The organism is Massilia orientalis, from assembly GCF_030411975.2.
GTDB classification, from domain to species: domain Bacteria; phylum Pseudomonadota; class Gammaproteobacteria; order Burkholderiales; family Burkholderiaceae_D; genus Telluria; species Telluria orientalis.
On record NZ_JASNRB020000020.1, the window covers coordinates 1 to 113,347 of the forward strand.

The 113,347-nt window shown below is 65.0% G+C and carries 106 protein-coding genes and 1 other RNA gene (1 of these 107 cut by a window edge); 65 read left to right on the forward strand and 42 right to left on the reverse strand.

Features of this window, described 5'->3' with window-relative positions; genetic code table 11:
* Positions 1–403 precede the first annotated feature (403 nt).
* The 4 genes from QPK29_RS25965 to QPK29_RS25980 form a co-directional block, all read right to left on the reverse strand.
* Positions 404–2,260, reverse strand: coding sequence for a sensor histidine kinase (locus QPK29_RS25965; protein ID WP_371771544.1), 1,857 nt, complete (start codon positions 2,258–2,260; stop codon positions 404–406).
* A 213-nt stretch (positions 2,261–2,473) separates the two neighbouring features.
* Positions 2,474–3,235: a glycine-rich domain-containing protein gene (locus tag QPK29_RS25970; protein ID WP_400189864.1), complete on the reverse strand. Its 762-nt coding sequence runs from the start codon at positions 3,233–3,235 to the stop codon at positions 2,474–2,476.
* A 317-nt stretch (positions 3,236–3,552) separates the two neighbouring features.
* Complete coding sequence (locus QPK29_RS25975; RefSeq protein WP_400189865.1) at positions 3,553–5,403, reverse strand: sensor histidine kinase; 1,851 nt, start codon at positions 5,401–5,403, stop codon at positions 3,553–3,555.
* 175 nt (positions 5,404–5,578) lie between these two features.
* Complete coding sequence (locus tag QPK29_RS25980) at positions 5,579–7,327, reverse strand: glutamine--tRNA ligase/YqeY domain fusion protein (protein ID WP_056128967.1); 1,749 nt, start codon at positions 7,325–7,327, stop codon at positions 5,579–5,581.
* Between the two features lie 183 nt (positions 7,328–7,510).
* Between QPK29_RS25980 and QPK29_RS25985 the strand changes: the two genes are divergently transcribed.
* The 5 genes from QPK29_RS25985 (at position 7,511) to QPK29_RS26005 (ending at position 10,516) form a co-directional block, all read left to right on the forward strand.
* Entirely contained in the window at positions 7,511–7,801 is a 291-nt protein-coding gene (locus QPK29_RS25985) for a DnaJ domain-containing protein (protein WP_056128969.1), read from the forward strand.
* A 28-nt stretch (positions 7,802–7,829) separates the two neighbouring features.
* Positions 7,830–8,360: a hypothetical protein gene (locus tag QPK29_RS25990; protein WP_371771542.1), complete on the forward strand. Its 531-nt coding sequence runs from the start codon at positions 7,830–7,832 to the stop codon at positions 8,358–8,360.
* Positions 8,357–9,139 (forward strand): hypothetical protein, encoded by a 783-nt coding sequence (locus QPK29_RS25995; protein WP_371771541.1) that lies wholly within the window; start codon positions 8,357–8,359, stop codon positions 9,137–9,139. Before QPK29_RS25990 ends, QPK29_RS25995 begins: the two co-directional genes overlap by 4 nt.
* A 17-nt stretch (positions 9,140–9,156) precedes the next feature.
* Complete coding sequence (locus QPK29_RS26000; protein ID WP_056128978.1) at positions 9,157–10,050, forward strand: hypothetical protein; 894 nt, start codon at positions 9,157–9,159, stop codon at positions 10,048–10,050.
* Between the two features lie 145 nt (positions 10,051–10,195).
* Positions 10,196–10,516, forward strand: a complete 321-nt coding sequence (locus QPK29_RS26005; RefSeq protein WP_056128981.1) for a hypothetical protein — start codon at positions 10,196–10,198, stop codon at positions 10,514–10,516.
* Between the two features lie 7 nt (positions 10,517–10,523).
* On the opposite strand, the gene QPK29_RS26010 is transcribed toward QPK29_RS26005, so the two are convergent.
* The 3 genes from QPK29_RS26010 to QPK29_RS26020 are packed head-to-tail and all read right to left on the reverse strand — an operon-like array spanning position 10,524 to position 15,924.
* Positions 10,524–11,792, reverse strand: coding sequence for a CaiB/BaiF CoA transferase family protein (locus QPK29_RS26010; RefSeq protein WP_371771540.1), 1,269 nt, complete (start codon positions 11,790–11,792; stop codon positions 10,524–10,526).
* Between the two features lie 35 nt (positions 11,793–11,827).
* The gene (locus QPK29_RS26015; protein WP_056128987.1) at positions 11,828–13,609 is read right to left on the reverse strand and encodes a cation:proton antiporter domain-containing protein; all 1,782 of its coding nucleotides are present in this window, start codon (positions 13,607–13,609) and stop codon (positions 11,828–11,830) included.
* Positions 13,610–13,662: 53 nt separating this feature from the next.
* Positions 13,663–15,924 carry a family 1 glycosylhydrolase gene (locus QPK29_RS26020; RefSeq protein WP_371771539.1) on the reverse strand — a complete coding sequence of 754 codons (2,262 nt, stop codon included), beginning with the start codon at positions 15,922–15,924 and terminating at the stop codon, positions 13,663–13,665.
* A 300-nt stretch (positions 15,925–16,224) separates the two neighbouring features.
* Here QPK29_RS26020 and trpS point away from each other — a divergent pair, with 300 nt between their 5' ends.
* Both trpS and QPK29_RS26030 read left to right on the forward strand, forming a co-directional pair.
* Positions 16,225–17,247, forward strand: a complete 1,023-nt coding sequence (trpS, locus tag QPK29_RS26025; RefSeq protein ID WP_036238519.1) for a tryptophan--tRNA ligase — start codon at positions 16,225–16,227, stop codon at positions 17,245–17,247.
* Positions 17,248–17,372: 125 nt separating this feature from the next.
* Positions 17,373–18,422: a serine endopeptidase gene (locus tag QPK29_RS26030; RefSeq protein ID WP_371771538.1), complete on the forward strand. Its 1,050-nt coding sequence runs from the start codon at positions 17,373–17,375 to the stop codon at positions 18,420–18,422.
* Between the two features lie 3 nt (positions 18,423–18,425).
* Here QPK29_RS26030 and QPK29_RS26035 read toward each other — a convergent pair whose 3' ends face one another.
* Positions 18,426–18,884: a DUF3597 domain-containing protein gene (locus QPK29_RS26035; RefSeq protein WP_160410552.1), complete on the reverse strand. Its 459-nt coding sequence runs from the start codon at positions 18,882–18,884 to the stop codon at positions 18,426–18,428.
* Positions 18,885–18,915: 31 nt separating this feature from the next.
* Positions 18,916–19,434, reverse strand: coding sequence for a hypothetical protein (locus tag QPK29_RS26040; protein ID WP_229412274.1), 519 nt, complete (start codon positions 19,432–19,434; stop codon positions 18,916–18,918).
* 136 nt (positions 19,435–19,570) lie between these two features.
* Here QPK29_RS26040 and QPK29_RS26045 point away from each other — a divergent pair, with 136 nt between their 5' ends.
* The 10 genes from QPK29_RS26045 (at position 19,571) to QPK29_RS26090 (ending at position 31,454) form a co-directional block, all read left to right on the forward strand.
* The gene (locus QPK29_RS26045; protein WP_160410551.1) at positions 19,571–20,536 is read left to right on the forward strand and encodes an alpha/beta fold hydrolase; all 966 of its coding nucleotides are present in this window, start codon (positions 19,571–19,573) and stop codon (positions 20,534–20,536) included.
* Between the two features lie 51 nt (positions 20,537–20,587).
* Positions 20,588–20,929, forward strand: coding sequence for a DUF1294 domain-containing protein (locus tag QPK29_RS26050; RefSeq protein WP_371771537.1), 342 nt, complete (start codon positions 20,588–20,590; stop codon positions 20,927–20,929).
* A gap of 21 nt (positions 20,930–20,950) precedes the next feature.
* Positions 20,951–21,703 (forward strand): glycerophosphodiester phosphodiesterase, encoded by a 753-nt coding sequence (gene ugpQ, locus QPK29_RS26055; RefSeq protein ID WP_371771536.1) that lies wholly within the window; start codon positions 20,951–20,953, stop codon positions 21,701–21,703.
* Positions 21,704–21,772: 69 nt separating this feature from the next.
* Positions 21,773–23,431, forward strand: a complete 1,659-nt coding sequence (locus tag QPK29_RS26060; protein WP_056129008.1) for a flagellinolysin — start codon at positions 21,773–21,775, stop codon at positions 23,429–23,431.
* Positions 23,432–23,545: 114 nt separating this feature from the next.
* On the forward strand, positions 23,546–26,161 hold the full coding sequence (gene alaS / locus QPK29_RS26065; RefSeq protein ID WP_371771535.1) for an alanine--tRNA ligase: 2,616 nt from the start codon (positions 23,546–23,548) through the stop codon (positions 26,159–26,161).
* Positions 26,162–26,484: 323 nt separating this feature from the next.
* On the forward strand, positions 26,485–26,712 hold the full coding sequence (locus tag QPK29_RS26070) for a sulfurtransferase TusA family protein (RefSeq protein ID WP_036238555.1): 228 nt from the start codon (positions 26,485–26,487) through the stop codon (positions 26,710–26,712).
* Positions 26,713–26,913: 201 nt separating this feature from the next.
* A complete protein-coding gene (locus tag QPK29_RS26075) occupies positions 26,914–27,663 on the forward strand; it encodes an electron transfer flavoprotein subunit beta/FixA family protein (protein WP_056129015.1) in 750 nt (249 codons plus the stop codon).
* 13 nt (positions 27,664–27,676) lie between these two features.
* Entirely contained in the window at positions 27,677–28,609 is a 933-nt protein-coding gene (locus tag QPK29_RS26080; protein ID WP_056129019.1) for an electron transfer flavoprotein subunit alpha/FixB family protein, read from the forward strand.
* A gap of 163 nt (positions 28,610–28,772) precedes the next feature.
* Positions 28,773–30,563, forward strand: coding sequence for an acyl-CoA dehydrogenase (locus QPK29_RS26085; protein ID WP_371771534.1), 1,791 nt, complete (start codon positions 28,773–28,775; stop codon positions 30,561–30,563).
* Between the two features lie 171 nt (positions 30,564–30,734).
* The gene (locus QPK29_RS26090; protein WP_371771533.1) at positions 30,735–31,454 is read left to right on the forward strand and encodes a hypothetical protein; all 720 of its coding nucleotides are present in this window, start codon (positions 30,735–30,737) and stop codon (positions 31,452–31,454) included.
* A 17-nt stretch (positions 31,455–31,471) separates the two neighbouring features.
* Here the strand turns inward: QPK29_RS26090 and QPK29_RS26095 are convergent, their stop codons facing one another.
* Positions 31,472–31,885, reverse strand: a complete 414-nt coding sequence (locus QPK29_RS26095; protein ID WP_056129164.1) for an NINE protein — start codon at positions 31,883–31,885, stop codon at positions 31,472–31,474.
* Positions 31,886–32,088: 203 nt separating this feature from the next.
* Between QPK29_RS26095 and rpsP the strand changes: the two genes are divergently transcribed.
* The 10 genes from rpsP to QPK29_RS26145 all read left to right on the forward strand — a co-directional run bounded on the left by rpsP (position 32,089) and on the right by QPK29_RS26145 (position 40,802).
* A complete protein-coding gene (gene rpsP, locus QPK29_RS26100) occupies positions 32,089–32,337 on the forward strand; it encodes a 30S ribosomal protein S16 (protein WP_036238507.1) in 249 nt (82 codons plus the stop codon).
* 65 nt (positions 32,338–32,402) lie between these two features.
* A complete protein-coding gene (gene rimM / locus QPK29_RS26105; protein WP_371764853.1) occupies positions 32,403–32,933 on the forward strand; it encodes a ribosome maturation factor RimM in 531 nt (176 codons plus the stop codon).
* 26 nt (positions 32,934–32,959) lie between these two features.
* Positions 32,960–33,721: a tRNA (guanosine(37)-N1)-methyltransferase TrmD gene (gene trmD / locus QPK29_RS26110; protein WP_160410545.1), complete on the forward strand. Its 762-nt coding sequence runs from the start codon at positions 32,960–32,962 to the stop codon at positions 33,719–33,721.
* A 90-nt stretch (positions 33,722–33,811) separates the two neighbouring features.
* Complete coding sequence (gene rplS / locus QPK29_RS26115; protein ID WP_056129035.1) at positions 33,812–34,198, forward strand: 50S ribosomal protein L19; 387 nt, start codon at positions 33,812–33,814, stop codon at positions 34,196–34,198.
* Positions 34,199–34,258: 60 nt separating this feature from the next.
* Complete coding sequence (locus QPK29_RS26120) at positions 34,259–34,924, forward strand: CoA pyrophosphatase (protein ID WP_056129038.1); 666 nt, start codon at positions 34,259–34,261, stop codon at positions 34,922–34,924.
* 216 nt (positions 34,925–35,140) lie between these two features.
* Positions 35,141–36,100: a CobD/CbiB family protein gene (locus QPK29_RS26125; protein WP_056129041.1), complete on the forward strand. Its 960-nt coding sequence runs from the start codon at positions 35,141–35,143 to the stop codon at positions 36,098–36,100.
* Between the two features lie 112 nt (positions 36,101–36,212).
* Positions 36,213–36,557: a DUF3579 domain-containing protein gene (locus QPK29_RS26130; protein ID WP_056129044.1), complete on the forward strand. Its 345-nt coding sequence runs from the start codon at positions 36,213–36,215 to the stop codon at positions 36,555–36,557.
* Positions 36,558–36,619: 62 nt separating this feature from the next.
* Positions 36,620–37,069 (forward strand): CBS domain-containing protein, encoded by a 450-nt coding sequence (locus QPK29_RS26135; protein WP_056129047.1) that lies wholly within the window; start codon positions 36,620–36,622, stop codon positions 37,067–37,069.
* A 67-nt stretch (positions 37,070–37,136) separates the two neighbouring features.
* Positions 37,137–39,869 carry a M16 family metallopeptidase gene (locus QPK29_RS26140; RefSeq protein ID WP_371771532.1) on the forward strand — a complete coding sequence of 911 codons (2,733 nt, stop codon included), beginning with the start codon at positions 37,137–37,139 and terminating at the stop codon, positions 39,867–39,869.
* Between the two features lie 150 nt (positions 39,870–40,019).
* Positions 40,020–40,802: an SDR family oxidoreductase gene (locus tag QPK29_RS26145; RefSeq protein WP_371764849.1), complete on the forward strand. Its 783-nt coding sequence runs from the start codon at positions 40,020–40,022 to the stop codon at positions 40,800–40,802.
* An 11-nt stretch (positions 40,803–40,813) separates the two neighbouring features.
* Here QPK29_RS26145 and QPK29_RS26150 read toward each other — a convergent pair whose 3' ends face one another.
* From QPK29_RS26150 to QPK29_RS26220, 15 genes are all read right to left on the reverse strand, one after another.
* Positions 40,814–41,071, reverse strand: a complete 258-nt coding sequence (locus QPK29_RS26150) for a hypothetical protein (RefSeq protein WP_371771531.1) — start codon at positions 41,069–41,071, stop codon at positions 40,814–40,816.
* 23 nt (positions 41,072–41,094) lie between these two features.
* On the reverse strand, positions 41,095–41,835 hold the full coding sequence (locus QPK29_RS26155; protein ID WP_056129052.1) for a GntR family transcriptional regulator: 741 nt from the start codon (positions 41,833–41,835) through the stop codon (positions 41,095–41,097).
* Between the two features lie 55 nt (positions 41,836–41,890).
* Complete coding sequence (locus tag QPK29_RS26160; protein ID WP_371771530.1) at positions 41,891–42,958, reverse strand: flavodoxin family protein; 1,068 nt, start codon at positions 42,956–42,958, stop codon at positions 41,891–41,893.
* Positions 42,959–43,095: 137 nt separating this feature from the next.
* A complete protein-coding gene (locus QPK29_RS26165) occupies positions 43,096–44,394 on the reverse strand; it encodes a tetratricopeptide repeat protein (protein ID WP_056129057.1) in 1,299 nt (432 codons plus the stop codon).
* Between the two features lie 194 nt (positions 44,395–44,588).
* Positions 44,589–46,073, reverse strand: coding sequence for a glycoside hydrolase family 3 protein (locus QPK29_RS26170; RefSeq protein WP_371771529.1), 1,485 nt, complete (start codon positions 46,071–46,073; stop codon positions 44,589–44,591).
* A gap of 9 nt (positions 46,074–46,082) precedes the next feature.
* The gene (locus QPK29_RS26175) at positions 46,083–47,093 is read right to left on the reverse strand and encodes an SIS domain-containing protein (RefSeq protein WP_200949017.1); all 1,011 of its coding nucleotides are present in this window, start codon (positions 47,091–47,093) and stop codon (positions 46,083–46,085) included.
* Positions 47,086–48,195 carry an N-acetylglucosamine-6-phosphate deacetylase gene (gene nagA / locus QPK29_RS26180; protein ID WP_371771528.1) on the reverse strand — a complete coding sequence of 370 codons (1,110 nt, stop codon included), beginning with the start codon at positions 48,193–48,195 and terminating at the stop codon, positions 47,086–47,088. The genes QPK29_RS26175 and nagA overlap by 8 nt, the downstream gene beginning before the upstream one ends.
* Positions 48,196–48,206: 11 nt before the next feature.
* Positions 48,207–49,082 (reverse strand): BadF/BadG/BcrA/BcrD ATPase family protein, encoded by an 876-nt coding sequence (locus QPK29_RS26185; protein WP_371771527.1) that lies wholly within the window; start codon positions 49,080–49,082, stop codon positions 48,207–48,209.
* A 64-nt stretch (positions 49,083–49,146) separates the two neighbouring features.
* Positions 49,147–50,265, reverse strand: a complete 1,119-nt coding sequence (locus QPK29_RS26190) for an AI-2E family transporter (protein WP_371771526.1) — start codon at positions 50,263–50,265, stop codon at positions 49,147–49,149.
* Positions 50,262–51,131, reverse strand: a complete 870-nt coding sequence (gene htpX, locus QPK29_RS26195; protein WP_371771525.1) for a protease HtpX — start codon at positions 51,129–51,131, stop codon at positions 50,262–50,264. Before htpX ends, QPK29_RS26190 begins: the two co-directional genes overlap by 4 nt.
* Positions 51,132–51,254: 123 nt before the next feature.
* Entirely contained in the window at positions 51,255–51,653 is a 399-nt protein-coding gene (locus tag QPK29_RS26200; protein ID WP_371771524.1) for a GFA family protein, read from the reverse strand.
* 8 nt (positions 51,654–51,661) lie between these two features.
* Positions 51,662–53,590 (reverse strand): CocE/NonD family hydrolase, encoded by a 1,929-nt coding sequence (locus QPK29_RS26205; RefSeq protein ID WP_371771523.1) that lies wholly within the window; start codon positions 53,588–53,590, stop codon positions 51,662–51,664.
* 58 nt (positions 53,591–53,648) lie between these two features.
* Entirely contained in the window at positions 53,649–54,023 is a 375-nt protein-coding gene (locus QPK29_RS26210; protein WP_371771522.1) for a hypothetical protein, read from the reverse strand.
* Positions 54,024–54,033: 10 nt separating this feature from the next.
* Positions 54,034–55,401: a GIN domain-containing protein gene (locus QPK29_RS26215; protein ID WP_371771521.1), complete on the reverse strand. Its 1,368-nt coding sequence runs from the start codon at positions 55,399–55,401 to the stop codon at positions 54,034–54,036.
* 217 nt (positions 55,402–55,618) lie between these two features.
* Positions 55,619–56,587 carry a hypothetical protein gene (locus QPK29_RS26220; protein ID WP_371771520.1) on the reverse strand — a complete coding sequence of 323 codons (969 nt, stop codon included), beginning with the start codon at positions 56,585–56,587 and terminating at the stop codon, positions 55,619–55,621.
* Between the two features lie 205 nt (positions 56,588–56,792).
* On the opposite strand from QPK29_RS26220, the gene QPK29_RS26225 reads away from it, so the two are divergent.
* The 8 genes from QPK29_RS26225 (at position 56,793) to bufB (ending at position 62,737) form a co-directional block, all read left to right on the forward strand.
* Positions 56,793–56,978: a hypothetical protein gene (locus QPK29_RS26225; RefSeq protein WP_036238481.1), complete on the forward strand. Its 186-nt coding sequence runs from the start codon at positions 56,793–56,795 to the stop codon at positions 56,976–56,978.
* A complete protein-coding gene (locus tag QPK29_RS26230; RefSeq protein WP_056129086.1) occupies positions 56,960–57,445 on the forward strand; it encodes a hypothetical protein in 486 nt (161 codons plus the stop codon). Before QPK29_RS26225 ends, QPK29_RS26230 begins: the two co-directional genes overlap by 19 nt.
* Positions 57,446–57,460: 15 nt before the next feature.
* Entirely contained in the window at positions 57,461–59,050 is a 1,590-nt protein-coding gene (locus QPK29_RS26235) for an ExeA family protein (protein WP_371771519.1), read from the forward strand.
* Position 59,051: 1 nt separating this feature from the next.
* Positions 59,052–59,774 carry a general secretion pathway protein GspB gene (locus QPK29_RS26240; protein WP_371771518.1) on the forward strand — a complete coding sequence of 241 codons (723 nt, stop codon included), beginning with the start codon at positions 59,052–59,054 and terminating at the stop codon, positions 59,772–59,774.
* Positions 59,761–60,297, forward strand: a complete 537-nt coding sequence (mobB, locus tag QPK29_RS26245; protein ID WP_229412271.1) for a molybdopterin-guanine dinucleotide biosynthesis protein B — start codon at positions 59,761–59,763, stop codon at positions 60,295–60,297. The genes QPK29_RS26240 and mobB overlap by 14 nt, the downstream gene beginning before the upstream one ends.
* 93 nt (positions 60,298–60,390) lie before the next feature.
* A complete protein-coding gene (locus tag QPK29_RS26250) occupies positions 60,391–60,591 on the forward strand; it encodes a YjfB family protein (RefSeq protein WP_371771517.1) in 201 nt (66 codons plus the stop codon).
* Between the two features lie 236 nt (positions 60,592–60,827).
* Positions 60,828–61,097 carry a BufA1 family periplasmic bufferin-type metallophore gene (locus QPK29_RS26255; protein WP_371771516.1) on the forward strand — a complete coding sequence of 90 codons (270 nt, stop codon included), beginning with the start codon at positions 60,828–60,830 and terminating at the stop codon, positions 61,095–61,097.
* Between the two features lie 8 nt (positions 61,098–61,105).
* Positions 61,106–62,737, forward strand: coding sequence for an MNIO family bufferin maturase (gene bufB / locus QPK29_RS26260; RefSeq protein WP_371771515.1), 1,632 nt, complete (start codon positions 61,106–61,108; stop codon positions 62,735–62,737).
* A 17-nt stretch (positions 62,738–62,754) separates the two neighbouring features.
* Here bufB and QPK29_RS26265 read toward each other — a convergent pair whose 3' ends face one another.
* The 3 genes from QPK29_RS26265 to fumC all read right to left on the reverse strand — a co-directional run bounded on the left by QPK29_RS26265 (position 62,755) and on the right by fumC (position 64,903).
* The gene (locus QPK29_RS26265; RefSeq protein WP_371771514.1) at positions 62,755–63,042 is read right to left on the reverse strand and encodes a DUF883 family protein; all 288 of its coding nucleotides are present in this window, start codon (positions 63,040–63,042) and stop codon (positions 62,755–62,757) included.
* 136 nt (positions 63,043–63,178) lie between these two features.
* Complete coding sequence (locus QPK29_RS26270) at positions 63,179–63,391, reverse strand: RNA-binding S4 domain-containing protein (protein ID WP_036238457.1); 213 nt, start codon at positions 63,389–63,391, stop codon at positions 63,179–63,181.
* 117 nt (positions 63,392–63,508) lie between these two features.
* On the reverse strand, positions 63,509–64,903 hold the full coding sequence (fumC, locus tag QPK29_RS26275) for a class II fumarate hydratase (protein ID WP_371771513.1): 1,395 nt from the start codon (positions 64,901–64,903) through the stop codon (positions 63,509–63,511).
* An 87-nt stretch (positions 64,904–64,990) separates the two neighbouring features.
* On the opposite strand from fumC, the gene QPK29_RS26280 reads away from it, so the two are divergent.
* Together QPK29_RS26280 and QPK29_RS26285 are read left to right on the forward strand one after the other, a co-directional pair.
* A complete protein-coding gene (locus QPK29_RS26280) occupies positions 64,991–66,067 on the forward strand; it encodes a FimV/HubP-related protein (protein ID WP_371771512.1) in 1,077 nt (358 codons plus the stop codon).
* A gap of 355 nt (positions 66,068–66,422) precedes the next feature.
* A complete protein-coding gene (locus tag QPK29_RS26285) occupies positions 66,423–66,818 on the forward strand; it encodes a winged helix-turn-helix transcriptional regulator (protein ID WP_056129116.1) in 396 nt (131 codons plus the stop codon).
* Between the two features lie 6 nt (positions 66,819–66,824).
* Here QPK29_RS26285 and QPK29_RS26290 read toward each other — a convergent pair whose 3' ends face one another.
* On the reverse strand, positions 66,825–67,109 hold the full coding sequence (locus QPK29_RS26290; RefSeq protein ID WP_371764826.1) for a flagellar protein FliT: 285 nt from the start codon (positions 67,107–67,109) through the stop codon (positions 66,825–66,827).
* 124 nt (positions 67,110–67,233) lie between these two features.
* On the opposite strand from QPK29_RS26290, the gene QPK29_RS26295 reads away from it, so the two are divergent.
* The 3 genes from QPK29_RS26295 (at position 67,234) to QPK29_RS26305 (ending at position 70,366) form a co-directional block, all read left to right on the forward strand.
* Positions 67,234–69,312, forward strand: a complete 2,079-nt coding sequence (locus QPK29_RS26295) for a M13 family metallopeptidase (protein WP_371771511.1) — start codon at positions 67,234–67,236, stop codon at positions 69,310–69,312.
* A 145-nt stretch (positions 69,313–69,457) separates the two neighbouring features.
* On the forward strand, positions 69,458–70,084 hold the full coding sequence (locus QPK29_RS26300; RefSeq protein WP_371771545.1) for a class I SAM-dependent methyltransferase: 627 nt from the start codon (positions 69,458–69,460) through the stop codon (positions 70,082–70,084).
* Between the two features lie 102 nt (positions 70,085–70,186).
* Positions 70,187–70,366 (forward strand): CsbD family protein, encoded by a 180-nt coding sequence (locus QPK29_RS26305; RefSeq protein WP_056129126.1) that lies wholly within the window; start codon positions 70,187–70,189, stop codon positions 70,364–70,366.
* A 57-nt stretch (positions 70,367–70,423) separates the two neighbouring features.
* Here QPK29_RS26305 and QPK29_RS26310 read toward each other — a convergent pair whose 3' ends face one another.
* The gene (locus tag QPK29_RS26310; protein WP_371771510.1) at positions 70,424–71,488 is read right to left on the reverse strand and encodes an AI-2E family transporter; all 1,065 of its coding nucleotides are present in this window, start codon (positions 71,486–71,488) and stop codon (positions 70,424–70,426) included.
* Positions 71,489–71,608: 120 nt separating this feature from the next.
* On the opposite strand from QPK29_RS26310, the gene QPK29_RS26315 reads away from it, so the two are divergent.
* Positions 71,609–71,788, forward strand: a complete 180-nt coding sequence (locus QPK29_RS26315) for a CsbD family protein (protein WP_056129131.1) — start codon at positions 71,609–71,611, stop codon at positions 71,786–71,788.
* Between the two features lie 60 nt (positions 71,789–71,848).
* Here the strand turns inward: QPK29_RS26315 and QPK29_RS26320 are convergent, their stop codons facing one another.
* From QPK29_RS26320 to QPK29_RS26330, 3 genes are all read right to left on the reverse strand, one after another.
* Positions 71,849–74,068, reverse strand: a complete 2,220-nt coding sequence (locus tag QPK29_RS26320) for a S9 family peptidase (RefSeq protein ID WP_371771509.1) — start codon at positions 74,066–74,068, stop codon at positions 71,849–71,851.
* Between the two features lie 397 nt (positions 74,069–74,465).
* On the reverse strand, positions 74,466–75,872 hold the full coding sequence (locus tag QPK29_RS26325; protein WP_371771508.1) for an MATE family efflux transporter: 1,407 nt from the start codon (positions 75,870–75,872) through the stop codon (positions 74,466–74,468).
* Positions 75,873–76,081: 209 nt separating this feature from the next.
* Complete coding sequence (locus tag QPK29_RS26330; protein ID WP_371771507.1) at positions 76,082–76,987, reverse strand: c-type cytochrome; 906 nt, start codon at positions 76,985–76,987, stop codon at positions 76,082–76,084.
* A gap of 449 nt (positions 76,988–77,436) precedes the next feature.
* Here QPK29_RS26330 and QPK29_RS26335 point away from each other — a divergent pair, with 449 nt between their 5' ends.
* From QPK29_RS26335 to QPK29_RS26370, 8 genes are all read left to right on the forward strand, one after another.
* The gene (locus QPK29_RS26335) at positions 77,437–77,838 is read left to right on the forward strand and encodes a hypothetical protein (RefSeq protein ID WP_371771506.1); all 402 of its coding nucleotides are present in this window, start codon (positions 77,437–77,439) and stop codon (positions 77,836–77,838) included.
* Positions 77,839–77,961: 123 nt separating this feature from the next.
* Positions 77,962–78,900 (forward strand): DnaJ C-terminal domain-containing protein, encoded by a 939-nt coding sequence (locus QPK29_RS26340; RefSeq protein ID WP_371771505.1) that lies wholly within the window; start codon positions 77,962–77,964, stop codon positions 78,898–78,900.
* 3 nt (positions 78,901–78,903) lie between these two features.
* A complete protein-coding gene (locus tag QPK29_RS26345) occupies positions 78,904–79,212 on the forward strand; it encodes a chaperone modulator CbpM (protein ID WP_056129143.1) in 309 nt (102 codons plus the stop codon).
* An 86-nt stretch (positions 79,213–79,298) separates the two neighbouring features.
* The gene (locus tag QPK29_RS26350) at positions 79,299–80,630 is read left to right on the forward strand and encodes an Nramp family divalent metal transporter (RefSeq protein ID WP_371771504.1); all 1,332 of its coding nucleotides are present in this window, start codon (positions 79,299–79,301) and stop codon (positions 80,628–80,630) included.
* A gap of 101 nt (positions 80,631–80,731) precedes the next feature.
* Positions 80,732–81,319, forward strand: coding sequence for a type 1 glutamine amidotransferase domain-containing protein (locus tag QPK29_RS26355; RefSeq protein WP_371771503.1), 588 nt, complete (start codon positions 80,732–80,734; stop codon positions 81,317–81,319).
* 77 nt (positions 81,320–81,396) lie between these two features.
* Positions 81,397–81,975 (forward strand): helix-turn-helix domain-containing protein, encoded by a 579-nt coding sequence (locus QPK29_RS26360; protein ID WP_056129151.1) that lies wholly within the window; start codon positions 81,397–81,399, stop codon positions 81,973–81,975.
* Between the two features lie 2 nt (positions 81,976–81,977).
* Positions 81,978–82,493, forward strand: coding sequence for a GNAT family N-acetyltransferase (locus QPK29_RS26365; RefSeq protein WP_160410530.1), 516 nt, complete (start codon positions 81,978–81,980; stop codon positions 82,491–82,493).
* A gap of 306 nt (positions 82,494–82,799) precedes the next feature.
* Positions 82,800–87,161, forward strand: coding sequence for an EAL domain-containing protein (locus QPK29_RS26370; RefSeq protein WP_371771502.1), 4,362 nt, complete (start codon positions 82,800–82,802; stop codon positions 87,159–87,161).
* Between the two features lie 218 nt (positions 87,162–87,379).
* Here QPK29_RS26370 and QPK29_RS26375 read toward each other — a convergent pair whose 3' ends face one another.
* The 7 genes from QPK29_RS26375 to ompA form a co-directional block, all read right to left on the reverse strand.
* Positions 87,380–88,351: a PmeII family type II restriction endonuclease gene (locus QPK29_RS26375; protein WP_371771501.1), complete on the reverse strand. Its 972-nt coding sequence runs from the start codon at positions 88,349–88,351 to the stop codon at positions 87,380–87,382.
* 13 nt (positions 88,352–88,364) lie between these two features.
* Complete coding sequence (locus tag QPK29_RS26380) at positions 88,365–89,708, reverse strand: DNA cytosine methyltransferase (RefSeq protein ID WP_371771500.1); 1,344 nt, start codon at positions 89,706–89,708, stop codon at positions 88,365–88,367.
* 570 nt (positions 89,709–90,278) lie between these two features.
* Positions 90,279–90,637: a transfer-messenger RNA gene (ssrA, locus tag QPK29_RS26385) on the reverse strand.
* Between the two features lie 108 nt (positions 90,638–90,745).
* Positions 90,746–91,336: a glycine zipper 2TM domain-containing protein gene (locus QPK29_RS26390; protein ID WP_371771499.1), complete on the reverse strand. Its 591-nt coding sequence runs from the start codon at positions 91,334–91,336 to the stop codon at positions 90,746–90,748.
* 245 nt (positions 91,337–91,581) lie between these two features.
* Positions 91,582–92,280: an HAD family hydrolase gene (locus QPK29_RS26395; RefSeq protein WP_371771498.1), complete on the reverse strand. Its 699-nt coding sequence runs from the start codon at positions 92,278–92,280 to the stop codon at positions 91,582–91,584.
* Positions 92,281–92,290: 10 nt separating this feature from the next.
* Positions 92,291–92,998, reverse strand: a complete 708-nt coding sequence (ubiG, locus tag QPK29_RS26400) for a bifunctional 2-polyprenyl-6-hydroxyphenol methylase/3-demethylubiquinol 3-O-methyltransferase UbiG (RefSeq protein WP_056129533.1) — start codon at positions 92,996–92,998, stop codon at positions 92,291–92,293.
* A 108-nt stretch (positions 92,999–93,106) separates the two neighbouring features.
* A complete protein-coding gene (gene ompA / locus QPK29_RS26405) occupies positions 93,107–93,820 on the reverse strand; it encodes an outer membrane protein OmpA (protein ID WP_056129543.1) in 714 nt (237 codons plus the stop codon).
* Between the two features lie 395 nt (positions 93,821–94,215).
* On the opposite strand from ompA, the gene gyrA reads away from it, so the two are divergent.
* The 16 genes from gyrA (at position 94,216) to cysM (ending at position 112,093) form a co-directional block, all read left to right on the forward strand.
* Positions 94,216–96,831 carry a DNA gyrase subunit A gene (gyrA, locus tag QPK29_RS26410; RefSeq protein ID WP_056129545.1) on the forward strand — a complete coding sequence of 872 codons (2,616 nt, stop codon included), beginning with the start codon at positions 94,216–94,218 and terminating at the stop codon, positions 96,829–96,831.
* Between the two features lie 324 nt (positions 96,832–97,155).
* Positions 97,156–97,707, forward strand: coding sequence for a DUF2059 domain-containing protein (locus QPK29_RS26415; RefSeq protein WP_371771497.1), 552 nt, complete (start codon positions 97,156–97,158; stop codon positions 97,705–97,707).
* Between the two features lie 10 nt (positions 97,708–97,717).
* Positions 97,718–98,806, forward strand: coding sequence for a 3-phosphoserine/phosphohydroxythreonine transaminase (serC, locus tag QPK29_RS26420; protein WP_371771496.1), 1,089 nt, complete (start codon positions 97,718–97,720; stop codon positions 98,804–98,806).
* Positions 98,807–98,961: 155 nt separating this feature from the next.
* The gene (pheA, locus tag QPK29_RS26425; RefSeq protein WP_056129552.1) at positions 98,962–100,032 is read left to right on the forward strand and encodes a prephenate dehydratase; all 1,071 of its coding nucleotides are present in this window, start codon (positions 98,962–98,964) and stop codon (positions 100,030–100,032) included.
* A gap of 29 nt (positions 100,033–100,061) precedes the next feature.
* On the forward strand, positions 100,062–101,165 hold the full coding sequence (hisC, locus tag QPK29_RS26430; RefSeq protein WP_371771495.1) for a histidinol-phosphate transaminase: 1,104 nt from the start codon (positions 100,062–100,064) through the stop codon (positions 101,163–101,165).
* Entirely contained in the window at positions 101,165–102,073 is a 909-nt protein-coding gene (locus tag QPK29_RS26435; RefSeq protein ID WP_371771494.1) for a prephenate dehydrogenase, read from the forward strand. Before hisC ends, QPK29_RS26435 begins: the two co-directional genes overlap by 1 nt.
* Entirely contained in the window at positions 102,070–103,401 is a 1,332-nt protein-coding gene (gene aroA / locus QPK29_RS26440; RefSeq protein WP_371771493.1) for a 3-phosphoshikimate 1-carboxyvinyltransferase, read from the forward strand. The genes QPK29_RS26435 and aroA overlap by 4 nt, the downstream gene beginning before the upstream one ends.
* 28 nt (positions 103,402–103,429) lie before the next feature.
* On the forward strand, positions 103,430–104,092 hold the full coding sequence (gene cmk, locus QPK29_RS26445) for a (d)CMP kinase (protein ID WP_036237329.1): 663 nt from the start codon (positions 103,430–103,432) through the stop codon (positions 104,090–104,092).
* A 136-nt stretch (positions 104,093–104,228) separates the two neighbouring features.
* On the forward strand, positions 104,229–105,935 hold the full coding sequence (gene rpsA / locus QPK29_RS26450; RefSeq protein WP_082577547.1) for a 30S ribosomal protein S1: 1,707 nt from the start codon (positions 104,229–104,231) through the stop codon (positions 105,933–105,935).
* A gap of 28 nt (positions 105,936–105,963) precedes the next feature.
* On the forward strand, positions 105,964–106,269 hold the full coding sequence (locus QPK29_RS26455) for an integration host factor subunit beta (RefSeq protein WP_036237327.1): 306 nt from the start codon (positions 105,964–105,966) through the stop codon (positions 106,267–106,269).
* A 377-nt stretch (positions 106,270–106,646) separates the two neighbouring features.
* On the forward strand, positions 106,647–106,952 hold the full coding sequence (locus QPK29_RS26460) for a LapA family protein (protein ID WP_056129565.1): 306 nt from the start codon (positions 106,647–106,649) through the stop codon (positions 106,950–106,952).
* A gap of 30 nt (positions 106,953–106,982) precedes the next feature.
* On the forward strand, positions 106,983–108,158 hold the full coding sequence (gene lapB / locus QPK29_RS26465; RefSeq protein ID WP_056129567.1) for a lipopolysaccharide assembly protein LapB: 1,176 nt from the start codon (positions 106,983–106,985) through the stop codon (positions 108,156–108,158).
* Between the two features lie 13 nt (positions 108,159–108,171).
* Positions 108,172–109,542: a UDP-glucose dehydrogenase family protein gene (locus QPK29_RS26470; protein ID WP_371771492.1), complete on the forward strand. Its 1,371-nt coding sequence runs from the start codon at positions 108,172–108,174 to the stop codon at positions 109,540–109,542.
* Positions 109,543–109,549: 7 nt separating this feature from the next.
* Positions 109,550–110,551, forward strand: a complete 1,002-nt coding sequence (gene rfaE1 / locus QPK29_RS26475) for a D-glycero-beta-D-manno-heptose-7-phosphate kinase (protein WP_056129572.1) — start codon at positions 109,550–109,552, stop codon at positions 110,549–110,551.
* Between the two features lie 108 nt (positions 110,552–110,659).
* Complete coding sequence (locus tag QPK29_RS26480) at positions 110,660–111,055, forward strand: ComEA family DNA-binding protein (RefSeq protein WP_371764787.1); 396 nt, start codon at positions 110,660–110,662, stop codon at positions 111,053–111,055.
* A 135-nt stretch (positions 111,056–111,190) separates the two neighbouring features.
* A complete protein-coding gene (gene cysM / locus QPK29_RS26485) occupies positions 111,191–112,093 on the forward strand; it encodes a cysteine synthase CysM (RefSeq protein ID WP_056129576.1) in 903 nt (300 codons plus the stop codon).
* Positions 112,094–112,259: 166 nt separating this feature from the next.
* On the opposite strand, the gene QPK29_RS26490 is transcribed toward cysM, so the two are convergent.
* Both QPK29_RS26490 and mltB read right to left on the reverse strand, forming a co-directional pair.
* Complete coding sequence (locus QPK29_RS26490) at positions 112,260–112,601, reverse strand: hypothetical protein (RefSeq protein WP_082577546.1); 342 nt, start codon at positions 112,599–112,601, stop codon at positions 112,260–112,262.
* A 444-nt stretch (positions 112,602–113,045) separates the two neighbouring features.
* Positions 113,046–113,347: the end of a lytic murein transglycosylase B gene (mltB, locus tag QPK29_RS26495; protein WP_371771491.1), read on the reverse strand. It continues 847 nt past the right edge of the window; only the last 302 of its 1,149 coding nucleotides appear in the window; its start codon lies beyond the right edge, outside the window; it ends in the stop codon at positions 113,046–113,048.

The following is a 113,347-nucleotide window of genomic DNA, read 5'->3' on the forward strand; positions in this document are numbered from 1 at the left end:
GCCTTCTCCTGGCTCCAGCCTTCGCCCGATGCCGCATGCATCAGCTTCATCTTGATCGGTTCCAGGTCGAGTTGCATCACGGCGTTAAACAGGTCGTTGGTGTTCATGGTCATCCTCGTAGTAGTTAGTGAAGTACTGCTATCCCTAGTTATGGTTTTATGCGGTAAATTTGCTGCTTTCGAACAACATTTCCATGAGGCATGTGATGACGTCGGGCAATTCTTTGTCAGATTTGCGGACGTGTCTTACACGTGCTCAATGTAGTTGAGGCAATTCACCGTGTTATTGATATTTGTCAAAGAAACAACATTTGTTGCTTAGTTGGATACACCAAAGCCTTTGGATAGGGTAGGCGTATCCAGAGAGAATAACTGAGGGAAAGGATGCGGAGGAAGGGGCGAAGTCAGATGACGGACGAGCCGGAGCCGTGCTCGATCGGCGCGGGCAGCGGGCGGTCCGGGCTGCCGATGACGGGCGCCGACACCATGACGGTGGTGCCGCCGTCCGGCTCGCTGAAGACGGCGCAGGTGCCGCCGAGGATCACGATGCGTTCCTCGATGCCGACCAGGCCGAACGAGCCATACTTGTTGCGCCCGCCGGGCGGCAGGCCGCAGCCGTTGTCGCGTACCGTCAGCGACAGCCAGCCGCCGTTCAGGCGCAGCTCCACCTTCACGCGCGTCGCGTTGGCGTGGCGGACGATGTTCGTGAGCGATTCCTGCAAGATGCGGAAGAAGGCCGTGGCGCAGTGGTCGGGCAGGGCGATCTCGCCGTGGTCGTCCTGGACTTCGCAGTGGATGCCGGTGCGCCGCTGGAACTGGTTGACCTGCCACTCGACGGCCGCCGACAGGCCCAGGTCGAGCACGGTCGGGCGCAGGTCGTTGATGATCTGGCGCACGCTCTTGATCGTCGTGTCGATCTGCATCAGCGTGGCGCGGGCGCGCTTGTGCAGGTGGCTGTGCGTGCCCTTCGTGCGGCCGGCCAGCAGCTCGGCTTCGATGCGCAGGGCGAGCAGGCTCTGGCCGAGGTCGTCATGGATCTCGCGCGCGATGCGCTTGCGTTCCAGTTCCTTGATCTGGTACGCATGGTCGGCCAGGCGCCTGAGTTTCTGGTGCGACAGCTGCAGCTTGGTCTGGCTTTCGCGCAGTTCGCTCGTCATTTCCCGCGCGAGCGCGAGGGCGGCGCGGCGCGACGACGTGAGCGTGTGCACCAGGGCATAGAGCAGGATCGAGCCGAGGAAGCCGAAGGCCATCATGAGCTTCGGATAATAGGTGTCGAATTCCGTGTACAGGGCGGCCTTGGGCGCGCTGTAGGTCGTCTTCCAGGTGCGGCCGTTGAAATCCAGCGGCAGCGTCGTGCTGAACATGCGCTTGTCGCCGTCCGCGAGCGGCGGCATCGGGTTCTTGCTGGTACCGTGGCTGTCGAACAGCGTGCGCGGCGTCCCCGCGGTTTCATGGCCATGGACGTCCAGGCCGGGGCCGATGTCGAACAGCGTCATGCGCAGCCCCTTGATCGGTATCTCGTCCATGACACCGTACAGGAGTTTCGGCACGCTGAACGCAATGCCCAATGACCCGACATAGGCGGCGCGGCGTGCCGCCACGGTGTCCGGCATGGTGCCGAAATAATAGATCGGCATGCGCATGCCCAGATGGGTATCGTTGGGGCCGGACAAGGCAAGAATGGGCGTGCCAGAGGCGTAGACCGTGCCGTTGTCGCGCGACTCGGCCAATTGCTTGCTGAAATAACGGTTGGCCATCAGGTCGATGCCGTAATGACCCGGGCCCGACTGGTCAGGCTCGATATAACTGATGATCAGATAGGCGTCGCGCTGCCCCGGCGGCACGATGTCCAGTGGCGCCGCGGCATGGATGTGTCGTCCCATTTCCTCGCGCAGGTCGCTGAGGAAGGGCTGGCGCCTGTCGTCCGTGACATACAGCGCAAAATTGATCGAATCGACCGCGGGGAAGTTGTTGGCGAGGTCCAGCCCGAGCACGTATTCGTGAATTTTGCGGTGGCTCAGGATGTCGGTGCTATGGATCAGGCTTCCGGTCGCGCGCAGCAGGTCGGTATATGACTTGATGCGCACGTTGATGACGCTTTGCGCATATTTGGCATGGTTGATGAACCGTTCCTGGGCATTTGTTTCGATCGACCGCTGGGTCATCACATACAGGGCGCTGCCGACGAGCGTCGACACCAGTGCGCCGGTCCAGAACGAGAACCGGTTAACGGAAAATGCGTCCCTCAGAACGGCCTGCATAATCTTCCCAGAGGCGTGCAGCCGAATCGCGTTCGGCGACACAAAGTTTGTAATTTGCAACTTACTCGTCTCGGATGCGGCGCGACACCTAGTCATTCGAAGAGTTGCTCACTGGCAGAATTATCTCAAAAGAAAAAGGCCCGCGCCTGTTCCGGAGCGGGCAATGTGTATGCGCGGGGAGTGCGTACGAGGAACACGCTCCCCGGCCGTACTTCACACGTTCAGCGGCGACGTCGCAGTGGCAGGTTTCCAGGGCCCGGCGCAGTACGCGGTGGCGGCACTGGTCCCGGTCCGTGCGCCCTCCTGTTTCCACGGGCCCGCGCAGTAGGCGGTCGTGGTCTGGGCGGCGCCGTGGGCATGCGGCTTGTCCCACGGACCCGCGCAGTACGCCGTGTTGGCGTGCTTGTCCCATGGGCCGGCGCAGTAGGCCGTACCGGCGCCGGCGGCGGCGCGGGCACGGGTCTTGTCCCACGGGCCGGCGCAGTAGGCGGTTTCGCCGCGGGCGGCGGCCTGCGCGCCCTGCTTGTCCCACGGACCGGCGCAATAGGCTGTGCCGGACGCTTCCACCGGCGTCGCGTCCGCCACCGGATAGGCTTCGCCGAACGTCGCTTCGTACAGGCTCTGCATGCGCTCGCCGCTGTCGATGCGGAACTGCTCGTCGTCGCCGCCGCGCATGCCGACGTACGGGTAATGGTGGACGAAGTAGCCGAACGCCTGCTCGCAGTCGGCCGCGTACTTCATCGTGTCGAGGATGTGGTAGTGCCAGAACGTGTCCACGTCGACCAGGGGCGCGATGGACTCGTCGGGGTACATCTTCATCAGGCACAGGAAGCGCCGGTATTCCTTTTCCACGGCATTGGCCTTGTCCAGGCTCCAGCCTTCGCCAGACTCCACGTGCATCAACTTCGTCTTGATCGGTTCCAGGTCGAGTTGCATTACGGCGTTAAACAGGTCGTTGGCGTTCATGTTGGTCATCCCCATTGGTTGTTGAAGATTGCGTTGTGACTGCTTCCCTAGTTGTGGTTGTGTCGGCTTGTCGGGCCAGCGCTGGACAGTAATTCCTCAAGGTTCGTGATGACATCTGCCAACGAGTGGGTCGATTCGTTGGCGCGCCTTACACGTAATCAATGTAATTTACGCAATCTGATGAGATATTGATATTTGTCAAACAAACAACATTTGTTGTTGAAACAGATATACAATTTCTTTTTATGAAGTTGCGATATCCGTGGGGAATAGGCGTGACGATGCGTCGCCCGGCCGGGCGGCGCTGGTCGTTGCGAAGGAAGGGTTTAGACGACGGCCGAACCCGGGCCGTGTTCCTGCTGCAGGGGAACAGCGGGTTCGGGCCCGCCGATGACGGGCGCCGACACGATCACGGTCGTGCCGCCGCCCGGCTCGCTGAAGACGGCGCAGGTGCCGCCGAGGATCGCGATGCGCTCCTCGATGCCCACCAGGCCGAACGACTCGTACTTGCTGCGCCCGCCGGGCGGCAGGCCGCAGCCGTTGTCGCGTATCGTCAGCGACAGCCAGCCGCCGTTCAGGCGCAGCTCCACCTTCACATGGGTCGCGTTGGCATGGCGGACGATGTTCGTGAGCGATTCCTGCAGGATGCGGAAGAAGGCCGTGGCGCAATGGTCGGGCAGGGCGGTCTCGCCGTGGCCGTCGCGGATCTCGCACTGGATGCCTGTGCGCTTCTGGAACTGGTCCACCTGCCATTCGACGGCCGCGGACAGGCCCAGGTCGAGCACGGTCGGACGCAGGTCGTTGATGATCTGGCGCACGCTCCTGATCGTTGTGTCGATCTGCTGCAGCGTGGAACGGGCGCGCGTGTTCAGGTGGTTGTGCGTGCCCTGCGTGCGTCCCGCCAGCAGTTCGGCTTCGATGCGCAGGGCGAGCAGGCTCTGGCCAAGGTCGTCATGGATCTCGCGTGCGATGCGCTTGCGCTCCAGTTCCTTGATCTGGTACGCATGGTCGGCCAGGCGCCTGAGCTTCTGGTGCGACAACTGCAGCCTGGTCTGGTTTTCGCGCAGCTCGCTCGTCATCTCCTGCGCCAGTTCGAGGGCGGCGCGGCGCGACGAGGTCAGGATGTGCAGCAGCGCGTACAGCAGGACGGAGCCGATGAAGCCGAACGCCATCATGAGCTTCGGATAATAGACGTCGAATTGCGTGCGCAGGCGGGCTTTCGGCACGCTGTACGTGGTTTGCCACGGACGCCCGTTGAAATCGAGCGGCAGCGTGGCCGTGAACACCTCATCGCCGCCGTCGAGCGGCGGCGTGGGGTTGGCGGCCGTGCCATGGCTGTCGAACAGCACCTTGGGCCAGGTTGTCGTATCGTGCCCGATCACCTCGCGCGGGCCGACGTCGAACAGCGTCATGCGCACGCCCGGAATCGGCATCTCGTCCATCACCCCGTGCAGCAGCTTGGGCAGGCTGAACGCGATCCCGAGCGAGCCGAGATAGGCCGCGCGCCGTTGTTCCGCGCCGGTCAGCAGCGGTCCGTGCCGGTACACCGGCAGGCGCATGCCGAGGTGGGTGTCGTTGGGCACCGACAGGGCCGCGATCGGCCGGCCGGACGCGCGCAACCTGCCGTCGTCGCGCGACTGCGCGAGCTGCGTGCGGAAATACGGATTGCTCATCAGGTCGAGGCCATACAGCCGCGTGTTCGTGGCGTCCGGCTCGATGTAGGTGACGACGAGGTAGGCGGGACGGCGGCCGGAGGGCGTGACGACCGGACGCGCGCCCGGGCCGAGGAAGGCCTGCAGTTCACGCGCGAATTCCGCCTCGAAATGCGAACGCTCGTCTTCGCGCACCCAGGTGGCGAAGTTCAGGGTGTCGACGGCCGGGTAATTCCTGGCCAGGTGCAGCCCCTGCACGTAGTCGTGGAACTGGCGGTGGCTGATCGTATCGCCGCTCTGCAGCAGGCTGGCCGCGCCGCGCAGCAGGTCCGTGTACGACTTGATGCGCATGTTGATGACGGCCTGCGCGTATTTCGCCTGGCGGGAGAAGCGTTCCTGCACGTCGCTCTCGATGGAGCGCGTCGTGACCACGTACAGCACGCTGCCGACCAGCGTCGACAGCATGACACCGGTCCAGAACGAGAACCGCGTAACGGAGAATGCGTCTCTCAGCGTGATCGACATGAGGCACCGCGACGGCAAGGAATTGTTGACTTAATTCAACTTACGCGTCTCGGGTGCATGATGAACCTAGCAGATCGGGGAGTTGCCGATCCAGCACGGCGCTGGGCTCCCAATGAAGCAAAGAAAAAGCCCGATTCGTCGCCGAACCGGGCTTTTGCGCCAGATCAAATGAGAGTTACTTGCCCCAGCTGTCCTTGAGCGTCGTCACGCGGTTGAACACGGGTTTGCCCGGGACGGAATCCACGCGGTCGGCGACGAAATAGCCGTGGCGCTCGAACTGGAAGCGCTGGTCGGCCTCGGCCCTGGCCAGGCCCGGCTCCAGGTACGCGGTGACGGTTTCCAGCGCGTTCGGATTGAGCACGCTCATGAAGTCCTTGCCGCCGCCGTCCGGTTGCGGATCGAGGAACAGGCGGTCGTACAGGCGCACTTCCGCTTCCAGCGCGTGCTGCGCGCTGACCCACGTGATATTGCCCTTGACCTTGTAGTTGTCCGCGCCCGGCGTGCCCGATTTCGAGTCCGGGAAATAGTTCACGTGCACGGCGACGACGTTGCCGTTCTCGTCCTTGTCGAACCCGGTGCATTCGGTCACGAAGCCATATTTCAGGCGCACGCGCGAGCCCGGCTTGTCGTCGATCGGCGGGTAGAAGCGGTGGTAGCCCTTGGACGGCACTTCCATGAAGTCTTCCTGCTCGATCCACAGCTCGCGCGAGAACGGGAACGAACGGGTGCCCCATTCCGGATGGTGCGGGTGGACGGGCGCGCTGCACTCGACCGTTTCGCCTTCCGGGAAGTTGTCGACGATGAGCTTGAGCGGACGCAGCACGGCCACGGCGCGCGGCGCCTTCGGGTCGAGGTCGTCGCGCAGGGCGCCTTCCAGCGTGCTCATGTCGATCCAGCCGTCGGCCTTGGAGACGCCGATGCGCTCGCAGAACAGCTGGATCGATTCCGGCGTGTAGCCGCGGCGGCGCAGGCCCACGATCGTGGGCATGCGCGGATCGTCCCAGCCGTTCACGACACCTTCGGTCACGAGCTGGCGCAGCTTGCGCTTCGACGTGACGACATAGGTCAGGTTCAGGCGCGCGAACTCGTACTGGCGCGGCACCGGACGATCGAAGAAGCCGCCGGCCGCCAGCGTCTCGACGAGCCAGTCGTAGAACGGGCGGTGGTCCTGGAATTCCAGCGTGCACAGCGAATGCGTGATATTTTCCAGCGCGTCCGAGATCGGATGCGTGAAGTCGTACATCGGGTAGATGCACCATTTGTCGCCCGTGCGGTGGTGATGCGCATGGCGGATGCGGTACAGGGCCGGGTCGCGGTTCGTCATGATGGGCGACGCCATCGCGTCCTCGCTCATCCTGGCGCGCAGCACGTGTTCGCCGTCCTTGTACTTGCCGGCCTTCATGTCGCGGAAGATCTGCAGCGATTCCTCGACCGGACGGTCGCGGAACGGCGAGTTCGTGCCCGGCGTGCCGAAGTTGCCGCGGTTGCGCGACATGTCTTCGGCGCTCTGGCTGTCGACGTAAGCCTTGCCGTTCTGGATCAGGTATTCGGCCATCGCGTACAGCTGGTCGAAGTAGTCGCTGGCGTAGTGCAGATATTCCTGCCCGCCTTGCTCCCACGTGAAGCCCAGCCACTTGACGCTGTCCATGATCGTGTCGACGTATTCCTGGTCTTCCTTTTCCGGGTTCGTATCGTCGAAACGGAGGTGGCAGCGGCCCTGGTAGTCGCGTGCCAGTCCGAAGTTCAGGCAGATGGATTTGGCGTGGCCCACGTGCAGGTAGCCGTTCGGCTCCGGCGGGAAGCGTGTGATCACGGACGGCATGCCGGCACGCGTGTGGGTGCCCGCGGCGAGGTCGGATTCGACGATCGCGCGGACAAAATTCGGCGACGGGGTGGCCGCCGCAGCGTTCTTGTCGTTACTCATGAAACCTATTGGAGATGGGTATGATTCCCGGCATTTTACCGTAGAAGACGCCATGCGGGCCGCTATGTGGTCAAGCGCACGGTCCACGCGCGGGGCAGTCCGCATACTGCGCCTGTCTTGTTGGCGCTTTCTATAGGATAATCTCGGTTTAATGTTTTTTCGGCCATAGCCGGAGAGTTCCAAGTGGAAAATTTATACGCGATCCTCGGCGTCGCGCCGAATGCCAGCGACGACGACATCAAGAAGGTCTACCGTTCGCTCGCCATGCGCTACCACCCGGACCGCAACCAGGCGCCGGGCGCGGAAGCGCGCTTCAAGGCCGTCACGAAGGCGTACGAAGTCCTGTCCGACCCCGTCAAGCGCGCGGAATACGACCAGAGCGTGAACCACCGCATCGTGCTCGACGCGGAAGCCGAGGCGTTCGAATTGTGGCGCTCGGTTTTTGCACTGAGCGGTGTGAACCTCCCTGCCTGAATACGTTCCAACAGAATACGAGTCAATCATGAAAAAAGTACATCCGGAGTTCGCCTTCCAGTCGCGCGAGCTGGAAGGCCAGATCGAAGGCACCCTGGGTGACCCGCCCAACCGCAAGAACTACGACCTGATGGTGCAGGCCCTCGTGTCCGAATACGCCAACGGCGACGGCCTCGACGACGTCAACATGATGGCGTTCGCGCTCGTCGACCGCATCCGCTTCACGGACCCGAAAGGCCTCATCCGCGAAGCCTATGATTACGAAAGCGACGTCCCGTCCCGGGTCTTCGCCATGGCAAATTGCGATGGTAACGGCGGCGACGACGACGACGAGGGCCGCGCGATGTACGCCGCCATCTGCGACAACCATCCGGACCTGGCGCGCCAGGCCATCGTGACGGCGTTCCTGTACAAGAACCAGGCCCGCTGGGAAGACGACGACCAGTCGCTCGACCAGCTCGCGAAAGACGACGAAGGCGACGACGAGGAGCTCGACGAGACGGCAGCGGGCGACGACTTCACCCAGATGTTCGACCAGGACGGAGGTGAGCGCGAATGAGCGACGACAACAAATCCAACCTGCCGGCCCTGAGCAAGCAGGTCGGCGAGCTCGTACTGGCCGGTTCGCTGCAGCACGCCGAGGAGGCGCTGTCGCAGGCCGCCGACGAGCATGGCGACTACGCCGTGGCCGAAGTGCTGGCGACGCTGCCCCCGCAGGTGACGGCGCTGCACCTGGCCGGCTTCGACGGCGCCAAGACGTCGGTCGCGACCCTGCTGGTGCCGCCGAAGGCCTGGGCCGAAAGCCTCGCCTACCTCGCCGCCACGTGGCCGGACGACATGATCGAGGACGACCCCGAGCGCATCGCGGAAAACCTGTTCAACCACATCCACGGCATCGTCTACGCGACGGATGACGACGAGCGCCGCCACGAGCTGCTGACGGAAGCGACGGCCACCGACTACGGCGCGACGGCGTTCGCCATCGTGTGGTCGCTGGCGCCGCGCGAGATCCTCGAAGTGGCCGGCGAGATCAACCACCGCGGCCCCCACATCAACGTGCACACGACGTCCGACAGCGACATCGTGCCGCTCGCCGTCGACCTGGCCAAGGCCAGCGAGGATGGCTGGCAGCGCTCGCTGCTGGAACTGTTCCCGGAATACCGCAACACGGCCGACCTCGCGGACGTCGAGTTGCCGGACGATCCGGACGAAGAGACGGAATTCCAGCAGCGCGGCACGCGCGAACTGCTGTACCGCCTGCGCAAGCAGGTGCCGTCCGTCCGCAGCCTGCAGCGCCGCAGCGGCCGCCGCAGCATGGGCACGGACATCTTCTCGTGACGGGGGCGAGCGCATCGATGCTGCCGGCAATCGTCATCGAAAAACTGCCCCGGCTGATCCGCGCGATCCGGCTGATCCCGGGGAACGCCAGCGCCGACGAGGCGGCCGGCCTCGCCGACGAGCTGGCCGGCATCACGGCGATGGTGGCCGAGAAGTTCACCAACGACCGCACGGCCGAAGGCATCCAGCGCGCGCAGCTCCTGAGTGTCGGCTGCGTGTCTTTGGGGCTGGAGCACCTCGTCAAGGAAGAGATGGAAATGCGGGACGGCGCACAGGGCGACCTGGACGCGCTCGACGTGCTGCTGGGCGAGGGCGCGGAATTCGTGTTCCAGCAGGGCTTCCGCCTGATCCGCGACCTGGCGGCGCTGCCGGAAGACACGCTGCTCGGCGAATTCGACAGCGACCCCGTGTACTCGGCGCGGCGGCTGAAGGAGCTGTTCGTCGACATCTGCACGGCCGACCCGGGCGAGACGTGGTCCGGCTACGAACGCTACCTGGGCCAGCTGAAACAGCGCCAGGACGTGCAGGCCATCGTGCGCGCCGCGCAATGGCTGCGCCGGCACCACTGGGAAGGCCCCGTCAAGGATCCGGACCTGAACGCGGAAGGCGTGATCGCGCTCGCGATCATCTTCGGCATCGAGGGCGGCGGGCGCATCGTCGCGCGCACGGGGCAGAAGGAATTCGAGCGCTTCGTGCAGACGGTCCGCAAGGCGAAGCCGGACTTCGACGCGGGCTGGGCGGCGCTGCTGGAACAGATCCCGGCACCGCACCAGGCCATCATCGCCGACCGCATCCAGAGCTACCGCAACAGCATCCTCCTGCAGAACATCGCGGGCAAGGTGCCGCTGAAGGAGCTGTTCGTGGAGCTCGAGAACTACGCCGGCTCGGAGATCGACGCCGAATACCCGTAATCGTCAAATCCGGCAGTTCAAGGGGCGGCGCCCAGCCCGTCGATACGGTTCGTGCGCCCCCCGATTCCCATCAGGACTACCATGACGCTCCAGCCCCGCATCCCGTGCGGATGCGGTATCGAGCCATCAATGCAAGGAGTACGTCATGTTGCAAGCAAACGAAATCCAGCAGCGATTCACTCATATTCAGCAAACCATTCAAGAAGCCCAGCAGGCCTGCCAGCAGGATGCGCCCAACGAGATCCGCGACTGCATCGAAAAACTGTCGCGCGAAGCCAGGCAGGCGCAGAGCGTGATGCAGTCGAACGACCAGCAGCGCATCCAGCAATGCGTGGACAGCCTGGAAGACATGGGCGACGAAGCCAAGCGCATCAGCCGCTCGCTGCCGACGATGCCCGCCCACCTCGAAGCCGCGGTCACCCGCGTGCATGCCGAACTGTCGGACCTGAAGCACAAGCTGCACTGACCACGCCTCACACGACGCCGCCCTCGCGCAGGGCGGCGATCTCCGCGTCGGTCTTGCCCAGCACGTCGCGCAACACTTCATCCGTGTGCTCGCCCAGCAGCGGCGGCGCCTTGTCGCTCGTGGCCGGCGTGGCCGACATGCGCATCGGGCTGCGCACCAGTTTCACCTGCCCGGCGGTCGGATGCGGCAGGGCGATCTCCATGCCGCGTGCGCGCACCTGCTCGTTGGCGAACACCTCGTCCAGGTCATTGATCGGGCCGCACGGCACGCCCACGGCTTCCAGCAGCGCGATCCATTCCGCGCGCGGCCGTTCGCGCACCATGTCCGCCAGCAGCGGCACGAGTACATCGCGGTTCTGCACGCGGGCAGGGTTGGTGGCGAAACGCGGGTCGCACGCCAGTTCCGGACGGCCGCCCGCTTCCACGAACTTCTGGTACTGGCCGTCGTTGCCGGCGGCGACGATGATGTGGCCGTCGCTGCACGCGAACGTCTGGTACGGCACGATGTTGGCGTGCGCATTGCCCCAGCGTGTCGGCCGCTTGCCGCTGTTGAGGTAATTGCTGCCGACGTTCGCCAGCATCGCGACCTGCGTGTCCAGCAGCGCCATGTCGATGTGCTGGCCTTCGCCGGTGCGGTCGCGGTGGGTCAGCGCGGCGAGCACGGCGACGGTCGCGTACATGCCCGTCATCAGGTCCGTCAAGGCGACGCCGACTTTCTGGGGGCCGCCCCCCGGCAGGTCGTCGCGTTCGCCCGTTACCGACATCAGCCCGCCCATGCCCTGGATCAGGAAGTCGTAGCCGGCGCGGTGCGCGTACGGTCCGTCCTGGCCGAAGCCCGTGATCGAGCAGTACACGAGGTCCGGCCTGACGGCCTTCAGCGCGTCGTAATCGAGGCCGTAGCGCTTGAGGTGGCCGACCTTGAAGTTCTCGATCACGACGTCGCAATGGCGCACCAGTTCGCGCAGCAGCGCCTGGCCCGGTTCGCTCGCGATGTCGACCGTCAGCGAGCGCTTGCCGCGGTTCGCCGCCAGGTAGTAGGCGGCTTCCGTGGTCGGCCGGCCTGCGGCGTCCGGCGCGTACGGCGGACCCCAGGCGCGGGTGTCGTCGCCGGCCCCGGGGCGCTCGATCTTGATGATGTCGGCGCCGAGGTCGGCGAGGTTCTGCGAGCACCACGGCCCGGCCAGCACGCGCGACAGGTCGAGCACGCGGATGTGGCCCAGCGCGCCCTGCAGGCGATTGTCCGGACCGTTGTGCGGTCCGTTCGGATGAAATGCCATCTGGTCTCCGATTGATGAGTTGTTCTCGGCGCGGATTATACGTCGCGTTCGTCGCGCTCCCGCGAGCGCGCGTCGTCCAGCGCGGCGGCGAACGCATCGCGCTCGCGGTCGACGATGTCGTCGACCATGCGCTCGTCCAGTCCCATCCCTTCGAGCACGAAGGCCGACAGCTGCAGGCTCGCCTCCAGCGTTTCGGGCACGACGACGTTGGCGCCGGCCCGCTTGAGGGCGCGTGCGTGTTTTTCGTCGCGCGAGCGCGCGTACAACTGCACGTCGGGGAACTCGCGCCGGATGCCGCGCACGGCCTGCAGCGCGGAGGCTGGATGATCCATCGTCAGCACGATTGCCGGCGCCTCGTCCGCATGCACGCGGCGCAGCAGTTCCGGGCGCGCCGCGTTGCCGAAGAAGACCGGCGCGCCGTCCGCGTGCAGCTGCGAGACGAGCTTCGCATCGTTCTCGAACGCGACGTACGGGATGCCCTGGGCCGTGAGCAGCTTGGCCAGCTGCTGCCCGACGCGGCCGAAGCCGGCGATGATCACGCGGCCGCGCGCCGCCTCGAGTTCGTTGTCGGCGAGATGCGCGGCCGCACCCTGCGGTTCCGCCGCCGAGCGCTCGCCGATCGCATGACCGATGCGCGCCAGCAGCGGGGTGATGAACAGCGACAGGCCGACGGCCAGCATCACGCGCGCGCCGAGGGCGCCGTCCAGCAGCTTCGACGCGGTGGCGTAGCCGATCACGATGAACGCGAATTCGCCGCCCTGGCCCAGCAGCAGGGCGCCTTCGAGCGCGCGGCCCCACGGCAGGCCGCCGAGGCGCAGCAGCGGCGCGACGACGAGGCCCTTGAGCAGGACGAGGCCCAGCACGGCGCACGCGAGCCACAGCGGCGCGTGCAGGACCTGCAGCGCGTCCATGCCCATGCCGACCGTCATGAAGAACAGCCCCATGAGCAGGCCCTTGAACGGCTCGACCATCAGCTCGACCTCGTGCTTGAATTCGGTCTCGGCCAGCAGCAGGCCGGCAATCAGCGCGCCCAGCGCCATCGACAGGCCGGCCAGGTGCGACAGCGCCGCGATGCCGAAGGTCGACAGCAGGATCAGGGCCATGAACACGTCCGGCTGGCGATGGCGGGCGAACGCGCGGAACAGCGGGTGCACGACCTTGCCGCCGACGAGGTAGATGAGGGCGATGGCCACCGCCGCCTTGGCCATCGCGAGCAGGGCGATCAGCGCCACGTTCGAACCGCCCCCGTCGTTGTTGCCGAGCGCCCCGATCAGGATCAGGATCGGTACGACGGCGAGATCCTGCAGCATCAGCACGGCGAACGCGGCCTGGCCGAGGGGACTCGCGGTGCGCTGGCTCTCGGCCAGCAACTGCATCACGACGGCCGTCGACGACAGCGACAGCACGAGGCCCAGCACGAGCGCGGCATCCAGCCGCTGGTCGAGCAGAAGATAGGCCGCACCGCCGATCAAGGCGGCGCACAGCACGACCTGCGCGCTGCCGGTCCCGAACACCCAGCGCCGCATCGCCCACAGGCGCGCGGCCGAGAGCTCCAGGCCGATCATGAACATGAGGAACAGCACGCCCAGCTCGGCCAGCATGGCGACGTTGTCGTTGTTGGGGAACGTGAACAGGCCGAGCGGCGCGAAATCCTGCGCCATGCGCCCGAGCCCGAACGGGCCGAGCAGGGCGCCGACGGCGAGGAAGCCCAGCACCTGGTTGATGCGCAGACGCTGCAGCAGCGGGATCAGGATGCCGGCAAGGGCGAGGAACAGCAGGATTTCGCGCAGGAAGGGGAAGGCGTGTTGCTCTTGCACGGGGTAGAACCTTTATCGGATGGTCACCCCGGCAATTTTAACGCGCCACGCCTTCAGGCCTGCCGACTCTCTGCCATCAGGATCACTTCTTCCATCTCCTGGTCGATCTCGTTGCGCAACTCGAGATAGCGGCCCAGCGCATGGTCCAGCGACGGCAGCAGGATCCCGCGCTCGCTGTGCAGTCCCGTGTAGCGCGGCCGCGGCGCCGCGAAGCCGTACGACTCGGCCGCTACGGCTTCCAGCCGGCTGGCGTCGACGCCCGCGCGCGCCGCCGCCTGCTCGGCCAGCTCGACCCACGTCAGCGTGCCGACGTTGGCCAGGTGCCAGACGCCGGACTCGCCGTCGATCGCGAGGTCGAGGCAGGCGTGCACGAGGTCCGGCACATAGGTCGGCGAGACGGCCATGTCGCGCGCGGCGCGGAACGGTTCGCCCCGCTCCAGCGTCTGCAGCGCCAGCGTGACGAAGTTGTACTTGTCCCACGGGCCGAAGAACGCGCTCGTGCGCACGACGAGGGCGCCCGGGTGCTTGTCCTGCACGCGCAGCTCGGCCTCGGCCTTGCTGCGGCCGTAGACGTTCAGGGGCGCGACCGCATCGCTTTCGACGTACGGCCGGTCGAGCGCGCCGTCGAACACGAGGTCGCTGGAGAACGTCGTCAGGTGCACGCCGTGGCGGGCGCACGCGGCGGCCAGGATCGCGGGGCCGATCGCGTTCTCGCGGAAGCAGCGCTCGGCGTCGCGCTCGGCATCGTCCACGCGCACGTAGCCCGCCGTGTTGACGACGGCCCAGGGACGGTATTTGTCGAGCGCGCGGTCGACGGAGGCCGGGTCCGTGATGTCCATATCCTGGCGCGACAGCAGGCGGTACGCGAGGTTGCGCTTGCGGCAGATACGGGCGAATGCGCGGCCCAGGGTGCCTGTCGCACCCGTGATGAGGATCGGTGCCGCATCCTTGCCGACGAGCGTGTGGCCGTCGGCCGTGATCGACGTCAGCGCATCGGGCGTCGCGACGGGCGTGCACAGCCAGCGGCCCGGCCGGCGCCACCAGCCCTGGCCGCGCAGCACCGGGTGCGACAGCGGGGTGCCGGCCGACAGTTCCCGCATCATGCGCGCGACGGCCGTCGGACGCGGTTCCGGCGTGCGCACGTCGAACGGGCCCGGTTCGTAATAACCGTTGTTGCAGGTGACGAGGCTGTTCCAGTCGAACGAGCCCAGCAGCGACCAGACGGTGACGGCGCGCAGGTCGACGCCGTTCGCGCGCACTTCCTTGCCCGCTTCCCAGATCTCCAGCAGCCAGCGCAACTGGTCTTCGCGGTTGGCGTCGATGTGCGCCTCGGTGACGGCGAGCGGGATGTGGTACCGGTCCCAGATCTCGTGCAGCAGCGGGGCGATGCCGGCCGTGGGCGTCGCGAGCGCGCGCGAGGCCTCGATGTCGGCGCACGGGATGCCGTCGGCCACGCCGCGGTGGTGCGCCGGATAGCGGTCCGGACGGTGGTCGAGCCAGCGCTCGCTCGTGACGTAGTAATTGACGCCGATGATGTCCGGCGGGCACGGATTGTCGCGGAACCACAGGAATTCCTCGGCCGGGATGCCGGTCTTCGTCAGGTACGACCACAGCGCGTGCTCGGGACCGACCATGCCGCACAGCAGGTCCCACGCGAGCCAGCGGCGCTCGTTATAAAACTCGGCCACGGTGGCCATCTCGGGCGTGCTGTAGGTCTTGCCGAGGTCGTCCGTCTGCACCAGTTTCGCGTCCGGATTCACGGCGCGGATCGCGCGCATGGCCAGCACCACGGCGCGGCACTGGTTCAGCAGGGCTTGCACGAACGTGCGGTCGTCGCGGCCGTGGGGATACCACACGCCGTACAGGCCGGCGAAGCGGGCCGTCGTGCACGGTTCGTTGACGGGGGTGTAGTACTCGATCCACGGATAGCGCGCGGCCACGGCGCCGGCATATTCCGCCAGCTGCTCGGCGAATGCGGGGTCGACCAGGCTCGTGTGGCGCGGGCCGCTGCCGTGGTGGATCAGGCCCGCGATCGGCGTGACGCCGTGGGCGCGGAGGGCGTTGAGGCGCTCGTCGGGCCAGGACCAGTCGGCGGCGTGGACGCCGTCCGGTGCCGTGCGTTCCCACAGCACGGGATAGCGGATGGCGCGGATGCCGAGGGAAGCGAAACGGGCGATGTCGTCGGCCCGGGAGGCGTGGCCGTTACGGTCGAGTTGGTGGAAGTAGTCGTCGCGGACGCGGTTGACGGTGCATTCGAGGCCGCCCCACAGTTCGAGAGGGCGGGCGTGGCTGTTCGTGCTCTTCGTGGAATTCATAAATCACCAATGTGTTAGTTTTATTGCAACAAAAAATCCAGCATGGCCCCGAACTGGCAAAAAAGTCGGGGAAGCGTTTTGGCTTTCGAGCGGCGGCGGTTGACAGCGGCGCGTCAACCTGCAACCATGCCATCCATGAATTTTTCGTATCCACATCCTGTTCTCACCTGGTGGCGCCGCTGATTGCGCGCGGCCAGTGAATTGGATAGGTATTCCGAAACGCCGCCTCGATTCCAAGGTGGCGTTTTTGTTGGCGCAGCAGGGTCGAGGCAGGGCGGTCAATCACCCAAGGAAAACTCGATGAGTCTGCAAACCCCTACCGCTACCACGCCCATCATCCTCACCGGCGACCGTCCCACCGGGCCGCTGCACCTCGGCCACTTCGTCGGCAGCCTGCGCAATCGCGTCACTTACCAGGACCAATATCGCCAGTTCATCATGCTCGCGGACGCCCAGGCGCTCACGGACAATATGGATGATATCGGTAAGGTACACCGGAACGTGATCGAGGTGGCGCTCGATTACCTTGCCGTAGGGATCGACCCCGCCAAATCGACCATCCTGATCCAGTCGCAGATCCCGGAACTGGCCGAGCTGACCTTTTATTACCTGAACCTGGTGACCGTCGCGCGCCTCGAGCGCAACCCGACCGTCAAGCAGGAAATCATCCTGCGCGGCTTCGAGCGCGACATCCCGGCCGGCTTCCTCACGTACCCGGCGAGCCAGGCCGCCGACATCAGCGCGTTCAAGGCGACCATCGTGCCGGTCGGCGAAGACCAGATCCCGATGATCGAGCAGTGCAACGAGATCGTGCGCAAGTTCAACCGCAACGCCGGCCGCGACATCCTCGTCGAGTGCAAGGCGATCGTGCCCGAAGTCGGCCGCCTGCCGGGCATCGACGGCAAGGCCAAGATGAGCAAGTCCCTCGGCAACACCATCAACCTGGGCGCGTCCGCCGACGAGATCCGCGCGGCCGTCAAGATGGTCTACACCGACCCGCTGCACCTGAAGGTGTCCGACCCGGGCCACCTGGAAGGCAATGTCGCGTTCCTGTACCTGGACGCGTTCGATACCGACAAGGAAGGCCTGGCCGAGATGAAGGCGCATTATGTGCGCGGCGGCCTGGGCGATTCCGTCGTCAAGAAGCGCCTGGAAGGCATCCTGCAGGACATGCTGGCGCCGATCCGCGCCCGCCGCGAGGAACTGGCCAAGGACAAGGGCCAGGTCATGCAAATCCTCAAGGAAGGCACGATGAAGGCGCGCGAGGTGGCTGCGCGTACGACGGACGAGGTGCGCAAGGCCCTCGGGTTGTCCTATTTCTAAACCGGATCGGGTAGCGATCCACGCGACGTGAGGTAGCGCAAGGTGATCGCCTTGCGCTTTCTTGTGGTCCGCTCCGTGTATTGATGGCAAGCTGCGGCTTTCGCCATCGATGGAGGAGCCGCACCATGAGCAAAGGATTGCGTTGGACCGAACAATGGATGCGCCGGGCGCTGTGGCTCGTCGCCTTCGTCTTCGCCGGATTCCTGATCGGGCTCGGCAACCAGGTCGTCGACAACGTGATGTACCTGGAGCCCGTGCCCCCAGCCGAACAATTTCTCGATCCCGCCAAGGCGGGCCCGCTGCGGGCCGCGTCCGACCAGGCGCAGCACACGCGCGAAGCGGCGGACGCGGCGCTGGAGCAGGCCCAGCAGAAACACCGCGTGGCGCAGGCCAACACGACAAGCGCGCGCGACGCCTTCGAGAACTGGATCGCGACGCGCCACGTGACGGCGCGCCCTGACCAGGACACGGAACTGATCGCGCGCAACCGCGAGCTGGATAAACTCGTGGCAGCGGAACGCGCCGCGCTCGCCGCGGTCGAAGCCCAGGAGCAGGTCGAACTCGACGCCAAACAGGCCCAGCAGAAGGCCGCTGCGGCCTACGAGGCGCTGCTGGAACCGGCACGCGAGGCCGCGAACGAGGCCGCGGCCAGGGCCGCGCGCAAGGTCTTCCTGATCCGCCTCGGCGTGACCCTGCCGCTGCTGCTGGTGGCGGGGGCGCTGTTCAAGTACAAGCGCAACGGCACGTACTGGCCGTTCACGTGGGGCTTCATTTTCTTCGCGCTGTTCGCGTTCTTCGTCGAGCTGGTGCCTTACCTGCCCAGCTACGGCGGCTATGTGCGCTACGGCGTGGGCATCGTGGTGACGGTCGTCGTGGGCCGCTACGCGATCCGCTGGCTGCACGCGTGGCTGGAACGCCAGCGGGCCGCGGAGGCCATGCCCGACGCCGAACGCCGTACGACGATGCGCTACGACGTGGCGATGGAACGCATCGCCAAGAACGTCTGCCCGTCGTGCGAGCGCGCGACGAATTTCAAGGACGAACACCTGGCCCATTGTCCGCATTGCGGCATCGGCCTGTTCGACCGCTGCCCGGCGTGCACGTCGCGCAAGAACGCGTTCACGCGCTATTGCTTTTCGTGCGGCACGCCGGCCAACGTCAGTCTTGCGGACTGATCATTAGTCCTTCAGGTCGGCCGGCACCTTGCCGCCGTTTGCCGCCAGCTTGTTCATGACCTGGCGGTGCAGCCAGATGTTCATGCTGGCCGAGTCGCTGGTGTCGCCCGAATAGTTCAGCTCGGCGGCCAGTTCCTTGCGTGACTGCAGGCTGGAATCGAGGCCCAGCAGCTTCAGCAGGTCGACGATCGACGTGCGCCAGTTCAGCTGTTGGCCGGATTGCTGCTGCATGTTGTTCAGCACGGCTTCCACGTCGACCTGCTGCATCGGTGCGGCCGCCGGCGCGCTTGCCGCGGACGCGGCCTGCGGTTGTTGCGCGGGCTGCTGTGCCGGTGGCTGCGCAGGTTGCTGGGTCGGCTGCGGCGCGCGTTGCTGGGCGCCCGGGGCCGCCTGGCTGCTGTTCTGCGCGGCGGGATGCGAACCCGGGAAGATTTTATGGAAGATATTGCTCAGGATACCCATGTCGACTCCTTCTCGATGTTGGTGGATGCGCTCAATGACGTTGCATGCCCTGGGCCATGTGGCCGAGCGCGATCGCCAGCGCGGCGCCGCCGATGGCCTTGACCAGGGTCGGGTGTTCGGCATAGAAGTCGCCCATGCGTTCGACGATGCCGGGATTCTGCTGCTCGGCCTTGGCGGCCAGTTCCTGCACCTGTTCCGGCGACACCTGGCTCGCTTGTTCCGGCGACACGCGGGCCTGGTCGGCGCCGAGCAGGTTGCCGAGCGAGCCGCCCGCGACGGACGCGAGCACGGAAGGGCCGATATTGGCCAGGAGCTGGTTCAGCATGCCGGCGCGCTGGTCGGGATTGCTGTTGCCAAACAGCTGGCCGACCATCTGTGAAAACGGCGGTGTCTGGTCCGAGCGCAGCGCCTGCGTCACGCCCTGCGCGACGGTGGCGCGCGGCACGTTCTGCGCCACGTGGTCGAAATCGTTCTCGGCCTGCGCCGGGTTGGCGTTCGGGTTGGCACCGCCCAGGTATTGTTGCAACAGGTTGCCCAAATCAAAGCTCATGATGTTCTCCGCGTTGAAACCTCGAACCGCAAGGGTAGGCGTTCGCGGGGCATCCCTCCGTACGCTCGCTAACGGACGGACGGCATCTATAATCCGCATTGCGGTACATAAATAAAACAACTGCCCGAGAGAGACTATGCATACGATCTTCCGTTCGGCCGCGCTCGCCGCCGCCGTCCTGTGCACTTCCGTCCACGCCGCCGGCACCGCCGCGATGCAGCCCGGCGAACACCAGGTCGTCGTGGGCGACGTCCGCCTGTGGTACAAGGTGGCCGGCCACGGCGCGAAGGGCGCGCCGCCGCTGTTGTTCCTGCACGGCGGCCCCGGCTATAACAGCTACAGCTTCGAAGCCCAGGCCGGACCGGCGCTCGAGAAAACGCTGCGGGTGATCTACCTCGACCAGCGCGGCAGCGGCCGCTCCGAGCGCCCGTGGCGCGGCGAGTATTCCATCGCCGCCCTCGTCGACGACATCGAGGCGTTGCGCAAGACGCTCGGCGTCGACAAGCTCGCGCTGCTGGGTCATTCGTTCGGCGGCACGCTGGCGCTCGAGTACGCGGCCAAGTACCCCGGACACGTGGCGAAGATGGTGCTCGTGAGCGCCGCCTCGGACATCCCGGCCGCCTGCGCGGCGCGCGTGGACTACATCGCGCGGCACTACGGCGACCGGCTCGACAAGGCGCGCGCCGATGCGAAGGCGCGCAACGAGACGCCGGACGCCTGCTTCTACGCCTTCAACACCGTCGGCCCGGACCTGCACCAGCGCGTCAACGACGAGGTGATGTTCCCGGACATGCTGATCGGCAAACGCCAGGATGCCATCGACGCGAAGAGCGGCCTGCGCAACACGGGCGAACTGGGCAACGCGCTGTTCGGCGGCGGCTTCACGCAATACCGCTTCGCCCATCCGGAACGCCTGACGATGCCCGTGCTCGTGCTGGCCGGCGCCGCGGACTATGCGATCGGCCTGCCGGCCCAGCGCGCGCTGGGCCAGGCGTTGCCGCATGCGCGCGTCGTCGAATACGCGGGCGCCGGACACTTCCTGTACCTCGATGCGCCCGAGCGGTTTACGCGCGACGTCACGGACTTCCTGGCCATGCCCTGACGGTGGGGTTGCCCGGTGGACACCCGCGCCGCCGGCGCGTAAGCTGGCGTCATGATCTATACGCCGCTGCTCCTGTTCTTCGCCCTGTATGCCTACGCCGCGCTTGCCCTCAGGCTGCCGGCCGCGGTGGGCGGCGCGTATGTGCTCGCGAGCGTCGCCTGTTTCGCGCTGTATGCGCGCGACAAGGCGGCCGCGCGGCGCGGCGACCGGCGCACGCCCGAGCGGCACTTGCTGCTGCTGGGGCTGGCCGGCGGCTGGCCGGGCGGCTTGCTGGCGCAACAATGGCTGCGGCACAAGACCGTCAAACGTCCGTTCCGGCAGGGGTTCTGGCTGACCGTCGGCCTCAACCTGGCCGGTTTCTGCTGGCTGGCGCGCGCGCTGGCGCCGGCCTGAATACCGTTCGGGAGGAATACCATGTGGCCTTACCCCAGGATCCTGGCCCACCGCGGCGGCGGCACGCTGGCGCCGGAAAACACGGTGGCCGGCGTGCGCCGCGGCATGGACGCAGGCTATCGCGCCATCGAATTCGACGTCATGCTGGCGCGCGACGGCGTCCCCGTCGTGCTGCACGACCCCGAGCTGGGCCGTACGGTGGCCGGGACGGGATCGGTGGCGGACATGGATGCGCTCGACCTCGCCGCGCGCGATGCCGGCTCGTGGTTCGGTCCGGACTACGAGGGCGAACCGGTGCCGCTGTTCGTCGAGTTCGCGCAGTATTGCAAGGCGCACGGGGTGTGGATGAATATCGAGATCAAGCCCGTGCCCGGCCATGACGCAGAGACCGGCGCCGTGGTCGCGCGCCTGGCGGCCGCGCTGTTCGCCGACGAGATCGCCGCGGGCAGGGTGGGGCAGGTGCCGTTGCTGTCGTCGTTCAGCGAGACCGCGCTGGCGGCGGCCCGGGAGGCCGCGCCCCAGGCTCCGCGCGCCTGGCTGACGGAGGCGTTGCCGCCGGATTGGGAAGCCCGTGCGCGGGCGCTGGACGCCGTCGCGATCCACACCGACCACACGCGGCTGACGGCGTCCGGCGCCGCGCAAGTGAAAGCCGCGGGCTTCGGCCTGTTCTGCTACACGGTCAACGCGCCCGCGCGCGTGCGCGAACTGTTCGGCTGGGGCGTGGACGGGTTGTGCACGGACCGGATCGACCTCATCCCGCCTGATTTTTTCTAAAGCGAAAGTTTTCCCTCAAGAATTGTAACGGCTTGTCGTTAATGACATTCGGCTCCCGGTCACGGCCTTATGTCCTTATCGATCAACAACAACTCCCTGTCCCTGCACGCCCAGCGCAACCTGGCGGAGCACACGAACGAGGTGACGCGCCTCGTCGCGCGCCTGAGCTCGGGCACCAGCATCGCGAGCGCCGCGGACGATCCGGCCGGCCAGGCCATCACGGGCCGCATGAGGTCGCAGCTGACGGGGATGCGCCAGGCCATGCGCAGCATCAACGACACGACGTCGATGCTGCAGGTGGCGGACAGCGCGCTGTCGAACATCAGCGACAGCCTGCAGCGCCTGCGCGAACTGGCGGTGGCGTCCGGCAACGGCTCGTACACGGACAGCGACCGCAACACGTTGCAGGCGGAAGCGGACCAGATCCTGTCCCAGATCACCCAGGTGGGCAATGGCGCCTCGTTCAATGACCAGGCGATCTTTTCGCCGGCGTCCGAGAGCGGTAGCGAGGACAAGAAGAAGCGTGCCGTGCTCGACAGCCTCAAGGCCGGCTGGCTGAGCGCCGCCGAAGACATGGTCCAGCAGTACTACGGCCTGCAGGGCGATGGCTCGACCCTGAAGATCAACCTCGACACGACGGATGGCAAGAGTGGCGTGCTTGCGTCCGTCACGGGCGCGTCGGGGCTCGGCAACGACGTCACGCTGAACATCGACATGGCCGATTTCAGCGACATCAGCACGCCGGACGGCGGCACCGGACCGATGTACGACGACCGCGTCATTGCGCACGAGATGGTGCACGCGATCATGCTGCACTCGACCGGCATGAACCTTCCCCAGTGGTTCATCGAAGGCACGGCCGAGCTGATCCATGGCGCCGACGAGCGCCTGGCCGGCGCGCTGGCGGGTGGCCAGACGGCGCAGGGCATCGTCGACACGATCACGGGCGGCGGCTTCAGCTACGAAGGCGGCTACGTCGCCTCGCGCTACCTGCATGACCGGTTGAAATCGATGGGCGTCGACGGCGGCATGAAGGGCCTGATGACTTACCTGAACGGGCACCAGGGGACCGACCTGGACACGGCGCTGAAGGCCGTCACGGGCGGGCAGTACCAGGGCACCGGCGACTTCATGACGGATTTCGCCGCCAATGGCGCCGGGTTCATCGGGGGCATGAACCTGGCGAATGCGGACACGGGCGCGATCGGCGGTCTCGACGCGGACGGCGGGCCGACGCGCGACGCGCGGGGCGTCGTGCCGGAATCCGGCTTCGGCACGGCCGCCCGGCCGCTGCGCAACTTCAAGGTCGAGTATCCGGACATCGGCGGCGGGAGTACGGGCCGGCATCGGGTGCAGATCCAGGTCGGCGCCTCCGCCGGAGACCTTGTCGACATGGAGTTCGCGGCCGTGAACGCCAGCGCGCTGGGCCTCGCGGACCTGGACATGCGCAACCCGGCGGTGGCGCTGCTGCACATCGACGACGCGCTCGCGTCCGTCAACGAGCAGCGCGTGCAGGTGGGGGCCTACAGCAACCGCATGGACGCCGCGGCCAGCAACAACCAGACGATGTCGATGAACCTGGAGGCGGCGAAGAGCCGCATCGAGGACGTGGACTACGCCGGCGCCGCGGTCAGGCTGACGCGCGCCCAGATCCTGCAGCAGGCGGCATCCGCCATGCTGAGCCAGGCCAATGGCGAGCCGAGGGCGGTACTGGCATTGTTGCGCTGACGTGCGCCGTTGTCGTTTCTGCAACGACAAATCGCACAAGTACAGTTAACTGTCGATACCACGCTATAATCGATTTTCTTTATATAGCAAGCTGCCTGAATCCGCCCCTACGACATGAAATCCACCGAAATACGCGAAAAGTTTCTCAAGTTCTTTGAGTCCAAAGGCCACACGATCGTCCGCTCCAGCCCGCTCGTGCCGGGTAACGACCCGACGATGTTGTTGACCAACAGCGGCATGGTGCAGTTCAAGGACGTGTTCCTGGGCCTGGATACGCGTCCGTACAAGCGCGCCACCACCGTGCAGCGCTGCGTGCGCGCCGGCGGCAAGCACAACGACCTGGAAAACGTCGGCTACACCGCGCGCCACCACACGTTCTTCGAAATGCTGGGCAATTTCAGCTTCGGCGACTATTTCAAGCGCGACGCCATCCACTTTGCCTGGGAACTGCTGACCAAGGTCTATAACCTGCCGGCGGAAAAGCTGACCATCACCGTCTACTTCGAAGACGACGAAGCCTACGGCATCTGGGCCAATGAAATCGGCGTGCCGACGGAGCGCATCATCCGCATCGGCGACAACAAGGGCGCGCGCTACGCATCGGACAACTTCTGGCAGATGGCCGACACCGGCCCCTGCGGTCCGTGCACGGAAATCTTCTACGACCACGGCGCCGAGATCTGGGGCGGTCCTCCGGGCTCGCCGGAAGAAGACGGCGACCGCTTCATCGAGATCTGGAACCTCGTGTTCATGCAGTTCAACCGCGACGAAGCCGGCGTGCTGACCCCGCTGCCGAAGCCGTCGATCGACACCGGCATGGGCCTGGAGCGCCTGGCCGCCGTGCTGCAGCACGTGCATTCGAACTACGAGATCGACCTGTTCCAGAACCTGATCAAGGCCGCCGCCCGCGAAACCGGCGCGACCGACCTGGCGAACAACTCGCTGAAGGTCATCGCCGACCACATCCGCGCCGCCAGCTTCATGATCGTCGACGGCATCATCCCGAGCAGCGAAGGCCACGGCTACGTCCTGCGCCGCATCATCCGCCGCGCGCTGCGTCATGGCCACAAGCTGGGCCAGACCAAGCCGTTCTTCTACAAGCTCGTGGAAGACCTCGACATCGAGATGGGTGCCGCCTACCCGGAACTGCACGACGCGAAAGAGCGCGTGATGCAGACCCTGAAGGCCGAGGAAGAGCGCTTCGGCGAGACCCTCGAGCACGGCATGAAGATCCTCGAAGCGCAGCTCGCGAAGGATCCGCAGAACCTCGACGGCGGCACCGCCTTCACCCTGTACGACACCTACGGCTTCCCGCTCGACCTGACCGCGGACATCTGCCGCGAGCGCGGCATCAAGCTGGACGAGGAAGGCTTCGCTGCCGCCATGGAGCAGCAGAAGAAGACCGCCCGCGCCGCCGGCAAGTTCAAGATGGCCGCCAACGTGGAGTATTCGGGCGAGAAGACGACCTTCGTCGGCTACGACGCCCTCGTGCACAGCAGCCGCGTGCTCGCGCTGTACTCGGGCGGCGCACCGGTCCAGGAACTGAAAGCGGGCCAGGACGGCATCGTCGTGCTGGACACGACCCCGTTCTACGCCGAATCCGGCGGCCAGGTGGGCGACAAGGGCCTGCTGAAGGCGCAGGGCGGCGTGTTCGAAGTAGAAGACACGCTGAAGATCCAGGCGGAAGTGTTCGGCCACCATGGCGTGCTGCAGTCGGGCTCGCTGAAAGTGGGCGACATGGTCGACGCGCAAGTCGATGAAGTGAAGCGCGCGCGCACGATCCGCAACCACTCGGCGACGCACCTGATGCACAAGGCCCTGCGCGAAGTGCTGGGCGGCCACGTGCAGCAGAAGGGCTCGCTGGTCGATCCGGACAAGACCCGCTTCGACTTCAGCCACAACGCCCCGCTGACGCTTGATCAGATCGCCCGGGTGGAAACCATCGTGAATCGCGAAATTCTCGAGAATCACGCGACCCAGGCCCAGCACATGTCGATGGATGACGCGATCAAGCATGGCGCCATGGCCCTGTTCGGCGAGAAATACGGCGACACCGTGCGCGTGCTGGACATCGGCTCGTCGAAGGAACTGTGCGGCGGCGTGCACGTCACCCGCACGGGCGACATCGGCCTGTTCAAGATCGTGTCCGAATCCGGCGTGGCCGCCGGCATCCGCCGCGTGGAAGCCGTGACGGGCGAGGGCGCTCTGGCTCTGGTGCAATCGATCAACCGCAAGTTGAACGAAGCGGCCGGCGCGCTGAAGACGAGCCCGGATGAGCTGCCGTCGCGCATCGCCCAGGTGCAGGACCAGGTCAAGTCGCTGGAGAAGGAAATCGCCGCGCTGAAGTCGAAGCTGGCCGCCGGCCAGGGCGACGAGCTGGTGACGAAAGCCATCGACGTGAACGGCATCAAGGTGCTGGCCGCCACGATGGAAGGTGCCGACGTTGGGAGTCTCCGCGAGACGATGGACAAGCTGAAGGACAAGCTCGGGACGGCCGCCATCGTGCTGGCCTCCGTGCTTGAGGGCAAGGTCAGCCTGATCGCCGGCGTGACGCCGGACGCCACGGGCAAGGTCAAGGCGGGCGATCTCGTCAACTTCGTCGCCAAGCAGGTCGGCGGCAAGGGCGGCGGCCGTCCGGACATGGCCCAGGCGGGCGGTACCGATCCCGCGGCGCTGCCGCAGGCGCTGGCGGGCGTCGCCGGCTGGGTCGGCGAGCGCGTCTCCGCATAATCGTAATCACGCGTTGTAACCGCGCCGCCGCAATATGCATGTTGTGGCGGCGCGAGCGCTGTAAATCGAATGGGATTTGAGCTGAATCAACTCTTGTTTCGATGGGTAAGTGGACGGCACAGCCGTTCGGCCTGCATCCCTCTCATCCGGTCATCTCCGCCTCATCTCTATCTGCCTGTCAAGTAATTGCCGTTGTTACAACGCAACATGGATACCAAATTTTGGTGCGGCGCGTCATAATGGGCTAATTGGAGTACTATCGGGTCCATGCCCTACCAACTAGCAGGCAATCGATGAGCGAAACCATAATCGACACCGGCACCATCGAGGTCCAGAAGGATCTGGATGCGCGTGGCTTGAATTGCCCGCTGCCGATCCTCAAGGCCAAGAAGGCCCTCGCGGAACTGGCCAGTGGCGAGGTGCTGCGCATCGTCGCCACCGACACCGGTTCGGTACGCGACTTCCAGGCGTTCGCCAAGCAGACGGGCAACGCCCTGCTGGCGCATACGCACATCAACGGCGAATTCACGTTCTGGCTGCGCCGGAAATAACGACAGCCTTCTCCTGAAGCCCGGTACGCCGGGCAATCCATCCGCACCCGCAAGGAAACCCGCTAACGCACAATCAAGTACGATTAGGGCATTTCCTCTAACCGAAAAACGCACGATCGTGCTTTAATTCTGACCTGAACGGAATTTGCTTTTATAATTCGGATCATTTTTAGTCTTTCACCCATTTTTCAAAGGCACACTATGAAAGTCCTGGTACCCGTCAAACGCGTGGTCGACTACAACGTCAAGGTCCGCGTCAAGTCCGACGGCAGCGGCGTCGATATCGCCAACGTCAAGATGTCGATGAACCCGTTCGACGAGATCGCGGTGGAAGAAGCCACGCGCCTGAAGGAAGCCGGCAAGGTCACCGAGATCGTGGCCGTGACCTGCGGCGTGGCCCAGGCCCAGGAAACCCTGCGTACCGCGATGGCGATCGGCGCCGACCGCGGCGTGCTGGTCGAGACCGGTGCCGAGATCGAGCCGCTGGGCGTCGCCAAGGTACTGAAGGCGCTGGCCGTCGAAGAGCAGCCCCAACTGATCATCCTGGGCAAGCAGGCGATCGACGACGATTCGAACCAGACCGGCCAGATGCTGGCTGCGCTGCTGGGCTGGCCGCAGGCAACGTTCGCCTCGAAGGTCGTGCTGGAAGACGGCAAGGTCACCGTGACCCGCGAAGTGGACGGCGGCCTGGAAACCGTGGCCCTGAGCCTGCCGGCCATCGTCACCACCGACCTGCGCCTGAACGAGCCGCGCTACGTCACGCTGCCGAACATCATGAAGGCCAAGAAAAAGCCGCTGACGACCGTCAAGCCGGAAGACCTGGGCGTCGACGTCACGCCGCGCCTGAAGACCGTCAAGGTCGCCGAGCCGGCCAAGCGTTCGGCCGGCGTCAAGGTGCCCGATGTGGCGACCCTGGTTGCGAAGCTGCGCACCGAAGCTAAAGTCATCTAATTAAGGAATAACCATGGTCGCACTCGTCATTGCTGAACACGACAACGCCCACCTGAAGGCTGTCACCCTGAATACCGTCACCGCGGCCGCGCAATGCGGCGGCGACGTCCACATCCTCGTCGCCGGCAGCGGCTGCGGCGCCGTCGCGGAAGCCGCCGCCAAGGTCGCGGGCGTGGCGAAAGTGCTGGTCGCCGACGCGCCGCAATTCGCCGACGGCCTCGCCGAGAACGTCGCCGAGCAGATCCTGGCCGTGGCCGGCGCTTACTCCCACATCCTGGCCCCCGCGTCGGCCTTCGGCAAGAACGTGCTGCCGCGCGTCGCCGCCAAGCTGGACGTCGCCCAGATCTCGGAAATCACCAAGGTCGATGCGCCCGACACGTTCGAGCGTCCGATCTACGCCGGTAACGCCATCGCCACCGTGCAGTCGCTAGATGCCGTGAAAGTCATCACCGTGCGCGGCACCGGCTTCGACGCCGCCGCAGCGGAAGGTGGTTCGGCCGCCGTCGACACCGTCGCCGCCGTCGCGGACTCGGGCAAGTCGAGCTTCGTGGGCCGCGAACTGGCCAAGTCGGACCGTCCGGAACTGACCGGCGCCAAGGTCGTCGTCTCTGGCGGCCGCGGCATGGGCTCGGGCGACAACTTCAAGATCCTGGAACCGCTGGCCGACAAGCTGGGCGCCGCGATGGGCGCATCGCGCGCCGCGGTCGACGCGGGCTACGTGCCGAACGACTGGCAGGTGGGCCAGACCGGCAAGATCGTCGCGCCGCAGCTGTACATCGCCGTCGGTATCTCGGGCGCGATCCAGCACCTGGCCGGCATGAAGGATTCCAAGACCATCGTCGCCATTAACAAGGATCCGGAAGCGCCGATCTTCTCGGTGGCCGACTACGGCATCGTCGGCGACCTGTTCGAGGTCGTGCCGGCGCTGGTCAAGGAACTGGGCTGATCGCGGCAGCATAAAAACCGTCGTTCCCGCGCAGGCGGGAACCCAATTTGCGTAGCGTACGACCGGCGTTGGCCGTAGCAGGCACGCCGGCGATTGGGTTCCCGCCTTTTTTGCGGTCGGCGATTGACGTTTACGTAACGTAAAGAGAAACTAGGAGACTGCGGTGACCTACAACGCCCCCCTGAAGGACATGCTGTTCGTCGTGAACGAACTGGCCAACCTGTCCGAGATCAACCAACTGCCCGGCTGCGAAGACGCGACGCCCGATACCGTCGAAGCCGTGCTGGAAGAGAACGCGAAGTTCTGCGGCGAAGTCGTCGCCCCGCTGAATCAATCGGGCGACAAGGAGCCGAGCTACTGGCACGACGGCCAGGTCACGACGTCGAAGGGTTTCAAGGAAGCGTTCCGCGGCTTCGCGGATGCCGGCTGGCAGGGCGTGCAGCACCCGGCCGAATTCGGCGGCCAGGGCCTGCCGAAGCTCGTCGCCACGCCGTGCATCGAGATGCTCAACAGCGCGAACATCGCGTTCGCCCTCGTCGGCCTGCTGACGGACGGCGCCATCGAAGCGCTGCTGACGGCCGGCAGCGCCGAGCAGAAGACCCGCTTCATCGAGCCCCTGATCAACGGCAAGTGGACCGGCACGATGAACCTGACGGAACCGCAGGCCGGTTCCGACCTCGCCGCCGTGCGCACGCGCGCCGTGCCGCAGGGCGACGGCACCTATAAAATCTTCGGCACCAAGATCTTCATCACCTACGGTGAGCACGACATGGCCGAGAACATCATCCACCTCGTGCTCGCGCGCACGCCGGACGCGCCCCCGGGCGTGAAGGGGATCTCGCTGTTCATCGTGCCGAAGTTCATGGTGGGTGATGACGGTTCGCTGGGCGAGCGCAACGACGTGCACTGTGTGTCGATCGAGCACAAGCTGGGCATCAAGGCGAGCCCGACCGCGGTGCTGCAGTTCGGCGACCATGGCGGCGCGATCGGCACGCTCGTCGGCGAAGAGAACCGCGGCCTCGAATACATGTTCATCATGATGAACGCGGCCCGCTTCGGCGTCGGCATGCAGGGCATCGGCCTGGCCGAGCGCGCGTACCAGCAGGCCGTCGCGTTCGCGAAGGAGCGCGTCCAGTCGCGCGCCGTCGAAGGTTCCGCCGGCCCCGTCGCCATCATCCACCACCCGGACGTGCGCCGCATGCTGATGTCGATGCGCGCGCAGACCGAAGCGGCGCGCGCGCTGGCCTACGTCGGCGCCGGCCTCTCGGATCTGGCGCACAGCCATCCGGACGAAGCGACCCGCAAGGCCAACCTGGCCGTGTACGAATACCTCGTCCCGGTGATCAAGGGCTGGTCGACGGAGATGAGCGAGAACGTCGCCCGCGACGGCGTGCAGGTGCATGGCGGCATGGGCTTCATCGAGGAGACGGGCGCCGCGCAGCACTACCGCGACGCCAAGATCCTCACGATCTACGAAGGCACGACGGCGATCCAGGCCAATGATCTCGTGGGCCGCAAGACCGTGCGCGACGGCGGCGCCGTGGCGAAGGCGATCCTGGCCCAGGTACGCGCGACCGAGGCGCAGCTGGCGGAGGTGCGGGATGCGGACTTCACGGCGATTCGCAGCCAGCTGGTCGCGGGCAGCGCGGCGCTGGAAGCCGTTGTCGACTACGTCGTGGCGAGCACGAAAGCCGACCCGCGCGCCGTGTTCGCGGGCAGCGTGCTGTACCTGAAGCTGGCAGGCATCGTGCTGGGCGGCTGGCAGATGGCGCGCGCAGCCATCGTCGCGCGCCAGAAGCTGGATGCCGGCGCCGGCGACGCGGCGTTCTACCGCGCCAAGATCGCCACCGCGCGCTTCTTCGCGGACCACATGCTGGCGCAGGCGGACGGACTGCGCCACGCGATCGTGGACGGTGCTGCCGGCGTCCTGGCACTGGACGTCGAGCAGTTCTGACGGCTGGAGGTGTTGTCGAAGCGGCCTGCGGGCCGCTTTTTTCATGGGCCGCAGCGGGCGATTTGTTGCGTGCTGCCGACCGGTGCTGTGTGTTTGATGCCCGTCATGCGTAGCGGGTAAGTGGCGCTCCTAGAATCGATTCGTCGCATCCACAATCGAAGGAGCGCCCCCATGAATCCCCCGAAGCCTGGCAAGGTGTTACCGATCGCCGTCGCCTGCGCCGCATTGTCCGCGCTGGTGGCCTGCGGCGGCGGCAGCGACGCCACCCCCACGACGGCCGCGAACGATCCGCCGGCGGTGCCGAGTCCCACGCCTGCGCCGGCACCCGCGCCCGCGCCGACACCCGCCCCGGCGCCGCAGCCGCCCGGCGATCCCGCGCCGCCGAAGGACATCGTGCTGGAGCCGGGCTATACCAAGCTCTATACGACGCTGAACAGCAGGCCGCAGTGGCCGGCATGGAGCCATGCGGGCACGGCCGTCGTCGATGGCGTGGGGTGCGCGAAGAACGAGGATTACCACATCCACGCGCTCCTCTCGATCTACCAGGACGGCATACGGCTCGGCTTGCCGGATTCGATCGGGCGCGGCAGCGGCTGTTCGTACGAAATGCACACCCACGACATCACGGGCATCCTGCACGTCGAGACGGATGTGCCCAAGGTGTTCACGCTGGGGCAGTTCTTTGCGTTATGGGGACAGCCGCTCGGCACCGCGGCGGTGGCGGGGCTGCCCGGCACGCCGACCTATTACGTGATCGACGAGGAAACGGTGACGCGCTTCACGGGTGATCCGGCCACGATCGCGCTGAATGCGCACCGCGAGATCGTGATCGTGACCGGTACGCCGCCAGCGCAGGTGCCGCGGTATGACTGGGGTGCGACCGGCTTGTGACGCTGATGCCGAACGTGTCAGCCGTACGCGCCGCCCGTGTAGAGCAGGTCGAACAGCCGCGAGATGGTGGCGATGAGCGCCGTCGTGCCCACCAGCATCGTGACTACGACGAGCAGGATCACGAACCAGTGCGACGCGGAGCGGCGGCCGGAGTTGCGGTTGTAGCGGGCATCCCATTTCTCGTCCGGCGTGAGGCCGAGGATCAGTGCTTCGCCGAAGCCGACGAGCCAGGACAGGATCAGGGGCAGCAGGACCCAGAACGGATTCGGCGCGTGGCCGAGGCCGTACACGAGGCCGGCGGCCGGCAGGCTGCAGATGTGGAGCAGGCCGAGGCGGTCGACGCTGCCCTTGAGATAGAAGCGGTGCGCGCCGAGTCCGCCGAGCAGGAAGGCGAGGGCGGTGGCGAATGTCTTGTTCTTGTGTTGCGACATCGAATAAATGTTGAAAGGAAAGTCATCAGTATCGTCCAAAAGCGGCCTCCATAGTGGCGGAGAGTCGCGAAATCGGCGATAATCTTGGATTCGGCCGGGACTGCGCGCCAGCGTTCTTGGTTTTTATGTAAATGCTTGCTGATGCAGGATAGAGCGCGCTATAATCGTCGGCTTTCTCCGTCCAGCTTACTTTTGGAAATATTATGGTCGTTATTCGTTTAGCTCGTGGTGGTGCCAAGAAGCGCCCGTTCTACAACATCGTTGCAACCGACTCGCGCAATCGCCGCGACGGCCGTTTCATCGAGCGCATCGGTTACTACAACCCGATGGCTTCGGGCAAAGAAGTCGCCCTGAACGTCACCGCTGACCGCCTGTCGTACTGGCAAGGCGTGGGCGCACAGCTGTCGCCGGCTGTTGCTCGCCTGGTGGCTACGCAAAAGGCTGCTGCCTAATACAGCGAAGGTTTTACGGTTTGACCGATTCTGCAGCACATTCGACATCGGCATCCGCGCAAGCGGTGCCTGACGACCTGATCCAGGTCGGCCACATCACCGGCGCCTACGGGCTCCGGGGCGGCGTCCGCGTGACGCCCTATTCGATGGATGCGGATGCGCTGCTGAGCGTCAAAACCTGGTGGATCGACAAGCCGTCGCTGCGTGCCGTGCAAATGCGGAACGCGAAGTACCACAGCGGCGACGTGACGGCCACGCTGGTCGACGTGACCGACCGCGAAGCGGCCGAGGCGCTCAAGGGTGCCACGGTGCAGGTCTCGCGATCGGACTTTCCGGAACTCCCGGAAGACGAGTATTACTGGACCGACCTGATCGGCTTGGATACGGTCAACTTGCAGGGCGAAGCGCTCGGCAAGGTCTCCGACATGATGCACAATGGCGCGCAGTCCATCCTGCGGATCACGCCCGTGCCCGATCCGAACGCCGCTCCCGATGCGAAAGCGCCGGAGCGGCTGGTGCCGTTCGTGGACCAGTACGTCAAGACGGTCGACTTGCAAGCCAAAGTGATTACCCTGGACTGGGGCCTGGATTATTGATCCCGTCCACCTGAAGCGAGGTCCCGATGCAGTTTGACGTCGTGAGCTTGTTTCCCGAAATGTTTGCCGCATTGACGCAGTCGGGCGTGACCCGGCGCGCGCACGAGCAGGGCCTGTGGAATTTGTCGATCTGGAATCCGCGCGATTTCACGACGGACCGCCACCGCACCGTGGACGATCGCCCGTATGGCGGCGGTCCCGGCATGGTGATGCTGGCCAGGCCGCTCGAAGCGACGATCAACGCGGCGAAGCAGCGCCAGATCGACATGGGCTTGCCCGCACCACGCGTCGTGTTCATGTCGCCGCAAGGCAAACCGCTGACGCACGAACGTGTGATGGGCTTGAAGCACGAGCCCGGTCTCGTCGTGCTGTGCGGACGCTACGAAGCGGTCGACCAGCGTTTGCTGGACCGTGTCGTCGACGAGGAAGTCTCCCTCGGCGATTTCGTGCTGTCCGGCGGAGAACTCCCTGCGATGGCGCTGATGGATGCCGTGGTGCGGCAGTTGCCCGGTGTGCTGGGTGACGACGCCTCCGCGGTCGAAGACAGTTTTGTCAACGGCCTGCTGGATTCGCCGCATTACACGCGTCCGGAAGTCTATGAAGGCGTGGCCGTGCCGCCCGTGCTGATGGGTGGCAACCACGCCGAGATCATGAAGTGGCGCCGCCAGCGTATGCTGGAGGCGACCGCGAAGAAACGGCCGGATCTACTGGACAAGGCGCGTGACGCCGGTCTGCTGACGAAGGCCGACGAGCAGTTTCTCGCAACCTTGCAAAAGGTCGCGGAATAAAGGCGGTGCCCATCGGGGTATCGCGTGTTTTAATCCCATCCTCTACCGGGCATCGAACGCGCCGGCAAGATGGTAATAGGAGTCATACAAATGGATCTGATCCAGCAACTCGAGCAAGAAGAGATTGCGCGCCTCGGCCGCAACATCCCTGATTTCGCACCGGGCGACACCGTTGTCGTCAGCGTCAACGTCGTCGAAGGCAACCGCAAGCGCGCCCAGGCATACGAAGGCGTCGTCATCTCGCGTCGTAACCGCGGCCTGAACTCGAACTTCATCGTTCGCAAGATCTCGTCGGGCGAAGGCGTCGAGCGTACGTTCCAGCTGTACTCGCCGCTGATCGCTTCGATCGAAGTGAAGCGTCGTGGTGACGTGCGTCGTGCGAAGCTGTACTACCTGCGCGAGCGTTCGGGCAAATCGGCACGTATCAAAGAGAAACTGCCGACTCGCAAAGTCGCTACGACCGCTGCTGCGAAGTAATAGCGTCTGTGCTAGGGAAAAGGCATCCGGTCGGATGCCTTTTTCTTTTGGAGAAAGCCCTTGGCAAAACTGCACATCGATCCCAAGCGCCTGCCCGTCGACGCGATCGCCGGCGAGCCCGCGTTGCCGGCCGAGCGCCTGGAGGTGGCCTGGCTGCGCGAGCGCCTCGCCCATCCGTCGTCGTGGGTGCCGGAATTGCCCGAGGACATGCGCGAGCGCTTCCCCACGCTGCGCCGCGCGGCCGTCCTCGTGCCCCTCGTGCGCCGGCCGGACGGCCTCACGGTCTTGTTGACGCAGCGCACCGAACACCTGAGCAACCACGCGGGCCAGGTCAGCTTCCCCGGCGGCCGTGCGGAAGAGGACGACTCGTCGCCCATCGAAACCGCGCTGCGCGAGACGGAGGAAGAGATCGGCCTCACGCGCCGCCACGTCGAGATCGTCGGCGTGCTGCCCGACCACGTCACCGCGTCCGCCTACATCGTCACGCCCGTCGTGGGCCTCGTCACGCCGCCGTTCGACCTCACGGCCGAATCGAACGAAGTGGCCGACATCTTCGAAGTGCCCTTGCGGTTCCTCATGGACGGCATGAACCACCAGATCATGTCGTTCGACCTGCCGGACGGCGCCGGCCGCCGCAGTTTTTATGCGATGCCGTACGAGCGCTTCTTCATCTGGGGCGCGACAGCAGGTATGCTCCGGAATTTGTTTCATTTGTTACGCGCCTGACCAGGCACGTCGAAAAACCTGCTGCGCGTTGCATATTGGCGGGGGCGCCTAGTCCTGCGATGCTCACTGTACTTTCGTACAGCTGCGCTTCTCGGCCAAATCTGCTGCCGCTCGTGACGGTTTTTCGAGGTGCCTTAAAGGGCATAGACTCCGGTCGGTCTCTGCGCTACCCTAGCGGGCAAATGAAGTAAGGCAACAACGTACAAAGGACCGTGCATGACTTTTTTCTCCATTCTGTGCGCGCTGCTCATCGAACAGCTGAAGCCGCTGCGCGCGGATAACCAGATCTACGCCGAGATCAAGCGCTTTGCCATGAAGATCGAGAGCTGGTTCAATGCCGGCCAGGTCAGTCATGGCCGGCTGGGCTGGTTCCTGATGATGGCCGCGCTGATGGTGCCGACGGCCGTCATCTACGGCGTCCTCGTGTACTACCGCTTCGTGTTCGCCGCGTTCGCCTGGAACGTGCTGATCGTCTACCTGACGCTCGGTTTCCGCCACTACAGCCATTACTTCACGTCGATCCAGTTCGCCCTCAACGCGGGCGACGAGGCGACGGCGCGGACACTCCTGGCCGAGTGGGCCAGGATCGACACGGTCGGCATGGATACCGCCGAGATCGCCCGCATCGCCGTCGAAAAATCCCTGATCACGACGCACCGCAACGTGTTCGGTGTGTTCTTCTGGTTCCTGATGCCGCTGGGCCCGGCCTGCGCCGTCATGTACCGCGTGTCCGAATACCTCGCGCGCGCGTGGAACGAACCGGATCATATGCGCAACGAGGCGTTCGGCCAGTTCGCGGCCCGTGCGTTCTACTGGATCGACTGGATCCCAGTGCGCCTGACGGCGATCGCGTTTGCCGTGGTCGGCAATTTCGAGGATGCGATCTATGCGTGGCGCAATTTCGCCAATCGTTGGACCGACGAATCGAAAGGCATCATCCTGGCCGCGGGCGGCGGCGCGATGGGCGTGCGCCTCGGCAGCCCGGCCGAGAACGCGCCGCACGTCCTGCCGGCCGACGCGGCGACGGTCGACAGCACCGCCAGCGAGGACGACATGCTGCCCGGCGACGAGCCGAGCGTGCGCGCACTGCAAAGTACGGTCGGCCTGGTCTGGCGCGCGCTGTTATTATGGATGCTGCTCCTGCTGTTGCTGTCGGGCGCAGTCCTGCTCGGTTGATGTCCATCGTGCCGGTTCGACAAGAGCCGGCACATGGGGCTCGTCCGCAGGTCTTCTATAAGATATAATAGTCGGGTTGTTCTCATCCACGCCTTTGTTCAGAAGCCGCACTATGGCCGACTCACCGCAAACCGGGAAAGGCGCCGACGAATTCTTCATTCTCGGCGTGACAAGTAAGGGCAGGCAATTCCGCCCGAGTGACTGGGCCGAGCGTCTGTGCGGCGTCATGTCGTGTTTCCGGCCGGCCGGCAGCGGTGGCCCGAACGCCCACCTGAAGTTCTCGCCCTACGTGCACCCGACCGTCGTGAACGGTGTCAAGGCGGTCGTCGTGAACAATGCCCTCAAAAGCATCGAACCGCTGGCCTACCACTTCGTGTGCAATTTCGCCAAAGACAACGACCTGCAAGTCGTCGAGGCGTGCTTCGTCCCGCCGGCGGACGAAAAAAAGAAGTCCTGATCTACCTCAAACCCTCATCGATGCACCATGGGTAGCTTGAACGTTTGACGTTGGAGCTCGCCATGGAAGTCGGAAAACTCTGCACGGTCGACACCGTCTGCTGCGCCCGCGATGAAAGCGTGCAGGGCGCGGCCTTACTCATGCGCAAACATCACGTGGGCGACATCGTCGTCGTCGACGACGTCGATGGCGAACGCACGCCCGCCGGCATCGTCACGGACCGCGACATCGTCGTCTCCGTCGTCGCCCTCGGCCTCGATCCGGCCGGCCTGCAGGTCGGCGACATCATGACGGACGACCTGCTCACGGCCGACGAGCACGACGACGTCTCCGTCACCATCGAACGCATGCGCCTGCGCGGCATCCGGCGCGTGCCCGTCGTGGGCGAGGGCGGGCGCCTCGCGGGCATCGTCAGCGCGGACGACCTGCTCGGCTTCCTGGCCGAGGAAATGGAAGACCTCGCCCGCATCAGCCCTTACCAGCAACAGCACGAACGCCGGGTGCGGCAATAATGGTAAGCCTGGCCTAAGTACCCGTCTGTTACCATGTCCCGAGGACAACAGTAACTGACGGAGTGACATGAGCTTGACGTTTTTCCAGCGCGGCCTGGCCGCTTATACGGTCGCGGGCGGCCTGACGTTCATCGCGGCCGGCAGCGCCTTCGCTTTCGACCTGCCGAAGGGCGTCGTGCAAGGCCCGTCCGTCGAAGGCATCACGGAATACCGGCTGCCGAACGGCCTGAAAGTACTGCTGTTCCCCGATTCGTCGCGACCCACCGTCACCGTCAACGTCACGTACCTCGTCGGCTCGCGCCACGAGAATTATGGCGAGACGGGCATGGCCCACCTGCTGGAACACCTGATGTTCAAGGGGAGCCCGAAGCATCCCGACATCACGCGCCAGTTCCAGGACCGCGGCATGCAGTTCAACGGCACGACGTCGCTCGACCGCACGAATTACTACGAAGTGTTCCAGGCGTCGGACGATAACCTCAACTGGGCGCTGGGCATGGAAGCGGACCGCATGACGCATTCCAGCATCGCGAAGAAGGACCTCGATTCCGAAATGACGGTCGTGCGCAACGAGTACGAAAACGGCGAGAACTCGCCGGGTGCCGTCCTCATGAAGCGCATGCAGAGCGTGGCCTACGACTGGCATTCGTATGGCCGCTCGACGATCGGCAACAAGAGCGACATCGAGAACGTCGGGATCTCGAACCTGCAGAATTTTTATCACACGTATTACCAGCCGGACAATGCCGTGCTGCTCGTCGCGGGCAAGTTCGATCCCGCGAAAACCCTGCTGTCGATCAACCGCCTGTTCGGCGCGATCCCGAAGCCGAAACGCACGTTGCCGGAATTCTGGACGGTCGAGCCCACGCAGGACGGCGACCGTACGTTCACCGTGCGGCGCCAGGGCGACGTGCAGATCGTCGCGCTCGGCTACAAGGTGCCGTCCGGCCTGCACGACGACAGCGACGTGCTGAGTTTCGCCTCGACCATCCTCGGCGATTCGCCGACGGGCCGCCTCCACAAGCTGCTCGTCGAGACGGGCAAGGCGAGCCAGGTATTCGCCTATGGCCAGACGGGCTATGCGCCCGGCCTGCAATACTTCGGCGCCGTGGTGAAGAAGGACGCGCCGCTCGAACCCGTGCGCGCCGCCCTCACGCAGGCCGTGGAAGAGTTCGCCAAGAACCCGCCGACGCCGGAAGAAATGGAGCGCACGAAGCGCACCTTCCTGAACGAATTCGAGCGCAGCCTGAACGATCCGCAGCAGGTCGGCGTCGCACTGTCGGAAGTGATTGCGCTGGGCGACTGGCGCCTGTTCTTCGTCGGCCGCGACCGCGTCAACAAGATTACGTCGGAACAGGTTGCCGCGGCAGCGGGGCGCTATTTCAAGCGCGATAACCGCGTCACGGGCGAGTTCATCCCGGACGACAATCCGCAGCGCGCCGTCATCCCGCCCGCGCCCAGCGTGCAAAGCCTGCTCAAGGATTTCAAGCCGCAGGCATCCACCCTGAGCGCCGAGGACTTCGATCCGAGCCAGGCCAACATCATGAAACGCACGACGCTGACGACGGCGGGCGGGGTGAAACTGGCCTTGCTGCCGAAGAAGAACCGCGGCCAGACGGTCACCGTCGACCTGCGCCAGCACATCGGCGACGAGCAGAACCTGTTCGGCAAGGCGGCACTGCCGGGGCTGACGAACGCGATGCTGATGCGCGGCACGACGAAGTACGACCGCGTGCAGCTGGCCGACGCCTTCGACAAGCTCAAGATTTCCGGCAGCCTCACGCACTTCCAGACGACGCGCGACAACCTGCCCGAAGCGCTGAAACTCGTCGCCCACGTGCTGCGCGAACCGAGCTTTCCGGCTGCCGAATTCGAACAATTGCGCCAGCAATCGATCGTCGGGCTGGAAGCGAGCCGCAGCGAGCCGACCAACGTGGCATCGCGCGCGCTGAACGAGCATTTTGATGTTTATCCCAAGGGCGATATCCGCCACGAAACGACGCTTGAGGAAGATCTTGCGGACCTCAAGGGCGCGACGCTGGACCAGGTCAAGGCCTTCCACCGCGACTACTACGGCACCGTGCCGGCCGAGATGGCCATCGTGGGCGATTTCGATGCGCAGGCGATCGCGCCGCTCGTCGACCAGCTGTTCGGCCGGTGGAAGGCCCCGATGCACGTGGCGCCCGTGCTGCGCAAGAACGGCGACATCGCGCCCATCCATACGTTCCTGAATACGCCCGACAAGGAAAACGGTTTTTATACGGCGCGGATCAACGTCGATCTCAACGTCGAGGATCCGGATTATCCGGCGCTGATGCTGGCCGATTACATCTTCGGCGGGGGCGGCATGCGCTCGCGCCTGATGGACCGCATCCGCCAGAAAGAGGGGCTGTCGTATGGCGGTGGTTCGAACCTTGTCCCCGGCGACCTCGACCGTGCCGGCATGTTCGCGATCAGCGCCATCGCCGCGCCGCAGAACCTGGCCAAGGTGGACGCCGCCGTGCGCGAGGAACTCCTGCGCGTGCTCAAGGATGGCTTCACGACGGCGGAACTCGCCGGTGCCAAGTCGGGTCTGATGCAACAGAGGATCCAGAACCGTGCCGACGACGGCGCGCTGGCCGCCGGCTGGACGTCGTACATGTATCGCGGCCGCACCTTCGAGTGGTCGGCCGAGTTCGAGCAGCGCTTGATGGCCGTCACCTTGCCCCAGCTGAACGCGGCATTCCGCAAGGCGGTCGACCCCGCGAAGATGTCCGTCGTCATGGCTGGAGACAAGGCAAAAGTGAAACCTGCACCCTGATTGCAACACTCGGCCGTTCGTTAACTTGCAGAATGGCTGAGAAACTTGGTCAATGCCCGGGACGGGCGCTATCATGTTGCCTGAGCGCAGTATTGCTTGTAGGAAGCAAAGCTTGCGTCGGGATATTGAAAAGGAAGCATGATGAAGGGCATGACCAAGCAGACTCCGAGCGGCATTTCGTATGCAGGCAAGGTAGTGCTGGTAACCGGGGGCGCCAGCGGCATCGGCCGGGCGACGGCGCTGGCATTCGGACGCGCGGGCGCCTGTGTCGTCATCGCCGACACGTCGGTCGACGGCGGCCACATGACTGCGGCCCTGATCGTCGAAGCGGGCGGCAAGGCGCTGTTTGTGAAATCCAATGTCACGGTCGCGGCGGACGTCGAGGCCTTGATGGACAAGGCGGTCGGCCATTACGGCCGCATCGACTGCGCCGTCAATGGCGCCGCTGTCGAGGAAGAATACCTGCCGCTGGCCGAAGGCGAGGACGACCAGTTCGACCGCATCATGGGCGTCAACGTCAAGGGTGTCTGGCTGTGCATGAAGAGCCAGCTACGCCAGATGCTCAAGCAGGAAGGCGGCGGCGTGATCGTCAACATCGCGGACGCCGGCGGTCTCGTGGCGGCACCGCACCGCGCCATCTACTCGGCGTCCAAGCACGCCGTCGTCGGCCTGACGAAGAGCGCGGCCGTCGAATATGCCAAGGACGGCATCCGCGTCAACAGCGTGTGCCCGGGCGCCGTCAAGACCCCGATGCTGGCGCGCATGCTCGAGCGCGAGCCGGGGCGCGACAAGAAGCTCAAGGCGGCGCATCCGATGGGACGCATCGCCGACCCGTCCGAAATCGCCAACGCGGCGCTGTGGCTATGCTCGGAGCAGGCGTCGTTCGTCACCGGCCACCAACTGGCCATCGATGGCGGCCTGACGGCGATCTGACGGGCGTTTGCCTACCGTTTCTTGTGGGTGGCGCGCTGTTGCTTCGCTTGCGTGCTCACCCGGGCCTGGCGTGCCTTGTATAGCGCCACTGCATCCTCGCGCGCACGCGTGAGCGTCCGCATGTCCGGATGGTCGTCGTGCGGCGAAAAATACTCGGCCGACTGCGCGTCGACGACGAGCTTGATGGCGGTGGCGTCGTCGAGGTCGTACAGCTCGGTCAGCAGGGTGGCGACTTCGTCGAGATAGGCTTCGTAGGTCAGGTTGGTCATGGCGTTGTTGTTGTAAAAGTTGATCAGCCGGCGCTCAGCTCGGCCACGAAGTCGTACATGTCGCCCCGGAAATAGGAGCGGCAGAATTCCACGGCCTGGCCGTCCGGCAGAAAGCCCAGCCGTTCCACGCACAGGCCCGCATCGCCTTCCCGCGATTGCAGCAACTTCGCCTGCTCGGCGTTCAGCAGCAGCGCGGACAGGCGCTGCAGCGCGCGCACGGGGCGCTTGCCGTTCGCTTCCAGCGCTTCGTACATCGACACGTCCACCGCATCCAGCGAGGGCAGGGCGGACGCGGCAATCGTCGCGTATTCCAGGCACATCGGCATGTCGTCGGCGTAGCGGATGCGGTTGAAGCGATAGACGGCGGCGCCCGGCGAGAGACCGAGACGCAGCGCTTCTTCCGGCGTCACCAATCCTTCCGAGCGCTTGAGCCAGACGCTGCGCGGCGTACGGCCGCGCGAGCGCATGTCTTCCGAAAACGACGTCAGCTTCGCGAAATTCTTTTCGATGCGCGTGTTGATGAAATTGCCGGACCCCGCGCGGCGCACGAGCAGGCCTTCCTCGACGAGGCCGTCGATCGCCTTGCGCACCGTGATGCGCGAGACGTCCAGTTCGGCCGCGAGCTGGCGCTCGGCCGGCAAGGCTTCCGCCGGGCCGTAGACGCCCCGGTCGATCGCGTCGCGCAGGGCGCGCTGCAATTGCTGGTAGAGCGGCAGGTTGCTGGTGGCGGAGAGCTGGTGCATCAGCTGCGCGAGGTGGGACATGCGGCGGGGTTCATTGGCAAGCGATCCCCGGATGATACCAAAAAAAGACCGCCCGTCACTTCGGCCGGGGATTGGCCAGCTTCCGGTCCGGCTGCAACAGCTTGCCCGAGCGCACCGCCGCGACGGCCGCCGACACCGAGCGCGCCACGTTGCGCACCTCGTCCTGGAACGCCGTGTCCTTGTCGAGCGTGGCGTGGCTGTCCGCATACGATTCGTAATAGCCGACGTAGCGGTCGAGCAGGGCGGTGGGGCCCGCGTCGATCAGGCCCATCCAGTCGAGCCAGTCGGACAGCGAGCGCCGCGTCGATTCGATGCCGGCCACGTCGCCATGCACGACGAGACCGTAGACGCGTCCCGCGAGATGCTTCGGATAGTGCCAGTCCTGCTCCAGCGCCTTCGCTTCTTCCGCCTTCTTGCCGTGCGTGGAGGTGGGATCGGGGTTGCCGCCGTCGGCGCACACGAGGCGGTCGATCATCAGCTTCAGCACGGAGGGTGACTGGTACCAGTACGTGGGCGTGAGGATGATGACCCCGTGCGCGGCCACCCAGCGCTCGTAGATCTCGTTCATCCAGTCGTTTTCCTGGTTCAGCGAATGGTTCGGGTAGCAGCTGCACGGCCAATGGCACAGCGGCATCGCCGTCGACACGCAGGCCTTGCACGGGTGGATGTGGCGGTCGTAGTCGGAAATGAGGCGCGACAGGTCGAGCAGGTCCGTCTCCATGCCCTCGGCCGCGATGGCGGCCTCGCACAGCGTCGCGAGCCGCCACGTCTTCGAGATCTCGCCCGGGCAGCTGCCGTCGTTGCGCGCCGCGCCATTAATCAAGAGGATGCGGCTCGGCGTCGCGGAATCTTTCTGGCGCGCCTCGGCGGCCAGCAGGCGGTCGTGCGCCTCTTTCCATTCGACGGATAAATCGTAGTCCGGGTCGGCGAACCCGGGGCCGGCCTTCACCGTGATCGGCGCCTTGTGCGAATCGACGTAGGCCCGCCACGCGACCTCTTCGACGGCTGCCAGTTCCTTGGCGACGGCCTGGTAGGCGGGATCGTAGAAGTCGCGTGAAAAAACGACGTGGAACTCGTCGCGGGTGAGCTTCGCGGGCGCCTGGCCCTTGCGTACGGTCGTCATGGCCGCCCTTTTCAGTAGAGTTGCGGCGATTATCGGCCGCATGCTCCGGCTCTGCCCGTACGGTAAGTCACACAGACGAAAAAAAGCGGCGCGAACCGTAGTTCGCGCCGCCTTGTCTGCCGGTGATCCGGCCGGGATTACTTGGCCGCCATCGCACCCGTCGGGTGGTTCAGCAGCAGGATCCAGTACTTGGCCGTGTCGGACAGGCCGCCGCCGGCTTTCACTTGCTGGAAGGTCTCGATGGCCTTGTCCTTCTGGCCGGCTTTCGCGTAGGCCATGCCCAGGCGCAGCTTGGCTTCGTCCGGCGACTTCAGGCCGCCCTTGGCGATACCTTGCTGGATGAACGGGATGCCCTTGTCGAACTGGTCCATCGTGACGTACGCCCAGCCCAGGTTGACGAGACCAGCACCGGTCTTGGCCTTGGCGGCGCCCGCTTCGCCCGCGGCGATGTTTTTCGCATCGCTTGCGGCTTCCTTGGTGGCGCGGTCGCGCAGCTGGCGGTCCTTGGCGGCGCCGCTGCCCGTGCCCAGCACGCCGGCGGCGAAGCCCGCGTCGACGACCTTCTTCGCTTCGGTCGGGAAGCCATCCTTCATGGCCAGCTCGGCCAGTTCCGTGTAGGCGTCCGACGACATCTGCTTGACGGCCGCGAATTCGAGACGCAGCACGTCAGGAATGTTGGCGTCCTGGAAGCCCGGCTTGCGCACGATGCCGCGGCTGATCAGGTCGGTCCAGAAATCGTCGGTCGGGTAGTAGGCGGCCAGTTTTTCCAGGCCGCGCAGGTAGGCGGCATCATCCTTGACCTTGTTCGCGGCCGACGCGTACAGGCGCAGGTCTTCCTGGGTCGGGGTCTTGCCGGCCTGTTCCGCTGCCTGCAGCACCGGTTCCTGGGCTTTCAGCGCCGACGCGTAGTCGCCGCTCAGGTAGTACGAGCGGATCAGCGCCGAGTTGATCTGGTCCGTCGACTTGCCCGATGCCTGGATCTGCTTGTACAGCTCGATCGCCTTCGGATAATTCTTGGCGTTGTAATACATCGTGGCCAGCGCCTGCGTGAAGTTCCCCTTGTCCGCGTCCGGCAGCTTGCCCGACGCCAGGATCGCTTCCAGCGCGCCGATCGCCATCTGGTCGTCACCCGTCGACGTGCCCAGCGACAACTTCATACGGTTCAGCACATAGGTCTCGTACGGCGTCTTGTCCGGGAACGCTTCGGCCTGGGTGATGCGGTTCTTCACCTCGCCATAGTTCTTCGCGTCCATCAGCGGCTTGATCTGCGCCGGGTCGAGCAGCTTGTACAGTTCCGGGCGGACGGAGTCAGGCTTCGGCGCGGGCGCCTCGGCTTTCTTGTCCTGCGCCGACGCGCTGTGCATCAGGGCCGGCGCGGCGTTCAGGCCAAGGGCGGCCAGCATCATGGCAAGGCGGGCGAAACGGAATTGGGACATTGAAAAATCCTCTCTTAATGACGATAAAATTGCACCGCTCAGTGGCTGTAATGGCTTCAAATACATACGCCGACGGTGCTGGTGCCGATCTCGGACAAAGCGTGCATTGTCCCACAAACTGCTGACGGGCGTGGCAATTGTGCCCCAGCCGTGCGACGTCGGTATGCGGCGTTACAAGTGGTTACCCGACGCGGTCAAAAGCCGGGAACCGGACACTGCCCCGTCGCCTCGATGTCGCCGGCCAGCCAGGACCGGACCGCGTCCAGCGCGGGCGGTGCGAAGCCATAAGTCATCAGCGCGGGCGCCGCGACGTCGAGCGCCTGGTACGGATTCCACAGCGCGAGGTGCAGGTCCGGCGTCCACGTGGCTCGCGCGTGCGCGCCGTAGCGGCGGCGCGACGTCGACGCGAGGATCGTGAAGCGGCCGTCGTCCGGCAGCGCATGCCAGTCGAACGTTTCCGCATCCGCGAACGTCACGAGGTCCACGTCGAACAGCGTCGCCAGCATCGCCGCGATGGCGCTGGCCGGCACGCCCGCTTCCGACACGCCGTCGCTGACCACGTCCTGGCGCGCGACGAGGCGCACCTTGCTGCCCGGTGCGGGACGCTGTGGATTGCCACGCGCCGTGAGCGCCCGGCGCCACGCGTCCGCCATCAGCGCGCGGTCGGCGTCTTCGGTCGCGTACTGCACGGCGCCGGCTGGATGGGCGCGCGCGAGGCGGTCCAGGCGTGCCAGGCGCGCATGCACGTCGGCCAGCGGCAGGCGGCCGTCCCCGATGGCGGCCGCGATCGCCGCGATCGTGCGTTCCTGTGTGTCGCGGCTGCCGATGGCCATCACCATGTCCGCGCCGGCCCTCAGCGCGTTCACGGCGGCGTCGCCGGCATCGTACCGGTGCGCGATCGCGTGCATGTCCATGCCGTCCGTGATGATCACGCCGTCGTAGCGCCACTCGGTGCGCAGCAGGTCGTGCAGGATCGCGCGCGACATCGTGGCCGGATTGTCGGCGTCGAGGGCGGGGTAGACGATGTGCGCCGTCATCACGGCCGGCGCGTGCGGCGCGGCCGTGCGGAACGGCGCGAATTCGAAGCGCTCCAGTTCCGGCAAGGGTTTGTCGACCGTGGGCAGGTCGCGGTGCGAATCGACGTGCGTGTCGCCGTGGCCGGGGAAGTGCTTGACGCAGCAGGCCACGCCTTCGCTGTCGCTGCCCGCCATCCACGCGAGCGCGAGGGCCGTGGCGCGATCCGGATCGGCGCCGAACGAGCGCTCCGCGATCACGGGATTGCGCGGGTTGTTGTTCAGGTCCAGCACGGGCGCGAAGTTCCAGTTGAAGCCCAGCGCGCGGATCGCGCGCGCGACGGCCGCGCCCACGTCGCGCGCGAGCGGTTCGTCGCCCGCCGCGCCGAGCGCCATCGCGGACGGCGGCGGCGGCACCCACAGCGCGCGCACGACGGCGCCGCCTTCCTGGTCGAGCGCGATCAGCGCGAGCTCGCCCATCGCATCTTTCAAATCGCTCGTGAAACGCGTGAGCTGTGCGGCGTCCGTCATGTTCTGGCGGAACAGGCAGGCGCCGCGGATGCGGTTGGCGCGGATGAAGTCGGCCGTGTCGGCGTCGAGTGCCGTGCCGAACAGCCGGATCATGATCAGGCGGCCGGCAAGTTGGCGCAAATCGTTCGTGTGCATCAGTGCGGCTCAGTGTGTTTTTGTGACTTTGTTCAGGTGGCGCGGCTTGTCCGGATCGAGTCCGCGCGCTTTCGACAAGTGCGCCGCCATCACGTAGAACGCGTTGATCGCGACGATCGGGTCGAGGTCCGCGCAGGTCGACACGGGCAGGTCGAGGTCGCGCGAGGCGATGTCGGCCGGCGCTGCGAGCAGCACGCGCGCGCCGCGGCCGCGCATCTCGTCGGCCAGCGCGACGAGACCCGCTTGCGCCGGGCCCCGCGTCGCGAAGATCAGCAGCGGATAGCCCTCATCGATCAGCGCCATCGGGCCATGCTTGATTTCCGCGCCGGAGAACGCTTCCGCCTGCAGCGCCGACGTCTCCTTGAATTTCAGCGCCGCTTCCAGCGCGATCGGGAAGCTGATGCCGCGGCCCACGACCATGATGTTGCGCGCCGGCGCCAACACCTCGAGTGCCGCCGACCAGTCGGTCCGCGCGGCCTGGCGCAGCGCGTCCGGCAGGGCGGCCAGGCCGTCCTTCAATTCCGCATCCTGCTGCCATTCCGCGACGAGGCGCGCGCCGGCCGTCAGGCTCGTGATGAAACTCTTCGTCGCGGCGACGCTGTGCTCCTTCCCGGCCCGAAGCGGCAGCGCCCATTCGGCCGCGCGTGCGAGCGGCGAATCGATGTCGTTCACGAGCGCCACGGTCGTCGCGCCGCCCTGGCGGAAGTAGCGGATCGGTTCGACGACGTCCGGGCTCTGGCCCGATTGCGAGATCGATATGGCCAGTGTGCCGGACGCCTGCAGCGGCGCCTTGTACAACGTGACGAGCGACATCGGCAGCGACGTCACGAGACGGCCCATGCGCGCCATGATCAGGTAGGCGAGGTAGCTGGACGCGTGGTCCGAACTGCCGCGCGCCACCGTCACCGCATTATGGAAGGAGGCGCCCCGCAGGTGGTGGCCCAGCGCGGCGTAGCGGTCGGCGTCGTTGGCCAGCTGCAGGGCGACGCAGTCGGCCGCGGACACGGCTTCTTCAAGCATCAGCGAGGTCACACTGTTCTCCTTCGATATAAACGGTTTTCAGGTTCAGGTCGCGGTCGAGCACGACGAGGTCGGCGAAGCAGCCCGGCGCGATGCGGCCGCGGCGCGTTTCGCCCAGGTAGTCGGCGGCGTTCGTCGACACGCGGCGCGCGGCGTCGGCGAGATCGAGGCCGATCGAGACGAGGTTGCGCAGCGCCTGGTCCATCGTCAGCGTGCTGCCTGCCAGTGTGCCGTCCGCGAGGCGCACGCCGCCCATGCATTTGTGGACGACCTGGCGGCCCAGCATGTACTGGCCATCGGGCATGCCCGCGGCGGCCGTGGAATCCGTCACGCAGTACAGGTGCGGGATGCAGCGCAGCGCCGTGCGGATCGCGCCCGGATGCACGTGCAACAGGTCGGGAATGATCTCCGCGTACTGCGCATGCGCGAGCGCGGCGCCCACCATGCCGGGATCGCGGTGGTGCAGGCCCGGCATCGCGTTGAACAAATGCGTGAAGCCGGCCGCGCCGTGCTCCAGCGCGCGCACGCCGTCGTCGTAGTTGCCGTTCGTGTGGCCGATCTGCACGCGGATGCCGGCGTCCGCCAGCTGCCGCACGAGAGACAGGTGGCCGTCGATCTCGGGCGCCACGGTGATCAGCCGCATCGGTGCCTGCGCGTTGAATCGCTCCACTTCCGCCATCGTCGCTTCGCGTGCGAACGGCGGCTGCGCGCCCAGCTTGCCCGAGTTGATGTACGGACCTTCCAGGTGCACGCCGAGGATGCGCGCTTCGTCCTTGCCGCGCTGCTCGCACGCGGTGCCGATGGCGGCGAGCGCGCGGTCGATGTCGTCCAGCGGCGCCGTCATCGTCGTGGCCAGCAGGCTCGTCGTGCCGTGCCGCGCATGCAGGCGGGCGATCACGTGCGGCGCGTCGCCGCCTTCCATCATGTCGCGTCCCGCGCCGCCGTGCACGTGCAGGTCGATGAAGCCGGGCAGGATGTAGTCGTCGCTGTTCGATGCCGGATCGGCCGCGTCGCCTTCGATGGCGGCGATCGTCGTCGTGCCGTCTTCGATGACGATGCGGCCGCGGATCCAGCCGTCCGGAGTCAGGATATTGCCTTGCATGGTGGGTCCTTTCATGCCGCGACGTGCAGCTCGATCATCCGTAATGCGCCGCGCGCGGAATCGCCTTCCGGCGCGCGGGCGCGGGCCGCGAGCGCGGGCGGGAGCCAGTCGCGCAGGGCGCTCCCCAGGCCGCCGCACAGCGCGAGGGGGAGACGCTCGTCCGGGTCGAGCGCGCGGGCGATGGCGGCCGCTTCCTCGCCGGCCTTCACCAGGATGGCGCGCGCGGCCGGATCGTCCGCGTGCTGCAGCACGAGCGGCGCGAGCGTGGCGTACGTCGTCTGCGTGGCCTGGCCGAGCCAGACCTGGATCGCGGCGCGGTTGCCGCCGCAGGCGTCGATAACGGCGTCGGCGAACGCGCTGCCGGGCCGGCGCCCGTCGAGCACCTGTTCGATATGGTTGATGGCGGCGAGGCCGATCCAGCCGCCGCTCGCTTCGTCGCCGGCGGGGAAGCCCCAGCCGCCCACTTCGCGCCGCGTGCCGTCGGGCTGCAGCACTTCGCCGACGCTGCCCGTGCCGATGGCGACGATGGCGCCGGGACGGCCGCCGTGCGCGCCCACAAGGGTAGAAAAAGCATCGGTTTCGAGGCGCAGCGCGGCGTAGCCGGGATCGGCGTCCACGAACGCCTGCGCCCACTGGCGATTGTGCACGCCGGCGAGGCCGAGACCGATGGCGATGCGGTCAAGCGAAGGTCGTTCGATGCCGGCCGCGGCGAAGGCCTGGGCGACGGCGTCCTGGACGGAAGCCCAGGCGCGGGCGATGCCCAGGCCGAGGCCGGACGGGCCGCTGGCGCCCTGGGCCAGTTCGACGACACCGTGGGGAGAAATCCGCGCAAGGCGCACGCGGGTGCCGGTGCCGCCGCCGTCGACGCCGATGAGATAGTCGATCATATGAGTGCTGTGCCGGGAAGGTCAGGGCACTATAGGCAGCACTGATAGGCTTGTCAACAGGTATTTAATTGGTATTGTCGGTCCGGTCGGCAGAGGCGGAATTGGTCTCGTCCGCGCTGCTGTAGACATCCATGTCGACTGGTGAATTGGTATTGAAGGCGGTATTGTCGCGCAGCCATTCGAACAGGATCGCCATCATGAACGGACCGACGAACAGGCCGATCACACCCAGGGTCGAGACACCGCCGAGAAGGCCGAACAGCACGGCGAGGAACGGCAGGTTGACGCGCCGGCCGATCAGCTTCGGGCGGATGAATTTATCGACGAGGAACAGTTCGAACGCGCCCCAGCAGAACAGGCCCAGCGCGGCGCCGGAATGGCCCTGGCCCAGCAGCAGCAGCGAGACGAGCGAGAACGACAGCGGCGCGCCGCCCGGCACGAGCGCGAAATACCCCGTGAGCACGCCCAGCAGCGCCGGCGCCGGCGCGCCCGCGATGGCGTAGGCGGCGCCGAGCACGCAGCCCTCGAGGATGGCGACGGAGACGAGGCCCAGCGCCGTGCCGCGCACGGACAGGGGGAACACGCGGCGCAGCATCGGATACTGGCGCGGCAGCGCGCGCATGCCGGCCGTGTCGACGTGGTGGATGGCGGCGGGGCCGTGCAGGTACAGGACGAACAGGGTGAGCAGGGCGAGGAACAGGTACAGCGCATTCGCGAGGATCGTCGAGCCCCACAGGCGCGCGGCGCCCGTCAGGTGCGGGGCGAAATCGCCGGCCGCGCTGCCGACGAGGCGGTTCAAGCCGCCGGGCAGGGCAAGGTGGTCGTTCCACCACTGGACCGCGTGTTCGGCCACCATCGGCAGGTGCGCGATCCAGACGGGGACGGGGATGCCTGTCTCGTTGGCGCGGGCCAGGAGGCGCTGCACGCCGGCGAGTTCGCCGCCCAGCGTATTCAGCAACAGGATGGATGGGCCGACGAAACCGAGGATCAGCAGGCCCACGAGGCAGGCCGCGCTGGCGGCCGGCGGCCAGCCGCGGCGCTGCAGGTGGACGTGCGCGGGCCAGGTGATCACGGCGAGCAGGCCGGCCCAGGCCAGCGCGCCGAGGAAGTGCTGCAGGAGGACGGCCAGCGCCAGCGCGAACAGCGCCGGCACGAGAAGTCTGGGGGAGCGCCGGTCCGTCATGCCTGCTGCAAGGCCGCGATGCGGTCCTCGCACGACGGGTGGCTGCTGAACAGGGCCAGCACGCCGCCGCCGGCGATACCCGCTGCGGCAAGGTTCTTCGGCAGGTCGGCGTGATCCAAGCCGCCCAGGCGACGGAGCGCGGCGATCATCGGGCGCGGCGTGCCCATGATCCGGGCGGCGCCGCGGTCGGCGCGGTATTCGCGCTGGCGCGAGAACCAGGCCACGATGATGCTGGCCACGAGGCCGAACAGCAGGTCGCACACGACGGAGGTGATCGTGAACGCGATGCCGGGACCGCGCTCCTCGCCGTCGCGGCGCAGGAACTGGTCGACAAAGTACGCGACGACGCGCGCCAGGAAGATCACGAACGTGTTCACGACGCCCTGGATCAGCGTGAGCGTCACCATGTCGCCGTTCGCGACGTGCGCCACTTCGTGCGCGAGCACCGCTTCCACTTCATCGTGCGTCATCGACGTGAGCAGGCCGGTCGACACGGCGACTAGCGACGCGTTCTTCGTCGCGCCGGTCGCGAATGCGTTCGGCGCGCCTTCGTAGATCGCGACTTCCGGCATCGCGATGCCGGCCTTCTGCGCCTGGCGCGCGACGGTGTCGAGCAGCCAGCGCTCGGTGGGGTTGGACGGCTGCGCGATCACGCGCGCACCGGTCGACCATTTCGCGATGGGCTTCGACAGCCACAGCGAAATGAAGGCGCCGCCGAAGCCCATCAGGCCGGCGAAGACGAGCAGGGCGCCCAGGTTCAGGCCCTTGGCCGTCAGGTATTGGTTAACGCCCAGCAGGCTCGCCGTGATGCCAAGCACGAGCATGATGGCGAGGTTGGTGGCAAGGAAAAGCAGGATGCGTTTCATGGTCGTATCTCTCATCAATAACAAGAATCGCGGCGCAAGCGGCCGTGGTCAAGGCGAAGGATAGGACAAGGAGGCATCTTGGAAAAGCGAAGTAAACAGAAGGATTTCTTCGAAAAAATGGAATTATAACTGACGCACGTCGGCTGGCGGGTTGTCCCAGTCGTCATCGCGGCCGTTCAGGTACGTGACGGGCAGCGCCGCGCGTGCGTCGGCCGCCAGGTCGTCCAGGCAGTGTACGCTGACCGCCACGTACTCTCCCCAGCGCGGCGACGTGCCCGTGCCGAACGGCCGGATGCCGCACGTGGCGCAGAACAGGTGGCGTTCCGTGCGCGTGTTGCAGCGGTATTCCGTCAGCGCGCCGGCGCCATGCAGAAGGCGGAACGCGGCCGCGGGCACGATCGCCGCCCAATTGCGCTGCTTGGTGCAGAGACTGCAGTTGCAGACGATCGTGCCGCGATCGAGGTCGATGTCGGCCGCGAAGCGCACGGCGCCGCAGTGGCAGCTGCCGTGCCAGGTGCGCACGCCGCCCGTCATTGCGCCGCTTTCACGAGCGGCAGTTCGACGTAGCTGCTGTGGTAGATGCGCTGCGTGGCCTTGCGGTAGTCCCCCGGCTGGGCGAAGAAGATGTTCGGCACGAACGTCTGCGGATTGCGGTCGTACAGCGGAAACCAGCTCGATTGCACCTGCACCATGATGCGGTGGCCGGGCAGGAACACGTGGTTCGCCGTCGGCAGCTCGATGCGGTACGCCAGCGCCTTGTTCGGCGCCAGCGCCTTCGGCTTGTCGAAGCCTTCGCGGTAGCGGCCGCGGAAGATGTCGCCCGCGACCATCAGCTGGTAGCCGCCCAGCGCCGGCTGCGATCCCACCTGGTCCGGGTACACGTCGATCAGCTTCACGACCCAGTCGGAATCCGTGCCGCTCGTCGACGCGACGAGGTGCGCGACCGGCTCGCCGCTGATCTTCACGGGCGCCGTCAGCAAGTCGGACACGAACGTCGCGACGTCCGTGCGGCCCGACGCCTCGCGCTGGTCGTCGACGAGCCAGCGCGGCCACGTCTGCCCCTTCGCTTCGTCGTAGCCGTACGGCGGAATCGGACGCTGGCGGAAGGGCACGGGCTTGGCCGGGTCGGACACGTATTCGTCGTAGCCCTTCGCATCGGCCGCGCCGCCCAGCTGGGCCTTCTGGTTCGCGGCCAGGCGCAGCGCGACGGGTTCGACGGCGCCGCTCGGCCACGCGGGCAGGCTGCGCCACTTGTTCGTGCCCGTCTCGAACGCGGTCACCGTCGGAATCGCGGGTACACGCTCATCGCCTTTCAGGTAGCGCGCGAGGAACGGTTTCAAGACCTGCTGGCGCCAGTACAACGCCGTGTCGCTGCCGAATTTCAAAGCGCCCAGCGTGGCGCCGTCGCCGATCGCGCCGCCGTGCGACCACGGGCCCAGCGACAGGAACACCTTGTTCTCCGTGTCGTGCGGCTTGATCGCCTTCCACACGGCGACGGCGCCGTAGATGTCTTCCGCGTCCCAGTAACTGTGCACGAGGAGCGTCGGCACCGTGACGGGCTGCCGCGCGAGGATAGTATCCATCGCCTGCTGCTGCCAGAACGCGTCGTACGCCGGATGCGCGACGACCTTGTTCCAGAAACCGCTCTGTTCCAGGCCCCGTTCGCGGCCCAGCGCGCCCGCGGAACCGGCGCGCAGGTACATGTCGTAGTCGTCGTAGTTCGTGACGGGCCACTTGGCCGTGTTCGCGCGCGTGACGACCTGTTCTAGCATGTACGACATATTGATCTGCCGGAAGGCGCCGTTGTGGAACCAGTCGTCGCCCTTCCAGCCGTCAACCATCGGATTCATCGGCACCGCGACCTTCAGCGCCGGGTGCGGATTCACGAGCGCCATCAGCGGCAAGAAGCCGTCGTACGAAATGCCGATGATGCCCACGCGGCCATTCGTCTCGGGGACGTTCTTCGTCAGCCACTCGATCGTGTCGTACGTGTCGGTCGAGTGGTCGACGGGCGTCGGGTTCAGCGGGCCATGCAGCGGGCGGTTCATCACGTAGTCGCCTTCGGAACCGTATTTGCCGCGCACGTCCTGCACGACGCGGATATAGCCTTCTCCGGCGATGACGTCGGCCGCGTTGTCGTAGCCCGTCAGGATCGTCTCCAGGTCGGCGCTGTCCGCGTGGTTCACGAGGCTGGACGCATCGTAGGGCGTGCGCGTGAGCAGGATGGGTGCGTTCTGCACGCCCTTCGGCACGATGATGATGGTGTTCAGCTTCGTCCCGTCGCGCATGGGGATCATCACCGTGCGCTTCACGTAGTTGAAGCCGGCGTCGGGCGCCCTGAATTCGGCCGGGGTCTCGGACGGGAGTTCCGCATACTGCGGCGCCGTCTGCGCGTGCGCGAAACCGGCGAGCGCCACTGCACCGATGAGCGGCGCGAGGCGGACTGGGAATGACGTCATCGATATCCTTGGGCGTGTCGTGGGCGGCGCCCGCTACATTAGCACAAGGACCAGGCGTTCAGCCGTGGGCGGTACGTGGCGCGGCGTGCGGATGGTCGAGCTGGACTTCCCGCAGCGCGGCCTCGAACAGCACCACGCGGCGCGTGCGCGGCAGCGCTTCCCACCACGCGAGCGGGAAGGTCAGGCGCCGGTCGGCCATGCGCACGAACGCGTCGAAGCCGGGCTGCGTCTCGAGGAGCACGATGGCTTCAATCAGATGCGCGGCGCGCACCTCGATGCGCAAGCCGTCCTCGTTCGCATAGGCCAGCACGCGGCTCACGTCCGCCCACGGCACGACGGTGTCGTCGGCGGCGAAGCAGTCCGGGAACACGCGCACGGCGGGGGCAAGCGTCGGCACCAGGCGGCGTTTGATACGGGCGAAGACGGATAGCATGACGACCTCCTTAGCGGGTCGTGTGCGAACCGCTGCGGTCGACGAGCAGCAGCTGGCCGCGCGCGACGGTCTTCGTGTCCGCGCGGTCGGGCTGGGAGACGACGTTGACCGAGGCGGTGCCCGGTCCGTGCACGACGATGTCGGCATGGGCGGCCGTCAGGCCGTGGCCATCGAGGCTGCCCGAGCCCGCGATCCGGGCGTCGACCTGGGCAACACGCCCATCGATGCGGGCGTCGCCCGGACCGTTCATGCGCAGCAGCAGGCGCTTGCCGGACATGCTCGCCTTCAGGCCGCCGGAGCCCGACAGGGCCGCGTCCAGCGTATCGCCCACGTTCGCCAGCGTGACGCCACCGGGGCCGCGGCCCCGCACCGTCGCCTTGCCCGTCTTGAGGCCGGCCGCATCGAGGTCGCCCGAGCCGGCCAGTTCCACGTTCAGGTCGCCCACCGTGCCGGCCAGCGCGACGTTGCCCGGCCCGTTCATGCGCAGCTGCGCCGTCCCGGCCTGCAGGCCGCGCACGGCCAGTTCGCCCGAGCCGTCCACTTCGCCGTCGAACTTGCGGATGGCGCCCGCGAGGCAGGCATTGCCCGGTCCGCGCTGCACGCTGCGCGCGCCGCCGTCGATGCGCAGGTCGCACCCTTCGAAGTCGCCCGAGCCGGACATCTCCAGGTCCAGTTCGCGCGCGCTGCCCGACAGCTGGACGTTGCCCGGCCCGCGCATGCGTGCCGTCACCTTGCTTGCGCGCAGGCCCTCCGCTTCCAGGTCGCCGGAGCCGCCGGCCTGCACGGACAGCGTGCCGCTCACGTCGGCCAGTTCCACGTCGCCCGGACCGTTCAGCGCCAGGTCGACGTCGCCGGCTTTCAGGCGCCGCAGCTCCAGGTCGCCGCTGCCGCTGGACGTCACGGTCAGCTGGCGCACGGTGCCGCTCGCGTGCACGTCGCCCGGGCCGTTGCCGGCCAGCGTGAAACGCTCGGCGTCGATGCGGTCGATCTCGACGTCGCCGCTGCCGGCCACCGTCAGGCGTTTGAGGGCGGACGCGCCGATGCGGACGGTGACCGTCTCGCGGCGCTTGCCGAAGTTGAAGAAGAAACCGTTGCGCTGCACGGGGCGCACGACGAGCGTGTCGCCGCGCACGACGGTCTCGATCTCGGCCAGCCGCTTGCGTTCGCCGCTCAGTTCCAGCGACGGCTTCGCCTGGGCGTCGATCACGACGTGGTAGGGGCCCGCCAGCTCGATCGAATTGAATGCCGTGATTGCGCGCTGTTCGGTGGCGACGGCATTGCCCGTGTCCTGCGGCCGGGCGAACGAGGCGGGCATCGTGACGAAGGCGCCGGCCGCGAGCGCGGCGGCCAGGACGGTGAGCTTGAGGGCGTTTTTCATGGTGTCGTCGTTGTTGTCTGCGGCAGCGCCGGGAGACTGCACGATACGGCAGGCAGGACGCCGGCGCAGCCGGCTTTCGACGAATGCGCGAAAACGGGGGACAGGCTGCGGAAAACAAGGAGTGGATGGAGTCGCTGTCATCCCCGCGAAGACGGGGATCCATACGGCGCTGACCAGGATGCTCGGCATGGGTTCCCGCTTTCGCGGGAACGGCGGGTTACTTGACGGCCGTGACCGTGAAGCCGGCCTGTGCGAGATCGTCCAGCAGCCCGCCGCAATCCGCGTCGTCATGCCGCGCCGCGAACAGGCTGCGCACGGGGACCACGTAGAAATGCGCGCGCCCATCCGCCACCTTCCCCATGCGCGCGATCCAGTCGCGGTTGCGCGCGCAGACGAGGCCCGCGTCCAGCGGCGCCAGCCGGGTCAGCGGGCTCCCGTCGGACGGCGCGCGGCCGCGCAGCAGGGCGTCGAAGTCGCGCGTGAGGCGCGCCGTGGCCGTTGCGGAGGGCGGCGCGCTGTCCACGACGTCCAGCAGCATCATCGTGCGGCGCGGCCCGGCGGCGCAGTAGGCGTGCATCATGCCCGTGCGGTAATCGATGTCGTGCACGGGGATATCCGGGCGCGCGCGTACGAGGGCCTCGGCGACGTTGGCGCCTTGTTTGTGGTCCGGCGCGGCGGACGCGAGCGAGGCCGCCTGGACCCGTGCGAATTGCAGCAGCGTGAATTCGTCGCTCATCTCGATCAGGCGCGCCCAGGACTGCGCCTGGGTGTCCGGGTCGGGCGCCTTCGCGAGCGCCTTGACGTCGAGGGCGTCGCGCCGGGCCATGTCGGCCTGCAGCGCGAGCGTGAGGATGCGCTGGCGCGCGTCGTTCAGCGTGGCAATGCCTTGCTCGTCGAGCTGGCGCAGGTCGCACCCCGGTGTCGCCGGGCCTTCCTCGCCATCGCCCACGCCTTCGACCGCCAGCGTGGCGGACGCGCGCAGCGCGGGCAGCACGGCGCGCGTGTAATAGGCGTCGAATTCGGCCGGCAGGCCGGCGGGCGCCGCGGCGAGCACGTACAGCGTGGTCGTGCCATGGCCCTCGACCGCGTGCGTGGCTTTCCACAGGCGGGGCGTGGCGGCATGCGCCGTGCAGGCCGCCAGGGCGAGCGCGCAGGCGAGGAGGCGGGGGAGGCGGGCGGTCGTCATGCCGGCGATTATAGGTCGCGGCCCGCCTGCCCGCCGGGATCGCCTTGGCAGCATGACAACCGCGACCTGCTGCAGATGTGGCTGGAGCGCAACGACGGAGCCTGCCGGGCCATTATGCGCACGCCATCCCGGCGCACGCCTGGTGCCCGGCCGTGGCCGGAACGGAGGGCGAATGTCATAATGGGCGCTCGTCAAGGAGACCATCGTGATTCGCTACATGGGCACCCGCAAGAATGCGGAAGGTGCCTCCGTCTATATATTCATCGTCAACGGCATGGAAAAGGAAGTGCGCGAGCACGCGCTCAAGCAGCATCCAGGCTGTTACGAGGCGCTGCCGGCCTCGGTGAAGGCGAAGATCGCCGCCAACCGCGCATGGTTGGGAAAATTGTAGGCCTGCTGGCTGCCGCACTGGCGCTCGTCGCGCCCGTGCACGCGCAGACCCAGGACAAGCCGCCGTCCACGTTCGGCCCCGTCATCGGCGCGGCCCTGCTGTGCCACGACCATCTCGACAACAAGTATTTCTATGCCTGGCTGAAGACCCATTTCGGCCCCGCGTACAAGCACGAAGGCGGCGCGTACTGGTTCCGCACGGGCGAGACGACCCTGTGGGGCGCGCCCGTCACCGAGGTGATGGTCAGCGACGACACGAGCGAATGGGTGTTCGTGGGCGCCGTCGCCGACGTGGCGCCGGACGAACTGGAACAGGCCGTCCGCAAGGCGGCGGGCGTGCGCCACCTGGCGGCCGATGCGTCGCCTTACCCTTTGCGCGTATCCGTCCCCGGCAGCACGATCGCTTACTACAATGCCAAAAGCAAAATATACTGCGCGAAGTTCAAACCGCTGCCACCGCGCCGGTAAGCTTTTGGTATTGACATGTACACAAACTATTTCCACTTAAAACAGGCGCCGTTTTCCATCGCGCCCGATCCGCGTTACCTGTTCATGAGCGAACGCCATCGCGAGGCGCTCGCGCACCTGCTCTATGGGATAGGCAGCGGCGGGGGCTTCGTGCTGCTCACGGGCGAGATCGGCGCCGGCAAGACGACCGTGTGCCGCTGCTTCATCGAGCAGGTGCCGGACGACTGCCGCCTGGCCTATATCTTCAACCCGAAGCTGACGGTCGAGGAATTGCTGCAGACGATCTGCGACGAATTCCGCATCACCGTGTCGTCCGCGGCGGGGGTGAAGGCCTATGTGGACGCGATCAACGCCTATTTGCTCGACAGCCACGCGCAAGGGCACAACAACGTGCTCGTGATCGACGAGGCGCAGAACCTGTCGGCCCAGGTGCTGGAGCAGCTGCGCCTCCTGACGAACCTGGAGACCAGCGAGCGCAAGCTCCTGCAGATCATCCTGATCGGCCAGCCCGAACTGCGCACGATGCTCGCGCGGCCCGAACTGGAGCAGCTGGCCCAGCGCGTCATCGCCCGCTACCATCTCGGTCCGTTGTCCGCCGACGAAACGGGCGCCTATGTCGCGCACCGCCTGGCCGTCGCGGGCGTGCAGGGCACGACGCCGGTTCCCGCCGCGCTGGCGCCATCGATCCACCGCCTGACGGAAGGCGTACCGCGCCGCATCAACCTGTTGTGCGACCGCGCGCTGCTCGGCGCCTATGTCGAGAACAGCCGCGACGTCACGCCGGCGATCCTGCGCCGTGCCGCGCGCGAGGTGTTCGCCGGCGACGATGCGATCGCCGGCGGTGCGCCGCGCAAGCCGCTGCGCTGGCCGTTCGTGGCCGGCGGCGTGCTGGCCGGCGCCGCCATCAGCGCGGCGGCGTGGCAGGCGGTGCCGCATCGTCCGACGCCTGCGCCGGCTGCGCCCGTGGCCGTGAAAGCGCAGCCCGCGCCCGCGAAGGCGGGCATGCAGCCGAAGCCGCTGGCGCTGTCCACGCAGGACGACGCGCTGCGCGAACTGGGCGCGCTGTGGGGCCAGCAACTGCCGGCCGCCGCCGCGTGCGATGCCGCGCCGCGCGCCGGCCTGCGCTGCTACCAGGGCCGCGGCGGCCTGTATGAACTGCGCCTGCTCGACCGGCCGGCCATCGTCGGCCTGCACGACGGCGCCCGGGTCGGCTACGCCGTGCTGACCGGCATGGACGACGACACGGCCACGCTCGCGATCAACGGCCAGCGCCACACGGTGAGCCTGGGGCTGCTCGCGACCCGCATCGACGGCGAGTACACGACCTTGTGGAAGGTGCCGCGCGGTTTCCGCGACCAGGTGGGGCCGGGAGACAGCGGGCCGGACGTCGACTGGATCGCTGCCCGCCTCGCGGAACTGGACGGCAGGCGCGCCGCGCCGCCGGCCGGGCAAGTCCTGGACGAGCCCACGCGGCGCCTGCTGCGCGCGTTCCAGGTCAAGCAGAACCTGAAGGCGGACGGCCTGGCCGGTCCGCGCACCTACATGCGCCTGAACCAGCTGGCGGGCGTCGACGAACCGCGCCTGCTGGCAGCCACCGGGAAGTGATATGTCGTACATCCTCGAAGCCCTGAAGAAGGCCCAGGCCGAACGCCAGCTCGGCAACGCGCCGACGATCCACGCGCCGCAGGCGTCGACGCCCGCGCCGGCGGCCGCCGCGGCGAGCCGCAAGCCGCTGTTCGTCGGCCTCGGCGCCGGGGCGCTCGTCGTCGTCGTGGGGGCGCTGGTGCTGGGGCGGCCGGCGCCGCAGACCGTCGCGCAGCGCGCGCCCGCGCCGGCAGCACCCGCGCCGGAGCCGCTGGTGGTGAGCGCGCCGCCAGCGCCGCCGCCCGTGACGGTGCGCGAACACGTACCCGCGCCCGCGCCTGCGCCCGCGCCGGCAGCACCCGCGCCGGAGCCGCTGGTGGTGAGCGCGCCGCCAGCGCCGCCGCCCGTGACCGTGCGCGAACGCGCACCTGCGCCCACGCCCGCACCCTCCCGCCCGGCCCCGGTGCCGGTGCCGGCCGCCGCGCCGGCGCCCGTCGCGAAGGCGGCGCCGGAAGACAGCCTGCCGTTCCTGCAGCAGCTGCCCGACGCCCAGCAGCGCGACATCCCGCGCGTCACGTTCGGCGGCTACATGTATTCCGCCAACGCGGCCGACCGCCTGCTGATCGTCGACAAGGCGCTGCGCCACGAAGGCGAGGAGGTCGCCCCCGGCCTCGTGCTGGAAAAGCTGCTGCCCAAGGCGGCCGTCATGAACTTCCGGGGAATCCGCTACCGTGTCGCCTACTGATTTCGCCGGCCGCGGGCCCGTGCTGGGCGTCATCGGATGGTCCGGCAGCGGCAAGACGACGCTGCTGGAACTCGTCGTCGCGCGGCTGGCCGCGTCCGGGCTGCGCGTCAACGTCGTCAAGCACAGCCACCACGACGTCATGCTGGAACCGCCGCACAAGGACAGCGCCCGCATGCGCGCGGCCGGCGCGGCCGAGGTCATGATCGCATCGCCGTACCGCGTGGCCATCATGCGCGAGCTGCGCGGCGCCGCGGAGCCGTCGCTGGCCGAACACCTGGCACGCCTCGCGCCGGCGGACCTGACCCTGGTGGAAGGCTATAAATGGGAGGCGCTGCCCAAGCTGGAGGTGTACCGGCCCGACGTCGGCAAGCCGCCGATGTTCCCGGGCGACCCGCACATCGTGGCCGTCGCGTCCACGATGGCGCGCCCGCAGGGGCTGGCGCCGCAGGTGGCGTGGCTGGACCTGCTCGACGCGGACGCGGTCTTGCGCTGGGTCAGGCAATTTAATGGTTTGCCCGCCTAAAGTTCCTGCCGGTCGTGTCGTTAACACGGGATAAGCGGTCGTGCGGGCGAACCCCGTGCTGGCCGACCGTCGACACACCCACCAGGAGCGCATATGGACGCCTTAGGTATCGCCAAGCTTGCCACCAGCATCGCCGACACCGGCATCCGCCAGGACGTCGCCGTCGCCGTGCTGAAAAAGACGCAGGACATCCAGGCCTCGGCAGCCACCCAGTTGCTGGAAGCGGTGCAGTCCGCCGCGCCGGCGCCGAACCTGCCGCCGCACCTGGGCAACCACATCAACACGACGGCCTGACGCGCGCGCGTCAACGGAATTCCCGCCGCCCGCGTTATCGGCCCAGTACCCGGCGCGACGGGGGCGGCCACACAATACCATCCGCTCAGCCGCCACCATCGGGCTGCCGCCAGCGACGACGACGTCCGGCGCGCAGCCGACAACGGCCGCCCCGGCCGGGTTACTTTTCCACTCGTTACGCTCCGGCCGGGATAGAATGCCTGCCGTGTACTGACCTGCATTTCGGAGAATCCCCAATGAACAAACGACAAGCCCTGATCGCCGCCGCGCTCGCGAGCGTCTGCGCCACCCAGGCCACGGCCGCCGGCCAGATGGATGCGCAATCCGGCAACGAAGAAAAATGCTACGGCGTCGCCAAGGCCGGCCAGAACGATTGCGGTACCGCCACCCACGGTTGCGCCGGCATGGCGACGGCCGACAAGGACCCGGGAGAATGGAAATTCGTCCCGAAGGGCACCTGTGAAAAAGACGGCGGCAAACTGAATCCGCCGAAACAGGGTAAATAAGCCTCATCATGGCCGCCGCCCGCCGTGCCGGCCTTGGCCTGCGCGCGCCGCATTACCGCGAGTTCCTCGAACGCCGGCCCGACGTTGGCTGGGTCGAGGTCCACACGGAAAACTTTCTCGCACGCGCCGGCCACGACTGGCGCGTGCTGTCCGCGGTGCGCCGCGACTATCCGGTCAGCCTGCACGGCGTGGGCCTCGGCCTCGGGTCCGTGCACGGCTTTTCCGATGACCACCTGGCCCGCGTGGCCGCCCTCGTGCGTACACTCCAGCCGGTGCTCGTCTCCGAACACTTGTCCTGGGGCGCGCTGCGCGACCGCCAGCTGAACGACCTGCTGCCCCTGCGGCTGGACCGTGAGGCGCTCGACCTCGTCGCCGCGCGCGTCGCGCGCGTGCAGGACGTGCTGGGACGGCGCATCCTCGTCGAAAACGTCTCCACCTACGTGCGCTTCGCGGGCGACGCGATGAGCGAGGCGGACTTCCTCGCCGAACTCGCGCGCCGCACGGGCTGCGGCGTGCTGCTGGACGTGAACAACCTGTACGTCAACGAGCGCAATCACGGCGAGGATGCGCATGCCGCCATCGCCGCGCTGCCGGCCGGCTGCGTGGGCGAGATCCACCTGGGCGGCCATCTCGTCACGGACGATGGCCTCATCGACCACCACGGCGCCCGCGTCGCGCCGCCCGTGTGGAACCTGTACCGCGCGGCGCTGGCCCGCTTCGGCGCCGTGCCCACGCTCGTCGAATGGGACACGGACCTGCCGCCGCTCGACGTGCTGCTCGACGAGGTGGCGCAGGCGGATGCGATTGCCGCGACGGCGGGGCGGGGCGTCGTCGCCGACAGCGCCGTCGCGCCTGTCGACCCGGCACCGGCCGCCGGCCTGGACGCCCTCCAGCAAACCTTCGGCGCGGCGCTGTTCGACAGCACGCACGACGCCGCATTAGCTCCGCTGCTGAAAGGCGATCCGCGCCGCGTCGGCATCTACCGGGGCAACCTGCACGCGCACTGGACGCGCGCGCTGGCGTCGGCGTACCCCGTGCTGCGCCAGCTCGTGGGCGAGGAATTTTTCGACGCGCTCGCGCGGGTCTACGGCCAGGCGCATCCGGCGCGCGATCCGGACCTCAATCGTTTCGGCGCCGCGCTGCCCGACTTCCTCGCCGGTTTTACGCCGGCGGCCGATCATCCCTACCTGCCCGACGTCGCGCGCCTCGAATGGTGCGTGCACGAGGCGTGGTACGCGCCCGATGCGGATGCGGCGCCCGCGAGCCTCGCCGGCCTCGCGCCGGATGCCTTCGAGGCGGCGCGCGCCGTGCTGCATCCGGCGCTGCGCCTGCATGCGTCGCCGTGGGCCACCGTGGCGCTGTGGCGCGCGCACCAGGCGGACGGTCCGGACTTTCCGGATGAATTGCGGACGGCCGCGCACGCGCTGGTGCTGCGGCCCCGGCTCGACGTGGAAGTGGAAGCCATCGGCGCGGCGGAACATGCGGCGCTGGCGTGCCTGGCGCACGGCGACACCTTCGGCGCGGCGCTCGATGCGGCATTCGATGTGGACGAGGACTTCGACGTGGCCGTGCACCTGCGGCGCTGGCTCGATCGGGGAATGGTGGCGGGAATCAAAAACGGGGCAAACGCGGCGCCGTAGACGGTGGCGCCGCGCGGTCAGTGGTAGAAGGCGCGCAGGATGCGTTCTTCTCCGGTCTTGTCGTGGTGCAGCTCGTTGGCCGCACGCGTCGCTTCCATCATCCGGTTCAACTGGTCCTCTTCGAAGCGGGCCAGTTCCTCATTGGCGGCATTGAGCGCGACGGCCAGCTTGGCGCGGGCGTTCTGGTACACGACTCCGGTGTAGTGATCGGTATTCTTGAGCAGTTCTTCCGCGTTTTCGATGACGAGACGCAGGTCGCCGATCAAGCGCTGCTGCGTCATGGGGCTTGATTCTGGGGTTTCCATCTTCCTCACCTTTGGGCCGAATGTTACGACTTCAATATAGAGAAGGGGGACTGCCCAAGTTTGTCAGCGCGCAAACGTCAACCCTACCGTCGGGGACGGCTCGCGCGGTGCGACCGCGGGGTGCGCCGGGTGCGCCTCAGCGCACTTGAATACGAATATCGCCCAGCGTTACGACCTGGCCCGCGCGGATCTTGGCCGTCTTGCGCAGTTCCTTCTTTCCATCGACCGACACGTCGCCGCTCGCCACCACGTGCTTGCCGGCGCCGCCGCTGTCCACCACGCCGACCAGTTTCAACAGCTGGTTCAGTTCGATGAACTCCGAAGTCAGTTCAAAAGTTGTTGTTTGCATTTTATCCTCTGTTAAAAATGGGCGCCGTACTGTTGTGTTCGTTTAGACAATACTTTTCAAAAAAACAACGTCGCCTCCACGCGAGCGGGGCGACGTCATGTATCCGATGCGGTACCGTCAGGCCGGGCTGGGCCGCGTCATCTCGATCGGCACGATCCACTGGTCGAACTGCGTCTCGTCGACGAAGCCCGATTGCAGGGCTGCCTGGCGCAAGGTCAGGCCGTTGTGCTGGGCCGTCTTGGCGATTTGCGCGGCGCGATCATACCCGATATGCGGGGCCAGCGCGGTCACCAGCATCAGCGACTGCTCCATCAATTCGCCGATGCGCTTGCGATTCGGCTCGATGCCCTGCGCGCAATGCTCGTCGAACGAGCGCATGCCGTCCGCCAGCAGGCGCGCGCTCTGCAGGAAGTTATGGGCGATCATCGGCTTGAACACGTTCAGTTCGAAGTTGCCCTGCGCGCCGCCGACCGTGATCGCGACGTCGTTGCCGAAGACCTGGCAACACAGCATCGTCAGCGCCTCGCACTGGGTCGGGTTCACCTTGCCTGGCATGATCGAGCTGCCCGGCTCGTTTTCCGGGATCGTGATCTCGCCCAGGCCGGAGCGGGGGCCGGACGCCATCCAGCGCACGTCGTTGGCGATCTTCATCAGCGCCGTGGCCAGCGTCTTGAACGCGCCGTGCGCCAGCACCATCGCGTCATGGCCGGCCAGCGCCATGAACTTGTTCGGCGCCGACTTGAATTGCAGGCCGGTGCGCGACGCGATCTCGGCCGCGATGCGGTTGGCGAATTCCGGATGCGCGTTCAGGCCCGTGCCCACCGCGGTGCCGCCGGCGGCCAGCAGCAGCAGGCCGGGCAACGTGTTCTTGATCGCGTGCTCGGCGAATTCGAGTTGCGCCACGTAGCCGGAGAATTCCTGGCCCAGGGTGAGCGGCGTCGCATCCTGCAGGTGCGTGCGGCCGATCTTGACGATGTCGGCGAAGTCGCGCGACTTCACTTCCAGCGTGCCGCGCAGCTTTGCCAGCGCCGGCAGCACGTCCTTGGCGACGGCCAGCGCGGCCGCCACGTGCATCGCGGTAGGAAACATGTCGTTCGACGATTGGCCCATGTTGACGTGGTCGTTCGGATGCAGCAGGCGCGCCTCGCCCCGCTCGCCACCCAGCAGTTCCGAGGCGCGGTTCGCGAGCACCTCGTTCATGTTCATGTTGCTCTGGGTGCCGGAGCCGGTCTGCCACACGGACAGCGGGAATTCGGACGGATGACGGCCTTCCAGCACTTCGTCGGCCGCGCGGATGATCGCATCGGCCTTGTCTTGCGGGAGCTTGCCGAGCGAGCGGTTGACGGCGGCGGCCGCGCGCTTCACCTGCGCCAATGCGGCGACCAGTTCCGGCGCCATCTTCTCGCTCGAAATGTGGAAGTGGTGCAGCGAACGCTGGGTCTGCGCACCCCACAGCTGATCGTTCGGTACGTCGATCGGGCCGAAGCTGTCCTTCTCAATCCGGTTTTCCATGGATGCATCCTGTTGGTTTGACAATGGAATTAAAGAGTGTACCGCAACGGCCGTTAACCACGTTGAAGCCCCCATTTTTCCCACGCCATGGCCCGCCGCACCCGCCTTTTATTCTCCAGCCTTGCCCTTGCCGCGTTCGCATCCGCCCACGCGGCCGAGCTGGGCGACCCGCGCGTGTCGTCGCACATCGGCCAGCCGCTCGTGGCCGACGTCGAGCTGACGATGCTCGACGATGCCGCCGCGCCCGTGCAGGTGCGCGTGGCCAGTCCGGAGGTCTACAACGGCGCGGGCATCGCCGTGCCGCCCCTGCTGTCCAGCCTGAATTTGTCGGTGATGCGGCGCGACGGCCGCCAGTTCCTGCACGTGACGTCGCTGCGTCCCGTCGACGCGGACCACGTGCACTTGTACCTGGAGCTCGTCGACAAGGGCCAGCGTGCCGTGCGCCTGGCCACGCTGTGGCTGACGCCGGATCCGAATCCCGCGCCGCCGCCCGCGCCCGTGCGCGTGGCGGCACCTGTGCCGGCGCAGGTGCCTCCGGCCAACCCCGACGCGGTATTGCTCGCGCAGGTGGAACGGGCCCGCGTGGCGCATGCGGCGCCGGTGGTCCGGCGCGAAGCCGCAAAGCCGCTAACGCCGCCGCCCAGGCCGGTGGTGCGCCGTCCGCCGCCGGCGCCCATCGCCAGGCCGGCGACCCCGCCGCCCGCCTGTGCGCCCCGGGCCGAGGAAGTGCAGGCCTGCGCGGCCCTCGGCGCGAAGAACGACGAATTGCGTTCCCGCCTCGGCCAGGTCGAGGACCGGATGAAGAAGCTGCAGGTGTCGCTGGCCGCGCCGGCCGTGGCGCACGAGGCGCCGAAGCCCGAGACCATGCCGGAGAGCAAGCCGGCGCCGCCGAAGGAAGCCGAGGCCAACCCGGAGCCGCCGAAGGAAGCCGAGGCGAAGCCGGCGCCGCCTCCGCCGAAGCCCGCCGGGCCGCGCCCGATCTCGTCGATCAAGCCGCTCGTGCCGCACAAGCCGAAGGCGCCGGCGCCGGACGAAAGCTTGCCCTGGGGCTGGATCGGCGCCGCCATCGGCGTGCTGGCGCTGGGTGGCGCGGGGGCATATGCCGTCCGTCGCCGCAAGGCGCCGCCGGCGGCAGGCGAGGCCGCCGAGCCGACGCTGGAATAGCGTTCAAAATCTTCCTGTGAGTCGTCTACACAAGTGCTGATTTTGCGTTATACTCAATCCCGAAGTACACGGATCAGGGTCCGCCGCAGCCACCACCGATAGCGTGGCGCGGGGTCGGACGGTCGCTGAGGAAGCGCCTGATGCCGGAAGCGGTTCGCTGCCAACAGTGGCAGACGGACGCCGGAGGCAACCGGCAAGAGGCGACGCCAGGGGATGCCTGGTAGTCGCGCTCCCCATTCCCGAGAGCCGCGCAGATGACCCACGTCGCTGCGCGGTTTTTGTTTGCGCGGCGCGCGTTGGCCTCCCGCTCGGGTTATCGCTACCATAGCGGCAGATCATCGATCGAGGAGGGGACATGAACGAGCTTGTGCGCGCGGACTTATTCTCCGAATACTGCCCGTCGCGTGAAGTGCTGAAACATGTGACGAGCCGCTGGGGCGTGCTGCTGCTCGTCGCATTGATGGATGGCACGCACCGCTTCGGCGAACTGCGCCGCAAGGTGGGCGGCATCAGCGAAAAAATGCTGGCCCAGACGCTGTATTGGCTCGAGCAGGACGGGTTCGTGCAGCGCATCGCCCATCCCGTCGTCCCGCCTCACGTGGAATACCGGCTGACGCCACTCGGCGAGCAGATCGGGCACAAGCTCGGCGACCTCGCCGCATGGATCGAAGGGAACATGGATGGCATCCTGGCCGCGCAGAAAGCAAAAAGCCCCTTGGACGGCAAGTCGAAGGGGCTTCAGGCGGAGTAGGGCGGATCAGTGGGTCGGGCTCAGTGCGCGGTCCAGTTGGCCCATCCACGGCTCGGTAATGTCGCGCACGGCGCGGTCGTTGGCCATGATCTGCTTGAGCAGGTCGACCTTGCGCTTGCGGGCGGCGCCTTCCAGCGGCGGGACGCCGCTCTTTGCCGCGCTCGACTGCAGGGCGCACTGCGTTTCCAGGCGCGCCAGGCCGTCCCAATCCCCTTCGCGCGCAGCGACAGCCATGCGGCTGCTGAGGGCGGCGATGTTTTCATACATTGCGAGGACTTCGTTGGACGTCATGACTGCGCTCCACCATTGAGGCAAACTCCGGCCGGATTGCCGGTTGTCTGCCTTTTACGGCAGCGTTTTGGAGAACTTTAGGGTTGTCGAAAGATTTTTTTGAAATTTTTTTAGGAGAGGCACCATGAACATCAGCTGGACTCCGATCAGGACCGCCATCGTCCTCGCGATGTGCGGTACCGCGCTCGTTACCACGGGCGCGGCGGCATCCGGGCAGACCCCGCCCGCGGCCAAGGAGGACGTCAACGCGGCCGGGACCGCCCAGGCCGCTTTGCGGCCGGGCGACGATTTCTTTGCCTGGGCCAACAAGGACTGGCTTGCCAAAACGACCATTCCCGAGGACCGCAGCCGCTGGGGCGCGATGGACAACCTGGCGGAAGACACGAACCAGCGCATCGTCAAGCTGATCGAAGGCGTCGACTCCAACAAGAAAGCGGGACCGGAAGCGCGCAAGGTCGCCGGTTACTACAACGCCTACATGGACGAATCCGCGATCGAGGCGCGCGGCATCGCGCCGCTGAAGCCGCTGCTGGCGCAGATCGGCGCCATCAAGGACAAGGCGGGCCTCGTGCGCGCGCTGGGCGCGTCCGTGCGCGCGGACGTCGACCCGCTGAACAATACGCATTTTGCGACCGAGAACATCTTCGGCGTCTGGATCTCGCCCGGCCTGCACGATCCCGCCCACAACTGGCCGTACCTGCTGCAGGGCGGCCTGGGCATGCCGGACCGCGCGTATTATCTGGACAATAACGAACGGATGGCCGGCCTGCGCACGCAGTACCAGAAACACATCGCGGCAATGCTCAAGCTCGCCGGCTACGCCGCTACGGATGAGGACGCCGACGCCCGCGCCGCGAAAATCTTCGCGCTCGAAGTCGACATCGCCAACACCCACGGCACCCGCGCCGACTCGGCCGACGTGCTGAAGGCCGACAACACGTGGACCCGCAAGGACTTCGCCGCCAACGCGCCGGGCCTCGACTGGGATGCGTTCTTCAAGGCCGCGCGGCTGGGCGACCAGGACAAGTTCATCGTCTGGCATCCGTCCGCCGTGAAAGGCGAGGCGGCGCTGGTCGACAAGATCGACGTCGCGACGTGGAAGGATTATCTCGCCTTCCACACCATCAACCGCATGGCCAACGTGCTGCCGAAGGCCTTCGTGGACCAGCGCTTCGCGTTCTACGGCAAGGCGCTGTCCGGCACGCCGCAGCAATCGATGCGCTGGAAGCGGGCGCTGGGCGCGACGAACGAGGCGATGGATGAGGCGGTCGGCAAACTGTACGTCGCGAAATATTTCCCGGCGGAGAACAAGGCGCAGCTGCAGAAAATGGTCGCGAACATCGTGGCGGCTTTCGGCAAGCGCGTCGACAAGCTCGACTGGATGGCGCCCGCCACCCGCGCCCAGGCGAAGGAAAAACTCAAGACCTTGTACGTGGGCGTCGGCTATCCGGACCAGTGGAAATCGTATGCCGGCCTGAAGGTTGATGCCAAGGATGCGTTCGGCAACGCGCTGCGCGCCGAGGCGTTCCACACGGACCAGGAATTCGCGAAGCTGCATGCGAAGCCGGACCGCACGGACTGGTCGATGCCGCCGCAGCTCGTCAATGCTGTCAACCTGCCTCTGCAGAACGCGCTGAACTTCCCGGCCGCGATCCTGCAGCCGCCGTTCTTCGACCCGAAGGCGCCGGACGCCGTCAACTACGGCGCGATCGGCGCCATCATCGGCCACGAGATCAGCCACAGTTTCGACGACCAGGGTTCGCAGTTCGATGCCCAGGGCCGCCTGCGCGACTGGTGGACGAAGGCGGACATGGAGCACTTCAAGGCCGCGTCCCGGAAACTCGTCGAGCAGTACAACGCCTATAAACCGTACCCGGACCTCGCCGTCAACGGCCAGCTGACCCTGTCCGAAAACCTCGCCGACCTGGCGGGCCTGGAAGCGTCGTATGATGCCTATCGCGCCGCCGCCGGCAAGAACGCGTCGGCGGAGAGCGACCGCCAGTTCTTCACGGGCTATGCGCAGAGCTGGCGCACGAAGGCGCGCGAGGCGGCCGAGCGGCGCGGTATCCTGACGGACGGCCACGCCCCGCCGCAATACCGCACGGCCACCGTGCGCAACCTGGACGCCTGGTACGAGGCGTTCGACGTGCAGCCGGGACAGGCGCTGTACCTGCCGCCGGAGCAGCGCGTACGCGTCTGGTAAGCAGCATTTTATGTCTAGCGGGTAAGCTGCGCCGGCCGGAAAGAGGCCCGAACTAGAATGGTTCGGACTTCTTTCAGCGTGGTTTTTGCTTATGAAACAGCACTATCTTGATGTCGACCGGCGCATCATCCACCACTTTGCACACATGATCGAAGACGACGACTACGAAGACATCACGCGGCGCACGCTGCACCATTACGACGACAACGCGCGCCGGTTCTTCGCCGGCACGATCGACCACGACGTCAGCCAGAACATCGAGGCGCTGCTGAGCGCGATCGAGGCGCCGGCCCCGTACACCATTCTCGACTTCGGCTGCGGCCCGGGGCGCGACCTCAAGACGTTCACGGCGCTGGGCCACCATGCCATCGGCCTGGACGGCAGTGAACAATTCGTCGAGATGGCGCGGGCGTACAGCGGCTGCGAGGTATGGCACCAGAACTTCATCGACCTGCACCTGCCGGCCGCGGCGTTCGACGGCATCTTCGCCAACGCCTCGCTGTTCCACGTGCCGCGCGAGCTGCTGCCCAACGTGTTGATGGCATTGTGCGCGGCGTTGAAGCCGGGCGGCGTACTGTTCAGCTCGAATCCACGCGGCCATAACGAAGAAGGGTGGAACGGGCCGCGCTACGGCTGCTTCCACGACTACGCCGCCTGGGAGCGCTACGTGGTTGATGCCGGCTTCGTGCCGCTGCGCCACTATTACCGTCCGGAAGGATTGCCGCGCGACCAGCAGCCCTGGCTCGCGAGCGTGTGGCGCAAGGCGAGTTAATGGTTTGTTAGTTTGCGAACAGAATGAAGGGCGCCATCCAATTATCCTGAATGCATCCCGCTTGATTCGCAAGCGGTTTTACTCATCAAGGAGGATTCCGACATGAACGACGACCAAATCAAAGGTAAAGCCAAGGATATCGGCGGCAAGATTCAGGAAGAAGTCGGCAAGGCTGTCGGCAGCAGCGAACAGCAGGCCAAAGGCCTGTCGAAGCAGGTCGAAGGCAAGGTGCAGGAAAAGGCCGGTGATCTGCGTGACGCGATCAACAAGGGCAACCGCTGATACCGGCGATCTGCTTACCTGACGTAGAAGCGGCCGCCTCGTGCGGCCGTTTTTACGTCAGCCCGTCGGCCGGTCGCCGAGGATGTCTTCCACGTACAGCTTGTCGACGAGCACCATCAACATGGCCGTCAACGGCGTCGCCAGCGCGATGCCCGCGAAACCGAACAGCGTGCCGAACACGAGTTGCATGACGATGGTGAGCGCAGGCGGCATCTCGACCGCGCGCGCCTCGACGAGCGGCTGCAGCACATAGCCTTCGACCGTCTGGATGCCGAGGAACAGCAGCACCGTGTACAGCGCCAGGTCGGGACTGATCGACAGCGCGATCAATACCGCCGGCACGCCCGCCATGATCGGGCCGATGTAGGGAATGAAGTCGAGCAGCCCGGCGATGATGCCGAGGATCAGTCCCAGCGGCACGCCCAGCAGCGTGAGCCCGCCGGCCGTTGCCGCGCCGACGATCAGCATCGACAGCGACTTGCCGATCAGCCAGCGCGCCAGCGTGTCGCCGATGTCGTCCATCACTTGCACGGCGCGCTCGCGCTTGCCCTGCGGTACGAGCTTCACGATGCCCTGCTTGTACTGGCGCGGCGACAGCGCGAAATAAATGCCGACGAATACGATGATAACGACGTTGCCGAGTGCGCCGAGCACGCCGCCGAAAAAGATGCCTGCATTCGGCACGAACTGCTGCATCGATCCGATCAATTGCTTGGCATCCGGCAGGTCGGCGGCGATGCGCGCGAGCAGCGGCTGGTTCTCCACCATCTGGCGCAGGCGCTGCAGCGATTGCGGAATCTGCTGCGCCAGTTCGGTCGACTGCTCCGCGATCTGCGGCGCCATCGCCCACCCGCCGAACCCGATGATGAGCAGCAGCGCCAGCACGACGGCGACGAGCGCGAGCTTGCGGTTCCAGCCGAAGCGCCGGCACAGGATCGCGCTCAGCTCGTACAACAGCACGGCGAACAGGACGCAGGCAAAGAGCAGCAGCAGCGCGTCGATGGCGAGCACGACGGCCGCGACGAGCGCGAGGAACAGCACCGCGATGCCGTCGACGAGGACGAAGCGGCGCATCAGTTTGTGCTGGGCCGGCTTGACGGCGGGGGAGGTGTCATTGTTCATGACAGAATGCTATCAGCGGCGCGACTGGACCGTCGCGCGCATGCAATGTGCGTGCGCTAACTGAGCAATACCGGGGCCGGCGCTACGATGGTGTCGAACTTTGAACGAAAGGAGAACACCATGAATTCGGACCAGATCAACGGCAAACTGCAAGACATCGGCGGCAAGATCCAGGAGGAGGCCGGCAAGATCGTCGGCAGCGCCGAGCAGCAGGTGAAAGGCTTGCAGAACCAGGTCGAAGGCAAGACCCAGGAAAAGCTGGGCGACCTGAAGGAAAAAATCCACGACGCCACCAAATAAGCTGGCGCCAGGAAAAATCGGCCGCACGTTGCGGCCGATTTTTTTATTGGGAAACGAATCTTACTTCGGCGCGGTCCCGCCCAGGTGCTTCTTGAAGAACGCCTCGATCAGGCCATACACGTGCCGCTGTCCGGCGCGCGACGAAATGCCGTGCTTGGCACCCGGATACGTCATCAGCTCGAAGCGCACGTTGCGGTTGACGAGCGCGTCGATCAGGCGCGTCGAGTTCGTGAACAGCACGTTGTCGTCGGCCATGCCGTGCACCAGCAGCAGCGGCGACTTCAGGCCGTCCAGATGCGCGAATACGCCGCTGCGCTCGTAGGCGGCCGGATCCGACTGCGGCGTCGCGCCCACGAACTGCTCCGTGTAGTGCGTGTCGTACAGGGCCCAGTCCGTCACGGGCGCCACCGACACGCCCATCGCGATCTTGTCCGAGCCGGCCTCCAGCAGGCGCAGGGTCATGAAGCCGCCATAGCTCCAGCCGAACACGCCCACGCGCTTCGGATCGACGAAGCTCTGTTGCGCCAGCCAGTCGATGCCCGTCAGCTGGTCCTCGACTTCATGCGCGCCCAGGTTACCGTAGATGACGTCGGTGAACGCGCGCTCGCGGCGCGACGAACCGCGGTTGTCCAGCACGAACACGACGAAGCCCTGCTGCGCCATGTACTGGTTGAACAGATTGCCCCACTGGCGCGTGACGCGCTGCGAATGCGGGCCGCCGTACGTGAACAGGAAGACCGGATAGCGCTTCGCGGCGTCGAAGTTCGCCGGCTTGATCATCGAGTAGTACAGCGTCTGGCCGTCGTGCGCCTTGATGCTGCCGTATTCCGTCGGCAGGTGGTCCTTCGCGTAGTTCGCGTACGGGTGCTGGGCGTTCAACTCGTTGTGTTCGAGCCACTCGACCATGCTGCCGTCCGCGCGGCGGATCGACACTTGCGGCGGCGTGTTCGGATCGGAGAACGTGTCCACGAAAATCTTGCCGTTGCGGGCGAACACGTCCTCGTGCCAGCCGTCCTGCTTCGTCAGCCGGACCGGCTTGTTCGCGTTGCTGCCGTCGAGGTTCAGCACGTACGTCTGCTTGTCGATGACGGCGTCCTTGTTCGACGCGATATAGACCTTGCCGGCCTGCTCGTCGACGGCGAGGATGTTGTCGACGCCCCATTCGCCGCTGGAGATCGGGTGCAGCAGCTTGCCCGACAGGTCGTACAGGTACAGGTGCTTGCGGCCGCTGCGCTCGGAGGCCCAGATGAACGCCTTCTGGCGGCCGAGGAAGCGCAGGTCGTCGTGGATGCTGACCCAGGTTTTCGACGTTTCCGTCAGCAGCGGGCGCTGGGCCAGCGTGGCCGCATCGACGGCGACGAGATCGAGACGCTTCTGGTCGCGCGACTGGCGCTGGTAGACGAGGGTCCTGGCATCCGCGCTCCAGTCCGCGCGCACGAGGTAGATGTCCTTCTCGGGACCGAGGTCGACCTTCTTCTGCGCGCCCGTCGCCGGGTTCACGATCATCAGGTCGATCTCGACGTTCTTCGCACCGGCGGCGGGGTAGCGCTGGTCGATGACTTCCGTGCGGTCCGCGAAGATCTCGAAGCGGCGCGCGACGGGCACCTGCGCCTCGTCGTAGCGGCGGTAGGCGATGGCGGAATCGTCCGGGGCCCAGTAATAGCCCGTGTGCTGGTCCATTTCTTCCTGCGCGACGAATTCCGCGTCGCCGTTGTGCACGGTGTCCTTGCCGTCCGTCGTCAGCTGGCGCTCCTGGCCCGTCGCCAGGTCGATGACGAACAGGTTCTGGTCGCGCACGTACGACACGTAACGGCCCTTCGGCGAAATCTTCGGATCGCCGACATTGCCCGATGCCACCTTGCGCGCGGCTTCAGGCCGGTTCGCGTCGACGAGGTACAGGTCGCCCGCGATCGGCACGAGCAGCTGCTTGCCGTCAGGCGACCAGCTATAGCTCAGGATGCCGGACAGGCTGGCCGTGCGGGCGCGCTCGCGCCTTGCCTTCTCTTCCAGCGACAGGTTCTCGTTCGGGACCAATTGCTTGGAGTCGACCAGGCGGTGCGTGGTCTTGTCCTTCATGTTGAATTCCCACAGGTCCAGCTGGAACTGGTTGTCGGTGCGGCCGCGCAGGAAGGTCACGCGTTCGCCGTCGGGCGAGACGCGCAGGCTGCGGACGCCTGGACCGGCCAACGCCGGGTCGGCGTGGATACGGTCCAGCGTCAGCCGTTCCGCCGATGCGGGAACGGCTGACAATGCGGCTAAAAGGCAGAGAAGAAGGCGCATGGAGGGTTTGGGTAAAGTTTAAAAAATTATTCGTGTGCAACGGCGGAACGATACCAGAGTCGTCCCGTAAAAGCTGTAAAGACGGCGGGCGGGAAGGGGCGCAATGATGGACGAACTGTAATGTTTACATCTGCTGCGATGCACTATGATCATTTCGTCGGCACCCCAATGCCGACAATAGGATGAAACTCTCTCCTAGGGTTACGCCGATGGATTCCCCGTCCATCGGCTTTTTTTGCTTTAAATTCGGGGTCAGAGCACATTTTCGATCAATGTGTCGCCGGACAAAATCGCTGCGAGGACACCCGGCGCTTGCAACAGGAATTGCAAGCGGGCCCGGGCCACCATTAAAGCTTGCTTCAAGGATTGTGCGCAAAAAAGTGCTCTGACCCCGAATTTATGCGTGGTCGCGGATGCGCAGCTTGGAGAGTCGATTCAGCGACCACGCCAGCAGCACGGCGGCCACGGTCAGGCCCAGCACGAGGCCGATCCAGAAGCCGGTGGCGGCCATCGGCTTGTCCGGCGACCACGGGAACCAGTCCGGCGCGAGGCCCAGGATCCAGCCGACGGGCAAGGCCACGCCCCAGAACGCGATCATCTGGATCACCATCGGCGAGCGCGTCACCTTGTAGCCGCGGATGGCCGAAGCGGCCGCGACCTGCGTGGAATCGGACAGCTGGAACAGCGCGGCGAACAGCAGCAGCATCACGCACGTGGCCTGGACGGCCGCGTCGGACGTGTACATGGCCGAGATCTGCCACCGGAAGAGGGCGATGCCGATCGCGGACAACAGGCCGAACGCGATGCACATGCCCGTGCCCACCCACGCGACGAAGCGCGCACGTACCGGATTGCCTTCGCCCATCGCCTGGCCGACGCGGGTGAGCGCGCCGATGCCGAAGCTCAGCGGCACCATGAACACGAGCGACACGAAGTTCAGCGCGATCTGGTGCGCCGACACCTCGATCACGCCGAAGCGCGCCACGAGCAGGCTGATGATGCCGAACGCGCTGACCTCCGCGAAGTGCGTGACGCCGATCGGCAGGCCCAGGCGCAGCATGCTGCCGATCTCTTTCCAGTTCGGACCTTCCCAGTGCGTGAACGGATATGTCTGGCGGTAGGCGCTGGACAACTTGATCCACACGACCATCGCGCCCAGCATCAGCCACATGCCGCTGGCCGTGGACACGGCACAGCCCAGCGCGCCCAGTTTCGGCAGGCCGAATTCGCCGAAGATGAACAGCCAGTTCATGCCGATGTTGTACAGGAGGCCGCAGAGCGCGATGATCATGATCGGCTTGGTCTGGTTGATGCTCGTCGTATAGCCGTACAGCGCGCGGTAGCAGGCGAACGCGGGCATGCCGAGGCTGATGATGTGCAGGAATGCCGACGCGCGGTCCGCGACGGACTGGTCCAGGCCGATGTGGTCGAACACGAGCGTGCACAGGTTCGCCGCGAGACAGCCTGCGACGCCGACGCCGAGACCCATCCACAGCGATTCGCGCACGGAGTGGGAAATGCGGTCGAAGCGGGCGGCGCCCATCTCGTGCGAGACGACCGAGTTCACGGCCATCATGATGCCCATGACGGTGACGAGGATGATCGACCACACGGACGTGCCGAGCGACACGGCGGCGAGCTCTTCGGCGCTGACGTGGCCCGTCATGGCGACGTCCGCCACGCCCATGCCGACGGTCGCGAGCTGGCCCACGAGCATGGGCCACGAAAGCCGCCACAAGGTGGCGATCTCGGCGCGGACGGGATGCAGCGCAAGGGCGCCGGTGCTGGACAGGTTGGACGTCATGGATCGGTTTGCTGGGGAAACCGATCATTTTACTGAGGAATCGACAAGCTTGTGTGACGGAACGACCCGTCCGCCAACCCGTCGTTCCCGCGAAAGCGGGAACCCATACTGGACAACAGAATTGGGTACGTCGGAAGTGACGCCGATGTGATAGTCAACGGACTTCGAAAACTCACCATGGGTTCCCGCGTGCGCGGGAACGACGGCCTCTACCGCTGCGCCAGGGCCGTCCCCGGCACCGATTTCAGGTAGGCATACAACGCCCGCAGGTCCGTCTCGTTCATCTGCCGGAACGACCCGAACGGCATCACGGGACTGATCGCGCTGCCGTCCGGCCGGTGGCCCGTCCGCAGCATGGCCATGAACGCGTCCGCCGTCGGATAGCGATTCATCGCGCTGCCCTTGCCGGGCGCCAGCTGCGCGGCCGGCGGCCAGGACGGCGGGGCACCGGGGACGCGGCCGCCGGCCAGGTCCGCGCCGTGGCAGCCTGTACACGTCGCGGCAACATAGGCGCCATACGCCGGCGTGACGGCGGCCGGCATGGCCTGCGGCGGCGCCAGCGCGTGGTCGATCTTTTCGGACGCATCCTTGATCACGCCGAACGCGTACAACGCCTTCACGGGCACCGGCACGTCGATGACGGCCTTCGCGCCGGACACGGGCCGCATCTGCTCGAGGTACGCGACGAGGGCGGCCATGTCTTCGTCGCTGAGGCGGCTGTAATCCTCGCTGGGCATGATCATGACGGGATTGCCGTTCGGCTTGACGCCGTGGCGCACGGTACGCACCCAGTCGATCACGCGGTAGCGCGCCGTGGTGCCGTTCGGGCCCGCCGTGATGTTGGGGGCGACGACGAGCATGCCGCCGTCGCGCACGACCGTCCTGCCGGCGCCGTCCGCGCCATGGCACTCGGCGCAGCCGCGCGTGTTGTACAGGTAGCGGCCGTGGTCGACGCGGGCGAGGTCGGGCACGATGTCGAGCGGACGCACGTCGAGCGCGATGCTGCGCGCCATCTTGCGTTCTCCCAGCACCTTGCCGACGCCGGCCGTGGCGACCCCCAGCAGGGCGAGTGCCGCCAATGCGATGCTCGTGCGCTTGACCCATTTGCTCACCATGACTCCCTCCTTGTTGGACGAACGGCAACACTAGGAATCTAGCACTGCCGTTCATGGCCGGATACTGGTTGAAATGCTAATGACGGCCAAGGAGGCTTGATGAGGCATGTATCAAGCGTGCGTCATTGATTTATTGGGTGGTGAAGCTGGTGAGCCACTGCAGGTTGGCGTCCTTGCTCCAGTTCGCCGTGCCGTTGTTCCAGGGGCCGTCCAGGCTGTTCTGGCTGCGGAAGCGGTCGCCGGATGCGCGCAGAAAATTTTACATTTGTGACAATGTGATGGAAAGCAAGCAGTAAGCGCCGATTAAAATAAATTACTGAGGGGTGACTAGCTAGCAAGTTCCAGAATGTGTGTTCTCAACACGGCCGATGTATCGTAGATGTTTGTTTTTATGGACCCTCCGACGCAGGCAAGAGGGTTTTCAGATCCGAATACCTAAATTTCTCTCGATGAAAATTATCAGATATATTTTCCCGCTGTTGATTTCCGCATGTGCTATTGATCCGGCTGCGACTAACGATTACAGCGGACTCGGTAATAGTGAAGTCGCGACACAGCTAAAATACTCACTTTTTTTGGGTGAGGTGGCTGTAGATCATACGATTGGCAATCTGGTCAATTCCCCTCGAGTCGTGAATCAAGTCGACCGCCGCAAAGCCTTGCAGGAACTCGGTTTTATTTGCCCGCCCGAGACCGATACACGGTGTTCCTACGACGGAAGTGCAAAATCGATCATCGTGAGCGCGGATCGAAAAGACGCGACAAGATTCGTCACTAGAGTGCATATTCAGGCACTGTTGAGCAATCGTGTGGTTAAGGTAGAGAGCCACATTTCAAAAACTGATTTTTAAGGGAGGCATGCCGGATACTGAGCTTCATGTCATGCCGCGGCAAGACGATGAGTAGTTGAAAAGCAAGCCTCCCGCCACAACTTACGGGACATTCAACTATCCAACCGATCCAGGAGCAAGCTCGTGGAATACAAGGACTACTACCAGACGCTTGGTGTCGAGAAGACCGCGACCCAGGACGACATCAAGAAGGCTTACCGCAAGCTGGTGCGGCAGTACCACCCCGACGTCAGCAAGCACAAGGACGCGGACGCGAAGACCAAGGAAATCAACGAGGCCTACGACGTGCTGGGCGACGCCGAGAAGCGTGCGGCCTACGACGAACTGGGCCGCGGACACCGGCCCGGCCAGGGCTTCCAGCCGCCGCCGGACTGGGGCACGCAGTTCGATTTCGGCGGTGCCGGCGGGGACGATTTCTTTAACGACCTGTTCGCCCACGTGGGCCGGCGCGCGCGCGCGGGCGGGGGCGCGCATGCGGGCGGCGGCGGGTTCCAGATGCCCGGCGAGGACATCCATGCGGCGATTTCCATCGACCTGCGCGACGCCTACCAGGGCGCCACGCGCACGGTCAGCCTGCGTATCCCGCAGCACGATGCGCAGGGCCGCACGACGATGCAGGACAAGACGCTCAGCGTGAACATTCCGAAAGGCGTCACGCCGGGCCAGCAGCTGCGCATGCGGGGGCAGGGGCATCCGGGATTCGGCGGCGGGCCGGCCGGCGACCTGTATCTGGAAATCCAGCTGAACCCCGACCCGCGCTATCGCGTCGAAGGGACACACGTGTACCAGGACGTGCCGGTGGCGCCGTGGGAAGCGGCGCTAGGTGCGAGCATCTCGGTGTCCACGCCGTCCGGCACGGTCGAGGTGACGGTGCCGCCGGGGTCGCAGAGCGGACGCAAGCTGCGTTTGAAAGGGCGTGGCATTCCGGCCAGGACGCCGGGCGATCTGTACCTGATGCTGAACGTGGTGCTGCCGCCCGCCACGAGCGACCGTGCGCGCGAGCTGTACGAGGCGATGGCGCGCGACCTTGCCTTCAATCCACGCGAACGCATAGGAGCCTGAACGATGCATGACGATATTCTCACCGGCGTGCTGCTGGACGACGTGGCGCTGACGCTCGACGAACTGGCGCGCGCCTGCAACGTGGAGACCGAGTGGGTCGTGCGCCACGTGCAGGCGGGCGTGCTGGGCGGCGAGACCAGCGTGCAGGTGACGAGCTGGCGTTTCCGTAGCGGCGACCTGGCCCGGGCCCGGCGCCTGCTGCGCGTCGAACGCGACTTCGACGCCAACGAGGACCTCGCCGCGCTCGTGGTCGACATGGCCGACGAGATCCGCCGCCTGCGCGCCCGCATGCGCGTGCTCGGCATCGACTGAAGGTCCGGCCGCCTGCGGGCACCGGTCTTATGGCGGGCGCGGCGGGGCACGGTGTGCGCTGGACTCACCGTGCTATCTTGCCCGCTATGCTCAAACTACCGACCAACGCGACCGCACCGTTCTGCCCATCGGAAGTCTCCGGTACCGTCAATGTGCCGGAGAACGATCCGCTGTGGAAAAAGATCCTGCGCTATGCGGGCCCCGGCCTGCTGGTGTCGGTCGGTTACATGGACCCGGGCAACTGGGCGACCGCCATCCAGGGCGGCTCGCAGTTCGGCTACGACCTGCTGTTCGTCGTCGTTCTGTCCAGCCTGGCGGCCATCGTGCTGCAATGCCTGAGCATGCGGCTCGGCATCGTCACGGGCAAGGATCTCGCCGTACATTGCCGCGAACAATATTCGCCGGTACACGCGAAAGGTTTGTGGGCGTTCGCCGAGCTGTCGATCATCGCGTGCGACCTGGCCGAAGTGCTCGGCTGCGCGCTCGCGTTCCATCTGCTGCTGGGCGTGTCGCTGCCCGTTGGCGTCGCGCTGACGGCCCTCGATACCATCATCGTGCTGGGCCTGAAAGGGAAGGGCTTCCGGCAACTGGAAGCGATCGTGCTGGGCCTCATCGCGACGATCGCCATCTGCCTGTTCACGGAGCTGTTCCTCGTCGCCCCGGACCCGCGCGCCGTCCTGGCGGGTCTCGTGCCGTCGCTGGACAAGGTGGGCCAGCGCGACGCGCTGTACCTCGCCATCGGCATCCTCGGCGCCACCGTCATGCCGCACAACCTGTACCTGCACTCGTCCGTCGTACAGACGCGCGTCCTGCGCCACGACCTCAACCAGGACGGCGCCCACCTGGCCGAAGCGATCAGGCTGTCGCGCGTCGACACGGTCGTGTCGCTGCTGCTGGCGCTATTCATCAACGGTGCCATCCTCGTGCTGGCCGCGGCCGCGTTTTATAAACCGGGCGGCGGCAACGTGATGGAGATCGACCAGGCCTATTACCTGCTGGCCCCCGTCGCGGGCACGGCGGCCGCGGCGATCCTGTTCGGCCTGGCGCTGCTGGCGTCCGGCCAGAGCTCGACGTTCACCGGCACCATCGCCGGCCAGGTCATCATGGAAGGCTTCCTGAAACTCAGGATTCCCTGCTGGCAGCGTCGCCTGATCACGCGCGGCCTGGCGCTGGGGCCGGCGATGATCGGCGTGCTCACGTTGGGCGACCACGCCATCGGCAAGATGCTCGTCGGCAGCCAGGTCGTGCTGAGCCTGCAATTGCCGTTCGCCATGTACCCACTGATCCGCCTGACGGGCCGCAACGACCTGATGGGGCAGTTCGGCAACAAGTGGTGGACGACGGTGCTGTCGTGGTTCCTGTTCGTCGTGATTTCCTCCGCCAACGCATGGATGGTGTGGCAGGCGCTGTTCGGCTGATCCGGCCATTCCTCGTACCTGATTCGCCGCGTGCGACGCGCCCCGCAAGCCCTGCCTAGAATGGGCTGTCGTCCCCATACGTTCGACCAAAGGGAGTTTATATGGAACAAGTTGCCAACAAGCCTTTGCAGGGCAAGCGCGTCGCCATGCTCATGACGGATGGCGTGGAACAGATCGAGTACACGAGCCCGCGCTCTTTCCTGGAAGAGCAGGGCGCCACCGTCGTGTTGCTGTCGCCGAAGGCGGCGGGCGACGAAGTGCAGGGTTTTAACCACATGCAGCCGGCCGACCGCTTCAAGGTCGAGATGAACGTGCGCGACGCGAAACCTGCCGACTTCGACGGGCTCGTGCTGCCGGGCGGCGTCGCCAATCCGGATCAACTGCGGTTGAGCAAAGAGGCCATCGATTTCATCCGCGACTTCGATGCCGAGGACAAGATGGTCGCGGCCATCTGCCACGGCCCATGGACGCTGATCGACGCGGGCATCGCTACCGGCAAGCATCTCACCAGCTGGCCCAGCCTGAAGCGCGACCTGTTGAATGCGGGCGCCGAGTGGTCGGATGAGGAAGTCGTGCTGGATGCCCGACTGGTTACGAGCCGCAAGCCGGATGATCTGCCCGCCTTCAACGATATGTTGTTGAAGGAATTGCTCGTGGCGCCAGGGACGGACCCTGGGCCGACATCGTAGTCGGTGTGTCCAATAAACTGGAGAGGTAGTCCAGGATAGTTGACGTCTTATCTTTCATATTGGAGAATGTATCCATTATGAAAGATGACTCCACCGTTAACGAACGCATCGCCCAGCAGGTGCGCCTCCTCCGCAGCGAGCGCGGCCTGTCGCTCGATGCCTTGTCGACCCAGTGCGGCGTGAGCCGTTCGATGCTGTCCCTGATCGAGCGGGGCGAGACGAGCCCGACCGCCGTCGTGCTCGACAAGCTGGCTGCGGGCCTCGGCGTGCCGCTCGCATCGCTGTTCGACGACCCGGCGCGCAAGGCCGAGCCTGTCTCACGCCATGCCGACCAGGTCACGTGGCAGGATCCGCATTCCGGCTATCTGCGCCGCAATGTATCGCCCGAAGGATTCCAGTCGCCGACACGCATCGTCGACGTGACGTTTCCGCCGCGCACGCGCGTGACGTACGAGGCCGGCCCTCGCACGCCCGCCGTGCTGCAACAGATCTGGATCCTCGAAGGCCGCATGCAGATCACGTACGGCAGCGAATCCTGGCTGCTGGAGACGGGCGACTGCCTCGTCATACCCCTCGACGCACCGAATTCCTTCCACAACCCCGGGGACGTGCCCGCGCGCTACGCCGTCGTCCTTACCACGCTTAGCAGGAGCTGATCATGAGTTGCCGCGTACGCCGTATCCATTCGCTGACCGATGCCGACATCGAAGGCCTGGCGGCCGTTCTCTTCGACTGTGTCGAGGGAGGCGCGTCCGTCGGGTTCATGCAGCCGTACACGCTGGGCCAGGCGCTCGGCTGGTGGCGTGGGCTCGCGGCCGACGTCGAGTCTGGCCGGCGCGCGTTGCTCGTCGCCGAGGACGAGCACGGCATCGTGGGCACCGTCCACCTCGTGCTGGCGATGCCGGACAACCAGCCGCATCGGGCGGACCTGTGCAAGATGCTCGTGATGCGGCGGGCGCGCAAGCAGGGCGTCGGCGCGGCGCTGATGGATGCGGCGGAGCGGGAAGCGCGGTCGCTCGGCAAGACGCTGCTGGTACTGGATACGGCCAGCGCCGAAGCGGAGCGCCTGTACGCGCGCATGGGGTGGACGCGGTTGGGTGTGGTGCCCGGCTTTGCGTTGCTGCCGGAAGGCGGGTTGTGCGATACGACGTATTTTTATCGCGAACTCGTCTGATGAAGCAGGTGTCTCCCCAGCGGTTTCATCCTTTGCAAGAATAATATTGAGCATAAATGCGACATTTTTCTTCTTCATGGGAACGCAATTATGTTTCCCTTGGGAATCTATGTAAATGTAAGCCGTGGTTTTGGCGGGCAATGTGCTGTTGTTGACGATATGACGTGGTCGGGAATGCCATGCAAGATGTCCGTGACTGGGCTGCGCCGCCGCCGTCCTGGATAGCGCCGGTCCAATCAAAGGCTATCTAACGGTATCGCGTGGTCGTTGCGCCGGCGATGCCCTTCCGGATAAGAAGGTCGCTGAGTGAGCTCCAAATCGATCGGCCTGCCATTGCAGGTTTTTTCCCGACTTCCGTTGCCGGGACAACTCGCTCTCATTGCGGCAATTATCCTGCCTTGCCTGTGGGCCGTCGTGATCGCGTCGTTGCACGGCACCTATGAAAAAACCTTGGCCGAGGCCGCCAAGGACAGCAATAACATTGCGCGTCTGTTCGCTGAAGAAGTCAATTCTTCCATCAACATGATCGACCTGGCGGCGATCGACCTGCGCGAACGATGGCTCGACGACCCGGACAGGTTTGACGACCACGTGCGCAAGCGGCAGGCGATTCTCGAAAGCCCTGTGGCATTTCAGGTCAGTATCATCGACGCCACAGGGCACCTGGCATATTCGAGCGTGGACCGCTCGGCGCCGCAGCTCGATTTAAGCGACCGCGAGCACTTTCGCACCCATCTCGGCGGGATCGACAAGCTGTTCGTCAGCCGCCCGGTCAAGGGCCGGGTGTCGGGACGGGGAAGTATCCAGTTCACCCGTCCATTGCTGGCCCGCGGGAATCGTTTCGCCGGCGTGATCGTGTTGTCGGTGGCACCGGAGTACTTCACCCGGTTTTCAGGAAAACTGCAACTTGGCGAGCACGGGACAGTCGCCCTTGTTCGCTCTGACGGTACCATTGTCGCGCGCGAGCCGGCAGTGTCGTCCGAGCCGCGCAACGTACTGAAGACCATGCCGGACTTCGCGTCGATGGGCACGGAAACACTGATGTATTCACGCGCCTCGCAGATCGACGGTGTCGTTCGACTCTATGCCTGGCGTGTATTGCCGAAGAAGGCCTTGACCGTGGCGGTCGGCCGTAGCCGCGATGAAATCCTCGAATCGTATGTCCGGCAGCGGAACCTGGTGTTGGGCGGCGCCTGTGGGCTGTCCATCCTGATTGTCCTGATCGGTTACAGCGTGTTGTCCGGAATGCGCGACCGTGCCCGCGCCCGGGCCGCGCTCGAGGAAAGCGAGTTTCGCTGGAAATATGCGCTCGAAGGCGCGGGCGATGGTGTCTGGGATTGGGACGGCCGGACCGATACGGTGTACTTCTCTCAACGTTGGCGCGAGATGCTCGGCTATGGCGACGCCGAGATCCGGACCGGGAAACAATGGGAAAACCTGATCCACCCGGAGGACCGTGGACGGGTTCTCGACGCAACGGCGAGGCTGGTGGCCGGGCTGGTGCCGACCTACGCGATGGAATACCGGATGCGGGCGAAGGATGGAAGCTGGCGCTGGATCTTCAGTCGCGGCATGGCCGTCGGTACCGATGCGGGCGGACAGGCGGCGCGGGTGATCGGGACCCATACTGACTTGACCGATCGTAAGCTGCGGGAAGAGGCGCTCCATCAGATGGAGCAGATGCACGCCGCGCAGGCCCTGTTTCAAAGCGAACAGCGTTTTCACCAGCTTGCCGATGCGATGCCGCAAATCGTATGGACTGCCGACCCCGATGGTGCGATCGATTACGCCAACAGTTGGGTGCACGCCTACACGGGACTGGTCGAGGAGATCGATGCCGACAACTGGGTCACGATACTGCACCCGGACGACGTTGCGCCGACGCTGCGCATCTGGAAGGCGTCGCTTGATTCGGGCGCCATCTTCGAGACCGAATACCGCGTGTTTCGCAGCGCCGACCAGAGCTATCGATGGCATCAGGCGCGTGCCATACCGATCCGGGACGAACACGGTACGATCGTAAAGTGGTACGGCACCACCACCGACAACCATGACACGCGGTTGGCGAACGACGAAATCCGCAGGCTCGCACACCGTCTCGGCACCACGCTCGAAAGCATCACGGAGGCATTCCTCACAGTCGATCTGGACTGGAGATTTACGTACGTCAATAAGGAAACCGAGCGCCTGCTTCAGCGTGATCGCCAGCAATTGCTTGGACGAATGTTATGGCAGGAATATCCGGCGCTCGTCGGCGGCATCGCCGATACAGAATTTCAAAGGGCCATGCATGAACATTGCACGGTCGAGTTCGATATTTACTTCCCGCCGCTGAATCGCTGGTTCAAGGTTCGTGCCTATCCTTCATCGGAAGGCCTTGCCGTATATTGCCGCGACATCAGCGCAAGCCGGCGTCTGCAGAAGTTCAAGAATGAGCAGATGAAATTGCTGGAACGGATGGCACTGGGGGCGCCGCTGCCCGAACTCCTGGAACTCGCCACGCACATTGTCGAGTCGTCCGGACATGCCATGCACTGTGCGGTGATGTTGCTGGGTGCGGACGGCGCCCCCTTCGAACACGTTGTCGCGCCAAGTCTTCCGGCTTCGCTACGAGGCATCCTGAACGAATTCGACGTCGATGAGGTATTGCCACCGGACCGACGCGCACGGCTGCAAGCCGGGCCGGTCTTCGTTGCCGACGTGGGGGAAGATCCGAGCTGGACTGGCGCGCACGATGCGGCCGCACTGCATGGGGATCGTGCCTGCTGGTGGTATGGAATTCGCTCCGGGCAGGACCGGCTGCTCGGTACACTTGCGGTATTCACCGAAGCCGGACGTGTGCCCGATCAAGGCGAAATGGAGATCCTTGGCCTGTGCGCCCACACGGTCAGCATCGCGGTCGAACGGCTTCACATCGAACGCAAGGCACGCGCAAGCGAGGACCAGCTTGAATATCAGTCGAATTACGACACCCTGACCGGACTTGCCAACCGCAATTTGCTTTGCGATAGGGCAAGTCAGACGATGGCGCGGGCCGTGAGCCGGGGCGAACAGGCGTGGCTGGTCTGTATCGATCTCGACCGCTTCGCCCTGGTCAACGAAACGCTGGGCCACGAAGCCGGCGACCTGGTCCTGCAAGAGACAGCGGCCCGCCTGAGGACGGCACTGGGGCCGAACGATACGGCTGCGCGCACCGGTGGCGATGAATTTGTGCTGGTGCTCGCCGATACGCCCGACGAGCACGCCGCGATCAATACCGTCCAGCGCATCATGGCCGCCCTGGGCGATCCGATCAAGGTCGGGGAGCACGAGCATTTCCTGAGCTGCACGTCCGGGTTATCGGTATTCCCGGCCGACGGCGACACGGCGAACGCCTTGATCAAGAATGCCCACATCGCGATGCAGCGCGCCAAGGAAGCAGGCGGTGGCGAACTGCAGTTTTATACGGCGTCGATGAAAGCGCGCGCGATGGAACGCCTGCGGCTCGAGGGCGACCTGCGGCATGCCGTCCAGCGGGGCGAATTGCTGTTGCATTACCAGCCGCAAGTCGACGTGCGCACCGGTCGGATCGTTGGCGTGGAAGCCCTGCTGCGGTGGGCGCATCCCGAACTCGGCATGATGTCGCCCGACCGGTTCATCGACCTGGCGGAACAAACCGGGCTCATTGTCCCAATCGGCACGTGGGTATTGCGGACCGCGTGCGCGGACGCCAGGCGTTGGCATGATGCCGGTTGGGAAGGCCTGCGAGTGGGCGTCAATCTGTCGGGCAAGCAGTTCTACCAGCCGGATCTGATCGAGGTCGTGACAGGGGTCCTGGCGGAATCGGGGCTCGCGGCACGCTACCTGGACATCGAGCTGACGGAAGGCCTGGTCATGACCGACATCGACCACGCACTCGCGATCATGAACACGCTCAAGGGGCTCGGCGTACAGCTGTCGCTGGACGACTTCGGCACCGGCTATTCCAGCCTGTCGTACCTGAAGCGCTTCCCGATCGATGTGCTGAAGATCGACAAATCGTTCGTCAGGGACATTACCACCGATCCGGACGCGGCGGCGATCGCGCGGTCCATCATTTCGCTTGCCCAAAGCCTGCAATTGCAAGTCATCGCGGAAGGCGTGGAAACCCAGGAGCAGCTCAGCTATCTGACGACTTATCGTTGCGACCAGATCCAGGGCTACTATTTCAGTCGTCCGATACCGGCCGCGGCATTCGAGCAGTTGCTTGGCGAGGAGCGGGCGCTGCCGGTGGCGTGTCCTGACGAACAGGTGCGGACGGTCCTGGTCGTCGACGACGACCCCGGCGTCAGCGCGGCATTGCGCCGGCTTCTGCGCCGCCAGGGCTATCGGGTACTGCATGCGGCAAGCGGAGACGAAGGTTTGAGCCTGCTTGCCTTGAACGACGTCCAGGTCGTCATTTCCGACCAGCGCATGCCCGGCATGATGGGCATCGAATTCCTGTCGCGCGTCAAGCAGATTCACCCGAAGATTATCCGGATCATGTTGTCGGGCTACACGGCGGTCGACGCGATCATCGAAGCGACCAATAGCGGCGCCGTATTCCGGTTCCACGCGAAGCCTTGGGACGACGACGCGTTATGTGCGAGTATCGCCGACGCATTCCGTTATCACTGGCTGATGCGCAATGCGGAAATTGCGGAGGCGTGAGGGTCCGGTATCGCATAAAACAAAAGCCCCACCGGCTTGCGCCGGCGGGGCTTTTATTTGAATACTGGTGGAGGCGGAGGAGGTCTTCAACCTCCACCGTCTGTCCGTTAATTCTTTGATCCTATTGTGTGCGGCCCCCGGAGAGGCCGAAACGCTTCCCACTTGGGGGGCGAGGATGGGCTGTAGCATCGGCCCTGGCATGATTAGCAAAAACCTCTCTACGTCAATGAATCTCCAAAATGTCGAGCAAGAAAGAACAACCAAGGGATTTGGCTTCGTTGAAGTAGCGCGGAATTGAAATGGTCAGGCACGCTGCTCATCGAGACGATTTGGGCCAAATCCGAGATCGTATATTGATGATTCTCTGGATCCATCGCCCCTGGGCGCACGCATGCCCGAATGAGGGCTATGCATAACTCCACTAGGCAAGTTTGGCCGCCGAGGAAATCCCACCAGTCTTTACCAATCCGGATCGTGGCAGTGATTCCGATCTCGTCATGCTCAAAGCGACAGTGCCATTGCCCGGCTGGCGCATCGTAGAAGCACATCGACCCAAGCTTGTCGTACAGATTTCGAATGATATGCCAATCTTTTTTGTTCGATTGCTTCTGCGTTCCGTATAGAACGCCATACGTGAAGTCAATCTCTGTAACGTTCGCCTCCCTTGCCCACGAAGATGCATGACTGATGATCGCGTCAGCAAAATTCTCGCTCATCTCATCGTTCAAGCAACGTGGGCCGCTCTTCAATGTCGCTACCTTAAGTTGCCCTTCCTCTATCTTCTTCCCATCCAATGCTGAATTAGATGTATGCATCTCGCTCAACACACACTCCCAACCGTAGATCGGGAGCATAATCTCTTCAATCATGCGGCCAGCCGACGTTTCCATTGATGAGAAAAGCTTTGCCGGTAAGATATCGTCCTCTATCTCACTTATACGCGAATACTGATTTCTAAGAGATTGCATCATCAGCACAAACGGACTCGTACTGAACTTTGAAAAAATGGATTCTGCGATAGGAAGTGCGGAAACGTGGTTCCCGATTTTTCGCCGGAAAGCCGTTTCAATGTCAAGCACTCGCTGCTGAGCGCGAGGATCCCTATCGATCTGGTGAAGCGTATTCAAAAGCGAGACTTTGCTGAGTGTAACTTCAGTTGCACGCGGCAGTCCGACGTGTCGCCTTGCCATTCAATCCCTTTCGTTACGCAATCTTACGCGTTCGGCGTTGTGTTTTATTGGGTGTATACTGCGCATTTTCGGTCTCCCCCCCATCTTCCCAGACGATTGTCTGCCCATCCTTGAACCACTGGCGAGTACGGACATGTGACTGGATATAAACAATTCTAAATGCATCGGGGACATTAGGGAAAGCTCTCCATTCGCGCGCTTTCATGATGTCAAGGCACGCTGCCACTACTTCACCGGCAACTTTCCCCAGTCGGGTGGGGACTGCATTGCCGACTTGTCTATAACGCTCTGAGACTGTTCCGGAAAATTCCCAATCATCTGGGAACTCCTGAATACGTGCGTATTCTTTCAAGCTCAGTGCGCGAGTCTCGGTCGGGTGGCACAAAGCGGTGCTTGCATGGTTTGGCATCGTCACCAAAGTAGGGCAGGGTAGATCAAACGTCAGCCTACGCCACCATCCAGAGCGCCCGCCTTTCGCATGCCATGCCTTTCCCATCGACTCCATCTGCAGGTCGATAGGTAGGCTACGCCAGTTTGCTCCTGGCGGCACTAAAGATAGGAAGCTTTTTTTCCGAGGGCTGAAATCAAGCACTACAGGGTCGTCTTCCCTCAAGTTGCCGATGGCGTCGCGCAAAGTCGCCCAGGGTTGTAAGCTTCGCCCGCCGAATAGATCAGACTGCGGCTTTATGGCAGCAGCAGGTCCGTGAGTCGGATTAGGGAAATCGACCTGCATATTGAACCGGTTTCCAATAAAAATAACCCGCTCACGGATCTGTGGCGCACCGTAATTGACTGAGTTCACTTCGAAGACGTCGAAGTGATATGCAGCATTAGGTATGGACTGAAGATCATGCGAGAACTGGCGTAACACGGAACCCGGCAATTCATCATCTGTTAGTTCTGGGCCACCGTTTTCGGGACGTTCGGCAATCGGCCTGTGACTCAATGCAGCTGAGACCAGACCTCTCACGTTCTCCATCAAAAAGAACTTGGGCTGCATATACTCAACGAACCGAAGGAACTGCCAGAGCAGAGTACCACGAGGATCTTGGACGCTCTCCCGCTTGCCAGCTGTGCTGAACGCTTGGCACGGCGGGCCGCCCACAACAACGTCTACTTCGCCAGGCTTAAGACCAACAGCGGCGAGAACATCAGCGGGATCAAGATTTGAGATGTCCCCTTCAAAAACCTTAAGATTTGGGTTCACTTTTCCTGCGGCTATGTTCACTCGGATCGTGTCGCAAAATACCTTCTCTTTTTCTACACAAGCTACCAGCTCATAGTGCCCGGTGCTGTCGAGACCAAGGTCAAGGCCCATACCGCCTGAGAACAGCGAAATTACTTTATACTTTGCCATTTGATAATTTTGTAATTATGCAACATATCATAAACTCAGACGACGTGTTCTTCTTTTTTGAAGGCATCGCCGGTCGTTGGAGGTCTACGACCGATGCGCACCATAGTCGAGAACACCTCTGCACGCAATGTTGAGATTGCAGCTTAAGTATTTTGTCTAGCGTAACTCACATAGTTCACCGACTTCGCGCATGTTGAAGTCGGATACGTCAACTTCACCATGAGGTTGATGTTTCGTAGAAGGACTGTTCGGACGAGTGCTGTTCGCCAGAGCCAGGCCGACATCTTGTTCATGTTTGGCAGAAGTTTTTACATCGTTTTCCAATAAGGTAAGAGCTTTATCTTCGCCTTTCTGGGTGATTGGAAGGGTTAAAAATCAGGCCTATGCACAGCTCGTATCCGCAAGGTTCGGCATTGCACGTAAGGTTCACATCCCGCACGTTTGCGGTCTGAAGGCTACGGTAAATTTCTCCGGTTAATCTGTCTTTTGAATATTGATTTTGTGGTAAAGCCACAGTCGGACGCGCACAAAAGGAAAAACCTCTGACGAATCAGAGGTTTTTTAGAATTATGGTGGAGGCGGAGGGAATCGAACCCTCGTCCGCAAGCACTCTACAGACAGTTCTACATACTTAGCACTGTCTTTTAATTTAACCTGGCTGACGGGGACGTGCACCCTGCAACCAAGCGAGTTACCTAAAGTTTCGGAAGCAACCAGGTAACCCGGTTGAATCCTAGCCTCTGTAAATGACTCTACTTGCCTTGCGGCACACCCCAGAGGCGAGGTGGTGTAGAGCTAGCAGCGATTAGGCTGCGAGTGCGTACGAGTTATCGTTTGCAGTTATTGATTTCTGGATGTATTTACGAGGTAACCAGTCCTCGGTATGCCCTGTTCTGCTTTGCAACCCACGTCGAAGCCAGGTCGCCCCCAGATAGGAACGCTCATTGTACCGCAATCGGCCTCTGAGCGGAGAGCCCTGTCGTGCCCTCACACCCGATATGGGTGCGAGGTGCGGAGTATCAAGGGCTGAGGTGGAATTAACGGCCCTGGTTCTGGTTGGCGATCTGGTTGCCCAGCATGCCGCCGCCAATCATGCCGGCGACCGTCGCCAGTTTGCGGCCATTGCCGCTGCCCACCTGGTTGCCAAGCAGGCCGCCCACGACGGCGCCCGTGCCGATGGCGACGTAGTTCGGTTGTGCCGGCTGCGGAGCCGGACGAGGTGCCGGTTCACGATACGACGGCGCATCGTTCTGGGCGTAGCTCGAGTGGTGCGTCGTGTGGCGCGGGACCGGTTTCGCCGGAACTTCCTTGATGATCGTTTCTTTGATCACCGTCGGTGCCGGGGCCGGCTGGGCGCTCGCGACGGCCGGCTGTGCATAGGCGCCCTGGACCGGTTGCAGGCCTTGCGGTGCCGTGGCATCCGCAGCCATCGGCAGGGCCGGTGCGGCCGCCGGGGCAGCGGCGTAGGCCGGGTTTACCTGGGTCGGGGCAGCCTCGGGAGCGCTGTGCGAGCTCGGCAGGAGGCCGGTGATCGCGGCCGTGCCGGCGAGGCTGACGACGATGACGGACACTGCGGCAGCTGCAACCAGCGGGTGGATACGGGAGGTGGCGGTTTTGATCGTTTCCATTTTTTCTGCTCCTGAGACGTTGTTGTCGTATGGCTGTAGATTACCCAGAGGCATTGTCGAGAGATAGACGTATCCCTGTATCAATCGTAAAGATATGTAAATGACGAGTTGACCGATCGGGATCGCGATCTAACGAAGACGAAGACGAGAGCGCAACATCTGCAACTAACCGACGGGCGGCCCCGAGAAAAAACCGGGCCGCCAGGGCAGAAGGCGGCCAGGATGAAGCAATGATGAAAGCCGGATCAGGCAGTCGTTACCGCAGCGCCCGCCAGCTCGCGCAGCATGTCCAGCAGGTGGCGCGGCGTGTCCAGTTGGTAATGAGCACCCCACGTCGCCGGATCGATGGAACCGCAATAGCCCCAGTTGCAGGCCACGGTGACCATGCCGGCCGCGCGGCCCGCTTCGATGTCGCGCTGGTCGTCGCCCACGTACCAGCAGTGAGTCGGGTCGATGTCCAGGCGGCGCGCCGCTTCCAGCAGCGGGGCGGGGTGGGGTTTGGCGTGCGGCGTCGTGTCGCCCGAGATCACGCAGCCGGCGTGCGCCAGGCCGATCAGCGGGACGAGCGGGTCCGTGAAACGGGCCGGCTTGTTGGTGACGATGCCCCAGGCCATGCCGGATGCCGTGAGGCCGTCCAGCAGGTCGGGCACGCCGTCGAACAGGGTGCTGTGCACGGCCATGTTGGACTGGTAGCGTTCGAACCATTCGAGACGCATCTCCTCATAGCCCGCGTCCCCCGGCGCCAGGCCGAAGGCGGCGCCGATCATGCCGCGGGCGCCGGCCGATGCGGTCGGGCGGAGGATGGCGTACGGCGTCGGTTCCAGGCCGCGCTCCGTACGCATCCAGTTGACGGCGGCCGCGAGGTCGGGCGCGGTGTCGGCAAGGGTGCCGTCGAGGTCGAACAGGACGGCGCGCGGCGCGGACAGGGAGGAAGAAAAGGTCATGTGTCGATACTTAGAGCGGCTTACTGCAGGCAACCATGTAGTTGACGTCGGTGTCCTGGTTCAGCGAGTAGATCTTGGTCAGCGGGTTGTAGGTCAGGCCTTTCAAGCCGTCGACGATGAGGCCGGCATCGCGCACGAAGTTCGACAACTCGGCCGGCGTGATGAATTTGGCGTAATCGTGGGTGCCGCGCGGCAGCATGCGCAGCACGTATTCCGCGCCGACGACGGCGAACAGATACGATTTGACGTTGCGGTTCAGCGTGGAAAAGAACACGCGGCCGCCCGGTTTGACGAGGGCCGCGGCGGCGCGCACGATGGAAGCCGGGTCCGGGACGTGCTCGAGCATCTCCATGCAGGTGACGACGTCGAACTGGCCCGGCTCTTCCGCGGCCATGTCCTCGGCCGCGATCAGTTTATAGCGCACCTCCACGCCCGATTCCAGGCTGTGCAGGTCGGCCACCTTCAGTGCCTTTTTCGACAGGTCGATGCCCGTGACCTTGGCACCCTTGCGCGCCATGGATTCGGCCAGGATGCCGCCGCCGCAGCCGATGTCGATGACGTTCTTGCCAGCCAGCGGCACGCGCGCGTTGATCCATTCCAGGCGCAACGGGTTGATGTCGTGCAGCGGACGGAATTCGGACGTCGGATCCCACCAGCGGTGGGCCAGTTCACTGAACTTCTGGATCTCTAAGGGATCGGCATTGGTCGTCGTAGTCATAGGACGGAATGATAGCGGAAATGGGTAGTCGGCACGGATGGGATCGTGAAAAAAACCGGGCCATAAAAAAACCCCGCCGCAGCGGGGTTGTTCAGCCGTTAAGCCGGATTACTGCTTGTTGCCGCGGGTGCCGACGACTTCGATTTCCACGCGGCGGTTCTTCGCACGGCCGGCGGCGGTCTTGTTGTCGGCGACCGGCTGCTTCTCGCCTTTGCCTTCGGTGTAGACGCGGTTCGATTCGACGCCCTTGCTCTGCAGATAGGCCTTGACGGCTTCGGCGCGGCGGACGGACAGCTTCTGGTTGTACTCATCGGTGCCGACCGAGTCGGTGTGGCCGACGGCGATGATGACTTCCAGGTTGATGTCTTTCAGCTTCGAGACCAGGTCGTCCAGCGACGCTTTGCCGGCCGGCTTCAGGACGGCCTTGTCGAAGTCGAAGAACGCGTCAGCCGAGTAGCTCACTTTTTCCGAGGTCGGGACCGGAACCGGTGCCGGGGCCGGAGCCGGGGTGGCAGGTGCCGGAGCGGCGACCGGCGGCGGCGGCGGAGCGACGCACTTGCCGTTTTCCAGGCGCTCGGGTTCCACGCACAGCGGTGCGTCGCAGCCCGGGACCGCGTCGGCCGGGGTCCAGTAGCCCGTGCGCCAGCACAGGCCGAAAGGATTGCGGGCGATGACGCCACGGGCATCCTGCACGTAAGCGCTGTACGGCGTCGGCGCCTTGATATCGGTGGTCAGCGGCGCATACGGAGGCGCACTTTGCGCGGATGCGCTGCCCGCCATCGCGGCCGTAGCTGCGAATACGAGGGTTGCCAATTTGTTCATATTTTTTCTTCCTTTCGGTAAAATCTTCTAGCGGCGAAACTGCCCCAGGGCAATAAGACGTGAGCATAATATTAACACTCGAGACAGCACGTCAGTTCCGCATTGTGAAACAAGCAATTAACGTCTCGGCCATTTTGCCACATACGCCACATCCGCACGACCGACCGGCGACCAATTGCCGTGCATGCTATTTGTCGCGTTGTTTCTGCGCAACAAGGTGTCGGGAGTCGCACGCAAGCTTGACGAATGTTTATGACAGGCATGTGTCAAAGGGCTAATTGTGCCAGTTTGCTATCGCGGCCGCTTGCCGCTGAAATAGGTGATTGCTAGGGCTGCCGTGGTAAAATCATGGGCTTGAAATATCACTTATCAGCCTGAAGGCGCCGACCCGCACAATGGATCAATTCGCAAAAGAAACAGTTCCAATTTCCCTGGAAGAAGAGATGCGCAAGAGCTACCTCGATTACGCCATGAGCGTGATCGTGGGCCGTGCTCTGCCGGACGTGCGCGACGGCTTGAAGCCCGTGCACCGCCGCGTGCTCTACGCGATGCACGAGATGAACAACGTGTGGAACCGTCCTTACCTGAAGTGCGCGCGCGTGGTCGGCGACACGATGGGTAAGTACCACCCGCACGGCGACGCGTCGATCTACGACACCCTGGTCCGCATGGCCCAGGACTTCTCGCTGCGCTACACGCTCGTGGACGGGCAGGGCAACTTCGGCTCGATCGACGGCGACTCCGCCGCGGCGATGCGTTACACCGAGTGCCGCCTGGACAAGATCTCGAACGAGCTGCTGGCCGACATCGACAAGGACACCGTCGACTTCCAGCCGAACTATGACGGCAAGGAAAAAGAGCCGACCGTCCTCCCGACGAAGATCCCGAACCTGCTGATCAACGGTTCGTCCGGTATCGCGGTCGGCATGGCGACGAACATCCCGCCGCACAACCTGTCCGAAGTGATCAGCGGCGCCATGCACGTGCTGCGGAACCCGGACTGCACGATCGACGAGCTGATCGAGCTGATCCCGGCGCCGGACTTCCCGACGGCCGGCATCATCTACGGCGTCTCGGGCGTGCGCGACGGCTATCGCACGGGCCGCGGCCGCGTCGTGATGCGCGCCAAGACGCACTTCGAGGAATACGGCAAGGACGGCGGCCGCATCGCGATCATCGTCGACGAGCTGCCGTACCAGGTCAACAAGAAGTCGCTGCTGGAGCGCATCGCCGAAAACGTGCGCGACAAGAAGCTGGAAGGCATTTCCGACATCCGCGACGAGTCCGACAAATCGGGCATGCGCGTCGTCATCGAGCTCAAGCGCGGCGAAGTGCCGGAAGTCGTGCTGAACAACCTGTACAAGCAGACCCAGCTGCAGGACACGTTCGGCATGAACATGGTGGCCCTCGTCAACGGCCAGCCGAAGCTGCTGAACCTGAAGCAGATGCTGGAGTGCTTCCTGTCGCACCGCCGCGAAGTGGTCACGCGCCGCACCGTGTTCGAGCTGCGCAAGGCACGCGAACGCGGCCACATGCTGGAAGGCCTCGCGGTCGCGCTGGCGAATATCGACGACTTCATCGCGATCATCAAGGCCGCGCCGACGCCGCCGGTCGCGAAGACGGAACTGATGTCGCGCGCATGGGATTCGTCCCTCGTGCGCGAAATGCTGTCGCGCACCGAACTCGGCGCATCCGGCGGCATCGAGGCGTTCCGTCCCGAGCACCTGCCGAAGCACTACGGCATGCAGCAGGACGGCCTCTATAAGCTGTCGGACGAGCAGGCCCAGGAAATCCTGCAGATGCGCCTGCAGCGCCTGACCGGCCTGGAGCAGGACAAGATCGTCAACGAGTACAAGGAAGTGATGCTGCACATCGCCGACCTGCTCGACATCCTGGCCCGTCCGGAGCGCGTCACGAGCATCATCGTCGACGAGATGGCGCAGATCAAATCGGACTACGCGGACAACGGCAAGGACACCCGCCGTTCCGCCATCGAGCACAATGCGTCCGACCTGGAAACGGAAGACCTGATCACGCCGCAGGACATGGTCGTGACCCTGTCGCACACGGGCTACATGAAGTCGCAGCCGATTTCCGAATACCGCGCGCAGAAGCGCGGCGGCCGCGGCAAGCAGGCGATGGCGACGAAGGACGAGGACTGGATCGACCAGCTGTTCATCGCGAACACGCACGACTACATGCTGTGCTTCAGCAACCGCGGCCGGATGTACTGGCTGAAGGTGTGGGAAGTGCCGCAGGGTTCGCGCAACTCGCGCGGCAAGCCGATCGTGAACATGTTCCCGCTGCAGGACGGCGAGAAGATCACCGTGATCCTGCCGCTGTCGGGCGAGAACTCGACGTTCCCGGAAGACCACTACGTGTTCATGTCGACGAGCCTCGGCACCGTCAAGAAGACGCCGCTGCGCGACTTCAGCAATCCGCGCAAGGCCGGCATCATCGCGGTCGACCTGGACGACGGCGACTTCCTGATCGGCGCCGCGCTCACGGACGGCAAGCACGACGTGATGCTGTTCTCGGACGCCGGCAAGGCCGTGCGCTTCGACGAGAACGACGTGCGTCCGATGGGCCGTACGGCGCGCGGCGTGCGCGGCATGAACCTGGAAGAGGGCCAGAACGTGATCGCGCTGCTGGTCGCCGAGAACGAGCAGCAGTCCGTGCTGACCGCGACGGAAAACGGCTTCGGCAAGCGCACCCCGATCACGGAGTACACGCGCCACGGCCGCGGCACGAAGGGCATGATCGCGATCCAGACGTCCGAGCGTAACGGCAAGGTCGTTGCCGCGACGCTGGTCGAGGAGACGGACGAGATCATGCTGATCACGACCGGCGGCGTGCTGATCCGGACTCGTGTGGCCGAGATCCGCGAGATGGGCCGCGCCACCCAGGGCGTGACCCTGATCGCGGTGGAAGACGGCACCAAGCTGTCCGGCCTGCAGCGCGTGGTCGAGACCGACCTCGAGGAAACGGAACTGGAGCCGGCGCCGGAGTAATTTGGATGCGCCGCGATAAAGCCGCCCTGATGCCATGCATCTCGGCGGCTTTTTTTTGATCCGTTCCCTCAAAACGTCATTCCCGCGCAGGCGGGAATCCATACCGAGGTGCAGAATTCGGTATCTTGGAAGTGCCGCGACGTAATGAAATAGACCGACTTCGGGGCTTCAGCATGGGTCCCCGCCTGCGCGGGGACGACGGTTCATCTTCCGTCGAAATGGCACCTGTTGAGGATTTTTTGCAAGTTTCGTGCGAAAATCGAGGAACCCGCATTGTCATGCCGGGATTGCAAGCCCCCGCACCAGCCATCATCAAGGACATCCGTGAAGAAATCTCTCGTCGCCATCGCCTCCGCCCTCGTCATTTGCTCTCCTGCCGCGTTCGCCGCGACACCGGTGCCGTCAGCCGATCCGGCCGTCGTCGCCGCCACCAAGCAGATGCTGGCGTCGATGAAGATCCGCGACGTGATGCAGGCGTCGCTGAAGCAGGCGGACCAGCAGATGCCGACCCAGATCGCCGCGTCGATGAATGCGATGATCGACAGCGACGCCACGCTCTCCGCGGAGAAGAAGGCCGAGGCGCACAAGAAGCTGCAGGAAGCGCTGCCCACGCTGACCGCGCAGATGCACGGCGTATTCAGCGACCCGACCCTCGTCGACGACATGCTGGCCGAGATGGTGCCGCTGTACGCCGAGACCTATACGCTAGACGAGATCCGCCAGCTCTCCGCGTTCTACGCGTCGCCGCTGGGCCAGAAGATGCTGGCGAACATGCCGACGCTGATGACCCGCAGCATGGAGATCAGCAACCGCGTGATGATGCCGCGCGTGCAGAAAATGATGGCGCAGAGCGCGCAAAGCATCGTCGGCAAGTAAGGAGCGGACGATGACTCAGGTGTACAACTTCTCCGCCGGCCCGGCCGTCCTGCCGAAAGAAGTGCTGCGCCAGGCAGCCGACGAGATGCTCGACTGGCACGGCAGCGGCATGTCCGTGATGGAGATGAGCCATCGCGGCCCCGAATTCATTTCGATCGCCAAGCAGGCCGAAGCCGATTTCCGCGAACTGCTGGGCGTGCCGGACAATTACAAGGTCCTGTTCCTGCAGGGCGGTGGCCTCGGCCAGAACGCCATCATCCCGATGAACATGGTGGGCCGCAAACCGCAGCCGGCGACCATCGATTTCGTCCACACGGGTTCGTGGTCCGGCAAGTCGATCAAGGAAGCGAAGCGCTATGCGAACGTGAACGTGGCGGCGTCGGGCGAGGCGAGCCGCTTCACGACCGTGCCGCCGCAGGAGACGTGGCAGCTGAGCGCCGACGCGGCCTACCTGCACCTGTGCACGAACGAGACCATCGACGGCGTCGAGATCGGTTACGTGCCGACGGTGCAGGGCGATACGCCGCTCGTCGTGGACATGTCCTCGCACATCCTGTCGCGCCAGGTCGACGTGTCGAAGTACGGCGTGATCTTCGCCGGCGCGCAAAAGAACATCGGCCCGGCGGGCCTGACGATCACGATCGTGCGCGAGGACCTGCTCGACCACGCCTTGCCGATCTGCCCCGGCGTGTTCAACTGGCGCGCGGTGGCGGAGGCGGAGTCGATGCTGAACACGCCGCCGACGTACGGCATCTATATCGCGGGCCTCGTGTTCGCGCATCTGAAAAAACAGGGCGGCGTGGTCGAGATGGAACGGCGCAACATCGAAAAAGCGCGCCTGCTGTACGCGGCGCTGGACGCCGACGACTTCTACCAGAATCGTGTGGCGCCCGAATATCGCTCGCGCATGAACGTACCGTTCTACCTGCGCGATGAATCACTGAACGAACAATTCCTGGCCGGCGCCAAAGCGCGCGGCCTGCTGCAACTGAAGGGCCACAAGTCCGTCGGCGGTATGCGGGCATCGATCTACAACGCGATGCCGATCGAGGGTGTGCAAGCCCTGGTCGATTATTTGAACGAGTTCGCGGGGCGCTGAGTCGCCGCATCCTCGTCGTTCCCGCGCAGGCGGGAACCCATGCTGAGCGTACCCTTGTCGGCAACGTGGCGATGCCCATACCGCGACTTCGGGTAATCAGCATGGATCCCCGCGTCCGCGGGGATGACGGGCGAACCGAAACCCATGAGCAGACGATGACAGACAAACTCAAACCCCTGCGCGAACAGATCGATGCGATCGACGCGCAAATCCTCGAACTCCTTTCACGCCGCGGCAGGGTCGCGCAGGAAGTCGGCCACGTGAAGGCCGAGACCAACGCCCCCGTGTTCCGCCCCGAACGCGAAGCGCAGGTGCTGCGCGGCGTCGCCGAGCGCAATCCCGGCCCGCTGAAGAACCAGGACGTGCAGACCATCTTCCGCGAGATCATGTCGTCCTGCCGCGCGCTGGAAAAGCGCGTGACGGTCGCCTTCCTCGGTCCCACCGGCACGTTCAGCGAACAGGCCGTGTTCCAGCAGTTCGGCAGCGCCGTCGAAGGCCTGCCGTGCGTGTCGATCGACGAAGTTTTCCGCGCCACCGAGGCCGGCACCGCCGACTATGGCGTCGTCCCGGTCGAGAACTCGTCCGAGGGCGCCATCAACCGCACGCTCGACCTGATGCTCGCGACGACGACGATCATCAGCGGCGAAGTCTCGATCCCCGTGCACCACAGCCTCATGACGAAGACGGGCAGCATGGACGGCGTGAAGGTCGTGTGCGCGCATTCGCAGGCGCTGGCCCAGTGCCAGGTGTGGCTCAACCTGCATCACCCCGGCATCGAGCGCCGCGCCGTCGCGTCGAACGCGGAAGCGGCCGTGCTGGCGAGCCAGGATCCGACCATCGCCGCGATCGCGAGCGAGATGGCGGGCGAACAGTACAAGCTGGGCGTCGTCCAGGCGCACATCCAGGACGACCCGCACAACCGCACGCGCTTCCTGATCATCGGCAGCCAGGCCACGGGCCCGTCCGGCAAGGACCGCACGTCGATCGTGCTGGCCGTGCCGAACAAGGCCGGCGCCGTCTACAGCCTGCTCGCGCCGCTCGCGAAGCACGGCGTGTCGATGACGCGTTTCGAATCCCGTCCCGCGCGCATCGGCACGTGGGAGTACTACTTCTACGTCGACGTCGAAGGCCACATCGCCGATGCCGCCGTCGGCCGCGCGCTCGAAGAGCTCAAGGACAACGCCGCCTTCTTCAAGGTATTGGGATCCTATCCCGTCGGCCTCTGAATCATTCACACTACAGCCAAGAGAATCCCATGTCGCAATTCGGTCCCGATTACGTCCGCGCCATCGCCCCTTACCAGGCCGGCAAACCCATTTCCGAAGTCGCCCGCGAGTTCGGTCTCGATGAAGCCAGTATCGTCAAACTGGCGTCCAACGAAAACCCGTTCGGCGTTCCCGAATCGGCCAAGGCCGCGATGCTTGCTGCCGCCACTGAACTCGGCCGCTACCCGGACGCCAACGGCTTCGAGCTGAAGGCTGCGCTGGCCAAGCGCTACGACGTGCCGGCCGACTGGATCACGCTCGGCAACGGCTCCAACGACATCCTCGAGATCGCCGCGCACGCGTTCGTGCAAAAGGGCCAGGCCGTCGTCTATGCGCAGTATTCGTTCGCCGTGTACGCGCTGGCCACCCAGGGCGTCGGTGCACGCGGCATCGTCGTGCCGGCCAGGAACTACGGTCACGACCTCGATGCGATGGCGGCCGCGATCGATGCGGACACCCGTCTCGTCTACATCGCCAACCCGAACAACCCGACCGGCACGTTCATCTCCGCACCCGAGATCGAGGCGTTCCTGGCCAAGGTGCCGGCGTCCGTCGTCGTCGTGCTGGACGAGGCCTATAACGAATACCTCGAGCAGAAGGACCAGTTCGAATCGACGCAGTGGGTCCGCAAATACCCGAACCTGATCGTCTCGCGCACGTTCTCGAAAGCGTATGGCCTCGCGGGCCTGCGCGTCGGTTTCGCCATCGCGCAGCCGGCCGTGACGGACCTGATGAACCGCATCCGCCAGCCGTTCAACGTGAATTCGCTCGCGCAGGCGGCCGCCATCGCGGCGCTGAACGATAAAGAATTCCTGCGCAAGGGTGCCGAGAACAACCGCGCCGGCTACCGGCAGCTGACCGCGGCGTTCGATGAGCTCAAGCTCGAGTACGTCCCGTCCTACGGCAATTTCGTGCTCGTGAAAGTGGGCGACGACGACGGCGCCGGCGCGCGCGTGAACCTCGCGCTGCTGAAGCAGGGCGTGATCGTGCGTCCGGTCGGCGCGTACGGCCTGCCGCAATGGCTGCGCATCTCGATCGGCCTGCCGGAAGAGAATGCCCGCTTCGTCGAAGCCCTTGAAAAGGCTCTCGGCTGATGTTGACGAAAGTCGTCATCGTCGGCGTCGGCCTGATCGGCGGCTCGTTCGCGCTGGGCCTGAAGGCGGCCGGCGCCGCGGGCCACATCGTGGGCCTGGGACGCTCCGCGCAGGCGCTGGCGCGTGCGCGCGAACTCGGGATCATCGACGAGGCCGCGACGTCACCGCAAGAAGCCATGCGTGGCGCAGATCTCGTGCTGCTGGCGGCGCCCGTCGCGCAGACGGGACCGATTCTCGCGTCGCTGCTGCCGCACCTGGAGCCGCAGACGATCGTCACGGACGCGGGCAGCACCAAGTCCGACGTGGTGGCGGCCGCACGCGCCGCGCTGGGCGATCGCGTCCACCAGTTCGTGCCGGGGCACCCGATCGCGGGCCGTGAATCGAACGGTCCGGATGCGGCGATCCCCGACCTGTACCGCGGCAAGAAGACCGTGCTCGCGCCGCTGCCGGAAAATGCCCCGGAAGCCGTCGAGAAAGTGGCCGCCGCGTGGCGCACGTGCGGCGCCATCATCCACATGCTCACGCCGCAGGAACACGACAAGGTGTTCGCCGCGGTCAGCCACCTGCCGCACCTCCTCGCGTACGCGCTCGTCGACGACATCGCCAACAAGCCGCACGCGGACCTGCTGTTCCAGTACGCCGCCAGCGGCTTCCGCGACTTCACCCGCATCGCGGGCTCGTCGCCGGAAATGTGGCGCGACATCAGCCTCGCGAACCGCGACGCGCTGCTCGGCGAACTGGACGCCTATCTCGCTCAATTGACTCACCTTCGCGCGCGGCTCGCCGCCAGTGACGGACCCGCGCTGGAGGCGACCTACGCCAACGCCCAGCGCGCCCGCCGCGCGTGGACCGAAGCGATCGAAGCCGCGGAAAAACCGCCGGCGCCCGATCAGGAATCTGGAAAATGACCCAAGCTAAAATCTATCCCCAGCACATCGACCTCGAACCCGTGATGCGCGTGCAGGGCACCGTACGCCTGCCCGGCTCGAAGAGCATCTCGAACCGCACGTTGCTGCTGGCCGCACTGTCCGAAGGCACGACGACCATCCACGACCTGCTCGCGTCGGACGACACGTCCGTCATGCTGGACGCCCTCAGGAAGCTCGGCATCCAGTGGGAGCAGGTCGACGAGCGCACGCACGTCGTGCATGGCGCTGCCGGCCGCCTGCCCGTCGGCCGGGCCGACCTGTTCATGGGGAATGCGGGCACCGCGATCCGCCCGCTGACGGCGGCGCTGGCCGTGATCGGCGGCGACTACACGCTGCACGGCGTCGAGCGCATGCACGAGCGTCCGATCGGCGACCTGGTCGACGCGCTGAACGCCGTCGGCGCCAACATCGAATACACGGGCAATCCGGGCTATCCGCCGCTGCACATCCGCGCGGGCAAGGTCCAGCCGGACCGCATCGCCGTGCGCGGCAACGTGTCGAGCCAGTTCCTGACTGCGCTGCTCATGGCCGCGCCGCTGATGGCGGTCGACAAGCCGGTCACGATCGAGGTGGTGGGCGAGCTCATTTCGAAGCCGTACATCGAGATCACGCTGAACCTGATGCGCCGCTTCGGCGTGACGGTCGGCCAGGACGGCTGGGCGTCGTTCACCGTGCGGCCGGGCCAGACGTACCAGAGTCCGGGCAGCATCCACGTCGAAGGCGATGCGTCGTCGGCGTCGTACTTCCTGGCCGCGGGCGCCATCGCGGGCGGTCCGGTGCGCGTGGAAGGCGTGGGCAAGGATTCCATCCAGGGCGACGTGCGCTTCGCCGACGCGCTGGAGCAGATGGGCGCGACGATCACGAAGGGCGACAACTGGATCGAGGCGACGTCGAACGGCGTGCTGAAAGCGATCGACGCGGACTTCAACCACATCCCGGACGCCGCGATGACGATCGCCGTCGCCGCGCTGTACGCGGACGGCACGAGCACGCTGCGCAACATCGCCAGCTGGCGCGTGAAGGAAACCGACCGCCTGGCCGCAATGGCGACGGAGCTGCGCAAGGTCGGCGCGACGGTGGAAGAGGGCCCGGACTACATCCGCGTGACCCCGCCCGACACGCTGTCGCATGCGACGATCGACACCTATGACGACCACCGTATGGCGATGTGCTTCTCGCTGGCATCGCTGGATGGCGCGGCGCGGCGCGGCAACGCGATGCGCATCAATGATCCGAAGTGTGTGGCCAAGACGTTCCCGGACTACTTCGAAACGTTTTCCGGAATCGCGCAAGACACATTATCCTGATGGGATAACTGGTAACCACACACACTACATGCCGAACTCGAATATTCCCGTCATTACGATTGACGGCCCGACCGCCTCGGGCAAGGGCACGGTGGCCCACAAGGTCGCCGACCGCCTGGGCTTCCACCTGCTGGATTCCGGCGCCCTGTATCGCCTGACCGCATTGTCCGCACTGCGCCGCGGCACCGACCTGCGCGACGAGCACGCGCTCGCCAAGGTCGCCGAACACCTGCCCGTCCGCTTCAACGGCGGCCACATCTACCTCGGCACGGAAGAGGTGAGCAACGCCATCCGGCAGGAAGAAGTCGGCAATACCGCGTCGAAGATCGCGGCGCTGCCGGCCGTGCGCCAGGCGTTATACGGCTTGCAACTGAGCTTCCGCGAAACGCCCGGCCTCGTGGCCGACGGCCGCGACATGGGCACCGTGATCTTTCCCGGCGCCCAGCTGAAGGTGTTCCTGACCGCAAGTGTTGAGGCACGTGCGCAACGCCGGTATAAGCAATTGATTGACAAAGGATTTTCTGCTAATATGGACGATCTGCTGGCGGATTTGCAGGCCCGCGACGCGCGCGATACCCAGCGCGCCGTGGCCCCGCTGGTGCCGGCTGAAGGGGCGCACATCCTCGATACCTCGCAGATGACGGCGGACGAAGCCGTCGAACAGGTGCTCGCCTGGTATGCGCACCCCTAACAAGAATTTATCCCTGATGTTGTAGGGACTGCCGTGAGAACGGCGTTTATAGGTGCCCGGGGTGTCCCGGGTGTGGTTCAACTTGACCCAGTTCAGATCGCATATAGCCGATCTGCTGGCTAACATCTCAAAACTTATGGCTACTGCAGCAAATCAAGATACCGGTATGGAAAGCTTCGCAGCACTCTTCGAAGAGTCGCTGGCGCGTCAAGACATGCGTTCGGGCGAAGTCATCTCCGCCGAAGTCGTGCGTCTGGATCACAACTTCGTGATCGTCAACGCCGGCCTGAAATCGGAAGCTTTCATCCCCATCGAAGAATTCAAGAATGACCAGGGCGAACTGGAAGTCAACGTGGGTGACTTCGTTTCCGTGGCCATCGAATCGCTGGAAAATGGTTTCGGCGATACCATCCTGTCGCGCGACAAGGCCAAGCGCCTGGCATCGTGGCTGGCTCTGGAAAAAGCAATGGAATCGGGCGAGATCGTCACCGGTACCGTGAACGGCAAAGTCAAGGGCGGCCTGACCGTCCTGACCAACGGCATCCGCGCATTCCTGCCGGGTTCGCTGGTCGACACCCGTCCGGTCAAGGACACGACCCCGTTCGAAGGCAAGACCCTGGAATTCAAGGTCATCAAGCTGGACCGCAAGCGTAACAACGTCGTGCTGTCGCGTCGCGCCGTCATCGAAGCATCGATGGGCGAAGAGCGTGCGAAGCTGATGGAAACGCTCAAGGAAGGCACCGTCGTCACCGGCGTCGTCAAGAACATCACCGACTACGGTGCGTTCGTCGACCTGGGCGGCATCGACGGCCTGCTGCACATCACCGACCTGGCATGGCGTCGTGTGCGTCACCCGTCGGAAGTCCTGTCGGTTGGTCAAGAGATCACCGCTAAGGTCCTCAAGTACGATCAGGAAAAGAACCGCGTCTCGCTGGGCGTCAAGCAACTGGGCGACGATCCGTGGACCGGCCTGTCGCGTCGCTACCCGCAAGGCACCCGCCTGTTCGGCAAGGTCACGAACCTGACCGACTACGGTGCGTTCGTGGAAGTCGAGCAGGGCATCGAAGGCCTGGTGCACGTCTCGGAAATGGACTGGACCAACAAGAACGTGGCGCCGAACAAGGTTGTCCAGCTGGGCGACGAAGTCGAAGTCATGGTCCTGGAAATCGACGAAGAGCGTCGTCGTATCTCGCTGGGCATGAAGCAGTGCAAGGCGAATCCGTGGGACGACTTCGGCATGACCCACAAGAAGGGCGACAAGGTCAAAGGTCTGATCAAGTCGATCACCGACTTCGGCGTGTTCATCGGCCTGCCGGGCAACATCGACGGCCTGGTGCACCTGTCCGACCTGTCGTGGACGGAAGCCGGCGAAGAAGCGGTCCGCCGCTTCAAGAAGGGTGACGAGCTGGAAGCCGTCGTCCTGGCGATCGACGTCGAGCGCGAGCGTGTCTCGCTGGGCGTCAAGCAGCTGGAAGGCGACCCGTTCAACAACTTCGCTTCGCTGAACGACAAGGGCACCCTGGTCACCGGCACCGTGAAGTCGGTCGAGCCGAAAGGCGCCGTGATCGCCCTGAACGAGGAAGTCGAAGGCTACCTGCGCGCTTCGGAAATCGCCCGCGACCGCGTGGAAGATGCCGGCACCCACCTGAAAGTGGGCGACAAGGTCGAAGCCCTGGTCATCAACATCGACCGCAAGGCACGCAGCATCCAGCTGTCGATCAAGGCCAAGGACAACGCCGACACCCAGGAAGCCATGCAGAAGCTGGCTTCGGACAACAGCGCAGCAACCGGCACCACCTCGCTGGGCGCCCTGCTGAAGGCCAAGTTCGATAACAAGAACTAAGCAAAGGTTACAACCTTAGAGTGAGCAGATGACCAAGTCCGAGCTGATCAACCGCCTGGCCGAGCGCTATTCTCAGCTGGTGGCAAAAGACGCCGAGTTCGCCGTCAAGACCATCCTCGATGCGATGACCAATGCTCTCGCGAGCGGCCAGCGCATCGAGATCCGGGGTTTCGGCAGCTTTGCCCTGAACAGCCGGCCGCCCCGCATCGGCCGCAACCCGAAGTCCGGCGACAAAGTGATGGTGCCCGAAAAACGGGTACCCCACTTCAAACCGGGCAAGCAGTTGCGCGAGCGGGTGGATGCGATGGTCGGGCAACCGATCATCGAAGACTGATCCGTCTGCGACAGACTCACGAAACGGCGTCCCTCGGGGCGCCGTTTTTTATTGGTGCGCCCAGCATGGGCGCAAATTCGGGGTCAGAGCACTTTTTCGATCAATTTACTGATGAACAATCGCAACGCACGGGCGTCGCGCGCATCAGCAACCACAGACGATAGTTGCTACCGGACTCACGAGAAATTTGCTGCAGAGATAATGACCTGAAAAGTGCTCTGACCCCGAATTTCCCTAAAAATGAGCTCTGACCCCGAATCGTGCAACCCACGTATAATCACGCCGCACGCGAGCAACGGCCGGGTTGGCCGTTCTAGGAATATCGTTTCAAATATGCGACACTGCGCCTTTGCCGTCTTACCACTCGGGACCTGCTGATGAAACTCGTCTCCACCATCGTCGGATGCCTGCTGTTCGTCCTGTTCTTCAGTTTCGCGCTGAAGAACACGCACCAGGTCGACCTGCATTTCTTCCTGAATTACGAGGTGCGGGGACCGTTGGTGCTGATGCTGCTCGCGTTTTTCATCGCCGGCGCCTTTCTCGGCATCCTGGCCGTGACGCCGACCGTGTTCCGGCACCGGCGCGAAAGCTCGCAGCACAAGCATACGATCCAGGCCCTGCAGAGCGCGGCCGGTACCGCCGCCAACGCGCCGCAGCCGGACAGCGTCGCGCCGCGCGCGTGAACGTCATTCAGTAATCAATAAGAACAACATATGGAATTTGAAATCTGGTGGCTGCTCGGCATCCCCGTCTTTTTTGCCCTCGGCTGGATCGCCGCCCGCGTCGACATCAAGCAGCTCGTCTCCGAATCGCGCAGCCTCCCGCGCGGCTATTTCAAGGGCCTGAATTTCCTCCTCAACGAACAGCCGGACAAGGCCATCGACGCGTTCATCGAGATCGTCAAGCTCGATCCGGAAACCGCCGACATGCATTTCGCGCTGGGTAACCTGTTCCGCCGCCGTGGTGAGACGGAGCGCGCGATCCGCGTCCACCAGAACCTGCTGTCGCGTCCCGACCTGCCGATCGAGCAGCAGGTGCACGCGCAGTACGAACTCGGCATGGACTACCTGAAGGCGGGCCTGCTGGACCGCGCCGAAGAGACGTTCAACCTGCTCGTCGACACGCAGTACGGCGTGCAGGCCCGCCGTGCGCTGCTGGAGATCTTCCAGCGCGAAAAGGAGTGGCGCCGCGCGATCGCCGCCGCCGAGGGCCTGATGGAATCCGGCGCCGGGGCGCACCACAAGGAAATCGCGCAGTTCTATTGCGAGCTGGCGCAGGACGCCCTCGTGCACATGCAGTCCGAGGAAGCGAAGGCGCTGCTGGACAAGGCGCTGCAGGCCGACCGCAAGAACGTGCGCGCGACGATGCTGTGCGGCGATGCGCTCAAGGCCGAAGGCGACATCGAGGGCGCGCTGAAGACGTGGCGCCGCGTGGAGCAGCAAAGCGTGCCGCACGTGGCCCTCGTCGCCGCGCGCCTGATGGATGGCTACCGCGCCGTCGGCCGCCCGCAGGAAGGCGTCAACCTGCTGCGCTCCTACCTGGAAGAAGCGTCGTCGATTGATCTGATCGAGGTCGTCTTCAAGGCCGTCATTGAACTCAACGGCGTGGAGGCTGCCAAACAGCTGGTGGTGGAAGAGCTGCGCCGCAATCCGACCCTGCTCGGTCTCGACAAGCTGCTGGAAGCGCGCCTGATGGATGCGCCGGCGAACGTGTGGGAAGAGCTGTCGATGGTGAAGAACCTGGTGCACGGTTACACGCAGAAGCTGGCGCGCTACCAGTGCAGCCATTGTGGTTTCAAGGCGCGTCAGTATTACTGGCAATGCCCGGGGTGCAGCAAGTGGGAGACCTATCCACCGCGCCGTACCGAAGAACTGAACGTGATGAACTAAGCTAAAGCGAACCATGAAGATTACGATTATCGGCACCGGCTACGTCGGCCTCGTGACTGGCGCCTGCCTGGCGGAACTCGGCAACGACGTCTTTTGCCTCGACGTCGACCAACGCAAGATCGACCTGCTGAACAACGGCGGCATCCCGATCCACGAACCGGGCCTGGAAGAAGTCGTCGCGCGCAACCGCGCCAGCGGCCGCCTGCAGTTCTCGACCGACGTCGCCGCCAGCGTCGCGCATGGCCAGCTCCAGTTCATCGCCGTCGGCACCCCGCCGGACGAAGACGGTTCCGCCGACCTGCAGTACGTGCTGGCCGCCGCCCGCAACATCGGCCGCCACATGGATGGCTACAAGGTCATCGTCGACAAGTCCACGGTGCCCGTCGGCACGGCCGACCGCGTCGCCGCCGCCGTGCGCGAAGAGCTGCGTGCGCGTGGTGAAGAAAGCATGGAATTCGCCGTCGTCTCGAACCCGGAATTCCTGAAGGAAGGCGCCGCCGTCGACGACTTCATGCGCCCGGACCGCATCGTCATCGGCCACGACGACAGCCCCGCGGGCCAGCGTGCGCGCGACCTCATGAAGCTGCTGTACGCCCCGTTCAACCGCAACCACGAACGCGTCTACTGGATGGACGTGCGCTCGGCCGAATTCACGAAGTACGCGGCCAACGCGATGCTCGCGACCCGCATCTCGTTCATGAACGAACTGGCGAACCTCGCCGACCAGGTGGGCGCCGATATCGAAGCCGTCCGCCACGGCATCGGCTCCGACCCGCGCATCGGCCACAGCTTCCTGTACGCGGGCGCCGGCTACGGCGGCTCGTGCTTCCCGAAGGACGTGCAGGCGCTCGAGCGCACCGCGCGCCAGTACGACCAGGAACTGCTGATCCTGCGCGCCGTGGAAGCCGTCAACGACCGCCAGAAGCAGGTGCTGGGCCGCAAGGTCGTGCGGCGCTTCGGCGACGACCTGACGGGCATGACATTCGCCGTCTGGGGCCTCGCGTTCAAGCCGAACACGGACGACATGCGCGAAGCGCCGTCGCGCGTGCTGCTGAAGGAATTGATCGAGCGGGGCGCCAGCGTCGCCGTGCACGATCCGGTCGCGATGGAAGAAGCGCAGCGCGTGCTGGCGCTGGACCTCTCCGAAGCGCAACTCGCGCGCGTCGATTTCAAGAAGACGCCGATGGAAGCGCTGGACGGCGCCGAAGCGCTGGTGATCGTCACCGAATGGAAGGCGTTCCGCAGCCCGGACTTCGAGCAGATCAAGGCGCGCCTGAAGCACCCGGTGATCATCGACGGCCGCAACCTGTTCGAGCCGCCGCTGATGACGGGCCTGGGCATCGAGTACCACGGCATCGGCCGTTCGGTCCTCACGGGGAAGTGAGGCGCGCATGACCGCAACGATCCCCAGCCGCCTGCTGCCGACCGACAGCTACCGCCAGGCCGAAGCGCCCCCACTGGAGAGCGTGCGCCTGCTCGTCGTCGGCGACGTCATGCTCGACCGCTACTGGTTCGGCGACGTCTCGCGCATTTCTCCGGAAGCGCCGGTGCCCGTCGTGCGCATCGAGCGCCGCGAAGAGCGCCTGGGCGGCGCCGCCAACGTGGCGCGCAACGCCGCGGCCCTCGGCACGCACTGCGGCCTGCTGGGCGTCGTCGGTGCCGACGAGGCGGGCGACCACGTCGAACGCATCCTGCGCGAATCGAGCATCCACAGCTACCTCAAGCGCGACGAGGCGATCTCCACGATCATCAAGCTGCGCGTGATCGGCCGCCAGCAGCAGATGGTGCGTATCGACTTCGAGGACGCGCCCACCGAAACGATCCTGCGCGACAAGCTCACGCAATTCAAGGCGCTGCTGCCGGACTACGACGTGATCATCCTGTCCGACTACAACAAGGGCAGCCTCGTGGACGTGGCCGAGATGATCCGCGCCGCGCGCGCGGCCGGCAAGACCGTCATGGTCGACCCGAAGGGCGACGATTTCACGCCATACGCGGGCGCCACGATGCTCACGCCGAACAAGTCGGAACTCAAGCGCATCGTCGGCAGCTGGAAGACGGAAGACCAGTTGACGGAAAAGGCCCAGAAGCTGCGCACGGACCTCGGCCTGGAAGCGCTGCTGCTCACGCGCTCGGAAGAGGGCATGAGCCTGTACACGGCGAACGAGGTCCTGCACGTGCACGCGGACGCGCGCGAGGTGTTCGACGTCTCCGGCGCCGGCGACACCGTCATCGCGACGATGGCCGCCATGCTGGGTGCCGGGGTATCGCTGCCGGAAGCGCTGGCGACGGCGAACCGCGCGGGCGGCATCGTCGTCGGCAAGCTGGGCACCGCGACCGTCACGCGCGACGAGCTGTTCGCGCAGCGCCGCAAGGACGACGGCCACGCGTGATTGCGTGGTCGCAAACCAGGGCGTCAACCTACCGCCGTATTTATCCGTTAAGGCAACAGGCGGCCATCCCCGGCCGCCAACCAAGCCAACGATAACGGAGAATACGAGATGATCAAGAAGCTGATGCTTGCAGTCGCCACGCTGGTGGCGTCGATGGGCTTTGCATTCGCCCAGGTGGACGTCAACAAGGCCGATGCCGCCGCGCTGGATTCGGTCAAGGGCGTCGGTCCGGCCATGTCGAAGGCAATCATCGACGAGCGCACCAAGGCTGGTCCGTTCAAGGACTGGGCCGATTTCCAGAAGCGCGTGAAGGGTGTGGCCGACAAACGCGCCACCCAGCTGTCGAAGGCCGGCCTGCAGGTCAATGGCCAGGCCAAGGACGGCGCGCCGATGGCCGCCGCGGGGGCTGACAAGGCCGCCAAACCCGCCAAGGCCGGCGCCAAGCCGGCCGACGCGAAGGCCAAGCCGGAAGCCAAACCCGAGGCCGCCAAATCGGCGACCTGATCCGGCCCTGCCGCATGAGAACCCCGCCCCGCGCGGGGTTTTGTCTTTGTACAAAAGTATTTCGGTTGCCGGTCCCATACGCGCCCCGTCAACTCGGATTAGAATGTCGGTTTCGCGTTCGCAAAAGAGTAGGCAATGGCATACAAGACCATCGAAGACACGATCGGCAATACCCCGCTGGTGCGGCTGGTGCGCATCCCCGGGCCGGAAGCGGCGGCCCGCAACAACATCATCCTCGGCAAGCTCGAAGGCAACAACCCGGCGGGTTCCGTGAAGGACCGCGCGGCGATGTCGATGCTGCGCGGGGCCGAGGCGCGCGGCCAGATCAAGCCCGGCGACACGCTGATCGAAGCGACGAGCGGCAACACGGGGATCGCGCTGTCGATGGCGGCCGCGATCCGCGGCTACAAGATGGTGCTGGTCATGCCGGACAACCTGTCCATCGAGCGCCGCCAGAGCATGGCCGCGTACGGCGCCCAGATCATCCTGACGCCGAAGACGGGCGGCATGGAATACGCGCGCGACCTGGCCGAGCAGATGCAGAAAGATGGCCAGGGCATCATCCTCGACCAGTTCGGCAACCAGGACAACCCGCGCGCCCACTACGAGACGACGGGACCGGAAATCTGGCGCGACACGGAAGGCCGCGTCACCCACTTCGTCAGTGCGATGGGCACGACCGGCACCATCATGGGCGTGTCGCACTACCTGAAGGAACAGAACGAAGCGATCCGCATCATCGGCGCGCAGCCGGAGGAAGGATCGTCGATCCCCGGCATCCGCAAATGGCCGGAAGCCTATCTGCCGAAGATCTTCGATAAATCGCGCATCGACCAGGTCGAGAATGTGACCCAGGCCGCGGCGGAACAGATGGCACGCCGCCTGGCGGCCGAAGAGGGTATTTTCTGCGGTATTTCCGCGGCCGGCGCCTGCGAAATCGCCTTGCGTATCTCGCAAACGGTGGAGAATGCGACGATCGTGTTCATCGTCTGCGACCGCGGTGATCGTTATCTGTCGACGGGTGTGTTCCCCGCCTGATTGCTTGTGTGCCCGGCGCGGGTTCTCGGCGCTGGGTCTTCCCCATCCCGCATCCGCTGCGGGGAAATACTATGCCTGACTCGGCAATCCGATCGTTCGGGAGGCCGGCAGAGTCGGGCGGTGCGGCGGCGTCAGTGGCCGCCGTCCGGTCCGGTGCGTGCCATTATTACTCGCTGCCGCCTGCGTTGCCGTCCTTGTCTTTCGGCTTGAACTGCTTGTCGCTGATGCGGAACTTGGCACGGCGGTCGCCCATCAGGTAGCGCAGGTCACGGATCGACAGATCGGAGACTTCGTGCATGCGGATCAGCAGCGAAGCGCCGACCGGCAGACGGTGGTGGCGGATCTTCGAGATCACCGGCGGCGCAACTTCCAGGGCGCGCGACAGTGCAGCGTCGTTCTTCAGGCGCAGGTTCTCGATCAGGGTGTCGAGCAGGCGATTCGGGTTGTATTGCAGCAGTTCGTCGTTTTCCGAATCGCTGTTCATATCGATACCGACTTGGTTCGTCATGATTCACTATTCCTATGAGGGTTTGTCAGAGCTCGCGGCGGAACTTCCACTCCTGTAAGGATATGAAAGTTTCTACTAAATTATACAACTAATTTCCAATTTAGTACTTAAGAGCAATAAGATCAGTGGCTTTCGTTGAGTTCGTTGTCCCATCGCAACAATAGCCGCAATGCAATTCTCTCACAAACTCACTGAGAACATCATTGTATTTTATTTAAACTTAAGTGTAGAGCAATTAACGATGCGCTGCCGCACAATTAGGAATTGAGTAGCGGAATGACAACTTGTGAGGGGGTATCGGGGAGGATGCTATGTTTCTCAGGAGAACTGTCCATGAGAAATAAGCATACCCCCGGGGAGTATGAGGTTGTCACGAGGGCATGACTCGGCCGTATTTATGACAATGCTGTTACAAACTGATACAAAGTTGTTGGTTCGAGGACACTAGATCCCGCGCGCCAACCGCACCGCACGGCCTAATTCGACCACGGACATGGCATAGAAATAACTGCGATTGTATTTAGTGATAGCAAAAAAGTTAGCGTTCGCCACCCAATACTCCGTCGGGTCCGCCCCGTTTTGTAAATCGACGAGGCCGTACAGGCGGCCATCCGGCAGGGCCGTGCGCGTGGCGACGCCGGCACCGTCCAGCTCGCCTGGACGGTAACGCGCTTCCAGGCCGCCGAGCAGCCCTTGCCAGGCGAGACTGGGCGCCACGTTGGCCGGAAACACGGCCGGCCCCGTGT

What these genes read in the sequence shown, in the direction of transcription:
- QPK29_RS25965 (WP_371771544.1), bottom strand. Translation starts at nt 2,260, where the DNA reads ATGCAGGCCGTTCTGAGGGACGCATTTTCCGTTAACCGGTTCTCGTTC.
- QPK29_RS25970 (WP_400189864.1), bottom strand. Translation starts at nt 3,235, where the DNA reads ATGACCAACATGAACGCCAACGACCTGTTTAACGCCGTAATGCAACTC.
- QPK29_RS25975 (WP_400189865.1), bottom strand. Translation starts at nt 5,403, where the DNA reads ATGTCGATCACGCTGAGAGACGCATTCTCCGTTACGCGGTTCTCGTTC.
- QPK29_RS25980 (WP_056128967.1), bottom strand. Translation starts at nt 7,327, where the DNA reads ATGAGTAACGACAAGAACGCTGCGGCGGCCACCCCGTCGCCGAATTTT.
- QPK29_RS25990 (WP_371771542.1), top strand. Translation starts at nt 7,830, where the DNA reads ATGAAAAAAGTACATCCGGAGTTCGCCTTCCAGTCGCGCGAGCTGGAA.
- QPK29_RS25995 (WP_371771541.1), top strand. Translation starts at nt 8,357, where the DNA reads ATGAGCGACGACAACAAATCCAACCTGCCGGCCCTGAGCAAGCAGGTC.
- QPK29_RS26000 (WP_056128978.1), top strand. Translation starts at nt 9,157, where the DNA reads ATGCTGCCGGCAATCGTCATCGAAAAACTGCCCCGGCTGATCCGCGCG.
- QPK29_RS26005 (WP_056128981.1), top strand. Translation starts at nt 10,196, where the DNA reads ATGTTGCAAGCAAACGAAATCCAGCAGCGATTCACTCATATTCAGCAA.
- QPK29_RS26010 (WP_371771540.1), bottom strand. Translation starts at nt 11,792, where the DNA reads ATGGCATTTCATCCGAACGGACCGCACAACGGTCCGGACAATCGCCTG.
- QPK29_RS26020 (WP_371771539.1), bottom strand. Translation starts at nt 15,924, where the DNA reads ATGAATTCCACGAAGAGCACGAACAGCCACGCCCGCCCTCTCGAACTG.
- trpS (WP_036238519.1), top strand. Translation starts at nt 16,225, where the DNA reads ATGAGTCTGCAAACCCCTACCGCTACCACGCCCATCATCCTCACCGGC.
- QPK29_RS26030 (WP_371771538.1), top strand. Translation starts at nt 17,373, where the DNA reads ATGAGCAAAGGATTGCGTTGGACCGAACAATGGATGCGCCGGGCGCTG.
- QPK29_RS26035 (WP_160410552.1), bottom strand. Translation starts at nt 18,884, where the DNA reads ATGGGTATCCTGAGCAATATCTTCCATAAAATCTTCCCGGGTTCGCAT.
- QPK29_RS26040 (WP_229412274.1), bottom strand. Translation starts at nt 19,434, where the DNA reads ATGAGCTTTGATTTGGGCAACCTGTTGCAACAATACCTGGGCGGTGCC.
- QPK29_RS26045 (WP_160410551.1), top strand. Translation starts at nt 19,571, where the DNA reads ATGCATACGATCTTCCGTTCGGCCGCGCTCGCCGCCGCCGTCCTGTGC.
- QPK29_RS26050 (WP_371771537.1), top strand. Translation starts at nt 20,588, where the DNA reads ATGATCTATACGCCGCTGCTCCTGTTCTTCGCCCTGTATGCCTACGCC.
- ugpQ (WP_371771536.1), top strand. Translation starts at nt 20,951, where the DNA reads ATGTGGCCTTACCCCAGGATCCTGGCCCACCGCGGCGGCGGCACGCTG.
- QPK29_RS26060 (WP_056129008.1), top strand. Translation starts at nt 21,773, where the DNA reads ATGTCCTTATCGATCAACAACAACTCCCTGTCCCTGCACGCCCAGCGC.
- alaS (WP_371771535.1), top strand. Translation starts at nt 23,546, where the DNA reads ATGAAATCCACCGAAATACGCGAAAAGTTTCTCAAGTTCTTTGAGTCC.
- QPK29_RS26075 (WP_056129015.1), top strand. Translation starts at nt 26,914, where the DNA reads ATGAAAGTCCTGGTACCCGTCAAACGCGTGGTCGACTACAACGTCAAG.
- QPK29_RS26080 (WP_056129019.1), top strand. Translation starts at nt 27,677, where the DNA reads ATGGTCGCACTCGTCATTGCTGAACACGACAACGCCCACCTGAAGGCT.
- QPK29_RS26090 (WP_371771533.1), top strand. Translation starts at nt 30,735, where the DNA reads ATGAATCCCCCGAAGCCTGGCAAGGTGTTACCGATCGCCGTCGCCTGC.
- QPK29_RS26095 (WP_056129164.1), bottom strand. Translation starts at nt 31,885, where the DNA reads ATGTCGCAACACAAGAACAAGACATTCGCCACCGCCCTCGCCTTCCTG.
- rpsP (WP_036238507.1), top strand. Translation starts at nt 32,089, where the DNA reads ATGGTCGTTATTCGTTTAGCTCGTGGTGGTGCCAAGAAGCGCCCGTTC.
- trmD (WP_160410545.1), top strand. Translation starts at nt 32,960, where the DNA reads ATGCAGTTTGACGTCGTGAGCTTGTTTCCCGAAATGTTTGCCGCATTG.
- rplS (WP_056129035.1), top strand. Translation starts at nt 33,812, where the DNA reads ATGGATCTGATCCAGCAACTCGAGCAAGAAGAGATTGCGCGCCTCGGC.
- QPK29_RS26125 (WP_056129041.1), top strand. Translation starts at nt 35,141, where the DNA reads ATGACTTTTTTCTCCATTCTGTGCGCGCTGCTCATCGAACAGCTGAAG.
- QPK29_RS26130 (WP_056129044.1), top strand. Translation starts at nt 36,213, where the DNA reads ATGGCCGACTCACCGCAAACCGGGAAAGGCGCCGACGAATTCTTCATT.
- QPK29_RS26135 (WP_056129047.1), top strand. Translation starts at nt 36,620, where the DNA reads ATGGAAGTCGGAAAACTCTGCACGGTCGACACCGTCTGCTGCGCCCGC.
- QPK29_RS26140 (WP_371771532.1), top strand. Translation starts at nt 37,137, where the DNA reads ATGAGCTTGACGTTTTTCCAGCGCGGCCTGGCCGCTTATACGGTCGCG.
- QPK29_RS26145 (WP_371764849.1), top strand. Translation starts at nt 40,020, where the DNA reads ATGACCAAGCAGACTCCGAGCGGCATTTCGTATGCAGGCAAGGTAGTG.
- QPK29_RS26150 (WP_371771531.1), bottom strand. Translation starts at nt 41,071, where the DNA reads ATGACCAACCTGACCTACGAAGCCTATCTCGACGAAGTCGCCACCCTG.
- QPK29_RS26155 (WP_056129052.1), bottom strand. Translation starts at nt 41,835, where the DNA reads ATGTCCCACCTCGCGCAGCTGATGCACCAGCTCTCCGCCACCAGCAAC.
- QPK29_RS26160 (WP_371771530.1), bottom strand. Translation starts at nt 42,958, where the DNA reads ATGACGACCGTACGCAAGGGCCAGGCGCCCGCGAAGCTCACCCGCGAC.
- QPK29_RS26165 (WP_056129057.1), bottom strand. Translation starts at nt 44,394, where the DNA reads ATGTCCCAATTCCGTTTCGCCCGCCTTGCCATGATGCTGGCCGCCCTT.
- QPK29_RS26170 (WP_371771529.1), bottom strand. Translation starts at nt 46,073, where the DNA reads ATGCACACGAACGATTTGCGCCAACTTGCCGGCCGCCTGATCATGATC.
- QPK29_RS26175 (WP_200949017.1), bottom strand. Translation starts at nt 47,093, where the DNA reads ATGCTTGAAGAAGCCGTGTCCGCGGCCGACTGCGTCGCCCTGCAGCTG.
- nagA (WP_371771528.1), bottom strand. Translation starts at nt 48,195, where the DNA reads ATGCAAGGCAATATCCTGACTCCGGACGGCTGGATCCGCGGCCGCATC.
- QPK29_RS26185 (WP_371771527.1), bottom strand. Translation starts at nt 49,082, where the DNA reads ATGATCGACTATCTCATCGGCGTCGACGGCGGCGGCACCGGCACCCGC.
- QPK29_RS26190 (WP_371771526.1), bottom strand. Translation starts at nt 50,265, where the DNA reads ATGACGGACCGGCGCTCCCCCAGACTTCTCGTGCCGGCGCTGTTCGCG.
- htpX (WP_371771525.1), bottom strand. Translation starts at nt 51,131, where the DNA reads ATGAAACGCATCCTGCTTTTCCTTGCCACCAACCTCGCCATCATGCTC.
- QPK29_RS26205 (WP_371771523.1), bottom strand. Translation starts at nt 53,590, where the DNA reads ATGACGTCATTCCCAGTCCGCCTCGCGCCGCTCATCGGTGCAGTGGCG.
- QPK29_RS26210 (WP_371771522.1), bottom strand. Translation starts at nt 54,023, where the DNA reads ATGCTATCCGTCTTCGCCCGTATCAAACGCCGCCTGGTGCCGACGCTT.
- QPK29_RS26215 (WP_371771521.1), bottom strand. Translation starts at nt 55,401, where the DNA reads ATGAAAAACGCCCTCAAGCTCACCGTCCTGGCCGCCGCGCTCGCGGCC.
- QPK29_RS26220 (WP_371771520.1), bottom strand. Translation starts at nt 56,587, where the DNA reads ATGACGACCGCCCGCCTCCCCCGCCTCCTCGCCTGCGCGCTCGCCCTG.
- QPK29_RS26230 (WP_056129086.1), top strand. Translation starts at nt 56,960, where the DNA reads ATGGTTGGGAAAATTGTAGGCCTGCTGGCTGCCGCACTGGCGCTCGTC.
- QPK29_RS26235 (WP_371771519.1), top strand. Translation starts at nt 57,461, where the DNA reads ATGTACACAAACTATTTCCACTTAAAACAGGCGCCGTTTTCCATCGCG.
- QPK29_RS26240 (WP_371771518.1), top strand. Translation starts at nt 59,052, where the DNA reads ATGTCGTACATCCTCGAAGCCCTGAAGAAGGCCCAGGCCGAACGCCAG.
- QPK29_RS26250 (WP_371771517.1), top strand. Translation starts at nt 60,391, where the DNA reads ATGGACGCCTTAGGTATCGCCAAGCTTGCCACCAGCATCGCCGACACC.
- QPK29_RS26255 (WP_371771516.1), top strand. Translation starts at nt 60,828, where the DNA reads ATGAACAAACGACAAGCCCTGATCGCCGCCGCGCTCGCGAGCGTCTGC.
- bufB (WP_371771515.1), top strand. Translation starts at nt 61,106, where the DNA reads ATGGCCGCCGCCCGCCGTGCCGGCCTTGGCCTGCGCGCGCCGCATTAC.
- QPK29_RS26265 (WP_371771514.1), bottom strand. Translation starts at nt 63,042, where the DNA reads ATGGAAACCCCAGAATCAAGCCCCATGACGCAGCAGCGCTTGATCGGC.
- QPK29_RS26270 (WP_036238457.1), bottom strand. Translation starts at nt 63,391, where the DNA reads ATGCAAACAACAACTTTTGAACTGACTTCGGAGTTCATCGAACTGAAC.
- fumC (WP_371771513.1), bottom strand. Translation starts at nt 64,903, where the DNA reads ATGGAAAACCGGATTGAGAAGGACAGCTTCGGCCCGATCGACGTACCG.
- QPK29_RS26280 (WP_371771512.1), top strand. Translation starts at nt 64,991, where the DNA reads ATGGCCCGCCGCACCCGCCTTTTATTCTCCAGCCTTGCCCTTGCCGCG.
- QPK29_RS26285 (WP_056129116.1), top strand. Translation starts at nt 66,423, where the DNA reads ATGAACGAGCTTGTGCGCGCGGACTTATTCTCCGAATACTGCCCGTCG.
- QPK29_RS26290 (WP_371764826.1), bottom strand. Translation starts at nt 67,109, where the DNA reads ATGACGTCCAACGAAGTCCTCGCAATGTATGAAAACATCGCCGCCCTC.
- QPK29_RS26295 (WP_371771511.1), top strand. Translation starts at nt 67,234, where the DNA reads ATGAACATCAGCTGGACTCCGATCAGGACCGCCATCGTCCTCGCGATG.
- QPK29_RS26300 (WP_371771545.1), top strand. Translation starts at nt 69,458, where the DNA reads ATGATCGAAGACGACGACTACGAAGACATCACGCGGCGCACGCTGCAC.
- QPK29_RS26305 (WP_056129126.1), top strand. Translation starts at nt 70,187, where the DNA reads ATGAACGACGACCAAATCAAAGGTAAAGCCAAGGATATCGGCGGCAAG.
- QPK29_RS26310 (WP_371771510.1), bottom strand. Translation starts at nt 71,488, where the DNA reads ATGAACAATGACACCTCCCCCGCCGTCAAGCCGGCCCAGCACAAACTG.
- QPK29_RS26315 (WP_056129131.1), top strand. Translation starts at nt 71,609, where the DNA reads ATGAATTCGGACCAGATCAACGGCAAACTGCAAGACATCGGCGGCAAG.
- QPK29_RS26320 (WP_371771509.1), bottom strand. Translation starts at nt 74,068, where the DNA reads ATGCGCCTTCTTCTCTGCCTTTTAGCCGCATTGTCAGCCGTTCCCGCA.
- QPK29_RS26325 (WP_371771508.1), bottom strand. Translation starts at nt 75,872, where the DNA reads ATGACGTCCAACCTGTCCAGCACCGGCGCCCTTGCGCTGCATCCCGTC.
- QPK29_RS26330 (WP_371771507.1), bottom strand. Translation starts at nt 76,987, where the DNA reads ATGGTGAGCAAATGGGTCAAGCGCACGAGCATCGCATTGGCGGCACTC.
- QPK29_RS26335 (WP_371771506.1), top strand. Translation starts at nt 77,437, where the DNA reads ATGAAAATTATCAGATATATTTTCCCGCTGTTGATTTCCGCATGTGCT.
- QPK29_RS26345 (WP_056129143.1), top strand. Translation starts at nt 78,904, where the DNA reads ATGCATGACGATATTCTCACCGGCGTGCTGCTGGACGACGTGGCGCTG.
- QPK29_RS26350 (WP_371771504.1), top strand. Translation starts at nt 79,299, where the DNA reads ATGCTCAAACTACCGACCAACGCGACCGCACCGTTCTGCCCATCGGAA.
- QPK29_RS26355 (WP_371771503.1), top strand. Translation starts at nt 80,732, where the DNA reads ATGGAACAAGTTGCCAACAAGCCTTTGCAGGGCAAGCGCGTCGCCATG.
- QPK29_RS26360 (WP_056129151.1), top strand. Translation starts at nt 81,397, where the DNA reads ATGAAAGATGACTCCACCGTTAACGAACGCATCGCCCAGCAGGTGCGC.
- QPK29_RS26365 (WP_160410530.1), top strand. Translation starts at nt 81,978, where the DNA reads ATGAGTTGCCGCGTACGCCGTATCCATTCGCTGACCGATGCCGACATC.
- QPK29_RS26375 (WP_371771501.1), bottom strand. Translation starts at nt 88,351, where the DNA reads ATGGCAAGGCGACACGTCGGACTGCCGCGTGCAACTGAAGTTACACTC.
- QPK29_RS26380 (WP_371771500.1), bottom strand. Translation starts at nt 89,708, where the DNA reads ATGGCAAAGTATAAAGTAATTTCGCTGTTCTCAGGCGGTATGGGCCTT.
- QPK29_RS26390 (WP_371771499.1), bottom strand. Translation starts at nt 91,336, where the DNA reads ATGGAAACGATCAAAACCGCCACCTCCCGTATCCACCCGCTGGTTGCA.
- QPK29_RS26395 (WP_371771498.1), bottom strand. Translation starts at nt 92,280, where the DNA reads ATGACCTTTTCTTCCTCCCTGTCCGCGCCGCGCGCCGTCCTGTTCGAC.
- ubiG (WP_056129533.1), bottom strand. Translation starts at nt 92,998, where the DNA reads ATGACTACGACGACCAATGCCGATCCCTTAGAGATCCAGAAGTTCAGT.
- ompA (WP_056129543.1), bottom strand. Translation starts at nt 93,820, where the DNA reads ATGAACAAATTGGCAACCCTCGTATTCGCAGCTACGGCCGCGATGGCG.
- gyrA (WP_056129545.1), top strand. Translation starts at nt 94,216, where the DNA reads ATGGATCAATTCGCAAAAGAAACAGTTCCAATTTCCCTGGAAGAAGAG.
- serC (WP_371771496.1), top strand. Translation starts at nt 97,718, where the DNA reads ATGACTCAGGTGTACAACTTCTCCGCCGGCCCGGCCGTCCTGCCGAAA.
- pheA (WP_056129552.1), top strand. Translation starts at nt 98,962, where the DNA reads ATGACAGACAAACTCAAACCCCTGCGCGAACAGATCGATGCGATCGAC.
- hisC (WP_371771495.1), top strand. Translation starts at nt 100,062, where the DNA reads ATGTCGCAATTCGGTCCCGATTACGTCCGCGCCATCGCCCCTTACCAG.
- QPK29_RS26435 (WP_371771494.1), top strand. Translation starts at nt 101,165, where the DNA reads ATGTTGACGAAAGTCGTCATCGTCGGCGTCGGCCTGATCGGCGGCTCG.
- aroA (WP_371771493.1), top strand. Translation starts at nt 102,070, where the DNA reads ATGACCCAAGCTAAAATCTATCCCCAGCACATCGACCTCGAACCCGTG.
- cmk (WP_036237329.1), top strand. Translation starts at nt 103,430, where the DNA reads ATGCCGAACTCGAATATTCCCGTCATTACGATTGACGGCCCGACCGCC.
- rpsA (WP_082577547.1), top strand. Translation starts at nt 104,229, where the DNA reads ATGGCTACTGCAGCAAATCAAGATACCGGTATGGAAAGCTTCGCAGCA.
- QPK29_RS26455 (WP_036237327.1), top strand. Translation starts at nt 105,964, where the DNA reads ATGACCAAGTCCGAGCTGATCAACCGCCTGGCCGAGCGCTATTCTCAG.
- QPK29_RS26460 (WP_056129565.1), top strand. Translation starts at nt 106,647, where the DNA reads ATGAAACTCGTCTCCACCATCGTCGGATGCCTGCTGTTCGTCCTGTTC.
- lapB (WP_056129567.1), top strand. Translation starts at nt 106,983, where the DNA reads ATGGAATTTGAAATCTGGTGGCTGCTCGGCATCCCCGTCTTTTTTGCC.
- QPK29_RS26470 (WP_371771492.1), top strand. Translation starts at nt 108,172, where the DNA reads ATGAAGATTACGATTATCGGCACCGGCTACGTCGGCCTCGTGACTGGC.
- rfaE1 (WP_056129572.1), top strand. Translation starts at nt 109,550, where the DNA reads ATGACCGCAACGATCCCCAGCCGCCTGCTGCCGACCGACAGCTACCGC.
- QPK29_RS26480 (WP_371764787.1), top strand. Translation starts at nt 110,660, where the DNA reads ATGATCAAGAAGCTGATGCTTGCAGTCGCCACGCTGGTGGCGTCGATG.
- cysM (WP_056129576.1), top strand. Translation starts at nt 111,191, where the DNA reads ATGGCATACAAGACCATCGAAGACACGATCGGCAATACCCCGCTGGTG.
- QPK29_RS26490 (WP_082577546.1), bottom strand. Translation starts at nt 112,601, where the DNA reads ATGACGAACCAAGTCGGTATCGATATGAACAGCGATTCGGAAAACGAC.